This window comes from Flavobacterium sp. CF136, assembly GCF_000282055.1.
Classification (GTDB): domain Bacteria; phylum Bacteroidota; class Bacteroidia; order Flavobacteriales; family Flavobacteriaceae; genus Flavobacterium.
In genome coordinates this window covers 115,344-208,697 of the sequence record NZ_AKJZ01000016.1, presented here as the reverse complement: position 1 = coordinate 208,697, position 93,354 = coordinate 115,344, and the positions used below count along the sequence as shown (strand labels likewise).

The window sequence follows — 93,354 nt, the reverse complement described above, 5'->3', positions numbered from 1 at the left end:
TTTTTTAAGTTACAAAATCTATGTTTCTAGCCTGCACTGAGCGGAGTCGAAGTGTGTTGAAAATAATTACACCCAACGGGTTAATTTAATAAGGCTCTAAAATTACAGCGGATTTCTTTTTTTGATTTTATATAATTCTCGCAATAAATTATATAATTTGTTTTTATTTTTTTTCTAAAAAATCCCTGAACCATAAACCGGATTGTTTAATAGTTCTCTTTTGAGTATCAAAATCAACATGAATTAATCCAAATCTGGCATTGTAACCTTCAGCCCATTCGAAATTATCAGTGAGGCTCCAGACAAAATAACCATCGACTTTACAGCCTTCCTGTTTTGCTTTAAATAATTGCTCCAAATTATCTTGTATATAATGAGTTCTCTTAATATCATATACTTTTCCATTGGAAACCGTATCAGGAAAAGCGGCACCGTTTTCAGTTATTATAATTTTCTTTATTCCTTTATAGGCATTAAATTTTTGCAGAATATAATAAAGGGCAGGAGGATAGATTTCCCATCCCATTGTGGTTGAAATTACATTTCTTTTTTCGGCACTTACCAATTCGGCTCCGATATAAGGAGTAAATAACGAAGATTTTACAATTTCTCTTGTATAGGACTGAAGGCCTATAAAATCGAAATCAAAAGCCATATTATTTTTATCATCGGCCAGAATATAATTATTTAGTTTTTTTAATACAGGAAGATCATCCTGCGGATAGCCAAGACCCAATAAAGGTTCTATAAAAGTTCTGTTCAGCAAGGTGTCAACACGTTTCGTAGCTTCAATATCTTTTTGTTTTTGAGTTTCAGGCTCTATGTGTGTACATGAAAATGTTGTACCAATATTAGCATTTTGTACATTATGGCGTAATATTTTTGCACCGGCAGTTGTAGCTAATGTTACATGATGCATGGCTTTAAGGTAATTTGTAATTCCTTTTTTTCCTGGAGCATGAATACCAAGAAAATACCCTGCACCTGTAAAAACAGATGGTTCATTTATAACCATCCAGTTTTTTACCCGATCACCAAAATGATGTGCGCATACTTCCGTATATTCCGAAAACCAGAAAATACATTCTCTGTTTGTCCAGCCTCCTTTTAATTCTAATGAATGTGGCAAATCCCAATGGTAAAGTGTAACCCAGGGTTCGATTTCGCATTCAAGCAAAAAATCAATAACCTTATTGTAATAGTCAATCCCTGCCTGATTTATCGGGTGAATTCCCGAAGGCATAATACGTGACCAACTAATAGAAAACCGAAAATTAGGAATGTTTAGCTCGCGTGCTAATTGAATATCATTTTTATAGAAATTATAAAAATCACAAGCATTATCGGCATGATGACCATTTTTTATCTTTCCTTTTTGTTTGGTAAAAACATCCCATATTGAAAGACCTTTTCCGTCGGCTTCGTGTGCGCCTTCAATTTGAAAAGCGGCCGTAGAAACTCCCCAAAGAAAATCCTTTCCAAATTGGTCTTTGTTTAAAAATGACCTCTCTAATTTATTCATTCAAATGTGCTTTCCTATTTTGTAAAGTAAATTAATGAAGAAAAGTAGAATGCATCGCTCTTAGAAAAAGCCACTCTTTAAATGAAACTATAAATTTTAGACTAAAGAATTTCATAACTATTTATTTTTATTCAAATTAAAGAAATAAATATAAATTCAATGTAATATGAATATTATCAAATAGTTAAAGGACTGTTGTTTAATGTAAAATAAGGTGTTCTTAACAATAATTAACAATTAATACTATTTACCTATAATTACATTAGTTTATATTTGTATATAGAACAATTATATCATGTTATTGATTTATGATACAACTAAGAGCTTTTACAATTTGTATTTTTCTATTCTTCGCTTTTTCGGTTTCCGCTTATAGTCAGCAGGTTAAATTGCTTAATATTGATCAGCTTAATGAAAGAATAAAGAATGGAAAAGACAGCACTTATGTGGTCAACTTTTGGGCAACCTGGTGTGCTCCGTGTATTAAAGAGTTACCTCACTTCGAAAAACTCAGGACAGAACACAGATCAGAGAAATTGGCTGTTTTATTAGTAAGTGTTGATTTTAAATCAAAATTGAATTCAGGCGTGACTCCATTTGTGAAAAGAAAAAATTTGAAGAGTGAAGTTTTTCTGCTTAACGAAAGCAGTCCTCAGGAATATATTGACAGAATTGATCCTTCGTGGTCAGGAAGCATTCCGGCTACAATTTTTATTAAAAATGATAAGCGAAAGTTTGTCGAAAGCGAATTTACCTACGAACAATTATTAACCGAATATAAAAAACTGTAAACGATGAAAAAAATAATCTTATTAGTAATGCTGGCACTTTCTGCCTTTCTTTCACAGGCACAAACTGCAACTCTTAAAGCCGGGGATGCAGCTCCTGATTTCAAACTTAAAAATGTAGATAACAAAGAACTTTCTTTTGCAAGTTTCCCCAATGCGAAAGGTTATATTGTTGTTTTTACCTGCAATACGTGTCCTTACGCAGTAGCTTACGAACAAAGAATTATTGATTTGGATAAAAAATTCAAACCCCAGGGATATCCTGTAATTGCCATTAATCCAAATGATCCTGAAGCTTCTTCAGCTGATGCTTTTAATAAAATGCAGGATTTAGCCAAAGAGAAAAAATACCCTTTCCCTTATTTATTTGATGCCGGACAAAAAGTTACAGATCAATATGGTGCAAAACGTACACCTCATATTTTTATCGTTTCCAAAACGTCAAAAGGAAATGTTGTAGAATATGTTGGTGCCATCGATAATGATCCCGAAGGCACGAAAACTGAAAAAATAAAATATGCCGAAGATGTTATTGCAGCTTTAAAAAGCAATCAAAAACCAGCCATTACACAAACTAAAGAAATTGGCTGTACGGTAAAAAGAAAAGCTAAAGCTTAATTTTAAGCGATTAATTCACAAAAAATGCCTCAATTATTGAGGCATTTTTTTATTGGTGCATTTATAAACTTTTAGTTTTTCATGAAAGAAAACAAGGCTTTCTACCTGTAGTAAAATATAGACAAAATTATTGGCAGAAGATTGGTAAAAGTGATTTTAAATTCTATTTTTACAATAAATTCTTACTAATGATTTACACAAATTAATTTATGGCACATTTCTCTGAACAAGTTCATATAACAATAGGAAGTTTTACCCAAAACGTTGTTTATTATGATTTGGAACTATCACAAAAGATGGCAGATCATCATCATTTTTCCTTTGTTTGGCAATATACAGGCAAGGCAATAATTAATCCGGCAGACCAGGCAAAAGCATTGAGAACCTATCTGGGTGACGAGGTTGTCTTTACCTTCAAGAGTCTTACCGGAATTAAACTGATGAGTAAGGGTATTATAACGGAACTTTCCTCTGTAGACTTGCATGGCAGTGCAGTAGGTTTGCATGTAAAAGGGATAAGTCATAGTATTGTTCTGGATGATATGAAAAAATCAAGGACTTTTCAGGAGCGTGGAATGGATGATATCGTACTAAGCATTTTAGCCGAAGGACCGGGAGAGTTTTACCAAAGGGATTCTATAAAATCGACATATCTTCAGGAATTCAAATGCATGGCCCAGTATAATGAAACCAGTTTTGAATTTTTAAAAAGATTAGGGAAACGTTATGGACAATGGTTTTATTTTGACGGGATGAGAATGCAGTTCGGACAGACCAAAACCAGTACTATAAAACTGGTCAACGGAGCTTCGTTACATGGTTTTAAAATACAGGCCAATATGTCTGCGCATAAAATTTCCCTAGGCGGTTATGATTATAATGGTGCTGCCAATATTCGTAACGCTTCTGCTAGAACTTCTACAGGCAGTAAAGACAGTTTCTCATCAATTGTCGGTCATAATCAGGGAACCGTAACGCAATCAGAACTGAGTATTGGTGCCTATACAACCAATGCCCAGAACAGCGAAGAAATAGAAGAAATGGTCAAACTGCAAACTGCAGGCAGTGATGCCAACAGTGTGTATTATAGCGGGATATCCTATTTTCCGTTAGGACTTGGACAGGTTTTTACGATACAAAACCAAACCGTAGAGCATGAACTGATTGTGATAGAAGTTTCACATATTTCGCAGGTACACGGAAATTATTCCTGTAATTTTAAGGCAATTCCGGCTGATGTTGCAGCGCCACATTATACTGATGTACATGTATTTGCCAAAGCAGAAACACAGCCTGCGAAAATAAAGGACAATAATGATCCTGAAGGACTCGGACGTGTAAAAGTGCAGTACAACTGGGCAAGCGGGAACACTACAAGCGACTGGATGCGTATGATACAGCCACATTCGGGTGCAGGCAAAGGATTTTATTTCATTCCCGAAATTGATGAAGAAGTTTTGGTAGGTTTTGAAGGAGGAAATGCACAGAATCCCTATGTGTTGGGAACACAATATAATGGAAGTGAAAGTTCAGGGTATAATTCGGGAGAAAACGATAAAAAAGTTATTCACACGCGTTCTGGTACAAAAATACTCTTTAACGATGCCGAAGGAAGTATTTTAATCGAAGACCCGAGCGGAAATACCTATCTTATGGACGGAAAAGGGAATATTAATGTAAATGCGCCAAATGATATGACTTTTACAGCCGGTAAAAACTTAAACATAAACGTTGGGGAAAATATGACTACCAATATAGGAATGAATAAATCTGATACTATTGGCATGAACAATACCGAAAGTATTGGTGCCATGAAAATGACAGCTGTAACCGGTGATTTTTTGAAAAATGTAGATGGAAGTTTCTTTGAAATTATAAAAGGAAACAGAGAGTCAGAAAGTAAGGAGAGAAAAGAAACAGCAAAATTGGTAACTTTGGATAGTACAGAAGCTGCAATAAATATAAAAAGTGCCAAAAACGTAAACTCGCATAGCGGCGAAAAATCCAAAAACGCTTAACTTATGAGTATTACAAGAATTATTGGCGGTGAAATGAAGAATACCACCACAGGAATGATGGATTTGCATGCTACTGATGGTGATTATTCTATTTATGCCGCCACACAAAATAATTGGCATGGGGAAGAAGATGGAATTATTCATAAAGATTATGAACCTTTACATCCTGATGATACAATGTCAAACAGGCTGGAACTTACCCTGAATATATTTTTTGATGGTACAACAAATAACAAAACCAATACGGAAGCCAGAGAAAAAAATGATACAGCCTATCAAAAAAAATCAAATAAAAAAGACGATAGTTATGAGAATGATTTTACCAATGTTGCAAGGGCTTACGATGCGGTTTCTGTAGATGATCCTAAACAAAAATCAGTGTATGTCGAAGGAGTAGGCACTAACGATTTGGATTCAGATGATACTATACCGATTGGTATTGCACAAAGTGCCGGATTTTGGCATTCGGGCTTAAAAGACAAAGTAAATAGAGGTTGTGAAAAAGCAGCATTAGAAGTTAAGAAAGCATCAAAAGGAAAACCTGTTGATTTGCTGACGATCAATGTATATGGGTTTAGCCGTGGCGCGGCAACGGCAAGGCATTTTTTGCATATTACAAATGAATTGTATACAGCGGTTATTTTATCCAATGGGTCTTTTTATCTTCCGGGGATAAACAAACCTCTGACCCATCCCAAAAACGAGGACAGTTCAAAACCCCCATATCCAAAACAAATAATGATAAATCATGGCTATTTTGGACAATGCCTGATTGCCAATGGCATGTATGAGGTAAAAAAAATAGCGTTCAATTTTGTGGGTCTATACGATACGGTTTCATCGCATGGACTATATCATGGTAATGATGTGAAAGAGTTAGGTCTTGATGCAATAAATAAAGCGGCAATTGTCTTTCAGCTTTCGGCAGCCGATGAATACCGTGAAAATTTCGATTTAACGGATATTCGAAGTGCTGGTCTACACGGACTCGAATTGACCCTTCCTGGCGTACACTCCGATATTGGCGGTTCGTATCTGCAAAATGAAAAGGAACGCTCTGCTGTTTATGGGGAAATATATACCGAAACCTACAATGAGGATCGCGAGACCAATCCGTATACTAAAAAGGCGGACGCTTTTAAAAAAATAGTAGTAGAAGAAGGATGGTATGCACCAGATGAACTGACTTTTGAATTTAAATATGAAGAAAGTAAAACCTATCTTGTGGGTACCCGCACTTTACAAAATACGTATGATAAAGTACCTCTGAATAAAATGATTATGGTCTCGAAACAGTTTGATGTAAAATATGATGAAACTCTTGAAAAACAAAAAACCAATATTTCCGATCCGTTTATTGCCAGTATTTTTGAGCAGTTAACCCTTTACAGCAGGGCAGTTATGGCACATCGAAATGATTCCATCACAGAAAAAAAAGACCTACAGCAATATATTGCAGAGTCAGCAAAAATAAGTTATCTTGATTATATAAATCCTGAAGATTTAAAAAGACTGCGCCATGAGTATCTGCACTGGTCGGTGAAGGCAGACCAGTTTGGTTTAGGTCCAAGATTCAAAGGAGTATTGCCTATAGAAAAACGTAAAAGAGAAATACATCATGGATAAGTTTTATAAAATAGTAGTTTTAGTAATAGTAAGTTTAAATGCCAGTTGCCAAATGAAAAACAAATATGAATGGGATAGTTATACCTGCCAGCCATCAATAGAAAAAATAAATGGCAATGAAAATATATATAGGGTAGAATTTGTTCGCGGTGATATTATTACGCTCGAAGACATTCCTGCTACTTTGCCTTTTGGTCTTCGGTCGTTGGGGAGATTCTGGAAAAAGCTGGACATCACAGCATGGTACTCCTATAGGTGCCGATGTGATTTATTATGCGGGTTACGAAGATAAATTTTACCATCTTAAAACAGATTTTCCTGTAGAAGAGATGAAAAAAGCCGTTGATACTACTTATCAGTACTATGATGATAACTATGAAAAATTTTCAGGCTTAATTTTTGGTTTTGCGCCACAAGGTATGGTGGTCGTCTGGAAAGAGTATGGTGTTATCAGGATTGAACTGGGGCGTTATCAGGCAGAAGTGATTACTGATGATAAGGAGCTGGAGAAAAAACTCTTTAGGGACTGGTCTATGAACCGCGAAGAGGTAAAGGCTCGGGATTTTATGCCCAATGCTTCCTGTGCCCAATGGGACATGTACCGCAAACGCTATACCTTCAGGGTTGTGATGCAAAATGAAAACCCCAATTTGCGTTTGTTCCAATATTGTTTTACCAATTATAATGGAGAACAAAATATTATTTTTATGCCGCCTTTGCCTGCAACCAGTTATGACAATCGGGCTTTACCACAAATATTTGAAATGGACTGGGAAACAAGCGGACATGAACGTTTTCGTGGCAATATTTTTTTGAATGAAAAAATAATTTTCGAAAAATTTAAAAACTTCAAACCGGAGGACAAACAGGAGTTTGAGGTAAAAATCAGCAAAGACAACAAAAAACTGGAATTATTTTTAAACAATGAACCTATTGAAGTAGACAGCGTACGAATTTATAAAGGATCGGTTATGTATAAAGGATCTTATTAATAAAACAATCAACAACTCATTTAAACCTAGAATTATTAAGAGTACTAAGAAATCCATCATGAATAAATTTTCTAAAATTGTAATTTTATTAATACTGGCAGCCTTATTAATAAAAATAGGTTTTAATGTACATCACCTAATAAAAACTAAATACGAATGGCAGAGTACTGCCTGTCAACCACAACTATCCGTTAAAGGAAATGAAAATGTATATTGTGTAGAATTTGTTCGCGGAGATATTATTACGCTTGAAGGCATTCCTGCTACTTTGCCTTTTGGAGGGTCTTCGGGTCGTTGGGGAGATTCTGGAAAAAGCTGGACATCACAGCACGGTACGCCTATAGGTGCTGATGTGATTTATTATGCGGGTTACGAAGATAAATTTTACCATCTTAAAACAGATTTTTCTGTAGAAGAGATGAAAAAAGCAGTAGATACAACATATCAATATAATGATGATACCCATGAAAAGTTTTCGGGTTTAATATTTGGTTTTGCGCCACAAGGCATGGTGGTGGTCTGGAAAGAATATGGAGTTTTCAGGATTGAATTGGGACGTTATCAGGCAGAAATAATTAAGGAGGATAAGGAGCTGGAGGAAAAACTCTTTAGGGACTGGTCTATGAACCGTGAAGAAGTAAAAGCACGTGATTTTATGCCCAATGCTTCCTGCGCCTTGTGGGATATGTACCGCAAGCGTTATACCTTTAGGGTAGTAATGCAAAATGAAAACCCTAATTTGCGTTTGTTTAGGTACTGTTTTACCAATTATAATGGAGAAAAAGATATTATTTTTATGCCTTCACTACCAGCTACCAGCTATGACAATCGGGCTTTGCCACAAATATTAGAGATGGACTGGGAAACTGGTTTTTATGAGCGCTTTCGGGGCAATATCTTTTTGAATGAGAAAGTGATATTCGAAAAATTCAAAAACTTCAAACCAGAGGATAAGCAGGAGTTTGAGGTGAAAATAAGCAAAGACAACAGAAAATTGGAATTGTTTTTAAATAATCAACCTGTTGAAGTAGACAGCGTACGCATTTATAAAGGATCAGTGATGTATAAAGGGTCATATTAATAAAACAATCAACAACTTAATTTAAAATTTCTAAAACTTATGTTGAAAATTACAAACCGCCTGGATAGATATTTTATAAAACTTTACTGAGATCATATAAAGTAATTAATTATTGGTATTCTAAATTTGAGAGTAATTATAAAAACATATAACCATGATACACTTGATTGATACCGCAGATAATGTAGTTGCTTTTAGAGCACTGGCAGAAGTAACCAAAGATGATTTTCAGGCTGTTGTAGTTCCATCAATAGATAAATTAGTGAAAAGGATTAATGAAATTAATTTTTTACTGGTATTAGATACCGACATAGGAAATTTTACATCAGGTGCGTGGCTGCAGGATATTTTGGTAGGACTTAAACATTTAGGAAAATGGAACAGAGCTGCGATTGTTTCGGATTCAGATGAAATAATTTCATTTACTAACGGATTTAGTTACGTTGTTCCGGGTGAGTTTCGTGGATTTAAAAAACTGGATTTTAATAAAGCATTGAATTGGGCTGAGGGTAATATATAGTTTGTAAAAACAAAATATCCTAATCTTAGCAGTAGTTTATTACGATACATTTTTAGAGTTAATGGATTTAACTTCCGGTATTATTAATTTGCTTTTGAATTGTTTTAAAACAATCCAAAAGCATTATTTTTTTAATATTTATATTTGAAAAAAGATTTTTCATTATTATTTCAAAAAAAGCCACCCAAAATTTTTTTCATAATAAACAATATTATATTTTTACGCAACCGATTGCAATTATGTAAATATTTTCAATAATGTATTTTTTTGTTGTTAAATTTATCAAATGCTTTTGTAAGATATAAAAACTGAACTAAAATGAATTTAAGAAAAAGGACACTTTTAATATTGATAGCATTGTTTTGTGTGATGACCAAGAATGTCTCAGCACAAAAAGATTATAAATTATGGCTTCAATATGAAAAGAAAACCGATTCAGAAATTTCAGGTTATCTGTCAAATATTAAAGGAATAGTATTATTAGAAGATACAGCAACTTCAAAAATTGCTTCAAATGAATTGCAGGTTGCTTTGAATGATATGTTCGGGAATAAAATTCAAACGGCAACAAAATTAGAAGGAGAAAATAAAATTATTATAGGTTCAAAATCGGCACTAAGTTCTGAAATTCAAAAATCAATTGGTTCTGATTTTGAAAAAATAAATGATGAAGGTTTTATAATCAAATCCATTTCCATAAAAAATAAAAAACATATTGTTATTACAGGAAAAAAAGATTTTGGGGTTTTATATGGTGTTTATAGTTTTTTGAGATTGCTTCAGACCAATAAATCTATACAGAATCTAAATATAGTTGACGCTCCAAAAACAAATATCCGAATTTTAAATCACTGGGATAATTTAGATCGTACCGTTGAACGTGGTTACGCCGGTTTCTCTTTATGGAATTGGCAAAAACTGCCTGATTTTATCGATCAGCGTTATATTGATTATGCCAGAGCAAATGCGTCAATTGGAATTAACGGAACAGTTTTGACGAATGTAAATGCGAATGCCTTAATCTTAACACCTCAATATTTAGAAAAAGTAGAAGCCTTAGCCAATGTTTTCAGACCTTACGGAATAAAAGTTTATTTAACGGCTCGTTTTTCGGCACCAATCGAAATTGGAGGTTTAAAAACGGCTGATCCAAAAGATGCTGAAGTAGTCAATTGGTGGAAAAATAAGGCCAAAGAAATTTATAAAAGAATTCCTGACTTTGGAGGATTTCTGGTAAAAGCAAATTCAGAAGGACAACCCGGACCTCAGAATTATGGAAGAGATCATGTTGACGGAGCCAATATGCTGGCCGATGCCGTTGCACCATTTGGCGGTGTAATTATGTGGAGAGCTTTTGTCTATTCTGAACATGATGCCAATGACAGAGCAAAACAAGCTTATGCCGAATTTGTTCCTTATGATGGAAAATTTAAAGAAAATGTAATTGTTCAGGTAAAGAATGGTGCGATTGATTTTCAACCTCGTGAACCTTTTCATCCGATGTTTGGCGCGATGCCAAAAACGCCTTTGATGATGGAGTATCAAATAACGCAGGAATATTTGGGTTTTAGTACACATTTGGTTTACCTGCCAAAATTATTTCAGGAAGTTTTAGAATCTGATACCTATCGAAAAGGAAAAGGCTCTACGGTTGCTAAAGTTATTGATGGTACACTGGATTACCATAAATTAACCGGAATTGCAGGCGTTTCAAATATAGGAAATGATTTAAACTGGACCGGACATCCTTTTGCGCAGGCAAATTGGTATGGCTTTGGAAGACTGGCCTGGAATCCGTATTTAGACTCGGAAATTATTGCTGATGAATGGCTTAGATGTACTTTTTCGAATGATGAAAATTTCATTAAACCGGTTAAAGAAATGATGATTGAATCTCGTGAAGCAGTTGTCAATTATATGACACCTCTTGGTTTGCATCATATTATGGATACAGGTCATCATTATGGCCCAGGACCATGGATTTCTAATTTGTCAAGACCGGAATGGAATCCCGTATACTATCATAAAGCAGATAAAAACGGAATTGGTTTTGACCGTTCTAAAACAGGTACAAATGCCACAGCGCAATATGCTCCGGAAGTAGAGAATTTTTTTGATAATTTAGAAACGTGTCCGGAAAATGAATTGTTATGGTTTCATCATGTTTCCTGGGATTATAAATTAAAAAATGGCCAAACTTTGTGGAATGGTTTGGCTTTAAAATATCAGGAAGGTGTAAATCAGGTAAAAGACATGCAGAATGTCTGGAATAAAACCGAAAAGTATGTTGATGTAGAACGTTTCAAAGAAGTTCAGATGTTATTAGAAATTCAATATAAAGAAGCAAAATGGTGGCGAGATGCATGTTTATTATATTTTCAACAATATTCGGGTAAAGAATTACCGGCAGGAGTAGAGAAACCAACACAATCTTTAGACTATTTTAAATCATTAAAATTCCCTTTTGCACCCGGAAATTAATTAGATAAAGAATAGTGTAAATAACTTAACTATTAACCAAAAATAAAATAATGAAATTAATCAAACCCTGTTTGCTGGCAATCACCGCATTGTTGTTTGTAAATTGTACTGCACAAAAAAAAATCAGCTCTTTGAAAGACGTATATAAAAAAGATTTTTATATAGGTACTGCTTTAAGTGCTAATCAAATTGAACAAAAAGATGCAAAAGTTAATTCGTTAATTTGTAAAGAATTTAATGCGATTACTGCAGAAAATATAATGAAATCGATGTTTATACATCCTCAAAAGGATAAATATGACTTTGCATTGACAGATAAATTTGTTGCTTATGGCAAAAAAAACAAAATGTATATTCACGGTCATACTTTAATCTGGCATAGCCAATTAGCACCGTGGATGACTCAAATTAAAGACAGTACAGAGATGAAAGCCTTTATGAAGGATCATATCACGACAATCGTTTCTAAATATAAAGGGAGAATTGATTCCTGGGATGTTGTCAATGAAGCTTTAAACGAGGATGGAACGTTAAGAAAATCAGTTTTTTTGAATACATTGGGAGAGCAATATCTTATTGATGCTTTTAAATTAGCTGCAGCAGCCGATCCTAAAACAGATTTATATTATAATGATTACAATAATGAAGAGCCTGCAAAAAGAGAAGGTACGATCAATTTAATCAAAAAAATTAAAGCTGCCGGAGGAAAAGTTGATGGTGTTGGTATTCAGGCACATTGGAGACTGGAAAGCCCTTCATTGGAAGAAATCGAAAAAAGTATTTTGGCTTATTCTGCAATTGGTGTTAAAGTCGCTTTTACAGAATTGGATATTACGGTATTACCAAATCCCTGGGATTTAAAAGGGGCAGACGTAAATCAAAATTTTGAGGGAAGTGCCAAGATGAATCCTTATCCTGAAAGTCTGCCTGATTCTGTTCAGGAAAAATTAGCACAACGTTATTCGGATATTTTTAAATTGTTTTTGAAACATAAAGATAAAATCAGTCGTGTAACTTTTTGGGGTGTTTATGATGGTCAATCCTGGTTGAATGACTGGCCAATAAAAGGAAGAACTAATTATCCGTTATTATTTGATACACAGCTTAAACCTAAAAAAGCATATAATGCTTTGATCGATTTAAAAAAATAATAACTTTAATTATACCATTAATTATCCTGAATATTAAATTTTTAAAATAAAACAGTAATAAGCTTAACTAAGTTTGGTTAGTATAGATTTTTTTTTAATTTTACACAACCGATTGTTTAATTGATATTCTTAAGATTTTAACATCAAAATTAGTACTTAGTGATAATTAACATACAATAGATAAACACAATATAAATTAGAAAATATTTTTGCCCCTTTACTAATCACCTAACTAACCACAAAAAACTAATGAATTTAACTTCTCAAAAATTATCCATAAAAGAAAAAATTGGATATAGCTTAGGCGATTTAGCTGCAAATTTAGTCTTCCAGACATTAATGACGTATCTGGCGTATTTTTATACTGATATATATGGATTATCTCCCCAACATTCTTCAATAATAATGCTGGTTGTAGGCCTGATTGCTGCTTTTATTTTTAATCCTATTATTGGGGCACTTGCAGACAGGACATATACAAAATGGGGCAAATTCCGTCCCTGGATATTATGGACAGCAGTTCCATTGGGAGTTATTGCTCTTTTAGCCTTTACTACACCAAATTTCTCCTATCAGGGAAAAGTAATTTATGCCGTGATAACCTATTCATTTCTGCTATTATTTTATGCATCAAATAATTTGCCCTATTCGGCATTAAGCGGAGTCATAACAGGAGATATGTCTGAGAGAAACAGCATGTCCTCTTATAGATTTGTTGCTGTAATGTTTGCCCAGTTTTTTGTACAGGTTTTTATGCTCGGTATCATTAAAAGTGCCGGAAACGGTGATAAGGCAATAGGCATAGAGAAGGTCATGACTGTCTTAGCGGTTATTGGAACAATTATGCTTCTTATTACCTTTTTAACAACGAAAGAGCGAATTGTACCAAAACCGGAACAGAAATCCAGTGTGAAGGAAGATTTAAGTGATTTAGTAAAAAATAAACCATGGTTAATTATACTGTCTCTTACATTGTTAGTATTTATAACTCTGGCTATGAAAGGCGGTTCTTATGTATATTATTTTGAGAATTATGTAAACAAACAAGAATTGGCCGCTTTTATTCAGCCAATTTTAGATTTTCTGTCAACAATAGGATTGAATACTTTTGGGAATGACCCAATTTCTGCCGGATTTGGATTGTTTAATGCCGGTGGTATTATTTTTATGATAATTGGAATTACATTATCAAAAAAATTCGCAGATAAATATGGTAAAAGGAATGTATTTGGACTGTTTTTATTTATTTCTACCTTATTCATTATAGCCTTTTATTTCTTTTCTCCAACCTCAGTTGGTTTGATGTTTTTTTCTCAAATTTTTCACGGTTTTTTCTACGGCATCACAATTCCCCTTCTTTGGGCGATGATTGCAGATGTAGCTGATTATTCGGAGTGGAAAAATAACCGTCGTGCAACGGCTATTATCTTTTCGGCAATGATGGTGGGACTAAAAGCAGGATTGAGTATTGGCGGTGCATTAACAACATCATTTTTAGGGCATTTTGACTACGTTCCAAATGCTGCTGAACAAACTGATATTGCCATTAACGGTATCAAATTACTGGTAAGCATTTTTCCTGCAATACCTTTTTTAATTGGAGTAGGATTATTGTTTTTCTATGAAATTGACAAGAAAATGGAAGTCCGGATTGAGGCGGATTTAAAAGAAAGAAGAACATAAATTATTATCATTAAAACAAAAATACAACTATGCCTGAAGATAGTACAGAACAGATTAATTTTGAAACAATTAATAAAATAGCCATATCGCAACCTTTAGTTAAACATATGTATACTGCTGATCCTTCGGCACATGTATTCAACGGAAAAATCTATATTTATCCATCTCATGACGTTGATGCCGGGATTCCGTTTAACGATAACGGAGATCATTTTGGTATGGAAGATTACCATGTTTTTTCAATGGAAAACATAGAATCGGAAGTAATAGATAATGGTGTTGCTTTGCATGTGAAAGATGTTCCGTGGGCAGAAAAACAAATGTGGGCACCTGATGCTGCTTGTAAAAATGGTAAATACTATTTGTATTTTCCGGCAAAACGTGCTGACGGAATTTTTCAGATTGGAGTTGCTGTAAGCGATTCACCAACGGGACCATTTATTCCTGAACCACAAGCAATTAAAGGAAGCTATACAATTGACCCTGCAGTTTTTGAAGACGAAGACGGGAAATTTTACCTTTATTTTGGGGGTATTTGGGGAGGTCAGCTTCAGAAATACAGAAACAATAAATTTTCTGAAGAAAACGAAGAACCACATAAAAATGAACCTGCATTAGGACCAATAGTTGCCTTATTGACCGATGATATGAAGCAATTTGAGGAATCCCCAAGAGAAATTAAAATCCTGGACAAAAATGGCGAAGTTTTATTGGCGGGTAATAATGAACAGCGTTTTTTTGAGGGTCCGTGGATGCATAAATATAACGGTAAATACTATTTCTCCTATTCTACAGGTGATACGCATTTTATTTGTTATGCAATTGGTGATAATCCTTATGGACCATTTACTTATCAGGGAAGAATTTTGAATCCTGTAATTGGCTGGACTTCACATCATTCGATTTGTGAAGTAGGAGGAAAGTGGTATTTATTTTATCATGATTCAAGTCTTTCAAAAGGGATTACCCATTTAAGATCAATAAAAGTAACTGAGATTACATATAATGCAGATGGTTCGATAAATACGGTAGATCCTTATGGAAAGAATGAATAGCTAAATACTATTTCTATTTATTGGGAAAAAGTAGATGTACGTTTAAATTTATTTTCTATGAAAAAAAACGATAATAGAAAAGCAGGCATTACCAGACAATATAACACAATCGGAATTAGTATTGATTGTGTAATATTTAATTTTGATGACGAAGGACTAAAAGTTTTGTTGGTTAATGAAAAGGATCAAAAAGAAAATGAAAACTGGGGATTGGCAAGCGATTGGATTTCAGAAGGAGAAACTATAGAGAGTACTTCTAATAAAATTCTAAAAAAATATATCGGAACAGATAATTTTTTTATGGAACAATTAAAAGCTTTTAGCTATCCTTCACAATATTCATTAAAAGAAGATATCAGTATAGGATATTATGCTTTAGTAAAAAAAGAAAATTCCGTTTTGTCGAATGATTTAAAGGCATTGGGAGCTAGATGGTTTAAAATTGATGAGACTTTAAGATTAAATTATAAACATCATAGCATATTAGAATATAGTCTTAAAGAATTAAAAAAACGTATTTGTCAAAGTGGGATAGGATTTAATCTGTTACCGGAAAAATTTACCCTTTTACAAGCTATGCATCTTTATGAAGAAATTTTAGGTGTTGAAATGAATAAATCAAATTTCCGCAGAAAAATTTTTCAAATGGGATTGGTTTTGGATGTTGATGAGAAGGAAGAAGATGTTTCACATCGGGCAGCTAAATTTTATAAATTCAATATTGAAAATTATGAAAAACTGGCACAACGAGGATTTAATTTTAAGTTTTAACCTGATTATTTCATAGAATAACAATGATAAAGGATGTTTAAATTAGAAACAATAAATCTAAAAATTATAATTGGAGCCTTTTTATTGGTTTCTGTTTACTCCTGTAAAAAAATTTCTCAAAAATCACAATCGGTTGTGCATTCCAATTATGCAGCTTTTGATTGGTTTGATTATAAGGGAAAGGACGATGCTTATGCGAATATATCTAAATCAGACGGTGAATATTTAAATCCAATATTAGCCGGATTTTACCCTGATCCGACAATATGCAGGGTCGAAAATAAATTTTACATGGTTAATTCTTCGTTTTGTTATTTTCCCGGATTGCCGATTTTTGAAAGTACTGATCTTGTAAATTGGAAACAGATTGGAAATATTATAGACCGTCGTGAACAAGCTGATTTCGGAACATCCCGTTTGTCAGGAGGTATGTATGCCCCGACGATTCGATATCATAAAGGAACTTTTTATGTGATTTGTACTAATGTTAGCGGTGTCGGAAATTTTATTGTTACAGCAAAAAAACCTGCCGGACCATGGTCAAACCCAATTGTACTTCCAGGTGTAAACGGTATTGATCCTGACATTTTTTTTGATGAAGACGGGAAAGTTTATGTCACGCATAACGGGCCTCCGCCAAATAACATTTCTCTTCATGACGGTCACAGGGCAATTTATATGCTGGAATATAATCCCGAAACTCAAAAAATTATAACTGAACCAAAATTGGTTATCAATGGAGGAACAGATATGTCTAAAAAGCCGGTTTGGATTGAAGGTCCGCACGTCATTAAAAAAAAGGATTATTATTATATGATTTGTGCACAGGGCGGAACAGGTTTTAATCATTCTGAAGTTGTTTTTAGAAGCAAAAACATATATGGTCCTTATGAAAGTTATGATCATAATCCAATAATGACTCAGTTACATTTAGATTCAAATCGTAAAAATGAAGTTTCGACAACAGGGCATGCTGACTTTGTAGAATTACCAAATGGAGATTGGTGGGCAGTATTTCTGGGATGCAGACCTTACGGAATGGATTTGTACAATACGGGAAGAGAAACTTTCCTGATGCCGGTAGAATGGAAAAACGACTGGCCGGAAATCGTAGGAGGAAATCAAGCAATTCCAATGATAAATAAACGACCTGATTTACCAATTTCAAAAGAGAAAATTAAACCAATGAGTGGGAATTTTATTTCTCATGATGATTTTAATACCAATAAACTTGATTTAAAATGGAATTTTATAAGAACACCTTCTGAAAAATGGTATGAGCTGATTAATGGTACCCTTTTTATCAAACCAAGAAAAGAATCTATTCATACAGAAACTAATTTTTCTTTTATCGGAAGAAGACAGCAGCATTTAAAATTTGAAGTTTCAACAAAATTAGAATATACACCAACAGATACTTTGCAGACTGCCGGTTTGGTTGCATTTCAAAATGAAAAACATTATTTATTAATAGGAAAACGCCTGAATGCGAATCATAAACAAGAAGTTTTTTTAGAAAGAACAGCGAATACAATCAATAAAGGAAAATCTGAAATTGTTGCTAAAAAAGAACTTGCAGATAATACAGAAGAACTTTTTCTGAAAATAGAAGGAAAAGCAAGGTATTATGACTTTTATTATAAAACAAGTCAAAAAGAAGAATGGATATTATTGGCTAAAGATGTTGATGGAATTATATTGAGTACAAAGGTGGCAGGAGGATTTGTAGGTAGTTATTTGGCAATGTATGCGTCGAGTAATCATTTTTAGTTTTTAGTTGAGAATGTTATAAAAAAATACAATTTTTATTGAAAATAATTTTTTTTATTAAATGGAAGCTATTACTTTAGCAGACCAGAACAGAACAGTATGATTAATGAAAATCAGGAGAAATTTGTCTTTGTTATTAATCATGAAAGTGATATTCCAAAATACCAGCAATTGGTAAATGGGATAACAAATGCTATTGCCGAGAACATTTTACAGAAGGGAGAATTACTTCCGTCTGTGAATAGTATTTGCAAAACAAATCAGCTGTCAAGAGATACCGTTTTTAAGGCCTATTCAATTTTAAAAGATCAGAAGGCGATTGATTCTGTTCCAAATAAAGGCTACTATGTTTCGGGTGAAACCAGAAAGGTGCTTTTGGTACTGGATACTTTTAAGGCATATAAAGAGGTTTTATACCATTCTTTTGTGAATAATTTACCGGATAATGTTATTACTGATGTACAATTTCATCACTATAATATGGATGTTTTTAAAACAATAATTAATAATAGTGTCGGGAAATATTATAAGTATGTGGTAATGAATTTTGACCACAAAGATATAACACCAGCTTTATCGGTAATTCCTAATGATAAACTGCTGTTGATTGACTGGAATATCCATACAGAAAAAAAGAATAATTATGTTTTTCAGGATTTCGGAAAAGCATTTTATGAGTCTTTAAAAGTTGTGGCTGATTTGTTTAAAAAGTATAAAAAGATACAATTTATTTATCCGGATTACACACATCATCCTAAAGAAACATTGGAGTTTTTTAAGAAATTTTGTTTAGATTTTAATTTTAAATCTGAAATTATTACAGACCCAAATAAGTTTAATATAGAAAAAGGGATTGCTTATATAAGTGTGAGTGACAGGGTTTTGGGTAGTTTTTTGGAACAATGTAAGGAGAAAAATTTAGAGCCCGGAGAAGATGTTGGTTTTTTGTCTTATAACGAAACACCAATGAAAAAATTTATATACAAAGGAATTTCAGTTGTATCAACTGATTTTAACGAATTAGGAACAAAAGCAGCAGCATTTATAACACACGATGAAGTTATGCAGTGTTATGTGCCAACAAATTTAATATTAAGAGAATCATTATAAATTATGTATTATATAGGATATGATATTGGAAGCTCTTCTGTCAAGGTTGCCTTGGTTGAAGCAGCAACAGGAAAAAAAGTAATTGTTTTGAATGAGCCGCAAAACGAAATGGAAATCTTGTCATTACAGCCGGATTGGGCAGAGCAGGATCCTGAAATGTGGTGGCAATACATTTGTACAGCAACAAAAAGAGCAATTAAGGAAGCTAATATTGAGGCTTCAAAAATTCAGGGAATTGGTATTTCCTATCAAATGCACGGATTGGTTATTGTGGATAAAAACGGTAATTCATTGCGTAACGCAATTATCTGGTGCGACAGCAGGGCAGTAGAAATTGGGAATAAAGCTTATGCTGAAATCGGACAGGAAAAATGCTCGGAACATTTATTGAATTCACCGGGTAATTTTACGGCTTCAAAATTAAAATGGGTAAAAGAAAATGAGCCTGAAATATACAATCAGGTTTATAAATATATGCTGCCAGGCGATTACATTGCCTATAAACTTACCGGAGATATCACCACGACAAAAAATGGTTTATCTGAAGGGATGCTTTGGGATTACAAAGAGAACAAAGTAGCTAACTGGTTATTGGATTATTACGGAATCGATCAGTCATTGACTCCGAATATTGTAGAGAATTTTACAAATCAAGGAGTTTTAAGCGAAAAAGCTTCCAAAGAATCCGGGCTTCCGGTTGGTGTTCCGGTTGTTTACAGAGCTGGAGATCAGCCAAATAATGCGCTGGCATTAAATGTATTAAATGCAGGGGAAGTGGCTGCAACAGGCGGAACTTCAGGTGTTTTTTATGCCGTGAGCGAAATATCCTCAGGAAAAAGCACCAGGGTAAACAATTTTGTACACGTTAATTACGAAGAGAAAACGCCAAGAATTGGTAAACTATTAAATATCAACGGAGCAGGAATTCAATATCGCTGGTTGAAAAATAATATGGGAAATGAAACTTATGAATCAATGAATCAAAAAGCTTCAGAGATTGAAGTTGGTTCTGATGGAGTAGTGGTTATTCCTTTTGGAAACGGAGCGGAACGTATGTTTAATAATAAAAACATCGGAACTCATTTTTTAAACCTGAATTTAAATATTCACAATAATGCGCATTTATTCAGAGCTTCACTAGAAGGAATCGCTTTTTCGTTTGTGTATGGAATGGAATGTTTAAAAGATGATAATGCCAAAATTAATGTTATCAGGGCCGGGAATGATAATTTATTTCGTTCAGAAATTTTTTCAAATACAGTTGCAACATTGATTGGGCATGAAATAGAAATATACAACACAACCGGAGCAGTAGGTGCAGCAAGGGCAGTAGGCTTAACTGATGGTGACTTTGAAAAATTTGGTTCAGGCATTACAACCAATGATCACGTAATGACCTTTTTACCGTTAAAAAATGCAGCGCCATACGAGAAAGCGTATCAAAAATGGAAACAAGAATTAGAATTAATATTAACAAATAAATAGTAGAGAAATGATAGTTTTAGGAAATAAAGAGTACTATAAAGGTATCGGACAAATTAAATTTGAAGGGAAAGAATCTGATAATCCTTTGGCTTTTAAATATTACAATCCAGATCAGGTTGTAGCCGGAAAAACAATGCGTGAGCATTTTAAATTTGCAATTGCTTACTGGCATACCTTCTGCGGACAGGGAAGTGATCCATTCGGACCGGGAACACAAAATTTTGCATGGGACCAGCCTGCAGATGCAATTGAAGCAGCAAAAGAAAAAGCAGATGCAGCCTTCGAATTCATTACTAAAATGGGTTTTGGCCATTACTGTTTCCATGATTATGACCTGGTTAGAGAAGGTGCAACTTTTGCAGAATCAGAAAGCAGATTAGCTACCATAACTGATTATTTGAAAGAAAAACAAGCAGCTTCCGGAGTAAAATTACTTTGGGGAACAGCAAACTGTTTTTCTAACCCGCGTTATATGAATGGTGCAGCAACTAATCCGGATTTTAACGTATTGGCAAGAGCCGGAGGACAAGTAAAATTGGCTTTGGATGCTACCATTGCATTGGGAGGTGAAAACTATGTATTTTGGGGAGGACGTGAAGGTTATATGACTTTGCTAAACACTGATATGGGAAGAGAATTGGATCACATGGGACAATTTTTAATCCAGGCTAGAGATTATGCAAGAGCACAAGGATTCAAAGGAAATTTCTTCATTGAGCCAAAACCTATGGAGCCATCAAAACACCAATATGATTTTGATTGTGCTACGGCTATTGGATTTTTACGTCAATATGGTTTAGAGAAAGATTTCAAAATGAATATCGAAGTAAATCATGCGACCTTGGCACAACACACTTTTCAACACGAAATTGAAGTGGCTGCCAAAGCTGGAATGTTAGGAAGTTTAGATGCTAACAGAGGAGATTACCAAAACGGATGGGATACAGATCAATTCCCGAACAACATTCAGGAAACTACTGAAGCTATGTTGGTTTTCTTAAAAGCAGGTGGTTTACAAGGCGGTGGAATTAATTTTGATGCAAAAATCAGAAGAAACTCTACAGATATGGAGGATGTTTTCTTAGCACACATTGGCGGAGCAGATACTTTTGCCAGAGCCTTATTGACTGCTGATAAAATTATCACTTCTTCTCCTTATGAAAAATTAAGAACAGAAAGATACAGTTCTTTTGATTCAGGAAACGGAAAAGCTTTCGAAGAAGGAAAACTGGATTTACAGGCTTTGTATAAAATTGCTCAGGAAAACGGAGAACTTTCTTTGCAAAGTGGTAAACAGGAATTGTTTGAAAATATTATCAATCAATATATATAATATTTTTTAGAAAGAATATTTAATGAAATGTTAGATTGTATTTTAAGAATAATATTGATAAAAGAATAATAGTATTATTTTTTGAGCCTAAATCGCTTCAGTATTAAAATAAAATTTTGCCCCAAATTTTAAAAATGCTTATCTGAAGAAATTAGGGTCGGAGGTTTGTTGTTAGTTCCTCTGACCTTAATTTTTTTTTATGGATACTTAAAAATTCAAATTAGCATTGAAACAATCTATTTTTTAAATTAAATATTTATAATTTACTTAAACTTAAATAAAAACAAATGAAATTTTTTATAGATACAGCAAATTTAGAAGACATTAAAGAAGCCCAGGCAATGGGTGTTTTAGATGGTGTTACAACCAATCCGTCATTAATGGCAAAAGAAGGTATTGCAGGAAAAGAAAATATTTTACAGCATTATCTTAACATTTGTAACATTGTCGATGGGGATGTTTCTGCCGAAGTTATTTCAACAGACTATGAAGGAATGGTTAGGGAAGGGGAAGAATTAGCAGCTTTACACAAACAAATTGTGGTAAAATTACCAATGATTGAGGATGGTGTAAAAGCATGTAAATATTTTTCGAATAAAGGAATCAGAACCAATGTTACTTTGGTATTCTCTGCAGGTCAGGCTTTATTGGCGGCAAAGGCAGGGGCAACTTATGTTTCTCCTTTTCTGGGAAGATTAGATGATATTTCAACAGACGGTATGCATTTGATTGCTGAAATAAGAGAGATTTATGATAATTATAATTATGAAACTCAAATATTATCTGCTTCTATCAGACATACAATGCACGTTGTTAATTGTGCAAAAATAGGATCTGATGTTATGACAGGCCCTTTATCAGCCATCAAAGGCTTATTAAAACACCCTTTAACGGATATTGGATTAAAACAATTTGTTGAAGATGCTAAAAAAATGAATTTATAAATTAAAATAAAGTCAAAATTGACTTAACTATATTTTTCTTAGTTGGCAGAACTCCTTTCATATTTATTCGAAAGGAGTTTTTTTGTTTTAAAAACAAGTTAAATTATCATTTTTATCGCTCTTGAATTTACAATAATATTGCTTTATAATTTTGACAGCAAATATTTTTGTAGGATTAGTTTTTTGGTTTATCATATAGATATTAATTTAACAGTATTTAAGATTTTAAATCCAATATAAAATCTATATAAATATTGAATTTTCTGTTATTCTCTGCTTTTATGTTTTTTTTAAGAATTCATATTAATGCATTCAATATCTGTAATCTTTTATTATTTAATTACCGCTATATTAAATAATATTCATGTTTTTCTTATTATAAATATATATTATGTTTTTTAAATAATTATTTTTTTTCATATTCATAAAAATAATTAACGCAACCGATTGTGTATTATTATATTTTATATATATTTGTCTCCATTAGGTCTCTGTTTATTTCTCTTCGAAACAAAAAAGATCCTTGAAATACAATTAAGTAAAAACTAACTAACCATAACTATTAACTAATTTAAATCAATTATTTATGACTAACTTTTTAATTACTAAAAGCAAATCAAAATACTTCAAAAATTTAGGATTTTTAATTCTAATGCTGGTATTTTCTGCTGCGGTAAATGCTCAAACCACTGTATCGGGAACAGTATCTGATAATAACGGTCCAATACCCGGAGTAAATGTTATTATAAAAGGGACAAAGAATAGTACAGTTACTAATTTTGATGGTACGTTTACAATTAATTCTATACCGGCAAATGCAGTTTTAAGCTTTAGTTTTATTGGTTATAAGACTAAAGAAGTTTTAATTAATAATCAGAAAAAAATAAATATAATACTGGAAGAAAACTTAAACAGCTTAAAAGAAGTTGTGGTAGTAGGTTACGGTACTATGAAAAGAGGAGATTTAACCGGAGCTGTCTCTTCAGTAACAAGTGCTGCAATAACTCAATCTGTAGCGACTACTATTGATCAGGTTTTGCAGGGACGTGCAGCCGGTATAAATGTACAGGCCAATAATGGTGCGCCAGGTTCCAGTTCTTCTATTCGTATTCGTGGTATAAGTTCAATAACCGGATCAAATGAACCTATTTATGTGATTGATGGTGTTGTGATTGATGGAACAACAGGTTCAAATAACACTAATCCACTTGCAGGTATTAATCCGGCAGATATTGCTTCGGTTGATGTTTTAAAAGATGCTTCGGCAACTGCTATTTATGGCTCCAGAGCAGCAGGAGGTGTAATAATGATTACAACCAAAACCGGAAAAAAAGGGGATCTTGCCTTAAACTTTGACAGTTATGTTGGCTGGCAGAAAATACCAAAACAATTACAGGTTCTTAATCTTAGAGAGTATGGAACCCTTAAAAATACACGTGCTGATTTGGGAATCGTACAAAGAGACCCTTATTTTATCCGTCCTGATTTACTAGGGGAAGGAACAAATTGGCAGGATGAATTATTTACAACTGCCATGATGCAAAATTATAATTTATCAGCTTCCGGAGGGTCGGATAAAACGACTTATGCTATGGGGGTTGGTTATCTGGATCAGGAGGGAATTGCAGCAGGTTCCTCGTTTGATCGTTTTAATCTTAGGGGAGTTATTGATTCTCAGGTTAAAAGCTTTTTAAAGATTGGAGTAAATATGGCTTTTAACAAAACAAATCAGGTAACAACATTTAATGATAGTTCTTTAATCTTAACAGCGCTTAAGCAGACTCCAAATGTTGCCGTTCGTAATGCTGATGGTACATTTGACGGACCGGATACAACCGAATTTGTTCAAAATAATCCGTTAGGTCTTGCCTTAATGAGAGATAATCACAATGAGAATTACGGAATAAGAGCAAATGCATATGCTGAAATTGGTTTTACAAAAGATTTAAAGCTTAAAACACAATATTCCTTAGATTATGGCTTTGGAAATAACTACACTTTTAATCCTGCTTATACTTTTGGAGCATTGGTAAATGATGTGAGAGAAGGAACCAGAACAAAATCTCTCAGTGAAAATTGGATTTGGAATAATTTATTAACCTACAATAAAACTTTTGGAAAACATACTGTAAATATCATGTTGGGTGAAGAAATGCAGGAACAACATTGGGAGAATCTATATGGATACCGTTCCGGGTATATTACTAACGGAGCAACTGATTTGAATGCCGGAGATCCTACTACTGCCAGAAATTCAAATGCAAGTTCAACAAGAGCCCTTAGTTCTTATTTTGGAAGAATGTTTTATTCCTTTAATGATAAATATTTACTAACAGCTACGATAAGAAGAGATGGTTCATCTCAGTTTGCTGAAGAAAATCGTTGGGACTGGTTTCCATCTGCAGCTTTAGCCTGGAAAGTTTCTAACGAGTCTTTCTTAAAAAATAATACTACTATCAATAATATGAAATTACGTTTGGGCTGGGGTATTGTTGGTAATCAAAGTGTACCTAATTATGCTTATACCTCTGTTTATGGTACTTCAGCAACTAATTGGGGAAGCGGACAGATTGCAACAAATACAGCTAATTCGGATTTAGGATGGGAAAAAACCTATTCCAGTAATATAGGATTAGATCTTGGTCTTTTTAATAATAGAATAGAACTTGTTGCTGATGTTTATTATAAAAAAACAGATGGTTTACTCCTGCAATTAGCACTTCCTGCTTATGTGGGTACAACAGGGCAGGGATCTACTGCACCGCCAACGGTAAATATAGGTTCACTTGAAAATAAAGGACTTGAATTTAACTTAAGCACTATAAACATGCAAAGAAATGATTTTAGCTGGAAATCTAATTTTATTTTTTCCATGAATAGGAGCAAGGTTCTTGCACTTAATTCAGAAACAGGTGTTTACAATAGTACTATTCAACAAGGATCTGATGTTACAGTTGTTACGCGTACTGCAGTAGGGCAGCCAATAGGTCAGTTTTACGGTTATAAAGTAATTGGGCGTTTTGAGAAAGCTACAGATTTCTATTATAAAGATAAAGACGGAAATGTTAAACCAACCGCATTGCCTGAAGGAATGCAAATTGGAGAAAATGGCGTCTGGATTGGAGATTATATGTTTGAAGATGCAAATAAAGACGGTGTTATTAATGAAAAAGATACCGGTTATATTGGAAATCCAGCTCCCGATTTCACTTTTGGTGTCGGAAATACATTTTCATTTAAAGGTTTTGATATCAATATATTGCTGACAGGTTCTTATGGAAATGAGGTACTAAATTATCAAAGACGCTGGTTGGAAAATCCTCGTGAAAACACCAATTTATTGAAATCAGCATTGGGATATGCACAGTTGGAGTTAATTGATCCGACTGGTCCAAATGATTATCGTAATGTACAGATTGTTGGGGGAGATCCTTATATGCCAAGAATTGGAGCTTCATCTGCCTCTTCAGCATCTAATTATCGTTTAAGCAATCGATTTGTTGAAGATGGTTAAGAGTGAAAAACATTTCAATTGGTTATAACCTGCCAAAAGAATTATACACTAAATATGGTATTTCTAATATCAAAATCTATACTAATGCGCAAAATCTATTAACATTTACAAAATACAAAGGATATGATCCTGAAGTAGGATCTATCAATCAGAATGTTCTTTTGACAGGTGTTGATAACGGACGTTACCCATCGCCTATAATTACTACTCTAGGATTAAATGTTAATTTCTAAAATACTACAAACAATGAAAACAAAAAAAATATTTTACACGGTTCTTATGATCGCATTGCCATTTGTTTGGACTAGTTGTAGTGATCTTTTAGATGTTGAACCGGAAGATCAAATTACAAAAGAAAACTTTTATAAAACTGAATCTGATTTTCAGGCAGCTACAGGTCCGCTGTACAATAAAGTCTGGTTTGATTTTAATGATAAATTTTACTATGGTTTAGGCGACGGGCGTTCGGATAACTTGTATGCCCCTTTTTCTGACTATGTTTATCCATTTACAGATCTATCAGAAACAGGGTTAACGGGGCCATTAGTTTCGGCTTGGGCATCATTGTATAATGTTGTACAACAGTCCAATAACGTTATAATTGGTATTACGGATAGTGAAGTTAGTGAAAGTATAAAAAGCAAATATATTGCTGAAGCCAGATTTATGAGAGGAACAGCATACTGGTATCTTGCTTCGCTATGGGGTGATGTAATTATCTCTACAGACCCTAAAGAATTAGTAAAAAATCCTATTGTCAATAAAAATCCTTTAAAAGATGTTTATGAATTTGCCATTCGTGATTTAGAATATGCTGCCAAAAACCTTCCTGCACAAGCAGGTCAGGCGGGGCGTTTAACTAAATATAGTGCTTTTGGTATGTTGTCTCGTGTTTACTTATCCTATTCAGGAATAAGTGATAATCCAAACAGCGGATCAAGAAATCAGGAGTATCTTGATTTGGCTAAAAAAGCAGCTTTAAAAGTTATCAACGATGGACCTTACACTTTAATGGATAATTATGCCGATTTATTCAAGATAGACAACAACAACAATACAGAGTCTATGTTTGCATTGCAATGGGTGCCTAATGGTGATTATGGAGTGACCAATACACAACAGGCTTATTTTGCACTGGGTTCTGATATTACAGGTGATGATGCCGCCTGGGGATATTGGACAAGAGCTTCTTATAATGTTTTGCAGGAATATGAATCTACTGACAACCGTCGTAAAGCTACCTGGATGGGCGACAATGATTATTATGCAGAAATTAATAAGGCAAACGGAGGTTATACCGTTGATCATGGAGCTGATTTTCTTACTGTTAAAAAAGGAGTTGTAGGTTCTAATAAAGACAATTCAAAAATTTCACGCATGAACTCAGCTCTGAATACCTATATGCTGCGTTTAGGAGAGGTATATTTAAATTATGCAGAAGCCGCTTTAGGAAATAATGCCAGTACTGCTGATGCAACAGCTCTAATGGGAGTAAATAAACTTCGTTCACGCGCAGGCCTGGGTACTAAAGCAACTCTTACGTACAATGACATCATACACGAAAGAAGGGTTGAATTATGTATGGAAGGACAATATTGGTACGACTTGGTTCGCAGATCATATTACAAACAACAAGAAGTTATTAATTATATCACCGGACAAAACAGAGGAACTATTGTTCCAATTCTGTATAATACAGCAACTAACACCGTATCTGTTGATCCATCAAAAAGTAATAGTTCCCGTTCTATCGGAGTTATTGATGAAACTATTTTTCTTTTGCCTTATCCGGAATCTGAACTTATTCAAAATCCATTATTGAGAGAGAATCCTGTTCCGTATACTTTTACAGAAGATAGAATAACAGACTTATTCTAACTATTATGAAAAATAATAAATATAAAAGAGCAATTAATATGAAGAAATATATTTTAAATAAAAATTATTGGACACCCATATTATTTCTTGGGATAATGGTTTTTAGCATGATTTTCACTGCTTGTGACAACAGCGATTCCAGTGAAGGCGGCGGAGAAATAACAATCAGCAAAGTATTCCTGGAAGATGTTAACTCATCCGTACCGGACAGGGAAGTTACTTTTGCAAGATTAGGACAATTATTGCGTATTGAAGGTTCTGGTTTTAAAGGATTAAAGAAGGTTTATATCAATGGATACTCTACTTATTTTAATGTTGTTTTTGTTTCTAATACTTCGATGTTAGTTAGTGTTTCTGCTGACACACCTACTTTAGATGCAGATCCTTCTGTACGAAATACAATTCGTTTTGCCAATGACAGCAATGAAACTATTTATTCATTTGAAATTCGTTCAGCAAAACCTGCTATTACAAATATTTCAAATACATTGCCAAATCCGGGTGAAACGATAACTGTTTATGGTTCGGGTTTAACAGAAGTAAGTAAGGTAGTTTTTCCCGGGAATGTAGAAACGACAACCGGAATCACTTCAGATGAAGATGGTGAATTTTTTACTGTTGTTGTTCCTGCCGGAGTTTCAGAAGATGGTGGTTCATTGTTTGTTCAGAGCTCTAATGGCGGTGTGTATTCTCCGGCTTATTTTAACTTTAAAAAAGGCGTATTACTTAATTTTGATGGAAAAGGATCTCATGGCTACTGGGGTACTGCAACAAGTATGATTCAACCGGGAGATTTAGCATCAGCTGCTTTGGGAACAGGAAATACTTCACAGGGAAAATATGTTCCTCATCGTCCGGCTCGTATCGCTTCTTTTGACGCAGCTAAAAACCGTTGCTCTGAAGTTTGGACTGCAGGAAACGGTGTGGATGACTGGAGAGCTCAGTTGACTCCTTATATTCCGGCAAGTACATCTTTAAGTAAAGTTGCACTGCAGTTTGATATTTATGTTCCTAATGAATGGAAAGATTCCGGTTTTCTGAAGATTTGCTTAATAAATAATTTTAACGGTGGGGAATGGACCGGAGCATGTTATAATTACGTTCCATGGATTGTAGACGGAAAATCAACAGCGTTTCAGACAACAGGCTGGACTACAGTTACAATTCCGTTAAATAAATTATATACATGGTCTAAAGAAGAATTTACTTTTGAAGCTGTTTTGGCATACCGTGAAGCTGCTACCTATAAAAATTTCGGTTTTTATTTTGAAAACTCAGACATTAAATTGCAAAACGTTACAGGAAACGCAAGTGAAGTAGAATTTGCTTCTAAAGCAACTAATGTTAGTGTATATACTGATAACTGGAGAATTGTATCGCTGGCTACACCGGTTTATAATGATTTCGAAAACTAAAAAAACATCAAAATGAAATATAAAAAGATATTACCTATAATAGCCTCGTCATTATTGATTTTTGCATCATGTGATGATAATTTAATGGATTGGGAAAAAGATCCTGATCACGGAGAAGTAACAGGAGCAGAGCTTCCATTAGCCTTAGTTGAAAAAATCAGCAGATATGAACCATTAAAAAACTATACTAATTTTGTTTTAGGAAACGGAATTGGAGTGGATTTGTATATGAGTGATGACGCTTACCGAAATATTGTAAATGCAAACTTTGATGAAGTGACGCCAGGATATGAAATGAAACATGGTCCCATGGTAAATGCAAAAGGAGAAATAAACTTTGCAACGATGGATGCTTTTGTAGCTAAAACTAAAGAAGCAGGTCTGTCTGTGTTTGGACATACCTTAGTTTGGCACTCCAATCAAAACGCCAGTTACTTAAACGGTATAATTGCACCAACAGTAATTCCAGGCTCCAGTGGCAGTAATTCTCTTGATTTAACAGGATTAACAAATGGTACATTTACCAATTGGGCAAGAAATAATCCCGGGAAAGGAATAACAATAGTTGCAAATTCGGGACTTACAAGTACTTCACAAGCGATTCAGTTAGCTGCAAGTGCCACATCATCTGCGGCATATAATTTACAGTTGACATCACCGGATGTTGCCATTGTGACCGGTCATAATTATGAACTTTCTTTTTATATCAAATCAGATGTGGCCGGTAAAGGACGTATTTCTTTTAATGCATCATTAACTAATCAATATCCCTGGAAAGATTGGTATAACACAGGAGGAAGTTTCACAGAGGCTTTTGTAACTTCATCACAATGGCAACAAGTTAAAATTAAGCTAAGTGCAAGTGATTTTAAAGTAGGAAGCACCAGTTTCAAATTTAATTTAGATTTAGGTTATCTGCCAAATGTGACCTATCTAATTGATGTAAACACCTTATCGGTTGTTGATCTTGATGCAGCATCTTCGATTGTGAATATGATTAGCAACGGTAAATTCAATACAGATATCAGCGGCTGGTCAAAATACAATGGAGCTACGAATGCTTTGAGTCTTGCTGATGCTTCAAATGCTTATGAAGGTAACGGTGCTATGAAAGTAATCAATGCAACCAGTGATGCATCCAATCAATGGAAAACTCAGATCCATTCTGATTTTACTGCAAAATTAACAGCAGCCAAAGAATATACCGTTTCTTATATGATTCGTTCTGAAGCTGCCGGTTCAGTTCGTTGTTCGACTACAGGCGGATCAGCTCATTATCAGGGAGACCAGGCTACATCTGCTACTTGGAAACTTGTAGAGTGGAAAATTACAGCATCTGGTGACGAAACTGGTTTAAACTTTGATTTAGGAGCCGCCGCCGGTACTTACTATATTGACAATGTAGTTGTTACAACCGGAGCAGCAAGTGGTGGAGGTTCTTCGACTGTTATTATTGATAAAACCGATGCTGAAAAAAAATTAATCATTGGTAATGCAATGACAGATTGGATTTCTAAAATGGTGACTCATTATAAAACCGGCGTTTTTGCATGGGATGTGGTTAACGAACCTATGAAGGAAGACGGAACATTAAGAAACGGAACTGAAAGTACTACAGCAACAGATTATTTTTCATGGATAAAATATTTAGGCAAAGATTATGCGGTAACAGCATTTAAATTAGCCCGCCAGTATGGTAATTCAACTGATAAACTGTTTATAAATGACTATAATTTAGAATCAAGACTTGATAAATGTGATGGATTAATTGAATATGTAAAATATATTGAAAGTCAGGGCGCTACGGTTGATGGTATCGGAACACAAATGCATATTTCACTTACAACTGATAAAGCCAAAATTGCGCAAATGTTCCAAAAACTGGCAGCCAGCGGAAAATTGATTAAAATTTCTGAATTGGATGTTAGATTAGGAACTAATAGCCCAACAGTTGTCCAACAAGCTTCTCAGGCCGAAATGTATCAATACGTTATAGATATGTATAAAAAATACATTCCTGCAGCACAACAATATGGTGTGACTATATGGGGAGTTTCAGATAGGGTTAAGGAACATGTATACTGGCTTCCTGACGAATCGCCTAATCTTTGGGATGCAAATTTTGTTCGTAAACATGCCTACAAAGGAACAGCGGATGGTCTTGCAGGAAAAGATGTAAGTTTAGATTTTTCGGGTGAATTAGTAAAGAAACCTTAAATCTTTAGCATAATAAAATCCATATTGAAAACCATTACTATTGGGATTCAATATGGATTTTTTACTTTCTTTATTTTTTATAAAGTATTATAATTTAACCCGTTGAGTGTAATTATTTTTCAACACATAGAAACATAGATTTTGTATGTTCAAAAGCAGGCGTTTCACTTATTTAAAATTCACATAGCCATGCGAAAGAAATGTATTTCTTTTTTTTGTTTTTAAATAATATCTATGTCCCTAGCTTGTACTGAGCGGAGTCGAAGTGTGTTAAATCATGTTTTTATGAATTACCCCAACGAGTTAATTTAATGAGTTATTAATATAAAATTTCAGGATGATTAATTTTTTAAAAAAAATATCTTTTTGCTTGTTTGTGCTTTTTTTTCAGGGAGTATATAGCCAAAGTGCTATACCAAACCTTCAAAAAAAAGGAAATAAGACACAATTAATAGTCAATGGTAAACCATTTATTATACGTGGTGGTGAGTTAGGAAATTCCTCTGCCACAAGTATGGAAAGTATGGAACCAATTTGGCAAAAGTTAACCGACATGAATCTTAATACGGTCCTGACTCCAATTTATTGGGAACTGATTGAAAAGGAGGAAGGCAGTTTTGATTTTTCTTTAGTAGATGATTTGATTCTTAAAGCCAGAAAAGAAAATTTAAAATTGGTATTTCTTTGGTTTGGATCCTGGAAAAACAGTATGTCAAGCCACGCTCCGGCATGGGTAAAATTAAATCAGAAAAAATATCCGAGAGTAAAGGATGATAAAAATAAAAGTCATGAAATTTTAACGCCATTTAGTGAAAACAATTTGGAAGCAGATTTAAATGCTTTAAAAAAATTAATGGCGCACATTAAAGATTTTGATAAAAAAGATCAAACCGTAATAATGATTCAGGTTGAAAATGAAATCGGAATGTTGCCAACAGCAAGAGATTATCATCCATTGGCAAATGAAGCTTTCAAAAAAGAAGTACCAAAAGAATTATTACAGTACATGCAGGAAAACAAAGAAAAACTAGTGCCCGAATTTTTAGAACTATGGAAAAAAAATGGTTTTAAAATTTCTGGAAACTGGGAAACAGTTTTTGGCAAAGGTCTGCAGACAGATGAAATTTTTATGGCATGGTTCTTTTCAAAATTCACCAATAAAATTGCCAAAGCAGGAAAAGACAGTTACGGAATACCAATGTTTGTGAATGCGGCCCTGAATGCTCCTGAGAAAAAACCGGGCGAATATCCAAGCGCCGGGCCATTACCACATTTAATGGATGTCTGGAAAGCAGCAGGAAATGACATAGATTTTCTTGCCCCGGATTTTTATAATCCTTCGTTTAAAAAATGGAATGATTTGTTTACCCGACAGGGAGATCCATTATTTATACCGGAACATCGTTTTGATGCTACAGCACCATTCAAGGGATTGTATGCAATTGGGCATTATGAAGCTATTGGTTTTTCTCCTTTTTCTATTGAATCAATAACAGATGCCAAAAAAGAACCGTTGGGAAGAATATATGATTTAGTCAAACAATTAACTCCGGTAATTGAGCAATATAAAGGGCTTGGTAAGATTGATGGTGTACTTTTAGACAAAGAAAACGCCATACAAATTATCAAATTAGGCAATTATGAATTTACTTTTAAACATGATTATACGTTAAATTGGTCAGATGGGGCTAAAGAAGCTATTTGGCCAATGTCGAGCGCAATTATTATAGAAACAGGTCCCGATGAATTTTACATTGCGGGTTCCGGAATTGTAGTAACTTTTAGGTCTTTAAAAAATAATGCTTTGAATGCCGGAATTTTAAAAGTCGATCAAGGCAGATTTGATAATAATGTTTGGAGAACAATTCGTCATTTTAACGGGGATCAAACCCATCAGGGAAGACATCTCAGGATTTCTGTCGGTGATTATGAGATTCAAAAGCTAAAATTATATACCTATGAGTAATAAGATTTTTTTGCCACGAATTACACGAATTCTCACAAATTTAAATTATTAGCAAGATTCAAAAAAATAATTTGTGCAGATTTGTGTAATTCGTGGCAAAAAACTTCTAAAAAAGAATATTCAATGAAAAAAATAGCATTGTTTGTTGCACTATTTTTAAGTGTAAGTCTCTTTTCTCAAATAAAATTGCCACGTTTAATAAGCGATGGAATGATTTTACAGCGTGATGTTAAGGTCAATATTTGGGGCTGGGCATCGCCAAAGGAAAAAGTGGAGCTTGATTTTAATCATAAGACCTATAAAGCCTTAGCTGGTGAAGATGGAAAATGGATGATTGTATTGCCAACACAAAAAGCCGGTGGACCTTATGAAATGACTTTAAAAGCCAGTAATACGATTGTGCTTAAAAATATTCTTTTTGGGGATGTTTGGGTTTGTTCCGGGCAGTCTAATATGGAACTTCCGATGGAACGCCTTAAGTACAAATACAAAGATATTATAGCAAAAGCAGACAATTCTAATATCAGGCAATTTTTAGTTCCGGATCAATATTTTTTTGAAAGTCAAAAATCTGATTTTTCGTCAGGCGAATGGATTTCGACAAACCCGGTTAGTGTTTTGCAGTTTTCGGGTGTTGGATATTTTTTTGCCAGTGAAATCTATGAAAAATATAAAATTCCAATCGGATTAATTAACAGTGCTTTGGGCGGTTCACCTGCTGAATCCTGGATAAATGAAGACGGAATAAAGAAATTCCCTGAATATTATCAGGAATATCTAAAATTTAAAGACGGAACATTAGAAAAACAGATTGATGAAAATGACCGAAAGGTGAGCAGCAATTGGTATCAATTATTAAACAATACAGATATCGGATTAAAAAATAAATGGTCAGAACCTGAATTAGAGGATTCTGATTGGAAAACAATGAATATTCCGGGTTATTGGGCAGACAATGAACTTGGAAATGTTAATGGGGCAGTTTGGTTCAGAAAGGAGTTTACCGTTGCAAAAGTAAATACAGCTACTGCAAAATTGGTTTTAGGCCGAATCGTAGATGCGGATTCAGTATACGTTAATGGAAATTTCGTTGGAACAACATCTTATATGTATCCGCCGAGAATTTATTCTTTTAACGCTGACATTTTAAAAGAAGGTAAAAACGAAATTGCTATTCGGGTTATAAACAACACAGGAAAAGGAGGTTTTGTAACAGAAAAGCCATACGAACTGACATTTGGAAATGATTCGATTGATTTAAAAGGGTCATGGAAATATAAATTAGGGACAAAAATGCTTCCGCTGCCAGGACAGACTTTTGTAAGATGGAAGCCTGTCGGGCTTTATAATGCTATGATTGCGCCATTAAAAAATTATCCGATAAAAGGTGTGCTTTGGTATCAGGGTGAATCGAGTACAAAAAACCCGTCTGAATATTTAGCATTAATGGAAACGTTAATTGCTAATTGGAGAGAACAATGGCATCAGGAAAAACTACCGTTTTTGTTTGTTCAGCTTCCTAATTTTATGGACCCGAAACCAGAACCGGGAGAAAGTAATTGGGCTGCATTAAGACAACAACAGCTTAATACTTTAAAAGTTCCAAATACAGGAATGACCGTAACAATAGACTTAGGAGAATGGAATGATATTCATCCCTTAAATAAATATGATGTGGGCAGAAGATTAGCATTGCAGGCAAGAAAATTGGTTTATGGCGAGAAAAATCTAGTTGCTTCCGGTCCGGTTTTTAAAGCAGCTGAACAAAAAGGAAACAGACTGATTCTGAGTTTTACGGATATTGGAACCGGCTTAATCAGTAAAGATAACCTTCCATTAAAAGGTTTTGCAATTGCAGGCGACGATGGTAAATTTGTCTGGGCAAATGCTGTTATTGAAGGTGACAAAGTTGTAATTTGGAATGATTCAATAACAAATCCTTCAAAAGTTAGATATGCATGGGCAGACAATCCCTCGGATGCTAATTTATATAACAAAGAAAATTTACCTGCTTCTCCTTTTGAAGCTACTGTTAATTTAAAACAAAGATAATTTACCGTGTTGTTCACTAGAATAAAAGCATAAATCTAAAATTCTATACCATATTTTTTACTTTTTTGTACTCTTAAAATTAAGAGCATATTCTTTCTGTTCTAATATTTTTTTTCTTTAATATATACTAAAGAGAAATTTAATTTTTAATATTAAAACATTAAAAATTAAAGAGTTGTTTATAATTTTTAATTATAATTATTGAAAATGTTAAAATAAGGTCGTTTTTTTATTTTATATCTTAATTTAGAATGTTAATTTAACCCCTCTAATTTATGATTTTGCCCCCTGTTAAGTTTATTGATAGTATTTTAATTTGCTTTTTGTATAATGTTTGAGAATTCAAGGTTTTTTTAAGGACAACTACAAATCTTCTTGGAGTAATATAGTGTCAAAAATTATCCGGAAGGAAAGTAAGGACACGTAAAAACTGCTTCTCAATCTATTAATATATTAGGAATAAATGCATTCGATTATATTACAAACATCTTTTTTAAATAGAATAAATATGAAGAAAGTTTTAGCTTGCTCCCTTCTCTTTGCTGCACAGCTTATTAGTGCACAACAGAATGAATGGGAAAATCCAGGAGTTGTAGATCATAATAAAGAAAAGCCACATACTACCTATGTCATATATGACGGACAGCAAAGTGCCGCTGCCGATAAGCCGGAAGCTTCCGGTTATTATCAAAGTCTTAACGGATCCTGGAAATTCAATATTGTAAAAAAGCCCGCTGACAGACCGCAGGACTTCTATAAAACTGATTTTGATGACCATAACTGGAGTAATATAACTGTACCTTCAAACTGGGAAATGCAGGGATATGATATTCCTATCTATACCAATATCGTATATCCATTTCCTAAAAACCCGCCATATATAGCCCCGGATTATAATCCTGTTGGAAGCTACCGTAAAACATTTGGACTGCCTGAGAGCTGGGTTGGTAAGGATGTAATACTGCATTTTGGATCTATTTCAGGATATGCACGCATTTTTATTAACGGGAAAGAAGCTGGAATGACAAAGGCAAGCAAGACCCCTGCCGAGTTTAATATTACACCTTATTTGAAGAAGGGTCAAAACGTTTTGGCTGTACAGGTATTCCGCTGGCATGACGGCAGCTATTTGGAAGATCAGGATTTTTGGCGTCTTAGTGGTATCGAACGTGATGTATACCTGCAAGCACTTCCAGCCGTTTCTGTACAAGATTATGAAGTAACAGCAGGTCTTGATGATACATATTCAGGCGGTACAATGTCAGCCTTAGTTAAATTAAGAAATAGTAAAAAAGGCTTAAAAACTAATGTGCGTTTTATGCTTTTCGATGCTGATAATAAGCAAGTATACAGTGAAGTAAAAGATGTACCTGCCAATGCCGTAGAAATTTTGTTTAAAACCACAGTTCCCAATGTATCTAAGTGGAGCAGTGAAACTCCCAATCTGTATCGTTATTTTATAGAATGGAATGTTGATGGTGGTAAAAAGGCTTATATCAGTGGACGTACAGGCTTCAGAAGAGTAGAAATTAAAAATGCACAGCTGTTAGTTAACGGCAAAGCAGTAATGGTGCATGGCGTAAACCTTCACGAACATCATCCGGTAAAAGGACATGCTCCTGACAAAGAAATGATGCGTAAGGATGTTGCATTAATGAAGCAAAACAATATCAATGCAATACGTATGAGTCATTACCCGCACGATCCGTACATTTATGAGCTGTGCGATGAATTTGGATTGTATGTTGTCGACGAGGCCAACATTGAAGCGCATCATATGGGAGCAGAACTGCAGAACCCTTTTGACAAAAGCCAGCATCCGGCATATTTGCCTGTGTGGGCTCCAGCACATCTGGATCGTATTAAAAGAATGTTAGAAACCGATAAAAATCATCCTTCAATTATTATTTGGAGTATGGGTAATGAATGCGGTAACGGACCGGTATTTTATGAGGCCTACAAGTGGATTAAACAGCGTGATGCCAGTCGTCCGGTACAGTTTGAACAGGCTGGAGAAAACCCTGATACAGATATTGTATGTCCAATGTATCCAAGCATAGAAAATATGAAGAAATATGCCGCGTCAAATGCGAGCAGACCTTACATTATGTGTGAATATGCGCATGCTATGGGAAATAGCACGGGTAATTTTAAGGAATATTGGGATATTATATCTTCAAGTCCACACATGCAGGGTGGATTTATATGGGACTGGGTAGACCAGGGAATTAAGGCAAAAGATGCGAATGGCAAGGACTATTGGGCATATGGTGGAGACTTGGGCGGAGAAAAATTACAACATGATGAGAACGGCTGTGCCGACGGACTTGTTACTGCTGACCGTGTTCCTGATCCCGGATTACCGGAGGTGAAAAAAGTATATCAGGATATTGCTTTTTATTTCAGCAATGGCATTCTTAAGATTAAAAACAACTATTTATATACTGATCTTGGCGATTTTAACTTTAAATGGGAGATGCTTAAAAACGGTGAAAAAGTCCAGGAAGGAAGTTTTAATACCAGTGCACAGCCAGGAATGCAATCGGAAATTCCATTGGCTCTGAATACTGCTGCAAATGGGGAATATTATTTAAATATTTATGCTTACACCAAAGCCGAAAAAGACCTTGTTCCCGGCGGACATGAAATGGCGAGAGAACAGTTTAAATTAGGTGGTGATAGCTTCTTAACAACAGAAGCGTCGAATAAAGGAAAATTGAGCTTTAAGAAAGACGGAAACGTTTTAACTTTTGCAACAGCTAATGTAACAGGAAGTTTTGATCTTACCAAAGGTGTACTTACCAGTTACAGAAAACAGGGTGAAAAAGAAGAAATACTCTCGGGTTTTCCAACACCTTATTTTTGGCGTGCACCGACTGATAATGACTTCGGTAATGAGATGCCTAAAAAACTGGGAATTTGGAAAGATGCACATACTAATCCTGTGGTGGAAAGCGTAATAGTCGGTAAAAAAACGGAGACAGGTCTTCCTGTAGAAGTTAAATATCTGCTTAAAGATGTTAATGTGCCTTACACGATTAACTATTTGATTCAGCCGGATGGTGATATTAAAGTAACTGCATCCATTGATAAAACAGGAAAGAAACTTCCGGAAATGCCACGTTTTGGAATGCGTGTAATTCTTCCGGGCCAATACAGCGGACTTGAATATTATGGACGCGGACCATGGGAAAACTATATTGATCGTAATACTGCTTCCTTTATGGGAATTTATAAAGATCAAGTTGCAGGCCAATTTACGTGGGAGTATATCAGACCTCAGGATTGTGGATATAAGACTGATGCACGTTGGATAAAGTTGGCTGATAGTAATAAAAAAGGGCTCTTAATAAAAGGAGATCAGCCATTATGCTTCAGTGCTTTAAATGTATCTACTGAAAGTCTTGATCCTGGTCTTAGTAAAAATGGAAGACATATCAATGATGTAAAACCTGAAGATAAAGTGTATCTTCATATTGACTTAAGTCAACGTGGAGTAGGAGGAGATACTAGCTGGGGGGCTTTACCGCATGCACAATATCTGCTTACCGGACAAAAATATACCTATACCTACATTTTAAGTTTACTTTAATTAAGGCGGTTCAATTAAATTAAAAATGCGGTTTAAAAAATGAAATATATCAAATTACTATTGTTTAGCGGATTTCTATTTTTTTGTTTAAAGTCCCAATCCCAAAATGAAAAAGCGTCCAGTATCCATCCCGGTGAGATTTGGAAGGATACCGATGGTGTTCATATCAATGCTCATGGCGGTGGTGTTCTTTACACTAAAGGGATATATTATTGGTTTGGAGAACATAAGGGCGAAACAAATGATGCACGTGTCGGGGTTACCTGTTACTCTTCTAAAGATCTTTATAATTGGAAAAATGAAGGGATAGCATTGCCTGTTTCAAATGATCCAAATTCGGAAATTACTTCAGGATGCATTATTGAACGTCCAAAAGTAATCTATAATTCAAAAACTAAGAAATATGTAATGTGGTTTCATTTGGAACTAAAAGGACAAAGTTACAAAGCTTCCAGAACAGCTGTAGCAGTAAGCAAAAATCCGGCAGGACCATATACTTTTATTAAGTCATACCGTCCGAATGCTGGTAAATGGCCTATAGGATTTAAAGAAGAATGGAAAAAATCGATGGCAGGTGAAGGAACCCTGAAATGGTGGACACCTGAGTGGAGAAAATCAGTTGAAGAAGGCCTCTTTGTCCGCAGGGATTTTACAGCAGGTCAAATGTCAAGGGATATGCAGATTTTTGTCGATGACGACGGAAAAGCGTACCATATTCATTCATCGGAAGAAAACCTTACACTGCATTTAAGTGAACTGACAGATGACTATCTGGATTTTAAAGGTAAATATATTACAATCGCTCCTGCAGGCCATAATGAAGCTCCGGCAATATATAAACAAGACGGGATTTATTATATGATTACTTCAGGTTGTACAGGATGGGATCCCAATGCTGCCCGTTCTTTTAAGGCCTCCTCAATTTGGGGACCTTGGGAGAAACTCGGTAATCCCTGCAGAGGAGAAGGTGTCGAAACTACTTTTGAGTCGCAAAGTACATACATACTGCCAGTAGCAGGAAAGAAAAATGCTTTTATTTTTATGGCAGACCGCTGGAGACCAAAGAACCCGAGAGACGGACGCTATGTATGGCTCCCATTAAAAATGGAAAACGGGCATCCGGTCTTATATTGGAAGGAGCAATGGACATTAAATGATTTATAGGCCAGGCAGCTTATAAAAAATGATGTTACTTTTTACATTTAACATGAAATAGTTAATTAATAACATTAGGATCTGAATAAGTCTTAATTGTTTTCCATCTTCCGTCTAATTTCTCCATCAAAATGACTTTAGGCCCCTCACCAGTATGACCACCAATAACATAGGGAGAATAATAAAACAAGGCATATTTATTATTGCTAACTATTGGTTTTGAAATTAGTAAACCATAACCTGCAGCATATTTTTTGAAATCTGGAGTATTTGGAACAAGACGTTCATTAATTTTTAAAAGTTTAAAATCCTTATCCGCAAAATTTTTCCTGATAAAATCCTTTTTTTTCCAATAATAAGCAATTGTGTCATTTTTGTATTTTTCTTTTAAAGCTTTGATTTCTAAAATATCTATAGGCCAGATGTAAGGAGGATACCCATTAGGCATTATTCTTATTTCATCGCCTAAACGAATATTTCTGTCTTCATACGCTTTTTCATAATAATCTAAAGGAAGTATGCGTGATGGTGCCTCTTCTACAACTATATTATAGTAATTTCTCAAGTCCGCTTGCTCTTTTATAAAATCGTTGATAACTTCATTTTCTATACTTCTGGAAGCACAGGAAATAAATAACAAACTTAATAAACAGTATATATAATTTTTCATCTTAATAATTTAATTAGTACAGGATTTGCCTTTGGGTATATATTTTCCATTTTCTGCATCATCAATAGTTATATTTTTGTCTTCTGCTGTACGATTATTTACTATTCTTCTTCTTTCTTCATAATTTGGGGCACTGTAATCTAAAGGATAGCGATCTTTAAAAATTTGCGTACCTGTCATAGTTGAAAGAGCCAGATCATGATAAAAAAGGTCTGCTTTTCCTGTATTTGAAACTGGGATTCCAGTCTGAAACTCTTGTAAAGCATTTGCCATTACATCTATATAATTCTCAAACATTTGTGAATGTTGAGGGTCTGTAGTTCCTTCAAAATTTTTAGAAGCATATTCCATAAATAAACAATCATAATTGTCGTATGCACAAATATTGCCATTATTATGAAAATCATCATACAATGCAAAGAAATGGGCATGAATTATCTCGTGAATAACTATTGCAGCTATTGCTAAATCTGTAGGTGGTCTTTGATTGTTTTCTGTTCCTTTTAGATATGGTTCACTTATTGTTATGAGATAATTATTTTTGCTCACCCGTCTTGTATCTGCTAATGCCACCGTCATACTTGTTGTTCCTATTACTATTTTTAAAGTATAAGTTCCATTAATCGGGACTCCAAACTTCTCAAAAATGTTCGCAATATCATTTTGTGTCAAGTTTTTTAGTTTCTCTAAAACTGCCTTTGTACATGGGTCAAGCTGCGAGCCATCGATTTGCTCTTCTAATGCAGCAGCAATTTGTGCAGATGTTGGTGCGGAAGTTGAGCCCCCAGAACCATTTTTATAATTATAGAATTCCAATCTCTGATTTAATATATCTTCTTTATTATTACTACCATCACAGGGAAAAGGCATAATACTTGATGTCCTTGTTGTTGTTGTCCCAACATAATTAATCGCCACAATTCTATCCCCAACAGTCCAGACATCATAACGAGAAATAGTTTGATCGATAATTACCGTATAATTTCCTCCGCACTGGGGCATTTTATTCGTGGCATCAGATTTAGTTGCGAAAGCATTAATACTCTCTTCCAAAACATTCAGATTATTATTCTCTGAAATATTTCTGGCTTTTCCTTTATATATCGCTACTGACCCCAAATTTTCTCCATTTAAAAGAAACACATTTAATGTTCCCGTAAAATCATTTAGTTTGGTAATGGTTTCAGGATAAACATTGCTGCCTTTATTCGTATACACTTCTACAAAATAAGAATATAATTGTCCTTCAGACTCAATTGTAACAATCTGATATTTTAAATGGTTCTGTAAAAAATCAGATTCCAGTGTACTTATTGATTTTTCGTAAGCCGAAATCTCAGTGATTTTAAAATTACTTTTCTCTGTTTCCTTTATGTTTTCCCAATTTACAGCTACATTTTCAGCAATATTTACATTAGAAAATTTATTTAATTCTAAATCTTTTTTTACCTGTTCTAAATCTACGCTTGTATTATTCTTTCCTAGTTCTTCGTTATTACAGGATATTAAAAGTATCGATAGTATAAAACAGATTAAATATTTCAACATTTGGCTCAAAATGATTAGAGGTTAATAAGCGCCAAATATATAGATTTATTCCTAATAAAATATTTGAAAATATTAAATTTTGTATACAAAAAGATTTAGTCAAATAAATGTACAGATTAAAAAAAAATGAGAAGCATACCCTGCTTTATATTTTAGAATTTTGGCTACACAAACTGGAAGGTACAGGTTTGTTTTTTTAATTCTTCTAATTACATTTGTTTGTAACCACCAAAACTTAACCTCATATGCTTAATTATTTACGCAGTCGGCTCCAAACAAAATTTGTAATCATTGAATGGCTTTTTTTTCTTTTAATTTTATCTTCTTTCAAAACTAATGCACAGCTAAAAACTACAGTCAGTGAAATTGGTCCGGGATGGAGTAACAACTCGGTCAATACGGTTATTTTTAGGAATAGTGCCATAACTACATTTAAAAATATTCAATATACTGCTTATTACAATCCTGAAGGCAAGATGGTTTTGGCAAAGCGCAGGCTGAATTCAGCTAAGTGGGAAAAAGTAATTACACCTTACAGCGGGAATGTAAAAGATGCCCATAACAGTATCAGTATTGCGGTAGATATTGACGGGTATCTTCATGTAAGCTGGGATCAGCATGATACCCGTCTTCGTTATGCAAAAAGTAAAGTACCATTTAGCCTGGAACTGGGTGAAGAGCAGTCCATGACAGGAAATGAAGAACTTAAGGTGACTTATCCGGAATTTCACAATCTGCCAAATGGTAAATTGTTATTCTGTTACCGTTCTGGTGCTTCTGGCCGGGGGAATATGATTATGAAATTATATGATATAAAAACCAAACAGTGGCAGCAGCTGCAAAATAATTTAATTGATGGAGAAAACGAGCGAAGTGCTTACTGGCAGATCTGCGTAAACAAAAAAGGAATTTATCTTTCATGGGTATGGCGCGAAAGCTGGGATGTTTCAACTAATCATGACATTTGTTATGCTTTTTCAGCAGATTGGGGACAGACCTGGAAAAAATCCAATGGAGAGAACTATTCGCTCCCAATCACAAAGGCAACAGCCGAACTGGCCTGGAGTATACCGCAGAACAGCAGTTTAATTAATCAGACTTCGATGACTACAGATGAATTTGGTAACCCGTATATAGCAAGTTATTGGGCTGTTAATGAAGTACCTCAATATAAAATTGTCTTTTTGGATAAAGGAAAATGGAACCTGATTGATACTGATTTTCAAGAAAAATCATTTATTTTAGGAGGAGGAGGAACCAAAAGGATTCCAATTTCACGTCCTGAGATTCTTATGAATAAATCGATGCTCTATCTGCTTTTCAGATCTGAAGAAAGAGGCAGTAAAATTAGCCTGGCATCAATCAATCTGAACAAAAAACATTGGAAAATCACTGATATTACAGATTCTTCAGTAGGACAGTGGGAGCCAAATTTTGATAAAGAACTTTGGAAGGAAAAAACACAGCTGCATATTTTTTCTCAAAATGTAAACCAGGCTGATGGGGAAGGACTGTCTGCTGTAGAAGCTCAGCCAGTTCAGATTCTGGAATTGCAAAAAATACCCGTAACTAAATAGCGAGTCAACGATTTATTATTTAAGCAGAATATAATTGAGACGAAAAACTCTCCGTTTATTTTCTGCTTACACCTCGAATATTATTTAACTCGTTGGGTGTATTAAAATAGGTGTCAGGCTGAGTCTATTCGATTCGGCTTCGCTCAGGATAAACTTAGTCGGAGTCCTTGCATGTAAAAAAGCTCTTCGGCTTCGCTTAGTATAAGCATAGCCGAATCGAATCAGGATGACAATGATTTCCGGAAGTATAATTTAATATTTAGTTAAGTACTCACTTATGAAAAACAAGTTTAAAATTAGTTTTTTGACTTACCTGTTAACATTTTCTATTTACAGTCAGGAATATTTAGTTCGTTTTTTAGATATCTCTCAGGGGTTATCCAATAATTCCGTTACCTGTATTTATCAGGAACGTCAGGGGTATATCTGGTTTGGAACTAATGACGGCTTAAACCGTTATGATGGTTATAATTTTAAAGTTTACAGAAATGATGTCAACAAGGAAAATTCAATAGCGGCCAATTATATATTTTGTATCGATGGTGATTCACTAGGTAATATCTGGGTAGGGAGTGCAAATGGAGGAAGTGTGCTTAATTCAATTTCAGGACAAGTTTCTCAGCTTGCCATAGGCAGCAGTACAAAGTTAATTAAGGAAGAAAGCATAGTGCAGATAAAAGCATTTTCAACTTCCTGTATGATGGCTGCATGTGAAAAATCCGGGTTGGTAATTTTCAAGAAAGGGCAATACACCGGGAAGCAGGCAGATTTAAAGATTAGAGGTAAAAAGTTACTTCAGTACCACGTTACAAGTATAGAACCAGTTCCTGAAAAAGGCTTCTGCTGGATTTTTATTAAAAATCATGGTTTATATAAGTACTGGATAAAATCACAACTAATGGAAGCAATCTGCAGTGAAAAGTTGCAGGCAAATTATTTAAAAAGTGAAGATAATGGCAGCCTTTGGATAGGAACAGATGAGGGATTATTTAAGTTTGATGAAAAACATAAGAACTATGGAGACAATATCCTTGATTATAAGGCAATAGTTACCAATATCTTATTTGATAAAAATAAAGAGATTTATATCGCTACGGATGGGTCAGGAGTATTTAAAATAGACAAACAAAACAAAGCAGTCCAGTTCAAAGATGCGGGAGATCAGCAGATTTTAAAGAGTGATGCAGTCTGGGGGTTATATGAGGATAAGGATAAAAATAAATGGTTTGGAACTTTGCGCGGCGGGGTAAGCATGATTGGAAATTCTAAACGCTGTTTTCGCCATATAAAAAATATTGAGGGTAATCCAGCGCTTAATTACACCCTTTCTTTTTGTGAAGATGCTAACCATAATCTATGGATTGGGACTGATGGTGGTGGTTTACGCTTCTGGAACAGAGCTAAAAATACGTTTACAAAATTTACTGAAAATGATGGACTCTCAAGTAATTTTATCCCGGGAATTGTTTTAGATGATATCTATTTATGGGTCGCAACCTGGGATGGAGGATTAAATAAAATTAACACTTTAAATCGCAAAGTCGAACATTATAATTTATACAATCCTGTTACAAAACATAAAGAACGCAGCATTTGGTTTGTATTTAAAGATTCAAAAAATATAATTTGGTCGGCAACCAAAGAAGGGACACTTTATTATCGTAATCCGTTATCTAAAAAATTTGAAGTTTTTGATTCTGGCATATCAGGAGTATTATGCATAAGCGAAAGCAGCGATGGTCATTTATGGGTCGGTAACTACACAGATTTAATTGAAATCAATACGGTTACAAAAAAGATTAACAGAACAAAGATTGGCTATCCCATACGATGCATCCTTGAAGACAAAAAATCTAATTTCTGGATAGGAACATCAGAAGGAGGATTACTGAAATTCAACCGTAAAAACAAATCTTTTACCAGATTTACTACAATTGAAGGGTTGCCATCAAATATAGTTTTACGGATTCTTGAAGATAAAAAAGGATATTTATGGCTGAGTACCTATAAAGGAATAAGCAAATTTAATCCGGAGAAAAAGAAATTCCACAATTTTACAGCTTCAGACGGGCTGCAGAGCAATCAGTTCAGCTATAATGCCGGCCTGATTTTGTCCTCAGGAGAATTTATTTTTGGAGGGATTAACGGATTCAATATTTTTTTTCCCGGCAGTATAAAGGAAATAAACCGCCATTATAAGGTACTGCTTGATGATGTTCAGGTAAATAATAGTTCGGTTTTGGGAAATATGAATTATTTTAAAATAAAATCAAGGGATCAGAAAATACTAAAATTGCCTTTTGACCAGACAACATTATCATTAGATTTTGTAGCATTGGATTATGAGAATACAGATAAAATTAAATATGCCTATTATCTTGAAGGCTGGGACGAGCATTGGAATTATGTATCTAACAGGAATGCAAGATATTCCAGATTGTATGAAGGAACATACCAGTTTAAAGTAAAAACTACAGATAATTACGGAAATTGGGGTAAAGAAATTACGTTAATTGAAATTCAGGTCCTGCCGCCATGGCACCGCTCCTGGTGGGCGTATATGCTTTATATTTTAGCGGGTGCCGGAGTTGTATTTATGTATATCCGACATAATAAATCTAAAGAAAGAATGCGCTACGAAGTAAAGTTGGCACAAATGGAAAACAGGAAAGAGAAAGAGTTCTCTGAAAAACAAATCTCTATGTTTACCTATATTTCCCATGAGTTCAGGACGCCGCTTTCTTTAATAATTAACCCCATAAAAAAAATAATAAAACAGCAGAATAAGACAGGTGAAGTTTCACCTGAACTTTTGGTAGCGAATCGAAATGCGAGAAGGCTTTTAAGTTTAATGGATCAGTTGTTACTTTTCCGAAGAGCAGAAAATGATGCAGACCAACTTGTATTATCAGAGATTAACTTAAATAAATTATGTGATGAAGTGTATCAATATTTTACGCAGCAGGCTAAATCGCGAAAAATTAAGTATGATATTTTGCTTCCTCAGGAAACCGTTTATATAATTGGAGATAATGAAAAAATTGAAATTTCTTTATTCAATATTGTTTCTAATGCCTTTAAATATACATTAGCCGAAGGTGAAATTTTGCTCAGTTTAGAAAGTAATAATGAAGAAGCAATTATTAAAATAAAAGATACAGGCGTTGGGATAAGTGAAGACGAAATCGATAATATTTATGATAAGTTCAGACAAATAAATTTTAACAACAGTCCGGGTAAAGGATTCGGTATAGGATTGTTTGTTGTAAAGCATTTTATTGAAAAACATTTTGGTTACATAAACTGTTCGAGCCGGATAGGGGAAGGAACAGAATTTAAAATATTCTTAAAAAAAGGCAGGGATCATTTTTCAGATTTACCACTTACAGATCATTCGGTTAAAATGAGTCGTATTGTAAAAGAATTAGCCGCAGAAACTGTTTATAATCAAAAAAATACAGGTTTTTCAAAAGATACTGATATAAATATTTTAAGTAAATTAAAGGATGATGTAGTATCAGAAAAAAAATCAATACTGATAATTGATGATAATGAAGAAATCAGGAATTATTTAATGGAGCTTTTTTCAGACGATTATTTAACCTATAGTGCTGAGAATGGTTTTGATGGCTATGAAATGGTTAATAAGATTTTGCCGGATCTTGTTCTTAGTGATATTTCTATGGAAGGATTAAATGGTTTGGAACTTTGTAAAAAGATCAAAAGCAGTGAAGGGATTAATCATATTTTAGTGATTTTGCTGACAGCTTCCTCAAACCCTGAAACTCAGCTTCAGGGGATATCCGATGGAGCAGATGATTATATAACCAAACCTTTTGATGATGATATTTTAAAAGCAAAAGTGGAAACACTGCTTCGCAACAGAAGTCAGTTGAAAAATTATTTTCTTGATAGCATAACATTGAATCCACATAGTCAAAAGGTACCCACGGAAACCGCTGATTTTTTAAAAAAATGTATAGAAGTCATTGAAAAAAATCTTGCCAACCAACAATTTAATATTAAGCAGTTTTCCATAGAAATGGGAATGAGCCATACCCGATTATACACTAAAATAAAAGAAATTTCAGGTCAGACTTTAAATGGATTTATAAGATCGGTGCGTCTGCGTCGTGCAGCCGTGCTTCTGCTGACCGAGGACATCCGTATTTCGCATGCTGCTTCTCAGGTTGGAATGGAGGATGTTAAACATTTCAGGGAACAATTTGTTAAACTTTATGGTATGACACCGTCTGAATTTATAAAAAAATACAGAAATTCATTTAATTCAGAATTGAACATCATACAAAAATTATAAACCTAATTTCAATTTAAAACATGCTCATAATATAATTATTCATACATTTTTTTATATCGTTATAATTTCAAATGGTTTGCCCCTTTTAAATAGTGATTTTACCCCCTTCAGATTTTCTTAAAGGCTTGTTAATTTGAAAAATAAATCAGTGGCATTTGTTATGGAATAAATGTTAGAGGAGCAGATTAGATCAGAACAGAAAAATCAATTATTTAATTATTTATGACTAATTAATATAAAAAAATAGTTTTCGGGTATGGGATTCAAAGATGGCCCTATATCACACAGAAGAGTTTATCCTTGAGTAAGATAAAGTTTGTTTAGTTTTGTAAGTGTGTGTTTTTTTTACAACCTGCCTGAGCAATTGGTTATTGCGACAGGCAGGTCTTTTTAATTTTTTATCAATTAAGTATGAAATATTTTAGAACTCAAATTCTTTTGTTTCTTTTTTTTAGCTCTTTAGCCGCTCAGGTAAACAAGGATAATAATTTGGAACAGCGTGCTTACTTTGTAAAAATGCTGACCAAAATTGCTCATCCTGTTCTTCAGGCCACAGCAGAGGGGCGTTTAAAATCTGCAATGCCGGTTGAAACAGCACCACATGCGTACGGAGACCGGGACAAAGTAACATATTTAGAAGCATTTGGGAGAACACTTTCCGGTATAGCACCCTGGTTGCAATTAGGACCGGATGACACACCTGAAGGGAAACTTCGTGCAGAATATATTAATCTTACTGCTGCCGGAATAAAAAATGTTGTAGATCCTGCCTCAAAAGACTATATGAATTTCAACGAAGGCGGACAGCCTCTGGTAGATGCAGCTTTTTTTGCCCAAGGCTTGCTCAGAGCTCCTTTATTATGGGAAAAACTTGATAATGATACACAACAGAATGTTATAAATGCCCTAAAAAGTACCAGAGTAATATCTCCCGCATATACAAACTGGTTATTATTTACGGCCATGATTGAAGCGGCACTGCTAAAATACGAAGGCAAAGCCGATATGGTCCGCATAGAGTATGCCTTATTAAAACATAGTGAATGGTACCTTGGTGACGGAACATATGGTGACGGTAAAGATTATCATTGGGATTATTATAACAGTTATGTAATTCAGCCAATGATGCTTGACATCCTTAAAGTTTTAAAAGAAAAAAAAGATACGCTTGTGAACTGGCGCTATAAAAATGAATTTATAGTTAATGCTAATCAATTTATAGAACGTTCTAAGCGTTATACAGCAATTCAGGAGCGGCTTATTTCTCCGGAGGGAACATATCCGGCAATTGGCCGTTCGTTAGCGTATAGGGTAGGAGCATTTCAAAATTTAGCACAAATGGCTCTTCTACAGGAACTTCCTGTAGAATTAAATCCGGCACAGGTGCGGTGTGCTTTACTGAGCATTATTAAAAAACAGATGGAAGCTCCCGACACTTTTACAGATGATGGCTGGTTAACAATTGGATTTTACGGACATCAGCCTGAAATTGGAGAACCTTATATCAGTACCGGAAGTTTATATTTATGTACAGAAGCTTTTTTACCTCTTGGACTTCCCATTCAGACCCCATTTTGGCAGGCACCAGATGCGCCTTACACACAAGAGAAAATTTGGAGCGGAAAAAAAGCAGTTATAGATCATGCTTATTATGACCGGAAGATTATTGATGAACGGAAATGGGAAGTAGTCTTAGATTCCGGTTCTTTTAAATCCAAAAATATGTTCGATAAGCAATGGAATATGTTTTATCCCTGGGGAACAGATCATAACGGTACAGCACGTATGCGGAAGAATCAGGTCGATTTAAATAATAATATTTTAAAATTAACTGCTGTCCCTTCAACAAATAACGAAGGAAAAAGCAAGTCTGATCCGCATTATGATATTAGATATTACAGCGGTGCCGTACACGCCAAGCATAAAATAACCGTAACGGAAGAATATCCTGTTTACCGTATTTCGGGCGAATTTAAAGCCCCGATAAAAAAGGGAACATGGCCTGCGTTCTGGCTCACTGCTGTAAATGGATGGCCGCCGGAGATCGATATTCTGGAATTTAAAGGAGACAGTACCAATTGGATGAATACGTTTATTACACCTGAAAACTGTACAACGCTAAAGAAAAACATACCGGATGCATCAGCCAACTGGCATCAATACAGTGTAGAACTTAAACGCATAGATGATATAAATACTGTTGTTTCTTATTTTTTGGATGGAGAAAAAATAGGGGACCATTGGACAAATTTTACAAATCATCCAATGTGGCTTATCATTAACTTACAAATGGAAGGGTCCTCCGGAACAGCTGAAAAACTTGAAAACACAGAATATCTGGCACGAAATATATCAATTAAACGCTTGAAAAAACAATAAAATAACCTGAAGCTTTTGATAATAATCAAACTGTGAAGAAAAGTTGCAGACTTATTTTATAAATTGCATTAACTATCTAACCACCTACATAAAAACAGCCTAATGAAAAAATATTTAATCTTTATAATAATATTATTCATTGCCCAAGCATGCGCAACAAAGAAAAATAACGATCTTATAAAGAAAATTGATTCTGCTTTAGATAATTCCGTTAAGCAGTATCGGTATCTTTCGACAAAAGTACAGCCGGGAGAATACCCAAAATCCTGGGATGATAAAAGTCAAAAGCTGGAGACCAGTAATTCCGAATGGTGGTGCAGTGGGTTTTACCCCGGAACCTTATTATATCTTAATGAAGCGGTGACAGCTCCTGATTTGGAAAAGCAGGCATTAATTTTTTTGGAAGACCTTAAAAAAGAACAAAATAATACTACCACTCATGACTTGGGGTTTATGATGTACTACAGTTTTGGAAATGCAGAACGTTTACATCCCGGCAAAGAATATGAAGCTATTTTGATGCAAAGTGCTAAAAGTCTTATTACACGCTATAACCCTATTGCAAAGTGCATTAAATCCTGGGACAGTGCTCCCTGGAATCATGCATCAGCAGATGAAATGCCGGTAATTATTGATAATATGATGAATCTTGAACTGCTTTTTTGGGCCAGCAGATACAGCGGAGATCCTGTCTACCGTGATATTGCAATTAATCATGCCAATACAACACTTCAAAATCATTTCAGACCGGACTACAGTTCCTATCATGAAATAGTTTACGACACTCGAGATGGAAAAGTTACCAAAAAGATTACCAATCAGGGAGCTGCTGATGAATCTTCATGGGCAAGAGGGCAGGCATGGGGGCTTTACGGATATGTTGTTATGTATCGTGAAACAAAAGATTTAAAGTATCTTGAACAGGCAAATCATATTGCAAATTATATTTTAAGCAATTCAAATATGCCCAAAGATTTGGTTCCTTACTGGGATTATAGTGCTCCCGGTATACCCAATGCCCTGCGTGACTCTTCAACAGCTGCCATAACAGCTTCCGCACTAATTGAACTTAGTGATTATGCTGATAAACCGCTTTCGGAAAACTATATTAAAGCCTCTGCCACAATAATCAATACGCTGCTCAGCAGTGAATATTTTGCTGATTTTAAAACTAATGGGGGATTTTTACTTAAACACGGAGTTGGAAATATGCCTAATAAAACTGAAATAGATGCATCACTGAGTTATGGTGACTATTATTTAATTGAAGCTCTTTTGAGATACAAAAAGATATAGTCTAGATTAAATATTCGAAATCAATATTGCAGAAGCCACATCTTAATTTACACAAGAAATAACCATGAAAAAAATAGTTTTAATAGTACTGCTTTTTATAGCATCCATCTTTTATGCAGAGGCACAAGAAGACTTAATTGTAAATACGTCAGGAAGAAAGAATGTGTCTTTAAACGGAACATGGCATTATATAATTGACCCTTATGATACTGGTTTTTATGATTATCGTTTTAAAGAAAGACCAGAGAATGACCAAGGAGCATATTGGAATAACAGCGAATCTAAGGATCCAACCAAATGGACGGAACATGGATACAAAGATCCTTACAGCATACAAGTGCCGGGAGACTGGAACAGCCAGGACCGCATATTTCAGTATTATGAAGGAAGTGTATGGTACCAGCGTGAATTTGATAAACCGTCAGTTTCGAGTGGGGAAGATGTTTATCTGTATTTTGGAGCGGTCAACTATGAAGCGCATGTATACTTAAACGGAAAAAAGTTAGGCACGCACAAGGGAGGTTTTACTTCTTTTAATTTTAAAATTCCAGACGGTTTACTTAAAGATAAAGATAATTTTTTAGTTGTAAGAGCAGATAACAGGCGCCATTCGGATGAGATTCCAACTGTTAATACAGACTGGTGGAATTATGGCGGGATTACCAGAGATGTTAAGCTGGTTATTGTACCTCAGGATTTTATTGAGCAGTATAATTTACAGCTGGATCCGTTGACAAAGATAAGTACAGCCGGGCAAAAGGGAAAATATACACTTACCGGATGGGCGAAAACAAATAAAAAAGCCCAGGGAAAAATTACAGTAGAAATTGCCGAACTGAAACTTAAAAAAGAGTTTGACATTCAGGAAGATAGTGTGTCTTTTAGTTTTGAAGTCAGTAAACTAAAGCTTTGGTCACCCGAAAATCCAAAGCTGTATGATGTAAAATTCAGTTTCAATAAAGAAACAATAGCAGAAAATATAGGTTTTAGAAAAATTGAGGTTTCAGGTAAAAAAATAGTATTAAACGGCAAACAGGTCTTTTTAAGAGGAATCAGTATTCATGAAGAAATACCTCAGGAAATCCGCCGTTCACATGGAAAAAAAGATGCCTTGCAATTGTTAGGATGGGCCAAAGAACTAAATTGTAATATGGTACGTCTGGCGCATTACCCTCATGATGAGCAGACTATTAAAACTGCAGATTCCCTGGGTCTTATGGTATGGAGTGAAATACCGGTATACTGGACTATTGACTTTAAAAGTGATGCTGTACTTGAGAAAGCAAAAAAACAGCTCAGTGAAATGATTGCCAGAGATCAAAATAGGGCAAGTATAATTATTTGGTCAGTAGGAAATGAAACCCCGATATCAGATGTTCGCACAAAATTTATGAGTTCACTGGTTACGCTGGCAAAAAAATTAGACTCTTCCAGAATTATATCTGCTGCATTGGAAGCTGGCTATAATGCAGGAGCAAATCATGTAGAAGATCCTTTGGGAAAATATACCGATATAGTTTCCTTAAACGAATATTTAGGATGGTATGGAGGAACACCCGAATCATGCCGCACTGCAAAGTGGACAGTGGCTTTTGATAAACCGTTTTTTATTAGTGAGACAGGTGCAGAGGGGATGTTTGGTTTCCACGCTGATAAAACAGTCCGGTTTAGTGAAGAATATCAGGAATGGTATTATCAGGAACAAATAAAAATGTTCGAGGAACGCTTTCCGGATAGCTTCAGTGGGCTGTCACCATGGATTTTGGCAGACTTCCGTTCTCCAAGACGAAACAATCCAACTTATCAACAAGGGTGGAATACAAAAGGTCTCATCAGTAAAAATGGAGAGAAGAAAAAAGCTTTTTATGTATTACAAGCTTACTATAAGAAAATTAAAGATAAAGAACTGCATACAAATGAGTAAATTTCAGCTCTGTTTTTTTGAATTTATTTTAAAAGAAAAACAATTTTTTCTGCAAGCAGATTTGTGTGACTGATTTTATCCATAATGTAAAATCATTTAATAAATGGCAATATAAATCCTTTAAAAAGAGAAATCTTTTAAACGATTTATGTTGCTTTTTTGATTAACGTGTTTTTTACACTTATTTTTGTATATATTGCAGAATATTTTATATTATTTAATAAATTGGGAAAAATAATGCATAAGAATGTGTTACTGTCCTTAAAATTAAATCAAAATGAAAATAAAATTTATTTTAGCATTAATATTTGTAATTTCCAACTAAATAACTGACTATGGATATACTTACTGATTTGAATTTGGAGGATTCTACTAAACCGAAATACCTGCAGATAGCAGATTGTTTTATTGATAATATTTCCAGGGGAAATCTTAAGAATGGTGACCGTATTCCTTCAATCAATGAATTCAGTAAGGCATATAAATGTTCCAGGGATACGGTTGAAAAAGGGTATAAAGTGCTAAAGGAAAAGAGAGCCATTAAAATTATCCCCGGAAAGGGAACCTATATTGACAGCACTAAATTAATAGCTGAAATAAATGTTCTTTTTTTGATCAATAAGCTGAGTACTTACAAACTTGAAATGTATAATTCTTTCTGTGCGACTGTTGATGATAATTTTCACAGTGATTTTGAGATTTATAACTGTGATGAATCTCTTTTTAAGAGTTTAATGGAAAAGCATGCCAACAGGTATGATTACTACATCATAATGCCTCATTTTAAAATAGATAAACAGAGTCAGAACAATTTTAGCGGAGAGTCTTTAGAAGTTATAAAAAGGATTCCTGCTGAGAAACTCATCATTATGGATAACAATGAGTTGAAAATTGACGGAAATATAATAGAGATCTTTCAGGATTTCGAGGAGGATGTCTACAATGCCCTCACTGCAGGTTTAGAAAAGATAAAAAAATTTAAATCTATTAAATTAGCAGTAACAGATGATTATCATTATACTTATCTCAATAAGATAAAAAAAGGGTTTACAAAGTTCTGTACCGAAAAGGAAATAGATTATGAAATATTAAATAAAATAAGTGAAGGAGCTGCAATTAATAAAGGAGATCTGTTTATTGTTGTGGAAGATGATGATCTGGTGAAGCTTATCGATTCGGCGAATGCAAAAAATTTCAAGCTTGGTGAGGATATCGGAATAATATCTTATGATGAAACTCCTTTAAAAAGACTTCTTGGAATTGCTGTGATGTCAACAGATTTTAAAAAAATGGGAAATACTGCAGCAACAATGATAATGAATAATAATAAAGGAAAAATTAAAAATCCTTTTAATTTTATTGATAGGGATTCGTTATAATTTTTTAGACAACCTGCTAATTCAAAATAATTTAAAATCGAAGTGTTGCCAGGATTTCCGCAATCGAAAAATGCGCACCACAAACAAATTCATCGGCAGCACCGTAATAGATAGTAAGCTGATCACCATTAACTACATGTCCATTAGTAAAAACTACATAGCCAAAAAAACCGCTGAGTTCATAATTTTCCTGTGGCATCATGATAGGTTCCACTGAACGGGCAATTATATGTGAAGGGTTTTCAAGATCCATTAGAAATGCCCCCAGACAATATTTATGCTCACTATTTGCACCATGATAAATTTCAAGCCATCCCTTTTCTGTTCTGATTGGCGCAGTACCTGCACCGACTCTTGCACTATCCCACAAACCATGTCGGGTCTTTACTATGCATTGGTGATTTCCCCAGTGAATACTATCGTATGACTCGGCAAGCCAAATATAATTGCCTCCAATCTGTGGACTTGACGGGCGATGTAACGCATAATATTTACCATTGATCAACTCTTCGAAAATAGCACAGTCTTTGTTGTGTGGAGGAAGAATCATACCTTTTGTTACAAAATTTTTCCAATCTTTGGTGGTACGCAGTCCAACACCTACACCGTTTTCAGAAACTGCTGTATAGGTAAGATAATATGTATCTCCAATTTTACTTACCCGACAATCTTCTATTCCAAATTGTTCCAGTATACCTTCACCCATTATAGCTTCGGTGTTTTCCGGTTCATAAAAATGTATCCCATCATCACTGCTTAACAGTCTAAGATGAGAAAGAGTAGTAAGGTAATCCAGACCTTTATATTTAATTACCCTTGCATCATTGGCTATTAGATCCGGATCATTAAGAGGAATTTCGATAATTTCTATTTTACCCATTGCATTCACCACCGGAAAGAAAATCACACCCTCTTTTTGTGCAATGGATTCAGCAACCCTAACCAGTAACCATGTTTTATTTTCAAATACAAACACGCCGGGATTCAGTAAACTAATAATCTGAAGCTCTGGTGCGCTTGCCGTTAAATCTTTAGGCATTAATAATGGATTTTCGGGAAAACGGCGGGCAATGTCAGTCATAATGGCTTTTTTAAGAGTAATCTTTAGTAAAGTTTAGGCCTGTGTATTCATGATTCTTAAATATTGTAAAGTACGTTAATTGCTTACCAAAATCTTTTATAGAATTGGATAGACATTTTATACAATTTGCATTAACAACCTTAATTAAATTTATAAATAATTGATTCACAAAGAATAACATCAATGAAAAACAGTTTAAAAAATTATATTCTGCCACCGCCATTTACAATTATTTGCTGACCATTTACCCAGGCTCCTTCAGGACCTGATAAGAATGCTACTACGCTGGCAATATCTTCTGGTTTCCCCATTCTTCCTAAATTTATATTTTGACCGATCCTTTCGAATTCCTCTTTTGAAACTTCTTTTTGCATTAGAGGTGTTGCTGTTGGCCCGGGGAAAACACTATTTACTGATATTTGACGCGACCCAAGTTCTTGTGCCAGTATCTCTGTAATTACTTTACCGGCAGCCTTACTGGGAGCATAGATTCCAAGACCCGCTGCCGGATATAATGAGCTCGTTGAAGATATCTGAATAATACGCCCGCCGTTTCTAACATGTTTTGCTGCTTGTTGCAGCACAAAAAAAGTTCCTTTATAATTTATAGCATTGATACGATCAAAATCTGCTTCGTTAACATCAACAATAGGAATACCCATAACAGCAATTCCGGCATTGGCAACTACAATATCGATTCCGCCAAATGTTGTATTGACATCATTAAAAAGTTTAGTAATGTCCGAAACCACACTCACATCAGCTGAAAACCCTGTTGCAATACCGCCAGCTTCCCTAATTTCATTAACTACTTCATCGGCTTGTGTTGGACTGCCTACATAATTAATAGCTACTGCAATTCCGTCTTTTCCCAAGCGAATGGCAATAGCACGACCAATACCAGTTGCAGCCCCGGTTACCAGTGCTACTTTATTTGTTGATGCTGTCATAATTTCATTTTATTAGTTCTTTTTTGTTGATTTAATTTCACCATACTTTCCAGCATAAAAATCTCGATATGCATCTGCAATTTCTCCTGATGAATTCATTACAAATGGCCCTTCTGCAACAATAGGTTCAGCATATTCTTCACCACCAAAAAACAAAATATCAATAGCTTTTTCAGAAGTATTTTTTATTTCTATTTCTCCTGCATTTCTGCTAAATTCTACAAATTCTCCTGCTTCAAATTCAGTATCATTCAGTATTACACTATTCGTAGGCAAAAAAGCGGCAACCTCTATTTTATCTGCCATCTGAATAGTAAATTGTTTGCCTGCTTCCAAATGGATATGATATAGAAACTGCTGGGAATAATTTGGAATTATAGAACTCAATTTCTCATAGTTACCTACAATTACCTTTATCCATCCACTTTCGTAGGCTAATGCTTTTTTAGGTACTTCATTGGCTTGAATTGCTATATGCGCCGGGCTTTCTGTTTTGTTTTTTGCAGGTAGATTAATCCAAAACTGAAAACCGTGAACCATCTTGCTATCTGTTTCTGAATCATAATTCAAATTTCCATCATGAACTATTCCTGTACCTGCTTTCATCCATTGAACGCCACCCGAATGTATTTTGGCATAATTCCCAGCACTGTCAAAGTGTTCTTCTTCGCCTTGAAGAATATAAGTCAATGTAGCAATTCCTCTATGTGGATGGGCTCCCATACCATTCTCAGTGATAGTATCTTTAATTGCAGGAGCTACATAGTCAAGAAACACGAATGGTCCCACTTTATTTGCATACTGATTGGGCAGCAATCTATTTATTGTCAAAGGGCCTAAATCAGCTCTATTCCCTTTTGTTGAAAAACTTGCTTCTTTTTTCATTGTTTTACTTATTTATTTTCCATTTTATTTTTAAAATAATAGGACACTCCCAAAATCACTAAAAAGACAATAGGCGCAACCGCTACAGAAATTGGATCTCCACTAGAAAGGTGTGCTATAAATGCCGAAACAAATGTTAGTGCGAAACCGAAATAAGCGAATGATTTTATTTTATCTGAAATCAGTGGAAGTATTAATACAAAAGCTCCAAATAATTTTAAGACGCCCAGCTCAATTCTGAAATAATCCGGAAAACCTAAATGTACAAAGGCAGCCTTCATATCGGCATTTGTAAAATATCCGAATGCACTAAATAACATCATAGCTGTAATAATACCTGTTGTTGTCCAATAAATAATTTTGTTCTTGTTCATTTTTTCTAATTTTTAATGATTAATTTTTGTTTATTTCTATGATGTAAAATTGCAATAGAAACAAGCCCTAAAACGATGAGATATGATAAAAAAAACCGTTGACATTTATCAACGGTTTTTATAAGTAGGATTAGTTTTGGGCAACTTTATTCGGCAGCAAAGCTTCCACCGCTCATCGCTTTTTGAAAAGCTTGTGGGTTCCAGTATTCACGGTAGTTTACAACAAGACCGTCACGGAAAGTTATGAAAGTTGCATAGCTCATTTCATACGGATTACCATTTCCAATTACAACTCCGGAAGCACTCCATTCTGCGATAGCAACATTTTCGTCATCAGTACCGTAGATTTTTAAGGTTGGTAATGATTTTATATCGATATAACTTGGGTAATCTTTTAAATAAGCATAAAGAGCCTCTTTTCCTTCAAACCTTGCTTGTGAACCTTCCGGGGCAAAAGGAAATTCGGCAACTACATCTTCGGCACAAAGTTCTGACCAGCCTTTCATATCTTTTGCGAGAAATCTGTCTAAAGTGTTACGAAGAAGTTGAGTAGCTGGTGTATTTTTTGAATTTTCCATTTTTGTTTAAATTTTAATGTTATTTTTTATCAATTTGTTGAGGCAAAGTTGCATCATAAGTAATCCTTAAAACGATGCGATTTGATAAAATAAACTGTTGATAAATGTCAACAAATATTTTGTCTCTCTTAAGATTTTGTTTCTTTAAGTTTTAAAACAAATTATATATTCACTACAATCTTACCAAATTGTTGGTTTGATTCTAAATAGTTGTGAGCGACAACAATTTCATCCAGATTAAATACTTTATCAATAATTGGTTTTAATTTTCCTTCGGCTACACCTTTATCAATAAAAGCTATCGCTTGCATTAAAACTTCCATATTGCCTAAAACTTCAATTGCAGAATATCCTCTAATTGTTGGAGTTTTCATCATAACATCAAATGCAGGAAAAACTGCTGGTTCATGACTCAATGCACCATAAACAAATACTTTTCCGTTTTCGGCAACCGAGCTTAAAAGGTTACTGAATTTAGCCCCTACAACAGGATCTAAAATTATATGGGCACCAATATTGTTTGTGATTTTTAAAACTTCAGTTGCTATATCTTCTTCAGATGTGACAATAACGTGGGAAGCACCTGCTTTTAATAATGCCTCTTTTTTCTTAGGTGAAGTGGTTAAAGCAATAGAAATTCCTCCAACATAATTTGTTATTTGAATTGCCGCGAGACCTGCACTGCTTGAAGCTGCATTAACAACTACAAATTCTCCTGGCTTTAATTTTCCTGAATGTACTATCATTCCGTACATTGTGGAGTAACTTGTCCATAAAGATGCTGCTTCATGATAAGATAAATTGGCTGGGTATTTATGTACTGCATAGGATAGCATTATTATATATTCACCATAAGAAGAATAATTATGCAATGAAAACCCGGGAATGACATTTACAACATCACCTACTGATAAATTAGTGACTTCAGAACCTACAGCTTCAATTATTCCTGCTGCTTCATAGCCTAGTTTAGCAGGAAAAACAGGGTTTTCAATATACATTCCCTGACGATACATCGCATCTGCTCTGTTAACTCCAATTGATTTAACCTGAATTCTTACTTCCTGTGGCCCTGGAGCAGGCACTTCTAACTGTTCAATTTTTAATACTTCCGGTTTTCCAGCCTCATGGAAAACAACTGTTTTAGATATTTTTGATAAATCACTCATTGTTTTATTTTTTAATATTTTTATTGATTTTGATAAGGCAAAGTTGCATCAAAGGCAAGCTTTGCAACAATGAGATATGATAAAAAAAACCGTTGACATTTGTCAACGGTTTTTATAATGAAAACTTAAAAACAGAGGTTATTTAAGGGCTTGTTTTCTAATTCGGCTCAATGTTTCTTTGGTTATACCTAAATAGGAAGCAATGATGTGCTGAGGAAATCGTTGGATAAATTGAGGATGGTTCTCTACAAATTCCTCATAGCGTTTTTCGGCAGAATTGCTTATGGTAGAGCTTAGTCTTCTTTGGTTGGCAATGGCATTTCTTTCATCCATTAATCGGATCATTTCTACCAATGCAGGTATTTTTTCCATCAAATCCAGCATTTCAGCTCTTGTAATAATGAGTAGTTCAGTGTCTTCCCATGCATCAATATTATATTTTGAAGGTGTAAGCATAATAGTGCTTTCACGGTCGCTTGCCCAATAGTTTTCAATAAACAAATGTACAATATGTTCAATGCCTTTATCATCTACACTGTATTGCCGCATAGCTCCTTTTACAACAAAACTAGCATACTTGCATACATCACCTTCCTGTAAAAAGTATTGTTTCTTTCTAAGTTTTTTAGGTTGAAAAGTAGCTATAACTAAGGCTTCCTCTTCGCTGGAAAGAGGGTTTTTACTATAATGGTTGATATAGGCTAAAAGATTTTCGTGCATTGCTTGATGGTTATATTAAAACAGTGCAAGATAGAAAAAAATAACTTTTATTATTTAATTGCATCATTGACAGTTTGACTATCCACAAATTGTTCAAAACTTACAATTTTGCTGTCTTTTAATTTCCAAACGTGAGCCACTCTGGCTGTAAATGGTTTGCCTGTAATTTTATAAGTGCCAGTATATGTTCCGTATGCGACCACTTTATCATCACTGGCTATATAATCTTCCGGAGTAAATTTATAATCAATCCATTCACTTCCCAATCTGCTGAAAACATTTTTGGTTATATTATCTAAACCGATATAAGTTCCTCCATACGGAAAACCTTTGGCTTCTGTCAAGGAAATGTCATCGGCTACATATTTAGCCAGATTTTCACCGTTTTCTTTCGAAGTTTTTCCTTCGTAAGTGCTTTTTATAATTTCAAGATTTGTCATTGTCTTTTTATTTAAAGAACAGCCTGACAATACCAAAAGTATCGTCAGGCTGTAGAGGATTGATTTTACCATTTCATTTCTCCGGTGTTTACTTTTGCACCAATCTGCAATGCTGTTTCAAAAGTAAGTGCCGGGTATTTTGTTTTCAAAGCTGTAATTAAAGCTTCTGATGTTTTATTTGATTTCAAAGCTTCTTCGTAAAATTGAATGTAGCTTTTGGTATGATTTACGGCAGCTATATCGAATGGAGAATTTGAATTGGCGTGTGCAGGAATTACAATTTCAGGTTTCAAGGCAGTAATTTTGTCTAAAACTGAAATCCAGCTTTTACGGGCATCTGCAGTTTGTGCATCTGCCATCCAAAGATGAAAAGTTGTTCCAAAAATATTGATTCCGCCAACAACTGCTTTGATAGAAGGAATCCAGACAAAAGTTTTATTCGGGAATTCTTCCAAACCAATGATTTCTAATTTCTGGCCTTCCAATTCAATACTATTTCCTCTTAAAACCTGAGGTAAAATTACGTTTGACGTAATGCTCTTGCCCAATCTTTCTCCCCAAACTTCTAATTTCTTTTGAGCTGTAGCTTTAATATGCTCTACTGTTGCAGGAGAAGCATAAGCTGTAACTTCCGGGAAATATTTTTTGAATACTTCCAGTCCGAAGTAAAAATCAGGATCACCGTGAGAAACAAAAATAGCAGTAAGTTTTTTGCCGCTTGCTTTAATTTCCTGTGCTACTTTTTCGGCATCTGCCAAAGTAAATTGTGCGTCAATCAAAACTGCATCTGTTTTTCCCGATACAATTACTGATGCTACACCAAAACTGTTTTCTGATGCGTTATAAACCTGAAGTTTCAAATTTTTAGTTTCGATGGTTTTGAAACTTTGTGCTTGTGTTTCCATATTAAATAATGTTAAGATTGTTAAAAGTATTATTGAGATGTTGTATTTATTCATGACTTTTTATTTTGTTTTATATTAATGAGTCTTCGATTTATCCTACGGTAATTTTTTTCAAAAGTGTATACCCGTCAACAGTATTTCCTGTAACACTATCTGACATGTTTCTGCTTAAGCTATCTGAAAAGATACTGTCTTGTGTATTAGACCTGTCCGGCGCACCATTGTAGCCATTAGTTGCATAAACCTCAGAATAGACCGAAACAGGAAAAGCAATTTGTGTTACTAAAAGTGAAGTGCCGCTCGTTGTGAGAACCTCAACATGAATATGGGGCGCCCTGCCCGGATACCATCCCGGAAAAATACTAATGAAAGATACCTGCCCATTAGCATTTGTAGTTTGTCTCCCGCGAAGAAAGTTCTGATTACTATAATTGGTAGTTTGTAATTGATTGCCGCCGTACTGAGAATAATTACCATCTTTATCACATTGCCAAACATCTACTAATACTCCTTCAAGAGGCGTGCAGCCATTGCTTTGGTCTTGTATGGTCAGGGTCATTAAAAGCGGGATGCCTATTCTGTCGCCAATAATACTGGCCTGACATATTGTGCAGGAGTAAGGATAGGAAAAGGTCCCACGGTTTCTGTTGGGGAAATCGCACAATCATTTGAGTTATTGCTGCCACTATTTGCAGGAGTCGTAACAGCGTCATTGTCTTTTGAGCATGAGCTGATTGCAGTAGGTAAAGCTACAATTGCCCCTAAGCCTAAGAAACTATTTTTTAGAAATTTTTTTCTGTCCATTACTTTATTTTTAGAAATAATTTATAAAGGTTTTCGATTTCTTAGATTACCATTATCTAAAACATCGGATGTGGATTTGCAGATGTCTCAGGAGCAGCCTGAATAACATCCCAATGCTCTGCAATTTTGTTATTTTCTACTCTAAAAATTTCTGCAATGGCTTGATACTTTCCATCTGGAGTAGGGATTTTTACGTGAAGGATAACCAGGTTTCCTTCAGCAACTGATTGGTGTACATCTACCTTTGTTTTTGGACCGCCAGCAATCCACTGTGTTGCTATTTTCTTTAATGCTTCTCTGCCATCAGCAATCTGTGGGTTGTGCTGTATATAATTTGGAACAATGTACTCATCAATAGCAGAAATATCTTTGTCCCCAAATAATTTTTGGTAGAATTTAAGAACTAATTCCTTATTGCTTTCTTCTTGTTGTAAGTTTCTGGTTGAAGAATTGGTATCTTTTGAACAGCTCACTGAAAAAATGGAAAGGCTGATAACAACACAAAGTGTCACAATAATTTTTTTCATTTTACTTTATTTTTAAATTATAATACAAATATATAGGTACCTAATACCTAAGACCATTAAACTAGTTTAATAAATACAGTAAATCAATTTGTTTAGTGATAGTTTCAAAAGAGGCATAACCTTGTTCTAAAATGTAAATTTTACGCTCTTTTTCTGCCAAAAGTGTAGGATATGAACTGGCGTATTGTTGTGCCAAAACAAAGGTTTCCTGTGTTTCTTTTTTGATGGTTTCAGAATGAAATGTTTTTAGAAAATCGACTTTATCCAATCCCAAAGTATCACAAATACTAAGATAAGTTTCATCACTATTCAAGTCTTTTCCATACCAATATCTCGCTTTTTGCACTTCAATAGCGAAAGGAATGGATTGTGATACCCATAATTTCTTTACACTGACAATGGCTCTTGATGGTACTTCGCTGTCCAAAATAATATTTTCATTTTCGATAAACTCAAAATAGGCTTTACCAAATTCAGTTCCTGTGGTTTGCTGTACCTGTGGGTCGTGTTTTTTGATGAATTGTGCCATTTGTTTCGACTGTTTACGGGCATTTGTACCAATCCACATTCCGGCAGGCAAAATTTCAAAATCAATCAGATTTTTGTATTTTTCGTATAGTTTTTGTGTATTGGTGCTGTTTCCATAACACCAGCCACAAAGCGGATCCATTACATAAATTAGTTTACTCATTATTTACTGTTTTTGTATTCATGACCGCCCTTAAGGTGAACGGATGAAATGATCTTCGATTTATTTAGTGATTGATTACTAGTGTAATACTATACAAAGATGATATCAAAAGAGATACAAAAACATTAAAGTAGTTTAAAAAATAAAAAGGAAGCCTTATTTTTTCAGGGCAATTTTCTTTCGGATGTTACTCAAAAAAACATTGGTGATTCCCAGATAAGCCGCTATTTGAATGTTTGAAAGACGCTGAATAAGCTGTGGATATTTTTCTGTAAACTCAACATAACGTGATTCCGCAGTTTTGCTTAAATTGTCTATCATTCTGCGTTGAAGTGCGACGTGGGTTTTTTGGGTCATTACCCGAAATAGTTTTTCTATTTTAGGCAGGTTTGAATAAGCAAATTCTTTATCACTTTTAGAAATGATAAGCACTTCACTGTCTTCCAGGGCTTCTATAAAAAGTTGTGATGGCGTCTCACTGGTAAAACTATCAATATCAGTAATCCACCAATTTTCAACAGCAAAATAAAGTATTTGCTCGAAACCATTTTGATCAATATGATATACCCGAAAGAGTCCTTTGACAACAAAGCCTTCAAATTTGCAAACTTCTCCTTCCCGCAGCAAAAAACTTTTTTTCTTAATTGTTTCGTGCTCGAATAAATTACAAAATGCTTCTGTTTCATTTTCAGAAAGAGAAATATGTGCTGCAATATTTTTTTTAAGAAGTTCTGTCATATTTTTTCATTAAAGAACATAAATATAATGAATTTTAATCATGGGAAAACAAGGTGTAAGTTTATAAAATTGTAACTTAACAAAAGACTAAGAAAAGTTTAGGTTTGATTGCATCAATTCATAACTAAAGCAAAAAGAGGCGTTAAAACCTCTTTTTGCTTTTTTATACTTGTATTTTTAAAGGATTGCCTTATTTTATTATTCCTTGTATAATATAATTGTCGCCTTATAGCCAGTGCCAACATTCCATTGGCTTGCTTCTATAACAGTTCCATTAGCGTCATAAACCTGGAATTCGGCAGTATTAGGCGATGCAAAACCCTCGTTCAGAGCTTCAAAATCAATTTTATTAATACCTTTTATTAAATTTATTTTGAATCCCTGAAATTCTCCATCCAAACTAACTTCCGGTTTAATTACCTTATCATTTAAATATACTTTTATTTTATCGCCATCTATAAAAGCTGCATCACGATAGCGAATTGTAGAAACAAATGTTTTCGTTCTAAAGCCTCCTAAATATTGATTCCTTCTATAATAAATTCCCTCAGTATTGGACTCTCTTTTATACAGATTAGTATCCTTAAAAAGCCCTTCAGGATTTATAATCAAAGAATCCTGCTTTTTAACATCAGCTGGAGGATCAGTTTTAGGAGTAATTTCTTTTGGAGGAATCATCTCGTCAATTTTCTGATCTTTAGTTGGAATCGATCTATATTCTTTTTTGTTTAATTCCTGCTGAGCATAGCCTTGTATATAAACACCAACTATAATCATTAAAAACAATATACTTTTCATAACTCTTAATCAATAATTAAAACACATAACATTTCTTTATATAACATTTAGTTATAGATGTTTATTGCATTTGAAAAGAATTATTTTATTTAAGTAAATCTGTTTCAGGAACTTTTAATTCTCACAGAAAGCACCTATTTGCTGCAAATGTCTCTCTGTTTGGTACTTATTAAAGTTATCCCATTTTGGAGGAAAACTTGTTTTTTGCCCATACATCGAATCTAAACAAATATTGTTGTCTTTGTATTTATCATGCAAGACAGCGAGAATTTTAAAGAAAAATTCGTCCAGCATTACGATGGCTTCAAATTCGGATTTTAGTGTAATATAATTATCTTCTGACGGATTTAATAATTGCAGTAAATCCAAAACTTCATTCTTTTCAGCTTCATTGATTTCAGCTAAATAACCCATTTTTAAAGTTTTAAAAACTAAATTATTCCAGGCCGCACTGTCATGTCCCCATTGAACATCGGGAAGGTTTAAAGAATGCTCACAAATTAGAATAATAGAAAAAAGAACATCATTTAAGTACTCTGCCGGAAACTCGTCAAAGCTTCTGAATTCAAAACCGCTTTGGTACATTTTTTCCTGATTAAAATCCAGACCCACTTCCGAAAGCATTTCATATTCCATGTCTGCTTCAATCTGGTCTCGCCACCAAATATTTTCGTCTTTTTCAAATTTTAGCAGTTTTCTAAAATCATCTACGTTATAGGTTAGAATTTTACCTTTTGGCATTGCTTTGTTATAAGTTCCTACACCTATGTAACGTGACATAGCATTTCTCATAGAACCCAAAGTAAATTTTTTGTCCAGACTGTATTTATCACTTATCACGCCCATAATGTCAGGACTTCCAAGAGTTGCTATAAAAAAAGGTTCAAACCATTGCAGTAAATAAATGGCGTTGGCGTGTGTTTTTTCAAAATCATTGTAATCTACAATCCTGCTGTCTTCCGTTAATGATGGCAAAGTAATATGAAAATGGTACGTTCCGTTATTAAACAAAACGAGGTTTTCCTGATTGGTCATGAACATATTTAGCCCATTGTTGTAATCCGGAAAGTTTAATTTTCCATTTAGCACGGAAGATTCATTGATTTTATCGAGGAATAACTTTTTAGTAGCTTTTAGCTCTTTGCAGGAATCGGCTATCGTTCGGTTTTCAAAATATTTGGTTACAAATTCAATAGAATCACCATCAAAATGTACAGAACCCATTGTTTTGTTTCTTTGGGTAATCATACTTTGAATATTGTAAGGCTGATCCTCAAGGAAAATTTCCATGATTGATTTTCCAAGGTATTCTGGATTTTCAAGTGGTTCTGCGATCACTTCACCATTTTCGGTATCAACTAATGGTTTTATTGGTGATAATGTTTTGTGCTGATAGTTAACATCCAGTTTTTCAAGCGAATGACTGTTCATCATTCGGCTCACTTTATAGTTTTCATTCAAACCAAAAGCTTTTTTCAAAATAGGAGCAAGGCTTTCTGGCTTATAGCATTTTCTATAGTCAATACTGTATTTTTCAAAACCAATTTTTTCTTGTATAAATTCACCAGAAACTATTAGGGATTCTTCAAATTGCATGTAGGTTTCGTTTTCTAATCCAATTCCCCAATAATATTTTTTTATCTGATTGTCTTTCATTTATACTAATTTTCTTTTTTATGGTTAATTAATTATTTAAAGTCTTTATTTTTTATTCGGAAACACGAATCTAATCTGTTAAAGATCAGAGCCAAAAAACTTTTAACGGATTAAGCATAATTGTTACATCATCCATTAAAAAGTTTTATTTTACTTTTAAAATTATAGGAAATTATATTTATTCTCAGAAATTTTATACTTTGTATCGACTGAAATATGGTGAAAAGTAAATTTTATATGGGTTATAAAACTATTGTCACTAATCACTTTTATATCAATAATTTAAGCAGATGAACAGTCAAATTACAATTTCTGCTATTCTTGTTTTTTCTAAGTTGCAAAAATAGTACTTTATTGTGTCATTTCCAAGTAGTTAACACACTGATAATCAACAAATGTTTTTAAATGTCTGGACAATAAAGATTAATTGCTTTTTTATTCATGGTAATAAAAGACATAAGAGGAATATAAGTCATCATTCCACCAATCTTTTCTAACTTCCGAAAAGTAATTATAATTCAATTTTCCCGCTTGTGATTGCAGTGGATATACAACTACGCCATTCTCCCGATACGCTTTATGCAAATCTGTTTCGGGAACAACAGGAACAATATGTCCTGAGAGCCCTTTGATTTTTCTTTTGGCACAAATTATTCCAATACCGCCATTGGCATTTACCTTATTTTGAATTTCATCAACAGTATGCATTCTTTCCCAGCCAAAACTAGCTCCCCATTCTAAAAACCAATCGTGTATGGCACTGGAGTAAATACGATCAACAGTTTGCTCAAAAACAGCTTCTACTTCCTGTCCTTGTACTATTTTTTCCAGAGCTTCATCCGTCCACCAAACCGTTGGGAGATACACTTTACAGAAATAACAATAATCATAAGAATACACATTACAGTAAGTATCTTCTACAGTTTTTTGATACCTGACATTGGCAGCAACATCCAGTTTATTAATGAGTCGGCCAATACTTTCTTTTTTACTGGCAGTATCCGTCAAATCCCTAAACGGAATAGTAGGGTCCCCGATAGGTTTTTCCTTCATTTCCATAGAATCTAAGCGGGATTCGGAATTAGGTAATAAATCGGCTTTCTTTATTTTGCTATTTGGTACCGGATTATCACCCTGAGCTAACGATGCTGCTGATACAGTATGTTTTTCCATCTTGACTACTTAAAAATTAATTGGCATAACGCTATAGGAATGACTATTCGCACAACGTAATTTTGTCAACCAGGGCGTAAATGTAAGGATTTTAAATTTTCCGAAGAATTCCGGAAAAAGACAAATTATAAAATATTACGATTAATTTAGTTCAAAAAAATGTTCCTATTTTAATGAGTAATCATTATCATCCGAGTCCGTTCGGCTTCGCTCAGCCTGACAGGTTTTATTTTATCCATTCAGTACTTAACAGCTGAAAAATATACCCATAATATAAATAAAATCTGCAACGGTATTCTAAACCACAAATAGGGCAGGCCGTTTCCATCAGAATTCTCTTTTTGATAATCGATATGATGAACGGCAGCATAAATATTAGCAGGAACAATAAGGATGAAAAATACAATTAGCAGCCAGCCTGTCAAAATTCTGATATCTGGAAAAAAGAGTCCCAGAGCCCCAATGATCTCAATAATACCAGTCAGGTAAACAATCTGTATTTTGTATGGAATAAAAGAAGGCAACATCATGGCCATACCTTTATTAAAAACAAAATGCGCTGTGGCGGTAAAAAGCAGCATAACTGACATTGCAATTCTCCCTGACAAAGCAAATTCATAATTGCCATATAGTGTTTTTGTGGTCAGAAGACAAAAAGCAAAAATGCTCAGAAGTACAATTAATGGTTTCATGTTTTTTTACAAAGTTCTTAGATTACAGCGGATTAAACAAGAACTCAGGTTAAAAAATACATTTTCTGATTCCCCTGAGCCCCTGTTCGTAATAGCAATATTAAGAAACTATAAATTAATCTTTTATTGTGCTTTTATCTGAAAGATTGTTTTAGCAGAATCATCAGAAACAAGTATCGAACCGTCTGGTAATACCGCTACATCTACCGGACGGCCATGAACCAGGCTTTTTGAAGCATCGACAATAAAACCGGTTAAAAAATCTTCAGGAGGTCCCGAAGGTTTACCTTTTCTAAAAGGAATAAATACCACTTTATAGCCAGATAATTCAGCTCGATTCCATGATCCATGCTGGCCAACAAACATGCCATTGCGATATTTTTTAGGAAACGTCTTCTTATTGTAAAATGTCAGACCTAATGATGCGGTATGTGGCCCTAGTGCGATATCAGGTACTATGGCTTTTGCAACAAGATCCGGGCGTTCCCCTTTGTGTCTCGGATCTTCATGCTGACCAAAGTAGGAATACGGCCATCCATAAAATCCACCATCTTTAACACTGGTAACATAATCAGGTACAAGTTCGTCTCCTAAATCATCACGTTCGTTCACGGCTGTCCATAATGTTTTGGTTCCCGGAACCCAGTCTATTCCATTGGGATTACGAAGTCCGCTTGCATAAATACGCTCACCGCTGCCGTCAGGGTTAATTTCAAGTATATTGGCACGTTTAAATTCTGTTTCAATTCCCTGTTCAGCCACATTACTTGCCGAGCCAACCGTGATGTAAATTTTGGTTCTTTCGGGATTCGTAATTATATTTCTTGTCCAGTGGTTATTGTAACCTCCGGCAGGAAGATCGAGTATTTTTTGCCCGGTGCCGGAATTAATAGTGTCTTTTTCCTGATAGGGGAATCTTAGAAGCTCATCTGTATTGGCAACATAGAAAAAACCGTCCAATACCAGCATCCCGAAAGGTTGATTTAAATTGTTCAGATAGGAATATTTACTTTCATAAACACCATCTTTATTTTTATCCCTAAAAAGCGTAATTCGGTTAGCACTGCCAAAATTCTGGGATTTGGATTTAAAAAACTCATCCTTCTCGTCTTCTCTTTTTTTCTTTGGGATTCTCGTACCTGCCTCAGCTACAAATACATCACCATTTGGAGCAACATAAAGCCAACGGGGATTTTCGAGTTCACCTGCAAATTTGCTTACTGTAAATCCTTTAGGGGCAATTGGCAATTCACCCTCTTTCCAGCCAACTACTTTACAGAAATTTTGAACTGATTTTGTAGCATATGGCTCTGGTAATGTTACGTTTTCTTTGTTTTGCGCCTGCAAACTGCCTGCGGTACTCAATAGGGCAAGGGAGAATTTCAGGGATTTAGAAATGTATTTATTTACTATCATTAGATTTTTATTGTTGATTACCAGGTAATTTTTGCCAACGCAACTGCCTGTCTTGTTAATTTTAAATTTAGAGTAATCTGACCTGATTTTATTTTGGTTTTTTCGGTTGATACACATTTTAATTGTCCGGCACTTTCAAGAGTTTTGATTTGTAGTTCCGTAGGATTTTGTGGTGAACCCATTTTTTTCCATACCTCATAAGAATTACTGTTCGTATCATCGATAAGATATATGCTGAGGATTGCTTTTTTTGCAGGAACATTATCAATTGTAACTATGACGTTCTCAGCTAATCCTTGTATATTATCATCATGGTAGTTCCAAACCATTACTGCAGCAGATTTTTTATCTTTTGTTGCTAATGTCCCAATATCAGAAAGTTCGCCACGCACACTTGATTTTAGGACTTCTTCCAGTGGGTACATTCGGTTACTTTCTGCCGAAACCCTTTTGCCTGTCATCATTCCGAACATCCTGAAAACATTCAGTACCGGTTTATCAACGCCATTAGTGGATAAATCTCTATAGCCATAGAACCAAGGCTGATTTTCAAATTCAAACGACCATGAAACTGCACCAAGAAAGTTGGCCTTTGTCTGGTCTGCCAATAAATATTTGCGGGCAAAAGAAGCGGCAGTATAGCTGGAATATAAGGTGCCGTTACGATACGCATTTTCAGGATTGGTTGCCATACCACATGCGGCACATCCTTCAGGATCAGACTCTCCGATAATTACTGGAAGGTTTTTAGTTTCCGGATAGGAGGTCGTTATTTGAAATCCGGTTTTTATATCATTTAGTTGCGGTTCCATGTTCATTCGAACCATTCCATCTACTGTTTTTGGTGATCCTTTCGCATGAAAGAGTATTGCTTCAAGAGGAGAACCTTGCCTGCCATTTGCATAATTGGTACCTGATATGCAGTGTTTAATAAAATCATTGACCCAATCCTGGGCGTTTTTGCTTCTGGTACCTGCGATGTTAGGTCCGCCAATTTTTGCTGTGGGAAGGGCGCTTTTAAGTCCATCGGCAGCATAATCATATAATTTAAAAAACTCTTCACGGCTTCCTTTCCAATAATCTCCGTTAGGTTCGTTCCATACTTCCCAATACCAGCTTTCTACTTCTTTTTTTCCATAACGTTCTACTGAATGCTTTACCCATTCATAAACCAAATTTCGCCACTTGTTATAATCTTTTGGAGGATAAGCCCATCCAGTAATGATATCTGAATAACGATCTCCGGGTTTCCAGTGATGTCTATAAGGAACAGGATGGGAAGATAATGCCTCGGGCATAAAACCTATTTGCGCCAGTGGTTTCATGCCACGTGATACATAGGTATCGAAAATACTGTCGACAATTCTCCAGTTATAAACCGGATTGCCATTAGCATCTTCTGTATAAGCATTGGTGGATCCCCATTTGAGTGCCGCCGTACCGTCGCCTGAAACCAGCAGACTATGTGTACGCACATAAACCGGTACCGGACTGAGCGCAGCAATTTCCGTTAGTAATTTTTTGCCATCTTTCATGTAGGTATAATTTGGTTCATCATATCCAAACCATGCCCAGACTGGCTTCATAGGTGCAATTTCTTTTTTTAAGTCTACTGTAATTGCTGTTTTTTTTTGAGTATCCTGCCCCTGAACACAAAAAAAGCTCAGGCAAACAAAAGGAAGAAGATAATGTTGTAATCGCTGACGCATATCGAAATTATTTGTTGGTTTGTATATTATGTTTACTTTTGTTCAACAAAGTTGAATAAAAAAATGATATATTATTCTATTTGATGTGTGTTTTTTTATTTTTATATAGAGTTATTTTGTTAAGGATATTATTTATGGAAAATTATCTTTGCAAAAAGCTGGCTAAAAAGTATACCAAATTAAGATTTAAACAATTGAAATCACTATTGTGGGAAATAAAGAAAATAATTTAAAAACAAATATGGCAAACAGCCTTGGTGTTGGTGAACGTATTAGAATACTTCGTAGTGTACAGAACCGTACATTGCAGGAGGTGGCGGACAAATGCGGTCTTTCAAAAAGCATGATTTCCAAAATTGAGAACGATAAAACAATCCCCTCTGTAGCTACATTAGTTAAAATAGCCCAAACCCTGGGTACTAATATTTCGCAGTTGCTCGAGCAGGACAGCTGGGATAGGGCAGTGGTAACGACATTAGAAGAAGCAGAAAAGAAACTTGTAAAGACGGAGAAAGGATATCATATTTTTCCTTATGCATCAGTTTACCACGAAAAAAAAATGCAGCCTTTTTTATTTGTAGCAAGAAAAGGAGAAGTGATACCACATGAAGTTTCTCATGAGGGGGAAGAATTTGTTTTTGTAGTTTCAGGCAGTATGAAAATGCAGGTAGGCGATACCGAATATGTCCTTAAAACAGGTGACAGTCTCTACTTTAATGCTCTTCAAAAACATGGAATTATCCCAATCTCTGAGGAAGTTACTTATCTTGATATTTTTGTTTAATAGTCTTTTCCGATTATCTTAATAATTCTAAAGATATCGCAATTTCTCTTCTTCAATATCTAAATAATGCATTTGTCTTCTAATGATTGATTCGTCCAAAGATTTATCTTCTTTGTTTTTGTTTCGTAACCATTGCCTTTGCTGGTTTAATAAATCGAGATAAATTACTTTAAGATCCTTTCCAACAGATTCATTGTCGATTCCTTTGCTATGCTGTTCCCATTTTTGAATAAGATGCTGCAATGAAGCATTTGTTTCTATATGATCGTTATAATTTGTTTTTAAATAATTTAAAGCATGTTCTGCTAATTCTTGTCGTAAGATATTATTAACTTCATCATTAGGTAAAGTATCATCAAAATCATCAAGTTTAATCTTTCTGATGAAATACGGTAATGTTAATCCCTGAATTAATAAAGTCAAAAGAATAACAATAAAAGTAATAAACAAAATGAGGTTACGCTGTGGAAAACCATTACCATTATTCAGATAAACGGGTATGGATAATGCAGCAGCCAATGAAACAACACCTCTCATTCCGGTCCAGCCAAGTATAAAAGGGGTTTTGTAGCCGGGGTTTTCGCTGTAAGCAACCGTTATAAAATTACGGGCAATTAGTGTAACAATTACTGCACCATATGCTGACAGTATTCTGCTCACTATTAAAACAGCAGTTATCACCATACCATAACCAATTGCTGTGGTCATACTTACTTCTTCCAGTCCATTGGTAATTTGAGGTAAATCTAATCCGATCAGCATAAAAACCAATCCGTTTAAGATAAAACAAAAACTTTCCCAAACATTTATTCCCTGTAAACGCGATGTGCTGGTAAGGAAACGGTGTCTGTTATTAGATAAAAGCAATCCGCCGCTTACTACTGCCAATACACCGGAACTATGCACTTCTTCTGCTGCCAGGTAAATAATATAAGGGGTAAGCAATGACAAAACAATGTCTATATTAGCATCAGTAGGTAAATATTTATGAGCTTTCATAAAAATCCATCCTATTAATAAACCAATTCCAACACCACCAAAAATCATCCAGCTAAAACTCACTGCTGCTTTGTAAAATATAAATTGCTCAGTTGCAACGGCAATCATTGCAAATCTGAAAATAATTAATGAAGATGCATCATTCAATAAACTTTCTCCTTCCAATATAGATGAAAGTGTTTTGGGTACTTTAACAAATTTTAAAATGGCACCGGCACTTACTGCATCCGGCGGAGAAACAATTCCGCCCAATAAAAATCCTAATGCTAATGAAAAACCGGGAATAATATAATTGGCAACTAATGCTACCGAAAGTGCTGAGAGAAAAACTACCACAAAAGCAAAACTTGTAATAATGCGTCTCCAACGCCACATTTCTTTCCATGAAACTGTCCACGCAGCTTCATATAATAAGGGAGGCAGAAATATAAAGAATATCAGTTCAGGTTCGATGGTTATAATTGGTACACCGGGAATAAAACTTATCGCTAACCCTGCCAGTACAAGCAATACAGGGTAAGCCACTTTTATTTTGTTGGCCAGCATAATCAGCAATAAAATAACGATTAATATACCTACGTAAAAAGGAAAGTTCTCTAGCATTCGTTTAGTTTATAAGGATTTTTTTTAATTACAAATTCTTAGTTTAAGCTTCTGTATTCAATAGGTGTATAACCGGTATTTTTTTTAAACATTCGATTAAAATGCTGAGGATATTTAAAACCCAGGTCAAATGCTATCTGACTAACAGATTTTCCGGTATCAAAAATTCGCTCTTTGGCTAAATTTATTAATTTCAACTGAATGTGTTCCTGAGCAGATTTACCGGTCTCTTTTTTGATTAAGTCACCAAAATAATTAGGAGAAAGATGCAAACGCTCTGCAAAATACCCAACAGAAGGAAGGCCTGAATCCTGTGGAGCTTCAGACAGGAAATAATCATTTAACAAGTTTTCAAATTTTGATAAGATATCAGTATTAATACTCTCACGGGTTATAAATTGCCTGTCATAAAACCGGACGCAATAATTTAACAGCAATTCAATATTGTTGGTTATGATACTTTTACTGTGTTTATCTATCGACTGATTTAATTCGTACTCAATTTTACTAAATAAATCTTTTATAATCTGCTGTTCTTTTAACGACAAATGCAATGCTTCATGGAAATCATATGAAAAGAAAGAATATTGACTCATTTTTTTCGCTAACGCAGTTCCTTTTATAATGTCAGGATGAAAAAGGAGTCCCAAACCCATAGGTTTATAACCATCTTCATTTTTAACTTCAATTACCTGTCCGGGAGCAACAAAAACCATAGTTCCGTCATCATAATCATAATTGTTGCGTCCGTATTTCAATTCGCCACAAACTCCGGCTTTTAAAAAAACAGCATAAAAACCAAAATGCATACGACAGTGATTTGGTAATGCTTTTGTTTTAGAATTATCGAAAACACTAATTAAAGGATGCTGGGTTTCAATTTCTTTAAGTTTATTGTATTGAGCGATTCTTTCAAGTTTTATAATCTGTTCCATGTCATTGTCCTTTTAATTTGCTATACAAATATACTGTTCAGATGATTAATAAAGTTAACCTAACGGTCTAAATCAGTAAAAATGGTAATCATATCAGTAATCTGTATACTATAAAATCGTGTAATTGAAGGAATTTTGTATTATCAAATTTAAAAAATATTAAATGAAAAATGTATTATTGAATAATGGTCTTGAAATGCCAATATTAGGGTTTGGTGTTTTTCAAATCACAGATCCGTTAGAATGTGAAAAAAGCGTAATTGATGCTATAAACACGGGGTATCGTTCCCTTGATACCGCAGCTTCCTATTTGAATGAAGTTTCGGTGGGCAATGCTATTAAAAAAAGTGGAATAGCCAGGGAAGAATTATTTATTACGACTAAACTATGGGTTCAGGACGCTGGTTATGAAAATACTAAAAAGGCATTTCAAAAATCGCTGGACAGACTGCAATTAGATTATCTGGATTTATATCTGATTCATCAGCCTTATGGTGATGTTCACGGTTCATGGCGGGCAATGGAAGAATTGTATTCTGAAGGAAAGATTAAGGCCATAGGTGTTGCCAATTTTCATCCTGACAGATTAATCGATTTAATTCTGAATAACAAAGTTGTCCCTGCAATTAACCAAATTGAGACACATCCTTTTCATCAGCAAATTGAGACACAAAAATTCCTTCAGGACAATAATGTACAGATTGAATCCTGGGGTCCGTTTGCAGAAGGAAAAAATGATATTTTCAAAAATGAATTGTTAAGTTCCATAGGTAAAAAATATAATAAAAGTATTGCTCAGGTTATTCTTCGCTGGCTCACTCAACGCGGTGTAATCGTTATCCCGAAATCGGTTAAAAAAGAAAGAATGGCAGAGAACTTTGATATTTTCGATTTCAGCCTTTCTGATCAGGATATGGAAACAATTGCAACACTGGATACAAATAAAAGCTTGTTTTTTGACCACCGTGATCCAGAAATGGTTAAATGGCTTATTAACAGAAAGCTGGATATATAATTAAAATTTTTATCTAACAAAATAGTATTGTTATGAATCGTAGAATCCTATTAAAAACAGCCGGGCTTGCAATGGCAGGAAGTGCATTATTGCCTTTCTCTTCTTTTGCCCAAACAACAAATTCAGAACGAAAACCTTTCGGAAAAGATAATTCCCAGCAACCTTTTTCGGGAAGAAGAAAACTTGGTAAATCTCTTGAAGTTTCCAGTATAGGTCTTGGTGTTCAGAACATGAGCCGAACCTATCAGACAACGATTCCTTCACGACCTGAAATGCATAATATCATCAGGAGTGCTTTCGACAAGGACGTCACTTTTTTCGACGCAGCCGAAGCTTACGGTCCTCATGAAGTCGAGCGGATTCTTGGTGAAGGTATTGCCTCTTTTCGGGACAAAGTAGTAGTCTCATCAAAGTTCGGCTGGAATATCGATCTGGAAACAGGCAAACGTTTACCAGGTCTCAACAGCCGTCCTGAACATATTAAAAAAGTAGTGGAAGGAATGCTGCAACGCCTCCGTACTGACCGCATAGATTTATTGTATCAGCATCGTGTCGATCCCAATGTTCCTATTGAAGATGTTGTTGGAACTATAAAAGATTTGATTAAAGATGGCAAAGTATTGCATTACGGACTTTCGGAACCCGGTGTACAAACTGTAAGACGAGCGCACGCAATTCATCCCATAACCGCTATTCAGAATGAATATTCATTGTTATGGCGCGGTCCGGAAAAAGAAATTATTCCGCTTTGCGAGGAACTGGGCATCGGTTTTGTTTCGTGGAGTCCTTTGGGCGTTGGTTTCCTAACCGGAGCTATCGATGCAAATACAAGATTCGCTCCCGGAGACATTCGCGGTATAGAATCCCGATTTTCTCCTGATAATTTGCCCCAGAACCTTAAACTCGTAGATTTGATAAAAAGCTGGAGCATAAAGAAAAATGTAAGCCCTGCGCAAATATCGTTAGCGTGGCTACTGGCACAAAAACCATGGATTGTACCCATCCCGGGAACGACACAAATGGCACATATGCTGGAAAATACTGGATCAAATAATGTTGTATTTGCGGTTGAAGAATTACAGCAATTCAATAAAGAATTGGATACCATACAAATTTCAGGAGAAAGATTACCTGCAGCTGTATTAGCTTTCTCAGGTGTAGAAGCACCCATAAAAAAGTAATAGTGTTATGGAAACTGATAACGATAAATTGCAGGTTCTTGAAGTAACCCGACAACTGACACTGCTGTTGATGATTTATAAGAATGTTGTAGAAATGAATAAGATTTTAGATCCATCTTTCACGCTCACTCACATCACAGGATATGTACAGTCAAAAGAGGAATGGTTTTCCGATATTGAAAGTGAACGAATGAAATATTATTCCTGTACAGAAATAAAAGCTTCAGTAAAAATTGATGGAGACAAAGCCATATTTGTAGGTCAGAATCTTTTGGATGCCCAAATCTGGGGTACACGAAATAATTGGCGCTTGCAACAAACAATGCATCTTGAAAAACGAAACGGGAAGTGGATAATCCTTAAATCTGTAGCAACAACATTTTAAAACCTGATTAAAAAAGTTATTGAATTTCAATACTATTTAGTCTGGATGGTCTTCTATTTATTATATAATTTAAGGCCTGACTGTTGGAACAAAATCTGATATTTCGTTATATTTTGGTTCAATAATCACATTGTCTTTTAAATCCAAAAGACCCAGTTTTATATTACGGGATTCTTCGTAATTACTGCTCAAATATTGAAAACGTATCAGACCAAATTGGTATGATACGAATTTTCTGTTTTTGCTTTTGCTCAAATCAATTGATATTTTTTTGTCGACACCAATAAAAGCTATCGGCTCATCATTTGTATTTGTGATGACAGATAACCCATTACCCAAGGTAGCAAGTCCATTATCCCCAAAAGACTGTATCTTTTTTCCCTGACTATTTATTAGTAATGTTTCGTATTTGTTTTTAATGCTTGCCAAAAGATGTTGGTTGTCTATAAGAATTAATTGCCTCCAATTAAAGCCAAGTATAAATTCCCCTTTGGTATTAATCAGGGCATGATCCAGCTCTCCGTCATCCTTATCGTCAAATCTTGCTATTACTGCTTTACCATAGTTAAAACTCTCCGCTGTGGCAAAAACAGGCTTTACAATTTCTTTTCCTTTGCTATCGATATAGCCAAAATTTGGAGTATACTCATTATAAATTTTATCGCGTTTGTAAACCATAACTCTGGCCAGGCCATCGCTAAAGTCTAAAATTTCGAAATAGATTGGGGGTGCCACAATTTGCCCCTTCATATTTATAAGTCCATATAAAGAGTTTTCACTGTCAGCTAATAAGAAACTTGCCAGGCCATTCAAAAAAACAATATCGATACAATATTTGGCATCCGTAACCATTTCACCCTTTAAATTAATGAGCCTGCCAATAGATGTTCTGTTATTGTTTTTGGAAGGATGGTTCTCGTACACTAATGCATATCCGTTTTCAAAAGCTTTAGCGCCAATATATTGAAGTTTAATCACTTCTTCGCCTTTTAAATTGATGTAGCCATAAGATCCATTTTTTGCAACTGCGGCAAGCCCCTGAGAAAAATATCCAATCTCATCATAAACCGGCTGAACAACTATTTTTCCCTGAGTATTTATAAAGCCCCATTTTCCATCGATTTCTACACCCGCCATTCCTTCATTAAAGAAAGTTGTATTTGTAAATTGTGCAGGAATTACCAATGTCCCTGAACTGTTACAATAGCCCCATTTGCCTTTTTCTTCTTTTATTTTTATAGGAACAATCTTTTCATTATCAGATTCAACAGAATTTTCTGCCTGTATTACATCAGGTTCGGCAACCTCTATGGAAGGGGGGTCAATTTTAGGGGTATATTTTCCAATATTTACAGGAACGAGGTTGTTGCCCCATATTCCGGCATCGTCATAAATAAGTGGAATTACTTCATGTCCCGAGGCGTCAATAAATCCATATTTGCCATCCAGATTTACCTGAGCCAAATATTTTTTCTCTTTTTGTGCAAAAGCAACGGAATAAAATCCAATTAAAAAAAGTAGTATTGAATATTTCATATAAAAAAGTATTTCTGAAAAATTATTACCAAATTTAGGCTTGTATTCTGAATAAGAAAGGTGCCATATTTTCGATATCTACAATAAATATATAAAAAAATTACTACATTATTCAGCAAGAAACAAAATCTAATATTTTTATATAAAGAGGTTTTTTGATATGAAAAGTCTTAATTATTTTTTGTAAGCTATTGATTCTTATGACAATTTTTCATGTCTTTTTTGAAAAATTGTCACTTAAACAGGCTGGCATATTTTTTGTTTTTTGCCTTTTGCACGTACATATGTGCAAGTTCAAAAATTTATTGTCTAACAATTTTAAAAGTAACTGTTATGAATCTAATTAAAAGAAATGGAAACCTGATGCCAGGTCTTCAAAGTTTATTTTTTGATGACATCTTTGGCCGCGATCTTTTCAATTGGGAAAACAACAATTTTTCAAAAACTAGTACAACGCTGCCATCTGTAAACATCAAAGAAACAGAAGAAAATTATGAAGTTGAAGTCGCTGCTCCAGGTCTGGACAAGAATGATTTCAAAATAACACTTGATGGAAATTTATTGATTATTTCTTCGGTAAAGGAGCATGAACAAAACACGCAGGAGGAAAATTTCACCCGCAGGGAGTTCAGCTATCAATCCTTCCAAAGAAGTTTTGAATTGCCAAAAAATGTGGTGGATGAAGAGAATATCAGTGCACGTTATCAAAACGGACTGTTGCTTTTATCGATTCCGAAAAAAGAAGAAGCAAAACAGAAACCTCCAAAAATGATCGATATTTTGTAAATTCTGATTAGTTAACTATTTTAAAAGCTGTCTTATCAAAGGCAGCTTTTTTATTTTCTAAAATATCATTAATACTGTCACAATTTTTTCTTCAGGAATATGTTGATAAATAATGTATTATGTTTTGTTTTTTATGTATATTCTTACTTGTAAATATTTATATTTGGTAATAAAGTTACAGATTATTAATTTAAAATATTTACAATGGAAAAAGCTATAAAACTTAAAGTTCGCAAGGAGTTAGATGGTCAACAACAGTTGAATATAATTAAATTAAAAGGTAGTTTAATTTCGAAAGGATATACAGAAATTATACATATTTTGGATCAGGATGATGAATTTCATATCAACTCGTTTGAAATTCCGCTTGAAAGCACTAATGAAGTTCAGGAATTTATTACAGCATTCATTAATAAAGAAAATCTAACAGATACAATTACTCTTTTTAGATAAAACTACCTTTTAATAAATAAAGACATTATCTGATTTTGAAATTAAACTGTAAAAAAACAGTCAAATCAACTATTGCTTTTTAATCTAAAGTGCTGTTGCAGTTTCAGGCTGCTTCAGTATACTCATGCAATTACAATTTAAGAATCCAATCAAATTAACATTCATTTAAAATCAGACTAGTTAAAAAATAGAGAATATTTTGATAGCGTTTGAAAAAAATAATTTTAATAGCTGAATAGTCATTGTAAGATTTCAAATACTTTCGGTTAGGTTTTATTATTTGATTTAGTAAAAAACATTAATTTTAAATTCATTTAGTTATGAAAATCAAAATTTTACTCTTTACATTTTTGTTTTTTAATTTTCTTAATGCCCAGGTAGGAATAGGTACAACAACACCTAACGGAATATTAGATATAACTTCAAGTACACAGGGTCTCTTGGCACCCAGGGTTGCATTGACATCATCTGCCAGCGCGTCTCCTGTAACAAATCCTGCAAGCGGTTCTCTGGTTAATGGAACAATTGTTTATAATACAGCCACAAATGGAAGTGGTGCCACTACAGTTACACCCGGTTTTTATTATTGGGACAGTGCAAATTGGTTACGTGTAAAAAGCGATATTTATAACACACCGGTTTATGGCTTGTTTACAAATTTATCTGGTCAGACAATAACCAATTCAGCAGGGGGAAAAATTGCATTTGGAACTACTACAGCTTCCGGAGGAGTATCGCTGGCCTACAATTCTTCTAACCAGACTTTTACGTTACCGGCAGGAAAAACCTATCGAATAGATTTTGCTGTAGGATGGATACATTTTAATAATGGTGCATTTCTTAGATTAGCTTTATATAATGATACTACCAATACAAAAATATCAGCTGTAGCACATTGTGAGGCAGTAAACAGTGGTGCTTTTGCCGGAACACTTGGCTTTTCTCATTTAGTAACAGTAGGCGTAACTCCATTGGTAATAAGTGTTAGAACCACTACAGGAAATACTACAAACGCGACTTTAGGAGACACAGAAGTAGGGCCTACAATTACTATTCAATCAATTGATTAGAATTTATTTATGAATGCATAGTACGAAATAAAAGTTATAAAAATCACCATTTATTGATTTGTGCAGTCAAATTTAATGTTATCTAAAAACTGAATCTTGTTGATTTTGCCTGCTATTCTTTTTAATAATAGTGACTACTTTTTCAAATCGGCCATGATGACTAATTGAAACATCCTGAAATGTATTCTGTAAACTATTTAAAAATGGAATAGCATTTTCGTCTTTAAAAATGTTTCTGTTTTCAATTTCAATTACATTATTTAAATCGTGTAGAAAGCTAACCGCTATTGTATGTATGCTATCAGTTAAAATGGTTGTTTTGGTATGGTAAACATTTTCGCAGCAAGTTACCTGACCTGTAATGTAATCATTGTTGTTTGATAATATGATGCAAATCAGTTTTTTAGGAATGTATTGCCGTAATTTTGTCTGTCTGTTATAAATTTTATAGGCAGCTTCTTTCATACTCCAAAGCAGCCAAACCATAATTTCAGGATCAGAATCATGTTTTATAAGCAATTGTTCTTCGGCAGTAAACAGCTTTTCTATAAAACCTTTGCGCTGCCAATTACTTTCATGACGTGATTGTATTAGGTCTATCACGTCATTACCAATCATTTTGCAGCGAGTTTAGTTTCTATAATTTCAACGGCAGTTTTAACATCGAGCATTCGCTCCATATCCGTATTATCAATTACAACATCAAAAGTTTCTTCAATATCGAGTACAATATCTACAAGGTTAGCCGAATTAATACTAAGATCGTTAATGAAATCAGTATTCTCTGTAAGATTGTCATAAGCATCAGTATTGGTTGCATAAGGCTTTATGATGACTTTTAGTTTCGCAATTAGTTCTTCTCTGTTCATAATTAATTTTTATATTTTTTAAATAGTACACAGGCATTTACATCTCCAAAACCAAAGCTGGCTTTAGCAATTATATTTAAATCAGTGTTAATCGTTTTAAAAGGCACTTTTGAAGAATCAATAAGAGCCGTAATTTCCGGATGAAGATCTTCGCAATTTGTATTCCCAAACAAAAAACCTTCATGAAGCTGCAAAACTGCAGCTACGCTTTCTATACTTCCGGCCGCACCAAGACAATGCCCTGTCATACTTTTTAAGGAATTTATATACGGAAAGTTATTTCCTTTTCGGTTTAATGCTTCTATCCAGTTTTCGATTTCCAGGCTATCTTTTGTAGTAGCAGTAAGATGACCGTTAATAGCATCAACATCTGCTGGCAAAATACCGGAACTATTAAGCGCATCAATAATACATCGTTGTACCGCAGCACTATTTGGTGCAGTCATGCTTCCGTTTCCGCGCTGCCCGCCGGAGTTTACATTTCCACCCAAAATTTCGGCATAAATTGTTGCACCGCGTTCCAAAGCACTATCAAGATCTTCAATAACCAAAGCTCCGGCGCCACTACCGGGTACAAATCCTGCTGCTGTGGCACTCATAGGGCGGGAGCCAAGTTCAGGATTTTCGTTGTATTTGGAACTGCATACACGCAAGGCGTCAAATCCACCCCAAATATATGGACCGCTATCACCTGTACTTCCGGCTAATATACGTTTTGCCTGTCCGGATATTATTCGGTCATAAGCCATTATAATAGCTTCGGTACCTGTTGAACATGCCGATGAATTTGTAGTTACCTGATTCCCAAGTCCCAGTTTTCCGCCAAGATAAGCACTTATGCCACTGTTCATGGTTTGTGCCACGACGGTACTTCCAAGTTTACGTGTTTGAAATTCATCTATTTTATAAATGCTTTCACGAAATTTATCGATGCCTGATGTACCTGATCCAAAAATAGTACCGCTGTCCCAATTCGGTTCATTGTTGGTTTCTATTGGTAATCCGGCATTTTTCCAGGCTTCCATACCTGCAATAACACCATATAAAATACCAGTACTGTTAAACCCGCGTAGTTCAAGGTCCGTAAAACATTGCAATTTAAGTTCCTCCGTAATCTCCGGTTTACCCGCTATCTGGCAGGAAAACTGCAGCTCTTGTAATTGAGCATCATGCTTTATACCTGATAATCCGTTTTTTATGGCATGTGTAAACGCAGGAATTCCAACTCCGTTTGGAGCTGCTACGCCAAGACCTGTTATTACAACCCGCTTACTCATAATTTTGCAGTTATCATTCCGGCTAAAATACCTTTACAAACTTCCTGTCCGGCTTCATTTTTCATGACCACATCACACTTTAGTTTGCCAAACCTGAAAAATGTTTTTTTGGAAATTACAGTGACTTTTTCATTCGGATATACCGGTTTTAAAAACTGCATATCTGCAGATGTAAAAGCAATAACGGTATCTTTCTTAAAGGCATCACCCAATAAATAAATTCCCAGGCAAACCATACCTATCTGAGCCATGGTTTCGGTTAAAATTACACCCGGAGTTACAGGATTATCTTTAAAATGGCCTTTGTAAAAGTCAAGATCTTCCTTAAAAGTATAGGTTCCGGTAACACTGTTTTCATCAGCATGAAGCAACTCATCCACAAATAAAAAGGGCTTGCTGTAAGGTAATTTTGCTATAATATCATTTGGGTTCATAGTTTGTTTTTTTATGTAATAATTACCATTGTAATAAAACTCGTTGGGCCGAAAATCCGGGGCCAAAACTAAGCATCAATCCTTTCTCTCCAGCTTTTGGATTGCTATTCATTATTCTTTCTAAAACATATAATACCGTAGCACTGGACATATTGCCATATTGTTTTAGTACTTCTTTTGTATCATCAATATTTTTACCCAGGCCAGCAAAAAGAGATTCAACAGTTGTAATTATTTTTTTGCCCCCGGGATGAAATATCATATGATCAATATCCTTAATTTCTAAATTATTTTTTTGTAAAAATGGATGAATGATAGCCCCAAAATTGGAGGCAATTGTGTCCGGAACTTCTACATCCAATACCATTTGCAAACCGCTGTTGGTAAGCTTAAAGCCCATCATATGTTCAGCATCGTAAAAATGATACATTTGTTCGTCAAGTATTTCAGGTCCATTATCTTCTTCACAGGATGATAAAAGACAGCAGGCGGCACCATCTCCAAAAATAGCAGCACTGACAATATTGGGCATTGAAAAATCATCAAGCTGAAATGTTGCCGTAGGTGATTCTACCGCGATGACTGCAGCACGTTTTCCGGGATTGGCTTTAAGAAAGTTTTTAGCATATATAATACCTGAGATCCCTGCTGCACAACCCATTTCTGTAACAGGTAAACGCACGATATCCTGTCTCAGTTTCATTTTATTGATAAGATAGGCATCTAAAGAAGGAATCATAATGCCCGTGCAGCTTACGGTAATAATATAATCGATGCTTTCCGGGGCCCAGTTTGCTTTTTTTAGGGCTTTTTCCAATACTTTTTCGCCTAAAACAATCATTTCACGGCTGTAAATATCATTTTTTTCTTCAAATGATGTTGCTGTAAAAACCTCAAGCGGTTTCATGATCGAATACCGTTTGTTTACAGCAGCACCTTCAAATATTTTTTTTACTTTTTTTATAAAACGTTCATCCTGACCATTCAGCCAGCCATCCAAAAGCGGAAGTATTTCTTCTGTTGTACGCGAATATTGTGGTAGTTGTTTGGCTACAGTTATTATCTTGACACTCATATTTTTATAATTATCCATTGGTAACGGAAAGCCCATTTCCAATTTATGGTATAGTTTTTTAAATTCAGTTTTTTGGAAAATTCCTCCAGTTCCTTTTTCTTAAATCCTCTTAAAATAGATATCAGGCCATCCTCGCGGGACATTTTGCTCAGGCTGAATAGCATACTAATTATTTTAAAAAGCTTGTAAGCCAATTTACTGCGCTGTAAATCATTGATAACAATACCCATGCTTGCATTGTTATTAAAGATAGTAATTATATTTAATAATTGTTCAGTAGTAAAATGGTGCAGGGTAAGGGTGCATAAAACAATATCATATTGGAGAGCAGAAAAATCTTCACTAAAAATATCTAAACACAAATACTCCATATTTGAATATTCATTTGATAATGTTTTGGCATAATTTATAGTAAAGACATTTGCATCTATCCCGATTAGTTTAAAATTAAGATTGTTTTTTAACCCGTAATTGGCCAGCATACGCAGCATATCACCATTGCCACATCCTATATCAGCAATTACTATAGGTTTGGAAGTATTGACTTTCTTTACTATTCTTTTAATTCCATTTAAAGTCACTTTATTGCCTCCAAGTAATTGGTTTATACGGGCAATTTCATCTAGTGTGGTGCGTAATTCCCTTCCATGAAGAGAAAAATCATCCATTATTTCCGTTTCCTGTGTCCTGTATTTCGTATTTATTGACATTTATTGACTCCTATGGGTTTTCCGTGTGTTTGTTTTATTATTTGAGACAATACCAAAGGTAACCTTGCTACGATTGCAACAAATCCGTTAGTAATTGTTTTGTTGGTTAAGATTTTCGCCAAAAGCCTTCCCATTAATAATCTCTTACCAAAATTCTTTTTCCATTGTTTTGCATAAGATTTTTCAAGTAAGTTACGTGATTCGATTTTACCCGAATGATAATCCAGTATCATTTCTGATGCAATTTTTGCGCTGTGTATTGCCATTGCCATACCGTTACCGCACATAGGATGAATGAGTCCGGCCGAATCGCCGATCATTAATATATGGTTTTCTACAGGCTGTTTTTTATCAAAAGAGATCTGGCTAATCGTAAGGGGTTTGTCAAATAAAAGGGTACTATTTTCAAAGACAGATTTAAGATGCTTATTTTTATACAGCACATTTTTTTGATATTCTTCTATGTTTTTATATTTTTTGAAAGTAGCATAATCTGCCAGATAACAGATGTTTATAATGTTATTTTCAACTTTTGAAACACCACAATACCCACCATTAAAATTATGAAGCGCTACAATATCATTCGGAATTTTACCGGAATAATGTGCTTTGACCGCCAGCCATGGTGATTTTTTTGTGATAAAATCCCGTGACAGAAACTGATCGATATTAGAACGTTTGCCGAAAGCTCCCAATACTAATTTTGCCGATAGAATTTGATTGGGAATGGTAACTGAAAATTCATCATTATCAAAAGAAATATCAGTGACGGTTTCTTTTAGAATGATACAGCCATTTGATAATGCTTTTTGATATAAAATATGATCCAGCATATATCTGCTGATACCAAATCCGCCCAAAGGAAGTTTTGTTCTGGCAATTTTGCCGTTTTGTGTCGTAAATTCAAAAGTAGAAATCTTCTCCGGGTTAAATTGTAAAACATCTATATCAAGCCAAAGGAGATAGGGCAGAATTTCATTGGAAATATATTCGCCACAAACTTTGTGACGCGGGTACTCGGATTTTTCGATTAAGATTACATTCAGTCCTTTTTTTGACAGATGTATTGCTCCTGTCAAACCTGCAAGGCCACCGCCAATAATTATTACATCCGAATTTGTTTTCATGTACCCAATTTAGCGAAAAAATCTTATACGAACCAGGGATTTTGAAGTATAAAAATACTGATTTAAGAGATTTAAAGCTGTTTATTTTTTATCAGAGAAAATCATTTGTCCTACTATAATACTGATTAAAATGTTTTTGAATAACAAATCAGAAACTGCCTGCCATTATAAGAAGGTGCAATAAAAGATGTTGATTTGGTCTGTTTCTCACCAAATAATTTTCTGGTTATATATGGATTCATCCAATAAGCTGTTTTTGTAGCGAGTATACCAATTCCTGCGCCCAGAGCTACATCTGTGAGCCAATGCCTGTTATTGTACATACGGAAAATTCCGGTTCCCGCAGCAATAGCATAACCGGCAACACCGTACCAGATCGATTTATCTTTATATTCCTGATACATGAATTCTGCACCGGCAAAAGCGATAGCAGTATGACCTGAAGGAAAAGAATCGTTCGAAGTTCCGTCAGGTCTTTCAACATTGGTAATTGATTTTAATCCAAAAACGGTCACAACAGTAATAATTGTTGAAGTTGCAAGAATTACAGAACGATCCCTCATATTATTTTTTCCTTTTACACCAAAAGCATTAAGGGCATATACTGAAACAGCAGGAACATATCTGGAGAAATCATCGATTGAAACCTTATTATCAATGTTTTCGGTAATTTCATCACGTATTTGAGAATTGAAACTTTTTATCTGTCCACTCTCGATTCCCCAAAATCCATAGCCAATAAGAACAGTAGGAATAATAAGCTGCTTGTAGCTGAACTTAGTATTTTTTACAGAATCCATTACAGTGCTGTCTTTTACAATTGAGTTTTGTGCTACAGCAGAAAAAAAAGTCAGTTGTAAAAAAGCTAATAAAATAATTTTCTTCATTAATAATGATTTATAAATTAATATGCTCTTACGACAAGGGAAGTCGTTATTACTAAGATAGTATTATTTTATTTCGCTACAATATTTGTTCAATTATTTTCAAATTAATTTTAACCAGCGGGTTAATTTTAGATTTTTTTCTTTCAAAAACTTCTCTGTAACATATTTTCAAACTTTTGATTATGCAAAAAAAGTGTAGCAGATTTATAGGTAGCCAGCATGAAATGTTTAAAAACGGTTTATTGCGTCCCGGAGGATATTCCTAATTTATTCCTATCAAATTAGAAAAATTCTTACACAATAAAAAAAAGCCTATGGGCATTAACTATTTTGTTTTTAGCAATTTAAAATTTCAGATTAATTTAATTAACATTTTTTTCGCAAAAAAAACAATTAAAATTTGAAGGTCAATATTTTTAATATACTTTTGTTCTATCGAATTAGTAGAATTTAAAAATGATTTAAAAATAAAAAGATTAAAGACTATTAAATACACATTTCATTTTTAAACAAGCAAGAACCATTTGGTGATTTATGTCCTATGAGTTGTCACTTTTAAAAATTCTTCAATCTCTAATTCATGCAAATTTTTAATAAGATGGATCCTTAATTGTAAGGTTGAAATCTTGTCAAAGGCCAGTTCAAATAATAGTAATCCAAAATAAATAAAAATGAAAAAACGAATGTATTGTAAATAAAAAACCATTTCTGTTGCAGCAGAAATGGTGAAGCTTAAAGAAATTGTAGATCTCTATAAGGAAAGCGAGAGTGGAGTAAATCCATTTTCGGCTCACCTTATTTATTAAACTAAAACAAAGTAATGAAAAAAAAATTAAATAGATATGCATGGTTTTGCATTTTGTTGATTTCCATAGGGATTAAAGCTCAGGAGACCAAACCGTTAATCCAGTCCAAACTCGAAGGAACAGTAATCGATGCCGTTACAAAGGAGCCTGTCATTGGTGCTTCAGTAAACATTAAAGGTACTACACACGGAGTTTTAACAGATTTTGATGGAAAGTTTTTTTTCCAGACAGGACAAAAATTTCCTTATACGCTAGTAGTAAGTTTTCTGGGGTATAAAAAAACAGAAACTGTAGTTACTGCAAATTCAGTCATCATTAATCTTTCTGAAGAGCAGAATGTATTATCAGAAGTAGTAGTTACCGCTCTGGGTATTTCAAAAGAAAAAAAATCTTTAGGATATACTACCCAGTCACTTAAGAGCAAGGATTTGGAGAATACAAAAGAAACGAATCTTTTGAATAATCTTACCGGTAAACTGGCAGGAGTACGTATCACAAATTCACAGGGTGATATGGGATCTTCACGTATTGTTATTCGTGGTGAAACATCTATAGCCGGAAATAACCAACCTCTATTTGTAGTGGATGGAGTCCCGGTAGATAACTCGCAGTTGAACTTTGGCGGAGCCATGCGCGATTTCAAAAATGCGATTGCCGATTTAAGTCCTCAGGATATTGAATCATTAACTGTGCTAAAAGGACCTAATGCAGCTGCTCTTTACGGATCGCGTGCTGCACATGGCGTTGTTCTTATAACTACAAAATCAGGAAAAAGCCAAAATGGGCTGGGCATAAGCGTCAGTTCGGGTATAACGATCTCTCAGGTTACAACACTACCTAAATTTCAAAATTCGTTTGGGCAAGGATCAAACGGAAAGTTCAGCTATGTAGATGGTAAGGGAGGTGGTGTTAATGATGGAGTTGATGAAAGTTGGGGACCTAAATTGGATGGACGCCTTATTCCTCAATTTTATTCAAATGGTGTGGCAGTGCCCTTTGTTGCTCATCCTGATAATGTGAAGGACTTCTTTAATACCGGTGTTACTTACGATAATAGTATTTCTGTGGCTCAATCGAATGACAAATCAGATTTCCGCTTAGGGGTAAATAATCAAAAACAATTAGGAACAGTGCCTAACAGTGAAGTAAACAAAACAAACTTTACTATTAACTCAAATTATCAATTATCCAAAAATATAAAAGTAGGTGTAACGGCTAACTATATTGTTACCGATGCTCCGGCTTTACCGGGAGGTCCATCGGGTAACCGTGCTGCCGGCGTGATGCTCCAGTTTCTTTGGTTCGGACGTCAGGTAGATATCAATCAGCTTAATAATGACTGGAACAGAAACTGGAATAACAGCTATTACAGCAATCCGTATTGGAATGCCAATTATAATACTACCAGCCAACAGCGCAACCGTTTAATAGGGGATATCCATTTGGATGCAAAAATTATCGATGGGCTTAATTTTAAATTCCGTACCGGAGTTGACTATTATAACGACCGCAGAAAATACACGATTAAGTATGGTACAAATGGAACTCCTTTTGGATCGTATGCTGAAGATGGGTATACTGTAAATGAAAGAAATACTGAGGGTATCTTGCAATATACCAAAAAACTGAACGATGATTTTAGTCTGGATGCCCTTACCGGATTTAATGTGCGCAACCACAGCGATGCAAACAATTATCAAAAAGCACCACGTCTGGCTGTGCCTGATTTATATACATTGACCAATTCGCGAGATCCGTTAACTTCATCAAACTCATTCTCAAAATTGAGAGTATACAGTGCATATGCTTCGGCACAATTGGGTTATAAAAATTATGCATTTTTAAACCTTACTGCCCGTAATGACTGGTCATCGACATTGCCAAGCAGTAACCGCTCTTATTTTTATCCTTCTGTTAATGGTAGTTTAGTAGTTTCCGACGCTTTGAATCTTAAAAGCAATACACTCGACTTCTTAAAGTTACGTGGTGGCTGGTCTGAAGTAGGTAACGATGCAGATCCGTATCAATTATCCACGGTTTACAATTTTCAGACCGCATTCGACGGAAATCCGATTCAAACCTCTTCTCAGAAAAAACTCAATGAGAACCTGAAACCGGAAACAACCCGTTCTACCGAATTTGGTATAGAATCCTCTTTCTGGAAAAACAGACTGCATTTTGATGTCGCTTATTATAATACCAATAGTTTTGACCAGATTCTGGAGATAAAAACAACTGCTGCAAGCGGTTATAATTCGCAATTAATCAATGCAGGTAAAATAAACAACCATGGTATTGAAATTCAATTGGATGGAAGCCCTGTTCAGACTGAAAATTTCAAATGGAATGTAGGCGTAAATTATTCAAAGAATATAAGCAAAGTAGAAGTGCTTGACTATGATAAAAAGATTCAAAACTACACAATTGGCTCTTCGGGAGGTGTTGATGTATTAGCATCGGTAGGACAAGCTTACGGTGCACTTTATGGCACAGCTTATCAGCGCGACGCAAGTGGAAATATAGTAGTAGGTGCGAATGGTTTGCCGAAAGCAGATCCACAAAAGAAAGTATTGGGACATTATACCCCAGATTGGATAGGTGGTATTACAAATACATTAACCTACAAAAATCTTGAATTATCATTCCTCATTGATGCCAGTGTAGGAGGGGAGCTTTTTTCGGGTACTAACAGAACAGGTAATTATACCGGTGTACTGGCTCAAACGCTGCAAGGCCGTGATGCAGCCAATGGAGGATTAAATTACTACTTGGCAGGTACTACGAAAACTTTGCTGCCAGCAGGTGGAACTGCTCCGGGTGGCGCAACGGTATATGATGACGGAATGATCTTTAACGGAGTATATACTGATGGGACAACAAATGCTTCAGTGCTTAGTGCACAGGAATATTACAAAGCGTCATACAATATCAGCGAAGCCTATATTTACAGTTCAACTTTTGTAAAACTAAGAGAAGTAAAACTTACTTACAATTTCAATAAGAAACTAATTAAAAAGCTGGGATTTGAAGGAGCAAGTATTACTGCCGCAAGTCGTAACCTGTTCTTTATTTACAAAGATGTGCCAAATATCGATCCTGAAACGGCTTTCAATACCGGAAATGCACAAGGGTTGGAGAGTTTATCCCTGCCAACTACCAGAAATTTCAGTCTTAATGTTAATCTCAAATTTTAAAAATACAAAATCATGCTAAAAAAAATAGCCTATATAACTCTATTTGCATTGTTACTGAGTTCTTGCAGTGATACTCTGGATGACATTAATAAAA

Annotated in this window: 75 protein-coding genes (1 of these 75 cut by a window edge); 41 read left to right on the top strand and 34 right to left on the bottom strand. The window is 34.7% G+C overall.

Going from position 1 to position 93,354, the window contains the following annotated elements:
• Nucleotides 1-163: 163 nt before the first annotated feature.
• Entirely contained in the window at nt 164-1,522 is a 1,359-nt protein-coding gene (locus PMI10_RS07425; protein WP_007806244.1) for a GH1 family beta-glucosidase, read from the bottom strand.
• A gap of 308 nt (nt 1,523-1,830) precedes the next feature.
• Here PMI10_RS07425 and PMI10_RS07420 point away from each other — a divergent pair, with 308 nt between their 5' ends.
• The 26 genes from PMI10_RS07420 to PMI10_RS07300 all read left to right on the top strand — a co-directional run bounded on the left by PMI10_RS07420 (nt 1,831) and on the right by PMI10_RS07300 (nt 40,746).
• Nucleotides 1,831-2,313, top strand: coding sequence for a TlpA family protein disulfide reductase (locus PMI10_RS07420; protein WP_007806242.1), 483 nt, complete (start codon nt 1,831-1,833; stop codon nt 2,311-2,313).
• Between the two features lie 3 nt (nt 2,314-2,316).
• On the top strand, nt 2,317-2,928 hold the full coding sequence (locus PMI10_RS07415) for a thioredoxin family protein (RefSeq protein WP_007806240.1): 612 nt from the start codon (nt 2,317-2,319) through the stop codon (nt 2,926-2,928).
• Nucleotides 2,929-3,137: 209 nt separating this feature from the next.
• A complete protein-coding gene (locus PMI10_RS07410; protein ID WP_007806238.1) occupies nt 3,138-4,946 on the top strand; it encodes a type VI secretion system Vgr family protein in 1,809 nt (602 codons plus the stop codon).
• Nucleotides 4,947-4,949: 3 nt separating this feature from the next.
• A complete protein-coding gene (locus PMI10_RS07405) occupies nt 4,950-6,572 on the top strand; it encodes a phospholipase effector Tle1 domain-containing protein (protein WP_007806235.1) in 1,623 nt (540 codons plus the stop codon).
• 149 nt (nt 6,573-6,721) lie between these two features.
• Nucleotides 6,722-7,564, top strand: a complete 843-nt coding sequence (locus tag PMI10_RS07400; RefSeq protein WP_238539456.1) for a DUF2931 family protein — start codon at nt 6,722-6,724, stop codon at nt 7,562-7,564.
• 58 nt (nt 7,565-7,622) lie between these two features.
• Complete coding sequence (locus tag PMI10_RS07395; protein WP_007806231.1) at nt 7,623-8,645, top strand: DUF2931 family protein; 1,023 nt, start codon at nt 7,623-7,625, stop codon at nt 8,643-8,645.
• Nucleotides 8,646-8,799: 154 nt separating this feature from the next.
• Nucleotides 8,800-9,165, top strand: coding sequence for a SpoIIAA family protein (locus tag PMI10_RS07390; RefSeq protein ID WP_007806228.1), 366 nt, complete (start codon nt 8,800-8,802; stop codon nt 9,163-9,165).
• A 318-nt stretch (nt 9,166-9,483) separates the two neighbouring features.
• Nucleotides 9,484-11,646 carry an alpha-glucuronidase family glycosyl hydrolase gene (locus tag PMI10_RS07385; protein WP_007806227.1) on the top strand — a complete coding sequence of 721 codons (2,163 nt, stop codon included), beginning with the start codon at nt 9,484-9,486 and terminating at the stop codon, nt 11,644-11,646.
• Between the two features lie 50 nt (nt 11,647-11,696).
• On the top strand, nt 11,697-12,797 hold the full coding sequence (locus PMI10_RS07380; RefSeq protein WP_007806224.1) for an endo-1,4-beta-xylanase: 1,101 nt from the start codon (nt 11,697-11,699) through the stop codon (nt 12,795-12,797).
• A 249-nt stretch (nt 12,798-13,046) separates the two neighbouring features.
• A complete protein-coding gene (locus PMI10_RS07375; protein WP_007806223.1) occupies nt 13,047-14,480 on the top strand; it encodes an MFS transporter in 1,434 nt (477 codons plus the stop codon).
• Between the two features lie 29 nt (nt 14,481-14,509).
• Nucleotides 14,510-15,535: a glycoside hydrolase family 43 protein gene (locus PMI10_RS07370; protein ID WP_007806221.1), complete on the top strand. Its 1,026-nt coding sequence runs from the start codon at nt 14,510-14,512 to the stop codon at nt 15,533-15,535.
• 57 nt (nt 15,536-15,592) lie between these two features.
• On the top strand, nt 15,593-16,306 hold the full coding sequence (locus tag PMI10_RS07365; RefSeq protein WP_007806220.1) for an NUDIX hydrolase: 714 nt from the start codon (nt 15,593-15,595) through the stop codon (nt 16,304-16,306).
• Between the two features lie 33 nt (nt 16,307-16,339).
• Entirely contained in the window at nt 16,340-18,076 is a 1,737-nt protein-coding gene (locus tag PMI10_RS07360; protein ID WP_007806219.1) for a glycoside hydrolase family 43 protein, read from the top strand.
• A 99-nt stretch (nt 18,077-18,175) separates the two neighbouring features.
• Nucleotides 18,176-19,186, top strand: coding sequence for a GntR family transcriptional regulator (locus PMI10_RS07355; RefSeq protein ID WP_007806218.1), 1,011 nt, complete (start codon nt 18,176-18,178; stop codon nt 19,184-19,186).
• Between the two features lie 3 nt (nt 19,187-19,189).
• Complete coding sequence (locus PMI10_RS07350; protein WP_007806217.1) at nt 19,190-20,671, top strand: xylulokinase; 1,482 nt, start codon at nt 19,190-19,192, stop codon at nt 20,669-20,671.
• 7 nt (nt 20,672-20,678) lie between these two features.
• Nucleotides 20,679-22,004, top strand: coding sequence for a xylose isomerase (gene xylA, locus PMI10_RS07345; RefSeq protein ID WP_007806216.1), 1,326 nt, complete (start codon nt 20,679-20,681; stop codon nt 22,002-22,004).
• 287 nt (nt 22,005-22,291) lie between these two features.
• Nucleotides 22,292-22,948, top strand: coding sequence for a fructose-6-phosphate aldolase (gene fsa, locus PMI10_RS07340; RefSeq protein ID WP_007806215.1), 657 nt, complete (start codon nt 22,292-22,294; stop codon nt 22,946-22,948).
• 586 nt (nt 22,949-23,534) lie between these two features.
• Nucleotides 23,535-26,462 (top strand): SusC/RagA family TonB-linked outer membrane protein, encoded by a 2,928-nt coding sequence (locus PMI10_RS07335; RefSeq protein WP_007806214.1) that lies wholly within the window; start codon nt 23,535-23,537, stop codon nt 26,460-26,462.
• Between the two features lie 2 nt (nt 26,463-26,464).
• Entirely contained in the window at nt 26,465-26,695 is a 231-nt protein-coding gene (locus tag PMI10_RS22255) for a hypothetical protein (RefSeq protein ID WP_202948183.1), read from the top strand.
• A 13-nt stretch (nt 26,696-26,708) separates the two neighbouring features.
• Entirely contained in the window at nt 26,709-28,340 is a 1,632-nt protein-coding gene (locus tag PMI10_RS07330) for a RagB/SusD family nutrient uptake outer membrane protein (protein WP_007806213.1), read from the top strand.
• 38 nt (nt 28,341-28,378) lie between these two features.
• Nucleotides 28,379-29,755 carry a glycan-binding surface protein gene (locus tag PMI10_RS07325; RefSeq protein WP_007806211.1) on the top strand — a complete coding sequence of 459 codons (1,377 nt, stop codon included), beginning with the start codon at nt 28,379-28,381 and terminating at the stop codon, nt 29,753-29,755.
• 12 nt (nt 29,756-29,767) lie between these two features.
• Nucleotides 29,768-31,972, top strand: a complete 2,205-nt coding sequence (locus PMI10_RS07320; RefSeq protein WP_007806209.1) for an endo-1,4-beta-xylanase — start codon at nt 29,768-29,770, stop codon at nt 31,970-31,972.
• Nucleotides 31,973-32,309: 337 nt separating this feature from the next.
• Nucleotides 32,310-33,938 carry a GH35 family beta-galactosidase gene (locus PMI10_RS07315; protein WP_007806207.1) on the top strand — a complete coding sequence of 543 codons (1,629 nt, stop codon included), beginning with the start codon at nt 32,310-32,312 and terminating at the stop codon, nt 33,936-33,938.
• A 123-nt stretch (nt 33,939-34,061) separates the two neighbouring features.
• Complete coding sequence (locus PMI10_RS07310) at nt 34,062-35,990, top strand: sialate O-acetylesterase (RefSeq protein ID WP_007806205.1); 1,929 nt, start codon at nt 34,062-34,064, stop codon at nt 35,988-35,990.
• Between the two features lie 508 nt (nt 35,991-36,498).
• Nucleotides 36,499-39,582, top strand: coding sequence for a glycoside hydrolase family 2 TIM barrel-domain containing protein (locus tag PMI10_RS07305; RefSeq protein WP_007806204.1), 3,084 nt, complete (start codon nt 36,499-36,501; stop codon nt 39,580-39,582).
• A 39-nt stretch (nt 39,583-39,621) separates the two neighbouring features.
• A complete protein-coding gene (locus tag PMI10_RS07300; RefSeq protein ID WP_007806201.1) occupies nt 39,622-40,746 on the top strand; it encodes a glycoside hydrolase family 43 protein in 1,125 nt (374 codons plus the stop codon).
• 52 nt (nt 40,747-40,798) lie between these two features.
• Here the strand turns inward: PMI10_RS07300 and PMI10_RS07295 are convergent, their stop codons facing one another.
• Together PMI10_RS07295 and PMI10_RS07290 are read right to left on the bottom strand one after the other, a co-directional pair.
• Complete coding sequence (locus tag PMI10_RS07295; protein WP_007806199.1) at nt 40,799-41,407, bottom strand: hypothetical protein; 609 nt, start codon at nt 41,405-41,407, stop codon at nt 40,799-40,801.
• 9 nt (nt 41,408-41,416) lie between these two features.
• Entirely contained in the window at nt 41,417-42,955 is a 1,539-nt protein-coding gene (locus tag PMI10_RS07290) for a hypothetical protein (RefSeq protein WP_007806197.1), read from the bottom strand.
• 245 nt (nt 42,956-43,200) lie between these two features.
• On the opposite strand from PMI10_RS07290, the gene PMI10_RS07285 reads away from it, so the two are divergent.
• The 6 genes from PMI10_RS07285 to PMI10_RS07260 all read left to right on the top strand — a co-directional run bounded on the left by PMI10_RS07285 (nt 43,201) and on the right by PMI10_RS07260 (nt 55,828).
• Complete coding sequence (locus PMI10_RS07285; RefSeq protein ID WP_007806194.1) at nt 43,201-44,532, top strand: BNR repeat-containing protein; 1,332 nt, start codon at nt 43,201-43,203, stop codon at nt 44,530-44,532.
• Between the two features lie 304 nt (nt 44,533-44,836).
• Nucleotides 44,837-48,850, top strand: a complete 4,014-nt coding sequence (locus PMI10_RS07280; protein ID WP_238539455.1) for a hybrid sensor histidine kinase/response regulator transcription factor — start codon at nt 44,837-44,839, stop codon at nt 48,848-48,850.
• 411 nt (nt 48,851-49,261) lie between these two features.
• Entirely contained in the window at nt 49,262-51,229 is a 1,968-nt protein-coding gene (locus PMI10_RS21860) for a DUF2264 domain-containing protein (protein ID WP_007806190.1), read from the top strand.
• Nucleotides 51,230-51,331: 102 nt separating this feature from the next.
• The gene (locus PMI10_RS07270; RefSeq protein WP_007806188.1) at nt 51,332-52,525 is read left to right on the top strand and encodes a glycoside hydrolase family 88 protein; all 1,194 of its coding nucleotides are present in this window, start codon (nt 51,332-51,334) and stop codon (nt 52,523-52,525) included.
• 64 nt (nt 52,526-52,589) lie between these two features.
• Nucleotides 52,590-54,449, top strand: a complete 1,860-nt coding sequence (locus PMI10_RS07265; protein ID WP_007806187.1) for a glycoside hydrolase family 2 protein — start codon at nt 52,590-52,592, stop codon at nt 54,447-54,449.
• Nucleotides 54,450-54,784: 335 nt separating this feature from the next.
• Nucleotides 54,785-55,828 carry a GntR family transcriptional regulator gene (locus tag PMI10_RS07260; protein WP_007806185.1) on the top strand — a complete coding sequence of 348 codons (1,044 nt, stop codon included), beginning with the start codon at nt 54,785-54,787 and terminating at the stop codon, nt 55,826-55,828.
• 31 nt (nt 55,829-55,859) lie between these two features.
• Here the strand turns inward: PMI10_RS07260 and PMI10_RS07255 are convergent, their stop codons facing one another.
• The 20 genes from PMI10_RS07255 to PMI10_RS07165 form a co-directional block, all read right to left on the bottom strand.
• Nucleotides 55,860-56,735, bottom strand: coding sequence for a glycoside hydrolase family 130 protein (locus PMI10_RS07255; protein WP_238539454.1), 876 nt, complete (start codon nt 56,733-56,735; stop codon nt 55,860-55,862).
• A gap of 377 nt (nt 56,736-57,112) precedes the next feature.
• On the bottom strand, nt 57,113-57,859 hold the full coding sequence (locus PMI10_RS07250) for an SDR family oxidoreductase (protein ID WP_007806181.1): 747 nt from the start codon (nt 57,857-57,859) through the stop codon (nt 57,113-57,115).
• A 12-nt stretch (nt 57,860-57,871) separates the two neighbouring features.
• Nucleotides 57,872-58,744: a pirin family protein gene (locus tag PMI10_RS07245; protein WP_007806179.1), complete on the bottom strand. Its 873-nt coding sequence runs from the start codon at nt 58,742-58,744 to the stop codon at nt 57,872-57,874.
• Nucleotides 58,745-58,752: 8 nt separating this feature from the next.
• Nucleotides 58,753-59,118, bottom strand: coding sequence for a DoxX family protein (locus PMI10_RS07240; protein WP_007806177.1), 366 nt, complete (start codon nt 59,116-59,118; stop codon nt 58,753-58,755).
• Nucleotides 59,119-59,264: 146 nt separating this feature from the next.
• A complete protein-coding gene (locus tag PMI10_RS07235; RefSeq protein WP_007806175.1) occupies nt 59,265-59,696 on the bottom strand; it encodes a nuclear transport factor 2 family protein in 432 nt (143 codons plus the stop codon).
• A 161-nt stretch (nt 59,697-59,857) separates the two neighbouring features.
• On the bottom strand, nt 59,858-60,865 hold the full coding sequence (locus PMI10_RS07230) for a zinc-dependent alcohol dehydrogenase family protein (RefSeq protein ID WP_007806172.1): 1,008 nt from the start codon (nt 60,863-60,865) through the stop codon (nt 59,858-59,860).
• A gap of 138 nt (nt 60,866-61,003) precedes the next feature.
• Nucleotides 61,004-61,585, bottom strand: a complete 582-nt coding sequence (locus tag PMI10_RS07225; protein WP_007806170.1) for a Crp/Fnr family transcriptional regulator — start codon at nt 61,583-61,585, stop codon at nt 61,004-61,006.
• Between the two features lie 50 nt (nt 61,586-61,635).
• Nucleotides 61,636-62,025 carry a nuclear transport factor 2 family protein gene (locus tag PMI10_RS07220; protein ID WP_007806167.1) on the bottom strand — a complete coding sequence of 130 codons (390 nt, stop codon included), beginning with the start codon at nt 62,023-62,025 and terminating at the stop codon, nt 61,636-61,638.
• Between the two features lie 65 nt (nt 62,026-62,090).
• Complete coding sequence (locus PMI10_RS07215) at nt 62,091-62,930, bottom strand: MBL fold metallo-hydrolase (protein ID WP_157489740.1); 840 nt, start codon at nt 62,928-62,930, stop codon at nt 62,091-62,093.
• A 91-nt stretch (nt 62,931-63,021) separates the two neighbouring features.
• Complete coding sequence (locus tag PMI10_RS07210; protein ID WP_007806162.1) at nt 63,022-63,489, bottom strand: dioxygenase family protein; 468 nt, start codon at nt 63,487-63,489, stop codon at nt 63,022-63,024.
• A 14-nt stretch (nt 63,490-63,503) separates the two neighbouring features.
• Entirely contained in the window at nt 63,504-63,734 is a 231-nt protein-coding gene (locus PMI10_RS22310) for a hypothetical protein (protein ID WP_007806160.1), read from the bottom strand.
• 56 nt (nt 63,735-63,790) lie between these two features.
• Nucleotides 63,791-64,261, bottom strand: a complete 471-nt coding sequence (locus PMI10_RS07205) for a nuclear transport factor 2 family protein (protein ID WP_007806158.1) — start codon at nt 64,259-64,261, stop codon at nt 63,791-63,793.
• Nucleotides 64,262-64,322: 61 nt separating this feature from the next.
• Nucleotides 64,323-64,952 carry a DsbA family protein gene (locus tag PMI10_RS07200; RefSeq protein WP_238539453.1) on the bottom strand — a complete coding sequence of 210 codons (630 nt, stop codon included), beginning with the start codon at nt 64,950-64,952 and terminating at the stop codon, nt 64,323-64,325.
• A gap of 156 nt (nt 64,953-65,108) precedes the next feature.
• Nucleotides 65,109-65,690, bottom strand: coding sequence for a Crp/Fnr family transcriptional regulator (locus PMI10_RS07195; RefSeq protein ID WP_007806154.1), 582 nt, complete (start codon nt 65,688-65,690; stop codon nt 65,109-65,111).
• 198 nt (nt 65,691-65,888) lie between these two features.
• The gene (locus PMI10_RS07190; RefSeq protein WP_007806152.1) at nt 65,889-66,488 is read right to left on the bottom strand and encodes a hypothetical protein; all 600 of its coding nucleotides are present in this window, start codon (nt 66,486-66,488) and stop codon (nt 65,889-65,891) included.
• 114 nt (nt 66,489-66,602) lie between these two features.
• Complete coding sequence (locus tag PMI10_RS07185; RefSeq protein WP_007806150.1) at nt 66,603-68,144, bottom strand: hypothetical protein; 1,542 nt, start codon at nt 68,142-68,144, stop codon at nt 66,603-66,605.
• Between the two features lie 435 nt (nt 68,145-68,579).
• Nucleotides 68,580-69,317 (bottom strand): hypothetical protein, encoded by a 738-nt coding sequence (locus PMI10_RS07180; protein ID WP_007806148.1) that lies wholly within the window; start codon nt 69,315-69,317, stop codon nt 68,580-68,582.
• Nucleotides 69,318-69,556: 239 nt separating this feature from the next.
• Entirely contained in the window at nt 69,557-70,009 is a 453-nt protein-coding gene (locus PMI10_RS07175) for a DoxX family protein (protein ID WP_007806146.1), read from the bottom strand.
• 123 nt (nt 70,010-70,132) lie between these two features.
• Entirely contained in the window at nt 70,133-71,425 is a 1,293-nt protein-coding gene (locus PMI10_RS07170; protein WP_007806145.1) for a PQQ-dependent sugar dehydrogenase, read from the bottom strand.
• 17 nt (nt 71,426-71,442) lie between these two features.
• Nucleotides 71,443-73,134: a GH39 family glycosyl hydrolase gene (locus tag PMI10_RS07165; protein WP_007806143.1), complete on the bottom strand. Its 1,692-nt coding sequence runs from the start codon at nt 73,132-73,134 to the stop codon at nt 71,443-71,445.
• 208 nt (nt 73,135-73,342) lie between these two features.
• On the opposite strand from PMI10_RS07165, the gene PMI10_RS07160 reads away from it, so the two are divergent.
• On the top strand, nt 73,343-73,918 hold the full coding sequence (locus tag PMI10_RS07160; RefSeq protein WP_202948181.1) for a helix-turn-helix domain-containing protein: 576 nt from the start codon (nt 73,343-73,345) through the stop codon (nt 73,916-73,918).
• A 27-nt stretch (nt 73,919-73,945) separates the two neighbouring features.
• Here the strand turns inward: PMI10_RS07160 and PMI10_RS07155 are convergent, their stop codons facing one another.
• Complete coding sequence (locus PMI10_RS07155; protein ID WP_007806139.1) at nt 73,946-75,520, bottom strand: Na+/H+ antiporter; 1,575 nt, start codon at nt 75,518-75,520, stop codon at nt 73,946-73,948.
• A gap of 38 nt (nt 75,521-75,558) precedes the next feature.
• Entirely contained in the window at nt 75,559-76,455 is an 897-nt protein-coding gene (locus PMI10_RS07150) for a helix-turn-helix domain-containing protein (RefSeq protein ID WP_007806137.1), read from the bottom strand.
• Between the two features lie 163 nt (nt 76,456-76,618).
• Between PMI10_RS07150 and PMI10_RS07145 the strand changes: the two genes are divergently transcribed.
• Genes PMI10_RS07145 through PMI10_RS07135 form a run of 3 tightly spaced genes read left to right on the top strand, consistent with a single transcriptional unit; the run spans nt 76,619 to nt 79,036 of the window.
• On the top strand, nt 76,619-77,470 hold the full coding sequence (locus tag PMI10_RS07145) for an aldo/keto reductase (RefSeq protein ID WP_007806135.1): 852 nt from the start codon (nt 76,619-76,621) through the stop codon (nt 77,468-77,470).
• Nucleotides 77,471-77,502: 32 nt separating this feature from the next.
• Complete coding sequence (locus tag PMI10_RS07140) at nt 77,503-78,651, top strand: aldo/keto reductase (protein WP_007806133.1); 1,149 nt, start codon at nt 77,503-77,505, stop codon at nt 78,649-78,651.
• Between the two features lie 7 nt (nt 78,652-78,658).
• The gene (locus PMI10_RS07135; RefSeq protein WP_007806131.1) at nt 78,659-79,036 is read left to right on the top strand and encodes a nuclear transport factor 2 family protein; all 378 of its coding nucleotides are present in this window, start codon (nt 78,659-78,661) and stop codon (nt 79,034-79,036) included.
• Between the two features lie 69 nt (nt 79,037-79,105).
• On the opposite strand, the gene PMI10_RS07130 is transcribed toward PMI10_RS07135, so the two are convergent.
• Entirely contained in the window at nt 79,106-80,572 is a 1,467-nt protein-coding gene (locus PMI10_RS07130) for a WG repeat-containing protein (RefSeq protein WP_007806129.1), read from the bottom strand.
• 333 nt (nt 80,573-80,905) lie between these two features.
• Between PMI10_RS07130 and PMI10_RS07125 the strand changes: the two genes are divergently transcribed.
• The 3 genes from PMI10_RS07125 to PMI10_RS21610 all read left to right on the top strand — a co-directional run bounded on the left by PMI10_RS07125 (nt 80,906) and on the right by PMI10_RS21610 (nt 82,881).
• Nucleotides 80,906-81,358, top strand: a complete 453-nt coding sequence (locus PMI10_RS07125; protein ID WP_007806127.1) for an Hsp20/alpha crystallin family protein — start codon at nt 80,906-80,908, stop codon at nt 81,356-81,358.
• A 204-nt stretch (nt 81,359-81,562) separates the two neighbouring features.
• On the top strand, nt 81,563-81,811 hold the full coding sequence (locus tag PMI10_RS07120) for a hypothetical protein (protein ID WP_007806126.1): 249 nt from the start codon (nt 81,563-81,565) through the stop codon (nt 81,809-81,811).
• Between the two features lie 320 nt (nt 81,812-82,131).
• A complete protein-coding gene (locus tag PMI10_RS21610; RefSeq protein WP_007806124.1) occupies nt 82,132-82,881 on the top strand; it encodes a hypothetical protein in 750 nt (249 codons plus the stop codon).
• A 78-nt stretch (nt 82,882-82,959) separates the two neighbouring features.
• Here the strand turns inward: PMI10_RS21610 and PMI10_RS21605 are convergent, their stop codons facing one another.
• From PMI10_RS21605 to PMI10_RS07075, 8 genes are all read right to left on the bottom strand, one after another.
• On the bottom strand, nt 82,960-83,499 hold the full coding sequence (locus PMI10_RS21605; protein ID WP_007806121.1) for a 4'-phosphopantetheinyl transferase family protein: 540 nt from the start codon (nt 83,497-83,499) through the stop codon (nt 82,960-82,962).
• Nucleotides 83,496-83,750, bottom strand: coding sequence for an acyl carrier protein (locus PMI10_RS07105; protein WP_007806119.1), 255 nt, complete (start codon nt 83,748-83,750; stop codon nt 83,496-83,498). The genes PMI10_RS21605 and PMI10_RS07105 overlap by 4 nt, the downstream gene beginning before the upstream one ends.
• A 2-nt stretch (nt 83,751-83,752) precedes the next feature.
• Nucleotides 83,753-85,027, bottom strand: a complete 1,275-nt coding sequence (locus tag PMI10_RS07100) for a beta-ketoacyl-[acyl-carrier-protein] synthase family protein (RefSeq protein ID WP_007806117.1) — start codon at nt 85,025-85,027, stop codon at nt 83,753-83,755.
• Nucleotides 85,024-85,461, bottom strand: coding sequence for a 3-hydroxyacyl-ACP dehydratase FabZ family protein (locus PMI10_RS07095; RefSeq protein WP_007806115.1), 438 nt, complete (start codon nt 85,459-85,461; stop codon nt 85,024-85,026). Before PMI10_RS07095 ends, PMI10_RS07100 begins: the two co-directional genes overlap by 4 nt.
• A 22-nt stretch (nt 85,462-85,483) precedes the next feature.
• A complete protein-coding gene (locus tag PMI10_RS07090) occupies nt 85,484-86,536 on the bottom strand; it encodes a type III polyketide synthase (protein ID WP_035631530.1) in 1,053 nt (350 codons plus the stop codon).
• Complete coding sequence (locus PMI10_RS07085; protein WP_035631520.1) at nt 86,533-87,246, bottom strand: methyltransferase domain-containing protein; 714 nt, start codon at nt 87,244-87,246, stop codon at nt 86,533-86,535. Before PMI10_RS07085 ends, PMI10_RS07090 begins: the two co-directional genes overlap by 4 nt.
• Nucleotides 87,237-88,373: an NAD(P)/FAD-dependent oxidoreductase gene (locus PMI10_RS07080; RefSeq protein WP_007806110.1), complete on the bottom strand. Its 1,137-nt coding sequence runs from the start codon at nt 88,371-88,373 to the stop codon at nt 87,237-87,239. The genes PMI10_RS07085 and PMI10_RS07080 overlap by 10 nt, the downstream gene beginning before the upstream one ends.
• A gap of 125 nt (nt 88,374-88,498) precedes the next feature.
• The gene (locus PMI10_RS07075) at nt 88,499-89,260 is read right to left on the bottom strand and encodes a phosphatase PAP2 family protein (protein ID WP_007806108.1); all 762 of its coding nucleotides are present in this window, start codon (nt 89,258-89,260) and stop codon (nt 88,499-88,501) included.
• Nucleotides 89,261-90,080: 820 nt separating this feature from the next.
• On the opposite strand from PMI10_RS07075, the gene PMI10_RS07070 reads away from it, so the two are divergent.
• Entirely contained in the window at nt 90,081-93,260 is a 3,180-nt protein-coding gene (locus PMI10_RS07070; protein ID WP_007806106.1) for a SusC/RagA family TonB-linked outer membrane protein, read from the top strand.
• A 12-nt stretch (nt 93,261-93,272) separates the two neighbouring features.
• On the top strand, nt 93,273-93,354 hold the start of the coding sequence (locus tag PMI10_RS07065; RefSeq protein ID WP_007806104.1) for a SusD/RagB family nutrient-binding outer membrane lipoprotein. 1,343 nt of this gene lie beyond the right edge of the window; the window shows 82 of its 1,425 coding nt (coding positions 1-82); its start codon is at nt 93,273-93,275; its stop codon lies off the right edge, out of view.

Excerpts from the sequence above, each read along its gene's own strand:
- PMI10_RS07425 (WP_007806244.1), bottom strand. The coding sequence starts at position 1,522 with ATGAATAAATTAGAGAGGTCATTTTTAAACAAAGACCAATTTGGAAAG.
- PMI10_RS07420 (WP_007806242.1), top strand. The coding sequence starts at position 1,831 with ATGATACAACTAAGAGCTTTTACAATTTGTATTTTTCTATTCTTCGCT.
- PMI10_RS07415 (WP_007806240.1), top strand. The coding sequence starts at position 2,317 with ATGAAAAAAATAATCTTATTAGTAATGCTGGCACTTTCTGCCTTTCTT.
- PMI10_RS07410 (WP_007806238.1), top strand. The coding sequence starts at position 3,138 with ATGGCACATTTCTCTGAACAAGTTCATATAACAATAGGAAGTTTTACC.
- PMI10_RS07405 (WP_007806235.1), top strand. The coding sequence starts at position 4,950 with ATGAGTATTACAAGAATTATTGGCGGTGAAATGAAGAATACCACCACA.
- PMI10_RS07395 (WP_007806231.1), top strand. The coding sequence starts at position 7,623 with ATGAATAAATTTTCTAAAATTGTAATTTTATTAATACTGGCAGCCTTA.
- PMI10_RS07390 (WP_007806228.1), top strand. The coding sequence starts at position 8,800 with ATGATACACTTGATTGATACCGCAGATAATGTAGTTGCTTTTAGAGCA.
- PMI10_RS07385 (WP_007806227.1), top strand. The coding sequence starts at position 9,484 with ATGAATTTAAGAAAAAGGACACTTTTAATATTGATAGCATTGTTTTGT.
- PMI10_RS07380 (WP_007806224.1), top strand. The coding sequence starts at position 11,697 with ATGAAATTAATCAAACCCTGTTTGCTGGCAATCACCGCATTGTTGTTT.
- PMI10_RS07375 (WP_007806223.1), top strand. The coding sequence starts at position 13,047 with ATGAATTTAACTTCTCAAAAATTATCCATAAAAGAAAAAATTGGATAT.
- PMI10_RS07370 (WP_007806221.1), top strand. The coding sequence starts at position 14,510 with ATGCCTGAAGATAGTACAGAACAGATTAATTTTGAAACAATTAATAAA.
- PMI10_RS07365 (WP_007806220.1), top strand. The coding sequence starts at position 15,593 with ATGAAAAAAAACGATAATAGAAAAGCAGGCATTACCAGACAATATAAC.
- PMI10_RS07360 (WP_007806219.1), top strand. The coding sequence starts at position 16,340 with ATGTTTAAATTAGAAACAATAAATCTAAAAATTATAATTGGAGCCTTT.
- PMI10_RS07355 (WP_007806218.1), top strand. The coding sequence starts at position 18,176 with ATGATTAATGAAAATCAGGAGAAATTTGTCTTTGTTATTAATCATGAA.
- PMI10_RS07350 (WP_007806217.1), top strand. The coding sequence starts at position 19,190 with ATGTATTATATAGGATATGATATTGGAAGCTCTTCTGTCAAGGTTGCC.
- xylA (WP_007806216.1), top strand. The coding sequence starts at position 20,679 with ATGATAGTTTTAGGAAATAAAGAGTACTATAAAGGTATCGGACAAATT.
- fsa (WP_007806215.1), top strand. The coding sequence starts at position 22,292 with ATGAAATTTTTTATAGATACAGCAAATTTAGAAGACATTAAAGAAGCC.
- PMI10_RS07335 (WP_007806214.1), top strand. The coding sequence starts at position 23,535 with ATGACTAACTTTTTAATTACTAAAAGCAAATCAAAATACTTCAAAAAT.
- PMI10_RS07330 (WP_007806213.1), top strand. The coding sequence starts at position 26,709 with ATGAAAACAAAAAAAATATTTTACACGGTTCTTATGATCGCATTGCCA.
- PMI10_RS07325 (WP_007806211.1), top strand. The coding sequence starts at position 28,379 with ATGAAGAAATATATTTTAAATAAAAATTATTGGACACCCATATTATTT.
- PMI10_RS07320 (WP_007806209.1), top strand. The coding sequence starts at position 29,768 with ATGAAATATAAAAAGATATTACCTATAATAGCCTCGTCATTATTGATT.
- PMI10_RS07315 (WP_007806207.1), top strand. The coding sequence starts at position 32,310 with ATGATTAATTTTTTAAAAAAAATATCTTTTTGCTTGTTTGTGCTTTTT.
- PMI10_RS07310 (WP_007806205.1), top strand. The coding sequence starts at position 34,062 with ATGAAAAAAATAGCATTGTTTGTTGCACTATTTTTAAGTGTAAGTCTC.
- PMI10_RS07305 (WP_007806204.1), top strand. The coding sequence starts at position 36,499 with ATGAAGAAAGTTTTAGCTTGCTCCCTTCTCTTTGCTGCACAGCTTATT.
- PMI10_RS07300 (WP_007806201.1), top strand. The coding sequence starts at position 39,622 with ATGAAATATATCAAATTACTATTGTTTAGCGGATTTCTATTTTTTTGT.
- PMI10_RS07295 (WP_007806199.1), bottom strand. The coding sequence starts at position 41,407 with ATGAAAAATTATATATACTGTTTATTAAGTTTGTTATTTATTTCCTGT.
- PMI10_RS07290 (WP_007806197.1), bottom strand. The coding sequence starts at position 42,955 with ATGTTGAAATATTTAATCTGTTTTATACTATCGATACTTTTAATATCC.
- PMI10_RS07285 (WP_007806194.1), top strand. The coding sequence starts at position 43,201 with ATGCTTAATTATTTACGCAGTCGGCTCCAAACAAAATTTGTAATCATT.
- PMI10_RS21860 (WP_007806190.1), top strand. The coding sequence starts at position 49,262 with ATGAAATATTTTAGAACTCAAATTCTTTTGTTTCTTTTTTTTAGCTCT.
- PMI10_RS07270 (WP_007806188.1), top strand. The coding sequence starts at position 51,332 with ATGAAAAAATATTTAATCTTTATAATAATATTATTCATTGCCCAAGCA.
- PMI10_RS07265 (WP_007806187.1), top strand. The coding sequence starts at position 52,590 with ATGAAAAAAATAGTTTTAATAGTACTGCTTTTTATAGCATCCATCTTT.
- PMI10_RS07260 (WP_007806185.1), top strand. The coding sequence starts at position 54,785 with ATGGATATACTTACTGATTTGAATTTGGAGGATTCTACTAAACCGAAA.
- PMI10_RS07250 (WP_007806181.1), bottom strand. The coding sequence starts at position 57,859 with ATGACAGCATCAACAAATAAAGTAGCACTGGTAACCGGGGCTGCAACT.
- PMI10_RS07245 (WP_007806179.1), bottom strand. The coding sequence starts at position 58,744 with ATGAAAAAAGAAGCAAGTTTTTCAACAAAAGGGAATAGAGCTGATTTA.
- PMI10_RS07240 (WP_007806177.1), bottom strand. The coding sequence starts at position 59,118 with ATGAACAAGAACAAAATTATTTATTGGACAACAACAGGTATTATTACA.
- PMI10_RS07235 (WP_007806175.1), bottom strand. The coding sequence starts at position 59,696 with ATGGAAAATTCAAAAAATACACCAGCTACTCAACTTCTTCGTAACACT.
- PMI10_RS07230 (WP_007806172.1), bottom strand. The coding sequence starts at position 60,865 with ATGAGTGATTTATCAAAAATATCTAAAACAGTTGTTTTCCATGAGGCT.
- PMI10_RS07225 (WP_007806170.1), bottom strand. The coding sequence starts at position 61,585 with ATGCACGAAAATCTTTTAGCCTATATCAACCATTATAGTAAAAACCCT.
- PMI10_RS07220 (WP_007806167.1), bottom strand. The coding sequence starts at position 62,025 with ATGACAAATCTTGAAATTATAAAAAGCACTTACGAAGGAAAAACTTCG.
- PMI10_RS07215 (WP_157489740.1), bottom strand. The coding sequence starts at position 62,930 with ATGGAAACACAAGCACAAAGTTTCAAAACCATCGAAACTAAAAATTTG.
- PMI10_RS07210 (WP_007806162.1), bottom strand. The coding sequence starts at position 63,489 with ATGACCCTGACCATACAAGACCAAAGCAATGGCTGCACGCCTCTTGAA.
- PMI10_RS22310 (WP_007806160.1), bottom strand. The coding sequence starts at position 63,734 with ATGGACAGAAAAAAATTTCTAAAAAATAGTTTCTTAGGCTTAGGGGCA.
- PMI10_RS07205 (WP_007806158.1), bottom strand. The coding sequence starts at position 64,261 with ATGAAAAAAATTATTGTGACACTTTGTGTTGTTATCAGCCTTTCCATT.
- PMI10_RS07200 (WP_238539453.1), bottom strand. The coding sequence starts at position 64,952 with ATGAGTAAACTAATTTATGTAATGGATCCGCTTTGTGGCTGGTGTTAT.
- PMI10_RS07195 (WP_007806154.1), bottom strand. The coding sequence starts at position 65,690 with ATGACAGAACTTCTTAAAAAAAATATTGCAGCACATATTTCTCTTTCT.
- PMI10_RS07190 (WP_007806152.1), bottom strand. The coding sequence starts at position 66,488 with ATGAAAAGTATATTGTTTTTAATGATTATAGTTGGTGTTTATATACAA.
- PMI10_RS07185 (WP_007806150.1), bottom strand. The coding sequence starts at position 68,144 with ATGAAAGACAATCAGATAAAAAAATATTATTGGGGAATTGGATTAGAA.
- PMI10_RS07180 (WP_007806148.1), bottom strand. The coding sequence starts at position 69,317 with ATGGAAAAACATACTGTATCAGCAGCATCGTTAGCTCAGGGTGATAAT.
- PMI10_RS07175 (WP_007806146.1), bottom strand. The coding sequence starts at position 70,009 with ATGAAACCATTAATTGTACTTCTGAGCATTTTTGCTTTTTGTCTTCTG.
- PMI10_RS07170 (WP_007806145.1), bottom strand. The coding sequence starts at position 71,425 with ATGATAGTAAATAAATACATTTCTAAATCCCTGAAATTCTCCCTTGCC.
- PMI10_RS07165 (WP_007806143.1), bottom strand. The coding sequence starts at position 73,134 with ATGCGTCAGCGATTACAACATTATCTTCTTCCTTTTGTTTGCCTGAGC.
- PMI10_RS07155 (WP_007806139.1), bottom strand. The coding sequence starts at position 75,520 with ATGCTAGAGAACTTTCCTTTTTACGTAGGTATATTAATCGTTATTTTA.
- PMI10_RS07150 (WP_007806137.1), bottom strand. The coding sequence starts at position 76,455 with ATGGAACAGATTATAAAACTTGAAAGAATCGCTCAATACAATAAACTT.
- PMI10_RS07145 (WP_007806135.1), top strand. The coding sequence starts at position 76,619 with ATGAAAAATGTATTATTGAATAATGGTCTTGAAATGCCAATATTAGGG.
- PMI10_RS07140 (WP_007806133.1), top strand. The coding sequence starts at position 77,503 with ATGAATCGTAGAATCCTATTAAAAACAGCCGGGCTTGCAATGGCAGGA.
- PMI10_RS07135 (WP_007806131.1), top strand. The coding sequence starts at position 78,659 with ATGGAAACTGATAACGATAAATTGCAGGTTCTTGAAGTAACCCGACAA.
- PMI10_RS07130 (WP_007806129.1), bottom strand. The coding sequence starts at position 80,572 with ATGAAATATTCAATACTACTTTTTTTAATTGGATTTTATTCCGTTGCT.
- PMI10_RS07125 (WP_007806127.1), top strand. The coding sequence starts at position 80,906 with ATGAATCTAATTAAAAGAAATGGAAACCTGATGCCAGGTCTTCAAAGT.
- PMI10_RS07120 (WP_007806126.1), top strand. The coding sequence starts at position 81,563 with ATGGAAAAAGCTATAAAACTTAAAGTTCGCAAGGAGTTAGATGGTCAA.
- PMI10_RS21610 (WP_007806124.1), top strand. The coding sequence starts at position 82,132 with ATGAAAATCAAAATTTTACTCTTTACATTTTTGTTTTTTAATTTTCTT.
- PMI10_RS21605 (WP_007806121.1), bottom strand. The coding sequence starts at position 83,499 with ATGATTGGTAATGACGTGATAGACCTAATACAATCACGTCATGAAAGT.
- PMI10_RS07105 (WP_007806119.1), bottom strand. The coding sequence starts at position 83,750 with ATGAACAGAGAAGAACTAATTGCGAAACTAAAAGTCATCATAAAGCCT.
- PMI10_RS07100 (WP_007806117.1), bottom strand. The coding sequence starts at position 85,027 with ATGAGTAAGCGGGTTGTAATAACAGGTCTTGGCGTAGCAGCTCCAAAC.
- PMI10_RS07095 (WP_007806115.1), bottom strand. The coding sequence starts at position 85,461 with ATGAACCCAAATGATATTATAGCAAAATTACCTTACAGCAAGCCCTTT.
- PMI10_RS07090 (WP_035631530.1), bottom strand. The coding sequence starts at position 86,536 with ATGAGTGTCAAGATAATAACTGTAGCCAAACAACTACCACAATATTCG.
- PMI10_RS07085 (WP_035631520.1), bottom strand. The coding sequence starts at position 87,246 with ATGTCAATAAATACGAAATACAGGACACAGGAAACGGAAATAATGGAT.
- PMI10_RS07080 (WP_007806110.1), bottom strand. The coding sequence starts at position 88,373 with ATGAAAACAAATTCGGATGTAATAATTATTGGCGGTGGCCTTGCAGGT.
- PMI10_RS07075 (WP_007806108.1), bottom strand. The coding sequence starts at position 89,260 with ATGAAGAAAATTATTTTATTAGCTTTTTTACAACTGACTTTTTTTTCT.
- PMI10_RS07070 (WP_007806106.1), top strand. The coding sequence starts at position 90,081 with ATGAAAAAAAAATTAAATAGATATGCATGGTTTTGCATTTTGTTGATT.